The sequence below is a fragment of the Pseudomonas sp. PS02303 genome (assembly GCF_029959925.1).
In the GTDB taxonomy this organism is placed as follows: domain Bacteria; phylum Pseudomonadota; class Gammaproteobacteria; order Pseudomonadales; family Pseudomonadaceae; genus Aquipseudomonas; species Aquipseudomonas mandelii.
Map to the genome: position 1 here is coordinate 1 of NZ_JASCOM010000006.1, position 89,121 is coordinate 89,121.

The window sequence follows — 89,121 nt, forward strand, 5'->3', positions numbered from 1 at the left end:
ATCCGGGGACACTGCCCTCCGGTCTGCTTCGCGACGACCTACATGCAGCGTGTTCGACTGCGTCGAACGGCGCTGCGCGCCACTCCCCGGATGAACACCTCCACTCAGCCTCCCGAAAGGGGCGGGTGGATCAAGATCAAAAGCAGGCGAGCTAACGCTCGGCCTAATGAGTGGTGAAGAGCGAAGCGTGTACAGCGAACCCCTTGTAGGAGCGAGGCTTGCCCGCGAAGGCGGCCTGACAGCCGACCAATGACTTGCAGGTGAACACCTAACCTGTGGGAGCTGGCTTGCCTGCGATGACGGCCAAGCTGCAGGCGAGCTAACGCTCGGCCTGATGAGTGGTGAAGAGCGAAGCGTGTACAGCGAACCCCTTGTAGGAGCGAGGCTTGCCCGCGAAGGCGGCCTGACAGCCGACCACTGACTTGCAGGTAAACACCTAACCCTGTGGGAGCTGGCTTGCCAGCGATGACGACCTCGCCGCCAACCCATCTTGACCGGCAGTACTCACTCGCCAAACCCAGTCCAAAAAAAAGCCACCTCGCGGTGGCTTCCTTGATTCTTCCGATCAGTCGTAGATCACTTTCTTCTTCCAGTCCGCATCCGCTTCAACTTCTTTGAGGCCGGCGTTCAACTGGTTGGTCTCGCTTTCAACGGCCGCGATGTTGTCCATCACCATGGCGTTGGCTCGCGCCAGGAGTTTTTCCAGGTATTCGAGCTGTTCGGCGTAGATCTGTGGTTCCTGCTGTTTACGCAGGTATTGCACACCGCGCTCGAAGGCGAGGCGGGCCTGGCCTGGCTGGTTTTGTTGCAGGCATTGCTGGCCCAGGTTATTGAAGAACTCGATGTGCAGCAGGACCAGAATGTGGCGCACTTCGCGGATCCAGCGCTTGGCTTCGTTGGTCGGCAGGAAGCCATCCTGTGCGGCGCGGGTGATTTGGCCGTGCAGGGCTTCGAGCAGGAAACGCACGTCCTTGGCCTTGGCCTCGGTCTGGATCGGTGCCGGCGGGTTGTTGACCGGGATCGATTCGCCTTGCGCGACCAGGGCTTCGAGTTCGGTAATCCGGGCCCTGAGGTTGGAACTGGTTTTTTCCAGGTTGAGCAAACGCTTGCAGACATTGAGTTCCAGGCGGGTCAGCAGCAGCTTGAGGCCAGGTGTCATCAGCTGGCCGGGGAAGGTCTCGGTGATTTCGCCGCAGCGACGCAGGCGGTCGTTGAGTTCAACCTTGGTACGGGCCTTTTCCAGCTTGTTGTTTTCCACCACATGGTTCATGTAGCCAATGGCGATCAATAGTGCGATCCCGGCTACGACTAGCAGGGTGATCATGAGTGGTGTCACCGGTAAGACCTCTTTATAGGGTTCGCGATCGAGTGTAGTGGCTTGGCATTTGGGCGCATAGGACCGCTCGACGAGTTGAATCGGTTGTGGCTATCTTTATATCGGCCGGGGTTCGACTTATATAAATACTGGCAATCGTGGTTCAGATTGCCATCATCTTCAGCGACGGACTATAACGTCTTGGTGGTTATCAGAATATAGTCGCCAAAGGTCAGCAGGCGCAAAAGCCGGAATCCCGGCTGAAAGCGGGGCGAAGTCATTGATTTAAATAAATTTATATCTGGGGGTTGACGACCCCTCAATCCATCCATAGAATGCGCGCCACTTACAGCGTAAAGCACACAGCGAAACGCGGTAGGGAGTGAATGTTGTACGTGTGTCCCCTTCGTCTAGTGGCCTAGGACACCGCCCTTTCACGGCGGTAACAGGGGTTCGAGTCCCCTAGGGGACGCCATATGCGGGAATAGCTCAGTTGGTAGAGCACGACCTTGCCAAGGTCGGGGTCGCGAGTTCGAGTCTCGTTTCCCGCTCCAATTTTAAGCAGCGTTGCTTTCGGGCAGGGCTGAGTGAAGCCAGAGCCGACATCTTCGGATGCGGATTTGGGCACTGAAATACACACCATGTGTTTCAGTTAGCGTGTCCCCTTCGTCTAGTGGCCTAGGACACCGCCCTTTCACGGCGGTAACAGGGGTTCGAGTCCCCTAGGGGACGCCATTTGCGGGAATAGCTCAGTTGGTAGAGCACGACCTTGCCAAGGTCGGGGTCGCGAGTTCGAGTCTCGTTTCCCGCTCCATATTCAACAAAAACGCCGCTCAGCAATGAGCGGCGTTTTTGTTTGTGTGTCATTTATAAAAAGGACCGACGGTCCTTTTTTGTCAGTGCCGGCATCAAGATGATCAACGCGTCGGACCAGCCACAACAGCGGGTCCGAAAAGGCGATCAGAGTTTCGGCAACTGCCCGATCCGCCCCATCATTTCCGTCACGATCTGCAGGTCCAGCAGGAACTGGTCGACCGTCTTGAACTCGTTGTCGGTGTGGCCGGTGTACTTGACCTCGGGCCTGGCCAGGCCGAATTGCACGCCATTGGGCAGTTCATGGACCGAAGTGGCGCCCGCAGAGGTGCCGTACTTGTGTTCCATGCCCAGGTTTTCGCTGGCCACGGCGAGCAAGGCCTTGACCCATTTACCTTCAGGGTTGCGGTACATCGGCTCGGCGATCGAGTAGTCGAAGGCCACCGCGACGTGGGTCTTTTTGCTCCAGGCATCAAGCTTATCGGCGATTTCAGACTTGAGCGTTTCCGGCGACTTGCCCTTCGGCACGCGCAGGTTGACCGCGAGCTTGAAGGCTTTATCGTCCATCCCGACATAGGTCAGGGAAGCGGTCAGCGGTCCCATGAAAGCATCGGAAAAACCGACCCCCAATTTGCCTCCCAGGTAATCCAGGCCCCAGTTGTCGGCGGCGTAGCGGGCGGCGTCGGTGATGTGGTTGTGCTTGAGCGCAACCTTGCCGTCGAGGCTATTGATGAAGCCCAGCATTCTCGACACCGGGTTGATGCCGGATTCGGGCTCGGAGGAGTGGGCGGAAACGCCGGTGACCGTCAATTTGACATCCTTGCCATCAACTTTGGCAGTGACGTCGAAGTTGCCGCCATTGCTTTTGGCATATTCGGCGCCGGCCTTCTGCAGGCTGGCGGCCAACTCGACGGGCTTCTCACTCAAAAGGGTGACGACCGATGTCGACGGGATCTGGTTGGTGGCCATGCCACCGGTCATCGAGATGATCTCGGCGCCCTTGCCCTCAGCCTTGCGTTTGGCAAAGTTCGCCATCACGGTGCCGTAGCCTTTCTCCGCAATCACTACCGGGTAGCCGCCATCCAGCGCCAGGTTGTAGTTGGGTGTCGGGTTGTGTTCGAAGTAATAAGGGATGGCGTCGCCGGTGGTTTCTTCGGTGGTATCGACCAGCAGCTTGAAATTGCGCGCCAGCGGCAGCTTCTCTTCCTTGATGACCTTCATCGCATAAAGCGCTACCACGATACCGTTCTTGTCATCTTCGGTGCCCCGGCCATACATGCGGTCGCCGATCAGGGTGACCTTGAACGGATCAAGTTTGGTGCCGTCTTTCAGAACCCAGTTCTCCGGCGTTACGGGCACCACATCGGCATGCGCATGAATGCCCACGACTTCGTCGCCGCTGCCCTCAAGGGATATTTCATAGACGCGGTTGTCAATGTTGCGGAAGTTCAGGTTGAACGCCTGGGCGAGGCCCTTGATCTTGTCGGCGATCTTGATGAATTCGGGATTGTCGTGTTGATCAACGCCCTCGACGCGGAAGGTCGGGATAGCCACCAGCTCGCGCAGGGTCTCGGTAGCGGCGGCACCGTATTTCACCCGTGCGTAGAGACCAAGCAGGCGATGGATTTCGTTTTGCTGGTCTGGAGTGAGGGTCTTGTTGTCGAGGAAGGCGCTGATGGCGGAGCCGAGATTGTCGGTTTTGCCGAGGTCGCTCTTGGCCAGGCCTCCCAGGAATTGCCTGAAATCCGTTACGGAGGTGTCACTGAACGTCTTGAGGATCGCCGCACTCTGTTGCGGGGTGATGTTGGCCTGCGCTGTCAGGGTGAACGACGAAAGGCTGGCCAGTATCAGGGTTGACGCAGCCAGGTGCTTGAGTGAGAAATTCATTGCTGTTGGCATTCCTTTGCAGGCAGTGGAGTGAGAAGTTTCTGATCGATGAGACAGAAACGGTTCCAAGCTAACACTGTAACGGAGTGTTACGGGAGTCCCTGATGTGGGATCTGTCGCACAGAAATGCAAAAGCGGCGCAGAAACGAAAAAGGCCCGTCAGTCAGACTGAGCGGGCCTTTTGCGTTTGAGGCGCTCTTACATCGAGAGAATCAAACGCCCGGCGAACAGGATCAGAATCACCCCCATGGTGCGTTCGAACCAATGCCCCATGCGCATGAACAGCAATCGCACCCGGGCGCTGGAAAAGAACAGCGCGACGATCACGAACCACAGCGCGTTCACAAAACACATCCAGGCCCCATACAGCGCCTGGATCTTCAAGGGTGTCGTAGCGCTGATGAGCGTGGTGAAAATTGCCAGGAAAAACAGCGTTGCCTTGGGGTTGGTCGCGTTGGTCAAAAAGCCGGTGGTGAACGCCTTCAACAGTGTTTGTTCGACGACGGGCTCGTTGGCGACTTTGTCCCCCTCAAGCGCGGATTTGGGTTTACTGCGTAGCAGGCTGACACCGAGGTACAAAATGTAAACGCCGCCCACCACCTTGGCCACCGTCAGTAACCAGGGCGTCGTATGCATCAACGCGCCGACCCCGAGCAGGGTGTAGAGCACGTGCACGGAAATCCCCGCACCGATGCCCAGGGCCGTGCAGATCCCGACCAACCGGCCGAAACGCACACTTTGACGGATGGTGACAGCGAAGTCCGGTCCAGGTGCGACCACAGCCAGAAAGTGAATAGTCGCCAGCGCAAGGAACTCGCCCAGGTAATTCGAAAGCATTTCAACTCCAGAAAGTAAGGGGTGAAGCATTGCCGCGATAGCCGACAAAGAACGAAAGGCTCAATCGCGGATCCGCCACGCCGGGTGTTACCGAGTGCATGCAGCGCGAATTGAACATGATGAAATCACCCGGCTCAGGACGAATCTCCAGGGCCGGCGTGCCGAGCAAGGCCGGGTCGATGCCGTAGCTGTCGCCACGCATCTCGTCGAATTGATCCGGAGAAATATCGTGGTCCCACATCTGCAAGGCGCCACCCTCGGAGGGCATGTTCAGGTAAACGTTGCAGGCGAACTGCGCTTCCAGGCTTCTGGCCTGGTAACTGTCGGGGGCATCCTTGGCGAAAATGTCGTGATGGGCCAGGAAGCACACCCCTGGTTTCACCACGCGGGACAGGCCGACATACATCTTGCGGCCGTAGAGATTTTCCAGGTGCGCACCCGCCGGCCAGGACTCATCGAGCATGCAGCGCAAGGTGTCGACCGGGGACGAGTAGGGCGCGCAACGTTTGCGTAATTCCGCGATGTTGCGCGAGGCATGCTCGAAATAATCTTCGATCAGCAGCGGCTGATTTTCCGCCTCATAAAACGCCATGCCGATGCGACCGATGCTCGGCGCATTGATATAGCCTTCAAAACCCGGGGCGAGGATCTTGTCGCCAATCTGAATCGCCAGCGGCTGGGGCAGCAGGCCTTTGACGCGGATGGCGAGGACTTCTTCATTGGCCAGTTTTTTTATGCACGTCTCATCGAGACGCTCGACGTCAAGCATCATGTCTTAGGTCCATCTATTAGATAGTCAACAGAACCCGCGAATGCGGGCTCCCCCGGGCGTCGGGCGATGCCGGGGACGACATCGCCGAAAGCTCAATCCACGCTGTAGTGGACTGACAGCATTCCCTTTTTCAGTGAAAGGGAAGCGATCGTGACCGTGCCCAAATCCTTCAGGCTACGTACATGGGTGCCGCCGCAGCCGTAGGCGGGCAGCTCACCGAAACCAATTTCCCGGGCGCCTTCGCGCATCGATGTCAGGCGCGGAAGGTCATGGGCGACCCATTGCTCGATGCCGTGCTGAATCATCTCGGCATCCATCTCTTTTGCCGACTCCAGCGGTTTGAATTGCACGCGTCCTTCGCCCGGCCAGTGATGAGCCTTGACCGGCATCCAGCCCAGTGCCTGGACAAAATGGCCGATCAGGTGGCCGGCCGAATGCATGCGCGAATTGAACCGGCGGCGTTGCTCGTCAATCCTGATCTGGGTCATGCCGGGTTTTATTGGCCGGTCGACAAAATGAATGATTCGGTCCGGGTCCTGGACCACGCGCAGCACCTGGCTTTCGCCGATCCAGCCGGTATCGAAAGGCTGGCCGCCACCCTGGGGGTGAAACAACGTGGCGCGCAGCACCACCGCAAACTCGTTTTCCTGGGGCGTGCAATCCAGGACTTCCACATTGGCCTTGAGGTCATCACTATGGAAAAAGAGGCGAAGCGTCATATTCCATGTCCTCATTAAAGTTTCTTTTTATTATATGAATCGTGGAATTGCGTGATAATCCGTTCAAACATCAAAGGACTGTTGCGCTGTGAGCATAAATCTTCCACTGCCGTTACTGGGTGAAATGGCGATTTTCGTCAAGGTTGTCGAGACCGGCAGCTTTTCCGAAGCGGCTCGTCAGATGGGTTCTTCACCCTCGGCGGTGAGTCGCAGTATTTCGCGTCTGGAAAAAGCGTTGGCCACGCGTCTGCTGCAGCGAACCACGCGCAAGCTGCGCTTGAGCGACGGTGGCGAAGAGGTGTTCAAGCGTTGCCAGGAAATGGTCAGTGCGGCCAAGTCCGTGATGGAAATCAGCGGGCAGTTCACCCATGAAGCGGAAGGGCTGGTTCGGGTCAGCGTGCCCAAGGCGGTCGGTCGATTTGTGATTCACCCGCATATGCCGGAATTTCTGCGCCGTTATCCCAAAGTGGATGTGGAGTTGTTGCTTGAGGATAGGCAGGTGGATCTGATCGACGACAACGTTGATCTGGCGATTCGGATTACCGATCGACCGCCCGCAGGGTTGGTCGGGCGGCAATTGCTCACCATCGACCATTTGCTCTGCGCTACACCGCAATACCTCGCCGAACATGGCACGCCGACGCACCCCCACGACTTGCTCAACCACAGCTGTATCTACCTGGGTGAAACCCCGAGCGATGCGCGCTGGAAATTCAAGAAAGGCAGCAAGGCTGTGACGGTCGGTGTGCGCGGTCGGTATGCGGCGAATCACACAGGCGTGCGGCTGGGGGCGGTGTTGCAGCACATCGGGATTGGCAGTCTGCCGTATTTCACGGCGCGTTATGCGCTGGAGCAAGGGTTGATTGTGCAGGTGCTGCCGGACTGGACCTTCCTCGCGTCCTACCATGGCGGCGCCTGGTTGCTGCATTCGCCGACGCGCTATTTGCCGCCGAAATTGCGGGTGCTTATTGATTATCTGGTGGAGTGCCTGGAGAAGGAGCCGACCCTGAGCAAGCCGGGGAGGGCTGGGAAGGTTGCGGCGGAGTATGAGTTGCCCGAGAGTGATGGATTGCTCTGACTGGCCCCTTCGCGAGCAGGCTCGCTCCCACTCTGGTGAGGTTGCAGACCTCTCGCCGCTGACGCGGCCGGGCGCAACTTCAGCGATTGGTTCGTTGGAAGGGTCAGCAAAACAAATGTGAGAACGAGCCTGCTCGCGAAGAGGGAGTGTCAGCCGACATCTATGTCGCCTGACACAGCGCTTTCGCGAGCAAGTCGGATCGCCGCACCGCCGCTCCCACAGGTGGGAATGTGCAGGGCTTGAGGTTACTTGCAGACTTCGGCGATGGCCTCGGCCAGTAGATCAAGGCGGGTTGCATCGATCCCGGCCACGTTCGCACGGCCGGTGCCGACCATGTACACGCTGTGATGATCACGAAGCTGTTTCACTTGCTCCGGCGACAAGCCGGTGTAGGAAAACATCCCGCGTTGCACACCGATATGCGCAAAACGCTCACGCAAACCATGGGGTTCAAGCGCTTCCATCAGGCCGCTGCGCAATTGGGCGATGCGCAAACGCATGGCTTCCACTTCGTCGGCCCAGAGGCTTTTCAACTCGGGATCGCCAAGAATCGTCGCGACCACGGCAGCGCCATGATCCGGCGGCGTCGACCACAGATTGCGGGCGATGTTTGCCAGTTGGCTGCGGATATCCAGCAGCTTCTCAGCGGTTTTCGCACAGACAATCAGCGCCCCCGTGCGATCGCGGTACAGCCCGAAGTTTTTCGAGCAGGAACTGGTGATCAGCACCTCCGGCAACTCGGCCGCGAACAGCCGGGTCGACCACGCATCCTGTTCCAGGCCATCGCCGAAGCCCTGGTAGGCGAAGTCAATCAACGGCACCAGATCGCGGCTGCGCACCACGTCCAGCACGCGGCGCCAATCGTCATGGGACAGATCGAAACCGGTCGGGTTGTGGCAGCAGGCGTGCAGCAACACCACATCGCCCTTCGGCGCGTCTTTGAGCACTGCCAGCATGGCTTCAACGTCGAGGCGGTTGTCGCTGCCGACGTAGGGGTAATGACTGACCTTGACCCCGGCCGCCGCGAAGATGGTTTCGTGGATCGGCCAGGTCGGGTTGCTCAGCCACACGCCACGGCCCGGCAGGCACTGGGCGATGAAGTCGGCGCTCAAGCGCAGCGCACCAGTGCCGCCCGGTGTCTGGGTGGCGCCGGCCCGTTGTTCGGCGATCAATGGGGAGTCGGCGCCAAGTACCAGCTCGCTGATCGCCTTGCCGAACGCCGGTTCGCCGTGACCACCGATGTAGGTTTTGGTGGTCTGGCGATCCACCAGGCGCTGCTCGGCAAGCTTCACGGACTGGGGAATCGGCGTCAGGCCCTGGGCATCTTTATAGACGCCCACGCCAAGGTCGAATTTGCGCGGGTTCGGGTCCTGCGCATAGGCTTCCATCAAGCCGAGAATCGGGTCGCCGGGTACTCGACCGATGGCGTCGAAATGCATTATTTGCGGCCCTCGGCGTTCTTGGCCACTTCGTCAGTGCGCGCGGCCATGATGAAGTCGTTGCGGTGCAGACCCTTGATGGAGTGGCTCCACCAGGTCACGGTGACTTTGCCCCACTCGGTGAGCAGGCCAGGGTGGTGGCCTTCGGCCTCGGAGATTTCACCGACTGCGTTGGTGAATGCAAGGGCGTGCTTGAAATTCTTGAACAGGAACACTTTTTCCAGTTGCATCACGCTGTCGCGCACTTCGATGTTCCAGTCCGGGATCTGCTTGATCAGGATCGGCAATTCTTCGTCGCTGACCTGAGGGGCATCGGCGCGGCAGGCTTCGCAATGGGCTTGATTCAATGTGGACATGATGGGTTCCTGAAATCGAATGATTGGAAATCGGCCGTCAGTTTCACCACGCTATAGCAAAGCGTCGTGTCCTGACAGGCTCACTTGATTCTAAAAGCTGCGGATCACGCGGCTTTTTTGGGTGGAAATTTAGGCGCGTGCAAACCGAGCTGCATGCCTTGCTTGACCATGGCCATGATGTCTTCATGAGCCACATCAAACAGACGCTTGAGGTTCGGCAGGACAAAGTACAGCGGCTGCAGGATGTCGATGCGGTAAGGCGTGCGCATGCATTCCAGCGGATCGAAGGCCTGATGCTCAGGTTCGTCCGACAGGCAGTAAACGGTTTCTTTCGGCGAGGAGAGAATGCCGCCGCCGTAAATGCGCAGGCCTTCTGGTGTATCGACCAGGCCGAACTCGATGGTCATCCAGTAGAGACGCGCGAGGTACACGCGTTCTTCCTTGGTGGCCTGTAGGCCAAGCTTGCCGTAGGTGTGGGTGAATTCCGCGAACCAAGGGTTGGTCAGCAGCGGACAGTGGCCGAAGATCTCGTGGAAAATATCCGGCTCTTGCAGGTAATCCAGCTCTTCGCGGGTCCGAATAAAGGTCGCCACCGGAAACTGCTTGTTGGCCAGCAATTCGAAAAAGGTCTGGAAGGGGATCAGCGCCGGCACCCGGGCCACTTGCCAACCGGTGGTTTCACCGAGGACTTTGTTGATTTCACCAAGTTGCGGAATGCGGTCGTGGGGCAGACCGAGTTTTTCGATACCGTCCAGATATTCCTGGCACGCACGCCCCTCGATCACTTTCAGTTGGCGAGTAATCAGCGTGTTCCACACCGCATGTTCTTCAGCGGGGTAGTCGATAAAACCTTGCGCATCGGGCTCGCGAGCCACGTACTGCGTCTGCTTCATGCTGCTCTCCTGCTAGGGGATTTCATTCTTGTTATGTGCTGCTATGGACTTAGAAATACTCCAAGGCGTGCCGCGTTGCAGTAGGTGAATCGTGCCGCGCGTAGGAAAGTTCTCCAGTTTTCGTAAAGATTTCGTTACGAATGGATCGCAGTGGCGCAGGTATTGAGTTTTTCGGGTTTGAAAAGCGTTGCGCCTGTCACATAATCTTGACGGCTATCTGAGCGTGCCAGCAACAAAATACCCTGTGGGAGAGAGCCTGCTCGCGAAAGCGTTCTGCCTGACACATCAATGCCGAGTGCACCGACGCATTCGCGAGCAGGCTCGCTCCCACAGGGTTGTACCTCGGGCATCCAACCTATTGACCGTTTTTCTTGGGCCTTTATATGCGTATCAAAGTCCACTGCCAGAACCGCATCGGCATCCTGCGCGACATTCTCAACTTGCTGGTCGAGTACGGAATCAACGTCGCTCGCGGCGAGGTCGGCGGTGAGCATGGCAATGCGATCTACCTGCACTGCCCGAACCTGATCAATATTCAGTTCCAGGCGTTGCGTCCGAAATTCGAGTCGATTGCCGGGGTATTTGGCGTCAAGCGTGTAGGGCTGATGCCCAGCGAGCGTCGGCACATGGAGCTCAATGCCTTGCTCGGCGCCCTGGAGTTTCCGGTGTTGTCGATCGACATGGGCGGCTCCATCGTGGCGGCCAACCGTGCAGCGGCGCAGTTGCTCGGGGTGCGGGTAGATGAGGTGCCGGGGATTCCGCTGTCGCGTTACGCCGAGGATTTTGATTTGCCGGAACTGGTGCGTGCCAACAAGTCGCGCATCAACGGGCTGCGGGTCAAGGTCAAGGGCGATGTGTTCCTCGCTGACATCGCACCGCTGCAATCCGAGCATGACGACAGCGAAGCCATGGCCGGTGCAGTCCTGACGCTGCACCGCGCTGATCGGGTGGGGGAGCGCATCTACAACGTCCGCAAGCAGGAACTGCGCGGGTTCGACAGCATCTTCCAAAGCTCGAAAGTCATGGCCGCGGTGGTCCGCGAAGCGCGGCGCATGGCGCCACTGGATGCACCGCTATTGATAGAAGGCGAAACCGGCACGGGTAAAGAATTGCTGGCCCGCGCCTGCCACCTTGCCAGCCCACGCGGGCAGTCGCCGTTGATGGCGCTCAACTGCGCCGGTTTACCGGAGTCGATGGCCGAGACCGAATTGTTCGGCTACGGCCCCGGCGCCTTCGAAGGCGCGCGTGCCGAAGGCAAGCTTGGGCTGCTGGAGCTGACGGCGGGCGGTACGTTGTTTCTCGATGGCGTCGGGGAAATGAGCCCGCGCTTGCAGGTGAAATTGCTGCGCTTCTTGCAGGACGGTTGCTTCCGTCGTGTGGGCAGTGATGAAGAGGTCTATCTGGATGTGCGGGTGATCTGCGCGACGCAGGTGGACTTGTCCGAGTTATGCGCGCGGGGCGAGTTTCGCCAGGATTTGTATCACCGCTTGAACGTGCTCTCACTGCACATTCCGCCGCTGCGTGAATGCCTCGATGGTTTGACGCCGTTGGTGGAGCACTTCCTCGACCAGGCCAGTCGTCAGATCGGTTGCCCGCTGCCGAAGCTGGCGCCAGCGGCGATGGAGCGGCTCAGTCATTACCATTGGCCGGGCAACGTCCGGCAATTGGAAAACGTGTTGTTCCAGGCGGTTTCGTTGTGCGAAGGCGGGACCGTGAAGGCCGAGCACATTCGCTTGCCGGATTACGGCGTGCGTCAGCCGCTTGGCGATTTCTCCCTCGAAGGCGGGCTGGATGCGATCGTCGGGCGCTTTGAGAAAGCGGTGCTGGAGCGGTTGTATTCCGAGCATCCGAGCAGTCGGCAGCTGGGCAAGCGGTTGGGGGTTTCGCATACGACCATTGCCAACAAGTTGCGTGAGTATGAAGTCGGCAAAGACCCCGACGCTTAAGCTGAAGCAATGACAACTTTGTGGCGAGGGAGCAAGCTCCCTCGCCGCAGGGGATCCTGTTGGCTGCAAAGGCCAGCACTTGCCACCAACCGGCATAACACCGCCGGTTTTTCGTCTCCGATACATTTCCCCAATCCCCGCAAAACCCCTCAAGTCCTTTGTTTGCCGGGCCTCGCACCGCCAGAAAAAAGTTGGTCTGTAAATTGCTTATCGCTCAACAGTACAGCGGTGGGCGGCAAACGTCCGGCATGCAGAGGAAAGAGTGTGGACAAGTACCTTTATGTGGCAATGACCGGCGCCAGCCAGAATGCACTGGCGCAGAAGGCTCATGCCAACAACCTGGCAAACATCTCTACCAACGGTTTTCAGAAGGACCTGGAACAGGCCCGTTCGATGCCGGTGTTTGGTGACAGCTTTCCGGCGCGTGCGTTTGCCATGACCGAGCGTCCGGCCACCGACTTCTCACCAGGTTCGCTGGTTGAAACCGGTCGCGACCTCGACGTTGCGGTGCAAGGCAACGGCTGGATCGCCGTGCAGACCCCCGATGGCGCTGAAAGCTACGTGCGCACCGGCAGCCTGAACGTGGACGCCCTGGGCGTGCTGCGTGCCGGCAACGGTATGCCGGTGATGGGCAATGGCGGACCGATCGCCGTGCCGCCCGAGCAGCAGATCGAAGTCGGCGAAGACGGCACCATCAGCATCCGTGCGATGGGCGAAGGCCCGCGTGTGATGGCTGAAGTCGACCGTATCAAGCTGGTCAACCCTGACCTGAAGAACATGACCAAAGGCCTGGATGGTTCGATCCACACCAAGGACGGCAAGCCGGCGCAAGCCGATGCAGGCGTCAAACTGGTGTCCGGGTTCCTTGAGTCGAGCAACGTCAACGCCGTGGAAGAGATGACCTCGGTGCTGGCTTTGTCGAAGCAGTTCGAGCTGCACATCAAGATGATGAACACCGCCAAAGACGATGACCAGGCCATGGCTCGGGTCTTGCAGATCAGCTAATTATCAGAACGTCGCGCCGTAAAACAGGCGCACGAGGAGAATCGAATGCTTCCGGCTCTATGGGTTGCCAAAACAGGTCTGTCCGCCCAGGACACCAACCTGACGACCATTTCCAACAACCTGGCCAACGTGTCGACCACGGGTTTCAAACGTGACCGTGCCGAGTTCCAGGACTTGCTCTATCAGATCAAGCGCCAGCCAGGCGCCCAGTCGACCCAGGACAGCGAACTGCCGTCGGGTCTGCAAGTGGGTACCGGTGTGCGCATCGTCGGCACCCAGAAAAACTTCACCGCCGGCAGCCTGCAAACCACTGAGCAGCCGCTGGACCTGGCCGTCGATGGTCGTGGTTTCTTCCAGATTCTGCAGCCGGACGGCACCACGTCCTACACCCGTGACGGCACGTTCCACCTCGATTCCAACGGCCAGATCGTCAATGCCAGCGGCTTCGCCCTGGAGCCGGCCATCGTCATTCCGAACGACGCGCAGACCTTCACGGTCGGTCGCGACGGCACCGTGTCGGTCACCGTTCCGGGTAACCCGGCCAGCCAGGTGATCGGCAACCTGCAAACCGCCGATTTCATCAACCCGGCCGGCCTGCAAGCCGTGGGTAACAACCTGTTCCTGGAAACCGCTGCCAGCGGCGCGCCGCAAGTCGGCACCCCGGGCCTGAACGGTTTCGGTACCACGCTGCAGAACACCCTGGAAACGTCCAACGTCAGCACCGTTGAAGAGATGGTCAACATGATCACCACTCAGCGCGCTTACGAGATGAACTCCAAGGTGATCTCCACCGCCGACCAGATGCTCTCGTTCGTAACGCAGAATCTGTAATCAGTCTATGAGGCGGCCATGAGGTCGTCTGCAACACCGTGAGGTAGGGTCATGAATCGCTTTGTATCTGTTCTGGCACTGAGTGGGGTCGTCGTGCTCGCGGGCTGCGTCGCTCCGCCACCCAAGCCCAATGACCCTTACTACGCCCCGGTGTTGCCGCGCACGCCGTTGCCGGCTGCCGCCAATAACGGCTCGATCTATCAGGCCGGCTTTGAACAGAACCTGTACAGCGACCGCAAGGCGTTCCGGGTCGGTGACATCATCACCATCACCCTGAACGAGCGCACCCAGGCCAGCAAGAACGCCAACTCGCAAATCGGCAAGAACAGCAAGACCGACATCGGCCTGAGCTCGTTCTTTGGCGGTGGCCTGAGCACCAGCGACCCTGTGGGCAGCGGTAGCCTGAGCCTGGACGTTGGCTACGAAGGCGACCGTGCGACCAAGGGCGACAGCAAATCCGGGCAGAGCAACAGCCTGACCGGCTCGATCACCGTGACCGTCGCCGACGTGCTGCCCAACGGCATCATCGCCGTGCGCGGCGAGAAATGGCTGACGCTCAACACCGGCGATGAGCTGGTGCGGATTGCCGGCATGGTGCGCGCCGATGACATCTCCACCGACAACACCGTGTCGTCGACCCGCGTCGCCGATGCACGCATCACCTACTCGGGCACCGGTGCGTTTGCCGATGCGAGTCAGCCAGGCTGGTTCGACCGTTTCTTCCTCAGCCCGCTGTTCCCTTTCTAGGTGGCCACGTTGAATCTTAAACACCTGATGGTGGCTGCCCTGATGCTCTCGGCTGCGTTCAACGCGCAAGCCGAGCGGCTGAAGGATATCGCCAGTATTTCCGGCGTTCGTTCCAACCAATTGATCGGCTACGGCCTGGTGGTCGGGCTTAACGGCACCGGCGACCAGACGACGCAAACCCCGTTCACTCTGCAGACCTTCAACAACATGCTCTCGCAGTTCGGCATCAAGGTGCCGCCGGGTTCGGGCAACGTGCAGTTGAAGAACGTCGCCGCCGTGTCGATCAGTGCTGATCTGCCGGCGTTCGCCAAGCCGGGTCAGCAGGTCGACATCACCGTTTCGTCCATCGGCAACTCCAAGAGCCTGCGCGGCGGCACCTTGCTGCTGACACCCCTCAAAGGTATCGACGGCAACGTCTATGCAATCGCCCAAGGCAACCTGGTGGTCGGCGGTTTTGATGCCGAAGGCCGCGACGGTTCGAAGATCACCGTCAACGTTCCGTCGGCCGGTCGTATCCCGGGCGGTGCATCGGTGGAGCGTTCGGTGCCGAGCGGTTTCAACCAGGGCAACAGCCTGACCCTGAACCTCAACCGTTCGGACTTCACCACCGCCAAGCGCATCGTCGACAAGATCAACGACATGCTCGGCCCTGGCGTTGCCCAGGCCATCGACGGCGGTTCGATTCGGGTCAGCGCGCCGCTCGATCCAAGTCAGCGCGTCGACTATCTGTCGATCATCGAAAACCTTGAAGTCGACCCGGGTCAGGCGGTGGCGAAAGTCATCATCAACTCGCGCACCGGCACCATCGTGATCGGCCAGAACGTCAAGGTTTCACCGGCCGCCGTGACTCACGGCAGCCTGACGGTGACCATCACCGAAGACCCGATTGTCAGCCAGCCCGGCCCTCTGTCCAATGGCCAGACCGCCGTCGTGCCGCGCTCGCGGGTCAACGCTCAGCAAGAAGCCAAGCCGATGTTCAAGTTCGGCCCGGGCACCACCCTCGACGAAATTGTGCGTGCGGTGAACCAGGTCGGCGCGGCACCGGGTGACTTGATGGCGATCCTCGAAGCATTGAAACAGGCTGGCGCGTTGCAAGCCGACCTGATTGTGATCTGAGGACAGCGACCATGGATATGCGCAAGGGCGGCCTGGGTGTCAGCAGCAACGATTCGGGCTCCTATTCGGACTTGAATCGTTTGAACCAGCTCAAGGTCGGCGACAAGGACAGTGACGCGAACATGCGCAAAGTGGCGCAGGAATTCGAGTCGCTGTTCCTCGGTGAAATGCTCAAGTCGATGCGCTCGGCCACCGATGCGCTGGGCAAGGACAATCCGCTCAACACGCCGGCGGCCAAGCAATACCAGGAAATGTACGACCAGCAGTTGGCCGTTTCCATGTCCCGCGAGGGCGGCGGTATCGGTCTGGCGGACGTGCTGATGCGCCAGATGTCGAAGAACAAACCGCTGGCGCCGGGCGAGGCCGCAGCCGCGTCCGCCGCCAAGCAGGAAGCGGCGAAAGCGGCCGTGCCAACACCGGTTGCCGCAGGCACTGCGGCCTCAGACGGTCCGCTGTCGCGGCTCAATGGTCAGCGTCCGTTGTGGGCCTCGCGTTCGGTGAAAGCGCCAACAGGCGAGGGCACGCATCACAATGACATGGAGCTGATCAATCAGCGCCGTCTGGCTTTGCCGCCGAAACTGGCCGACCGCTTGCTCGCCGGCCTGGTGCCTTCGGCAACGACTGCCGCTACAACCCCGAACAAAGCCTTGCTGCCTGAGCGCGCCGCGACTCCGGTCGTGACCCGTGCCGGCCCGCTGTTCAATGGCGACTGGCTGCCCTCGCCAACCGATAACAAGTCGAGCGGACGTCTGCAGGTTTACGGCCGTGCGATGGCGCAGATTCCGCTGGCACCACCGAAGAAAGCCTTCAGTTCCGCCGACGAATTCGTCAACACCATGCTGCCGATGGCCAAGGAAGCCGCCGACCGTATCGGCGTCGATCCGCGTTACCTGGTGGCCCAGGCGGCCCTGGAAACCGGTTGGGGCAAATCGGTCATGCGTGCCCAGGATGGCAGCAGCAGTCACAACCTGTTTGGCATCAAGGCCAGCAGCAGTTGGAAGGGTGAATCGGCGCGAGCGATCACCAGCGAATTCAGGAATGGCGAGATGGTCAAGGAGACGGCAGAGTTCCGCTCCTACGATTCTTACAAAGACAGCTTCCATGACCTGGTGACTTTGCTGCAAACCAATAATCGCTATCAAGATGTTCTGAAGTCTGCCGATAACCCAGAACAGTTTGTACGCGAGCTGCAGAAAGCCGGGTATGCGACAGACCCGGCCTACGCAAGCAAGATTTCGCAGATAGCCAAGCAGATGACGAGTTACCAAAACTACGCTGCGGCGGGCGCTTCTACTACGCCTCTATAGGCACAAGGCATAAGGTCTGAACCATGAGTTTGCTCAATATCGGGATGTCGGGTCTGGCTGCTAGCCAATCCTCGTTGATGACTACCGGCAATAACATTGCCAACGCCGACACCGCCGGTTATTCACGCCAGCAAACCGTGCAGGGCACCAAAGCCTCGAATCAGTTCGGCAATGTCTACATCGGCACCGGTACGACCCTGGCCGATGTGCGTCGCGTCTACAACAGCTACCTCGATGCGCAACTGCAGACCACCACCTCGCTCAACAGCGATGCGGCTGCGTATGCCGGGCAGATCAGCCCGCTCGACGCCTTGCTCTCGGACAGCGGCACCGGCCTCAACGGCGCCCTGACCAAGTTCTTCGCCTCGGTGCAGAACGTCAACGCCAAGCCGGGTGATGACGCGTCGCGCCAGCTGCTGCTCAGCGATGCCCAGGCCTTGAGCAATCGTTTCAACTCGATCTCCAGCCAGTTGACGCAGCAGAACGCCAACGTCAACGGCAACCTGGCGGACATGGCCGACCAGGTCAACAAACTGGCCGCCACCGTGGCGCAGTTGAACCAGAAGATTTCCGAGATTTCCAAATCCGGCGGCATGCCGAACGAGCTGCTCGATGCGCGTAACGAAACCGTGCGTCAGCTCTCCACCTTCACCGGTGCGCAGGTCATCGAACGCGACGGTAACCTTGACGTTTATCTGGGCAGCGGCCAGCCGCTGGTCATCGGCGGCACCGCCAGCACCCTGTCCGTGGCGTCAAGCCTGAACGACCCTTCGCGCATGGGCATTCAGCTCAATCGCGCCGGTAGCACCGTTGACATCACGTCGGTGATGACCGGTGGTGAAATGGGTGGTTTGCTGCGCTATCGCAGCACCGTACTGGACCCGGCGATGAACGAACTGGGGCGCGTGGCCCTGGTCGTTGCCGATCAGATGAACACCATTCAGGCCCAGGGCATCGACAAGAACGGTGAGTTCGGCTCGAACCTGTTCAACAGCATCAACAGTGCCGCGCAGATGGCCCAGCGCAGCGTTGCCACGGTCGGCAACAGTGCCGGCTCGGGTAACTTTGATGTGAGTATCGAAGACAGCGGCAAGCTGACCATCAACGATTACAAGGTCACCTTCACCAGCGGCACCAACTACACCGTGTCGCGTCTGCCAGATGGCACGTCCATGGGCGCTTTCAGCACCCTGACCACGCCGCCGCCGGTAATCGACGGTTTCTCGCTGAAGCTTTCCGGCGGCACCGCCGCGGCGGGCGACACGTTCAAGATCACGCCGACCCGCAACGCGGCGGCGAACATCAAGACCGAGATGACCGACAGCAAGCGTCTGGCCATCGCGGCACCGTTGAGCGCGTCCATCGCACCGGGCGGTAGCGGCACCTTGACGATCCCGGCCAGTGGTCAACCGACCCTGACCACGCAGTTTGATATGTATGACTCGGCGACCACTCTGGCCATTCAGAACGGGCTGCAGAATTCGACTCCGGTCAAAGTGGTTTTCGGTGCCGGCGGTGGCACCACCCAGACTTACCAATTGCTCGATGCCAAAGGCAATGCACTCAGCAGCGGCACCATTGTGCCGGGCCAGAACAATACGCTCAGCCTGAGCATTCCACTGGTCGACGCCAGCGGCGCCGCGATCATGGATCCGGGGCCACCCGCCGTGCAGCGTACGGCGACCTTTGATATGACCGTGGCCGGTTCGCCAGGTCAAGGCAGTGCAATTAACGTCACGCTCAGTCAACCGGGTACGCTGGACAACCGTAACGGTACCGCACTGGCCGGCTTGCAGACCAAGCAGACCGTGGATACCGGTTCGGCCAGTAAAGGCATTTCCCTGACCGACGCCTACGGCAAACTGGTCGAAGGCGTCGGCGCCAAGGCCGCGCAAGGCAAGCTCGACAGTGCCGCGACCACCGCTATCCTGGCCAACGCCAAGGGCGCTCGCGATTCGCTGTCGGGTGTCGACCTCGATGAGGAAACCGGCAACCTAGTCAAATATCAGCAGTACTACACCGCGTCTTCGCAGATCATCAAGGCTGCGCAGGAAATCTTCAGCACACTGATCAACAGTCTTTAAGGAGTCGTAGCCCATGCGCATTTCTACCGCCCAGTTTTACGAGTCCTCTGCTGCGAACTACCAGAAAAATTTCGCCAACGTAGTCAAAAGCAGCGAAGAGGCCAGCAGCCTGGTTCGCGTCAACACCGCCGCCGATGATCCGGTTGGCGCCTCGCGTCTGCTGCAGTTGGGTCAACAGGCGTCGATGCTTGATCAGTACAAGGCCAATACCACGACCATCAAGGCGACCCTGGGCACGACCGAAGCGGTGATGACCAGCATAAATAGCGTGCTGCAGCGCGCCAAGGAATTGGCTGTGGGCGCCGGCAACGCCGGTTACACCGATGCCGATCGCCAGGCCAACGCATCGGAGTTGGGGCAGATCGAAGAGCAGTTGCTGAGCCTGATGAATAGCAAGGACGAGAACGGCAAATACATCTTCGCCGGTTCCAAGGGCGATACAATTCCGTTCACGCGTAACAACGATGGTACCTACAGCTACAACGGCGACCAGGTGACGCTTGACCTGGCGATCGGCGACACCATGTCGATGGCCACCAACAGCACCGGTTGGGAAGCGTTCCAGCAGGCGATCAACACCAGCCGTAGCGAGGTTACCCGGACCGCGCCGGTCGTGGATGACGGCCGCGTGACCCTGTCCAACGGCCAGGTGTCGTCGAACGTCACCTACAACGCCAAATTCCGCAGCGGCGAGCCGTATACCGTGGACTTCGTCAGCGGCACCCAGCTGAAAATCACTGACTCGGGCGGCAACGACGTGACTGCCGAAGCCAGTCAGGGCGGTGCGTTCGACCCTGCCAGCAAGACCGGCCAGGCCGTCACTTTCCGTGGCATCGAGCTGACCCTGAACATCAACCTGAGTGCCGGCGATACGGCGGCGACCGTGCTGCCTGGCCACACGTTTACCCTGGCGGCCAAGCCGGACACCTTCAGTGCAACCGGCAGCCCGGGCAACCCTTCGGCGGCGCAGGTCACCACCAGCAGCATCACCAACCCGGCGGATTACCACGCCAGTTTCCCTACCGGTTCGGCGATCCTCAAGTTCACCAGCGCCACCGCCTTCGACCTGTATGCGGCGCCTTTGACGGCCAGCAGTAAGCCTGTGTCTAGCGGAACCATGGCCGGTAGCGTCGCCACTGCATCGGGTGTGAGTTTCACGTTGAGCGGTGCGCCGGCTGCCAACGATCAATTCAGCATCGCGGTCAACACTCACGAAACCCAGAACATCCTGGACACCGTGAGCCAACTGAAAACCGCTCTGAATACACCAACCAATGGTGACCCGATCGCTACTCAAAAGCTGCAAGCGTCACTGGCTTCCGGTATTGCCAACCTGGCCAGCGGCACCGATCAGCTGTCCAGCGCCTTGAGTTCGGTGGGTGGTCGCGGTGCTGCTCTGGAGACCCAGAACGATACCAACCAGAGCCTGACGCTGGCTAATGCCCAGACCCAATCGTCAATCCGCGATTCCGATCCGGCTGAAGTGATGACCCGTCTGACCTTGCAACAAACCATGTTGCAGGCCTCGCAACTGGCCTTCAGCAAGATCGCTCAGTTGGGCCTGTTCAACAAGGTCTGAGCCAGCGCCTGCCGAGCTGCCAACCGTCTTTTTGTAAGCGGTTCCGGGGCCTCTGCCTGAAAGGGTAGAGGCCCGCCGCTCGAGAGTTTTCCGCCGTGAATCAACACCCCCTCGTCAGTATCGTCATTCCCGCCTACAATTCGCGCTTCTTCAGCCAGGCGCTGATGAGTGCACTCGCTCAGACCTACGAGCATGTTGAAATCGTCATCTGCGATGACTCGCTCGACGATGACATCCGCAACATTGTGGAGGGCTTCGCCAAGCCGGCTCATCCGGTTCGCTACCTGCGTAATCCGCAACGTCTCGGGTTTCAGAAGAATATTCTGCGCTGTGTAGAAGAAGCCCGTGGCGAGTTCATCAAAGTGCTGTGCGACGACGACCGTCTGTTTGCGCCCAGCGTTGCCTTGCAGGCCCAGGTGCTGATCGAGCATCCCGATGTCAATTTGGTGTTTGCCCTGCGCATGCTCAGCGATGCCGGCAATTTTCTGCTGCCGTCGCGCGTGGACAACTGCCGCTTTTGCCCGAGCGATGCGCTGCTCAAGGGCGACGATATGCTGGCGATCTTCGAGGGCACACCCAAGAATTTTCTCGGTAACTTCAGCGCGGCCCTGATGCGTCGCGCCGATGTGCTGGAGCTGTTGCCAGCCTTGATCCAGGAAGGCGCCGGGTTCATCGCCATGCTCGATTTCGCCTTGTTCGTGTGCCTGATGCGCCGCGGTAACCTGGTGTCGCTTGGCTCCGTGCTGAGCACCGAGCGTCTGTATGCGCAGCGACTGAGTCGGACCCCTGAGATGCTCAAGGCTGCGGCGCTTGAGTGGAGCTGGCTGGCGCAGATGCTCGCGGTACGCAGTGGTGAATCGGCGCCGGCATCGGGCTGGGTTCGCTATATCGACCTAGGCAAAGTCATTAATCAACCCCACGTCTGGGAAGAGTTGTACGTGACGCGCATCCTCGGCAACCGCAGCACAGTGGTGGATGGTCGAGTGGGTGGGGAGAGCGAGAGTTACGCCGACTTCTATCGCGAATGGCTGGCGATTCGCAGGTTCTCGACAGTCGAGCAGCGACTCATGCCGCAGCGCATCGACAGCTGGGCGTTCCGCCCGCAGATCGTGCCGATCGTCATTGGCCGCGGTGCCGACAGCGCAACGTTGAAAGCGACATTGCAGAGCATCAGTGCTCAACTGTATGCGCCTCAGGCAGTGGTGGTGCTGTCCGATGCGCACTGTGATGCCGATGATCGAATCGTTCAGTTGCCGTTCCAGTCGAACTGGGCGCAACAGCTCAATGCAGTGGTCCCACAACTGGAAGGTGCTCACTGGTTTTACCTGTTGCGGGCCGGCGACACCTTGCGTGAATCCGCTCTGCTGATTCTGGCGGAGCGCATTGCTGGTTCTGGGGGGATCTTCTGTGTCTACAGCGACGAGGGTGCGCTGGTCGACGGCGAGTCGATCGACCCGGTGTTCAAGCCCGATTTCAACCTTGACCTGATGCGCGCCTACCCCTACGTTGGCCGAGCCCTGGCCTTCGAACGTCAGCGTTTCATGGCCCTGGGTGGGTTCGACCCGGCTCACGGCGAGCTGGCACCCCATGACCTGATGTGGCGTCTGGTAGAAGAGGTCGGTCCGCAGTCCATCGAGCACATTGCCGAGATTCAGGTGGAGTCGAGCCTGGCCTTTGCCGACTGGCTATCATTGCCCGAAGTCATCGAAAACAACGCTGGCATGGTCGGAGCGCATCTGGACCGTATCGGCGTGGCGCACACTATCCGCCACGAAAAATTGCCACTGATCAATCGCATCGATTACCGGTCTGAGGCGCGCCCGCTGGTATCGGTCATCATCCAGACCGGTGATTCGCTTTACGCCTTGCAGCGTTGCACCGAAGGTTTGATCGAGCGCACGGCTTACACCCAGTACGAAATTCTGATCGTCGACAGCGGCACTGACGACCCGGCGATGCTCGACTGGTTGGCTGCCATGACGCAGCTGGGTGCCGCGATGCTGCGGGTGCTGCGTTACGCTGGTGATGCCAACGACGCAGCGATCCGCAACTTTGCCGCTAGCCTGGCTCATGGCGAATATTTGCTGCTACTCAGTCCTCAGACGGTAATCTGCGACAGCGACTGGCTAGACGAATTGCTCAACCACGCACTGCGTCCCGAAGTGGGGGTGGTCGGTGCCCGGATTCTCAGTCCGCAGGGTTCGATTGTCAGCGCCGGGTTGATCCTCGGGTTGGCGGGGGCGGTCGGTTCGCCATTCGCCGGAGAGGCTGCCGACTCTCGCGGCTACATGCAGCGGTTGCACGTGACCCAGAACTGGAGTGCGGTCAGTGACCAATGCCTGATGGTTCGCAAGGAAGTGTTCGACAGTCTGGGGCAGCTTGATGAGACGACGTTTACCCAGGGGCTGGGCGATGTCGACTTGTGCCTGCGGGCGAACAAGAACGGCTATCTGGTTGTCTGGACGCCGTATTCCAGTGTGGTGTTGGCCTCGGAAGGCGAGGGGCCGACGCTGGAGCTGTGCGAGCGTGAACAGGAAGACTTCTATCGAAAATGGTTGCCGAAGATCGCCAAGGATCCAGCCTACAGCCCGGCACTGAGCCTTGGGGTTTCCAGCTTCAGTTTGGAACCTTCCCTACGTAACAACTGGAACCCGTTCTGCACCCGTTCCTTGCCACTGGTCCTCGGTCTTCCGGTCAACAGCACTGCCGTCGGTCACTACCGAGTGATCGCTCCGCTGGCAGAACTCGAAGCCGCTGGGCGAGTGATCTCACGGGTGGCCCATGAGTCGCCGTCGATCATGGAGATCGAGCGTCTGGCCCCGGACACCATTGTCCTGCAAGGACGTTACAGCGAAGGCTCTGCCGGCGATATTCTGCGGATGAAAAAGTATTCCAGCGCACTGCGGATTTTCGAGCTAGACGATTACATCGTCAGTTCGCCGAAGAAAAATGCCCTCGCCCGCAATATGCCGGTCAACACCGAGCAAATGTTGCGTGAAGGCATCGGTCTATGCGACCGCGTGGTGGTCACCACCCAGCCATTGGCTGATGCCTTGTCGAGCATGCATAGCGATATTCGCGTGGTGCCGAACATGCTGTCGCCGGAACCATGGGCGACGCTGACCAGCCATCGTCGTACCTCCAGCAAGCCGCGGGTCGGCTGGGGCGGCGGCGCCAGCCACACCGGTGACCTGGAGATCATTGCCGACGTGGTTCGCGAACTGGCGAATGAAGTGGAGTGGGTGTTCTTCGGCATGTGCCCGGACGAATTGCGTCCTTACATCCATGAGTTCCACTCGACCATCAGCCTGCAGAGTTACCCGTTCAAACTGGCGAGCCTGAATCTCGATCTGGCGCTGGCGCCGCTGGAGTTTCACATCTTCAACGACTGCAAGAGTAATCTGCGCTTGCTGGAGTACGGCGCCTGCGGCTACCCGGTGATCTGCACTGACACCGAGGCTTATCGCGGCCATTTGCCGTGCACCAGGGTCTACAGCAACAGCACGGACGAATGGCTGCAGGCGATCCGCATGCACCTGGCCGATCCGGACGCGAGTTACCGCATGGGCGATGAACTGCGTGAAGCGGTTCATCGGGATTTCATGCTGCGGGGCGATAACCTTCAGCACTGGCTGTGGGGCTGGTTGCCGGACTGATTCCGTTATTACCTTCTAAACATCAAAAGATCGCAGCCTGTGGCAGCGCCACAGAGATGTATTGACACCTGGAGCTGCCGAAGGCTGCGATCTTTTTTGTCCCGCGCAATTGGCTCACTTCCTGCAAGTCTCCCGTATATCGCCATAAAACCTTCACCCCCGCAGGTGTGAACGGCCCTGTGGCTGCAGGTAAACGATGTGCATCTGACGGTTCGCCGACCCTTGCTGGGGCGGGACGAGCGAAGAGCAAGAGGATAGCGATGAAGGCAGTAATTCTGGCAGGCGGTCTCGGCACGCGGATCAGCGAAGAGTCGCACCTCAAGCCCAAGCCGATGATCGAAATCGGCGGCAAGCCAATTCTTTGGCACATCATGAAACAGTACTCCGCCCACGGGATTCATGACTTCGTGATCTGCCTTGGCTACAAGGGCTACGCGATCAAGGACTTCTTCGCCAACTACTTTCTGCACACCTCCGACGTCACCTTCGACATGCGCAACAACCGCATGGACGTGCACCAGAACTACAGCGAGCCGTGGAGTGTCACCCTTATCGATACCGGCGAGGAAACCATGACCGGTGGCCGTCTGCTGCGCGCTGCACCCTACCTGAAAGACGAAAATGCCTTTTGCTTTACCTACGGCGATGGTGTCTCCGACGTCGATATCAGTGCGCTGCTGAGCTTTCATAAGGCCCACGGTAAGTTGGCCACCGTCACCGCTGTGCAACCGCCTGGTCGTTATGGCGCCCTGCAACGCATCGGCGACCAGGTGATGGGGTTCACGGAAAAACCACGCGGCGATGGCGGCTGGATCAATGGTGGTTTCTTTGTGTTGTCACCGCAGGTTCTGCCCTACATCGAGGATGATGCGACCAGTTGGGAAGCGGAACCGCTGATGCGTCTGGCCGAGCTTGAACAATTGCGTGCCTTCGAACACTCGGGCTTCTGGCAACCGATGGATACCCTGCGCGACAAGAACCACCTCGAAGCACTGTGGCAGAGCGGGGAGGCCCCATGGAAGCAATGGGACTGAGCCCGCAATTCTGGCGCGGTAAACGGGTGCTGGTCACCGGGCACACCGGTTTCAAGGGCAGCTGGCTGACCCTGTGGCTGCAAAGCCTCGGTGCCGAGGTTAGCGGTTTTGCCCTCGACCCGTCCACCGAGCCAAGCCTGTTCGAACTAGCGCGAGTGCACGAAGGCATCAATGACCAACGCGGCGACCTGCGTGATCTCGGCGCCCTGCTGGAACTGATCGTCGAGACGCAGCCGCAAATCGTCTTGCACCTGGCGGCTCAGCCGCTGGTGCGCGAAGGGTATCGCGACCCTCTGGGCACCTATTCCAGCAACGTCATGGGCACCCTCAATCTGCTCGAAGCAATCCGCCAGGTCGGCGGCGTGCGCGCCTGCGTGCTGGTGACCACTGACAAAGTCTATGCGAACAAAGAATGGCTATGGCCGTACCGCGAGGACGAAGCGCTCGGTGGTCACGATCCGTACAGCAGCAGCAAGGCTTGCTGCGAGTTGCTGGCCCAGTCTTACGCCGCATCGTTTTTCCCCGTCGAAAAGTATGCCGAGCACGGTCTGGCGCTGGCCACGGCGCGTGCCGGCAATGTGCTGGGCGGTGGTGACTTTGCGCCGGAGCGTTTGATTCCCGACGTGCTCAAGGCCTGGTCGGCGGATGAGCCGGTGACCTTGCGCTACCCGCACGCCGTGCGCCCCTGGCAGCACGCCCTGGAGCCGTTGGCCGGTTATCTGCAATTGGCCGCCGGCCTCTACGAGCAAGGCCCGGAGTTTGCCGGTGCGTGGAACTTCGGCCCGAGCGAAGCGGACATGTGCAGCGTCGGCGAAGTGGTCGAGTTGCTCGCCAACCGCTGGCCCCAAGCGCGCGGATTACGTATCGAGCCGAGTGATTTGCATGAGGCGGGTCTGTTGCGCCTGGATAGCAGCCGCGCCCGTCAACTATTGGCCTGGCAACCGCGCTGGTCGTTGCAGCAGTGTCTGACCCAGACCCTCGATTGGCATCTGGCGTCGCAGAACGGTGACGACATGCGCACGATAACCTTGAATCAATTGAATCTCTACAGGGAACGGTCATGACTGATTTCACGCTCCAGGCCCTGGAGTTGGAGGGATTGTATCTGATCCGGCAAAAAGTGTTCTGCGATGACCGGGGCCGGTTTGCCCGACTGTTTTGCCAGACCCGTCTGACGTCGCAGGGCCGCCCGTTTGCCATCCGTCAGATCAACCATTCGCGTACGGTCGAAAAGGGCTGTGTGCGTGGTCTGCACTACCAGAAAGCCGGCTATGCAGAGTCCAAGCTGATTACCTGCGTACGTGGTGCAGTGTGGGATGTGGTGGTCGATCTACGGCCGCAGTCCCCTACCTATTTGCAGTGGCACGCCGAAGAGCTGCGGGCCGACGATGGGAGCAGTTTGCTGATTCCGGCGGGCTTCGCCCATGGCTTTCAATCCCTGACCGACGACTCGGAAGTGCTCTATCTGACAGACGCGGACTACGTGCCGGATCATGAAGCAGGCCTGTCGGTCACAGATCCTGCGTTGTCGATCCCTTGGCCGTTGCCCGTCAAGAACTTGTCAGCCAAAGATGCATGCCATCCTCTGCTGGACGAAGACTTCAGCGGAGTCGAGCTGTGACGGGGCACGCCATGACAGTGCTGGTCACTGGCGCCACCGGTTTTGTCGGCCGGCATCTGATCAGCGCCTTGCTCGCCAAAGACTTCAAGGTTCGTGCGGTTTCTCGAAATATCGAAGCCGCGCGTGCCATGCCGTGGTTCGATGAAGTGGAGTTTGTCACCGCTGATATCCACGCACCGGATCTGGACGTGGAAAGCTTGGCCGATGGCATGGATGCCATTGCGCATCTGGCATGGACCGGCCTGCCAAACTACCAGGCACTGTTCCATTTCGAGCGGAACCTGCCCCTGGATTATGCCTTTCTCAAGCGGGTGATTGAGGCCGGTGTCAGCCAAGTGCTGGTCACGGGAACCTGTTTTGAGTATGGGTTGCAAAGTGGCCCGCTAAGTGAGGCGGTGGCCGCACAGCCCGGCACCCCCTATGGCCTGGCCAAACACACTTTGCGCCTGTTCCTCGAAGCCTTGCAGCGTGAACGTGCGTTCACATTGCAGTGGGCACGCCTGTTCTATCTGTATGGCGAGGGACAGAATCACAACAGCCTGTTAGCCAGTCTCGATCGGGCCATCGATGCCGGTGACACGCAGTTCGATATGTCGATGGGCGATCAGTTGCGTGACTACCTGGAGATCAGACAAGCCGCTTCCCGGCTGGCATCGTTCATTGCTCATCGCAATGTCGATGGCGTGATCAACTGTTGCAGTGGCCAACCAGTTTCCGTGCGGGCGCTGGTTGAGCAGCGTGTGCGCCAGCGTCAATCCTCCATCGTCCTGAATCTGGGGCGCTACGGTTACTCCGCCCATGAGCCCATGGCGTTTTGGGGCGTTGCCCAGCGGATTTCGCAACTGGCGGGAGAAGAGAATGCAGCATGAACTCTATCGAGCGACCGGGCTGCCAGTTCTGCAAAACCGCACGTTTGCCAGTGCCGAACAGGCGCAGGCTTCGGGCAGCGCGGATATTGTGCTAGTGCAGGACAGCCAGAGCGGGCTGATCTTCAACCAGGCATTTGACGCCAGCAAACTCAGCTACGACGTCGACTATCAAAACGAACAAGCTCATTCGGTGCAATTTCAGCAGCACTTGACTGATGTCGAAGCCATCCTAGCGCGTCATTTCAAGGGTCAAAGTCTGATTGAAGTCGGTTGTGGCAAAGGCTACTTCCTGGAGATGCTTCGGGGGCTCGGCTATGCCATCACCGGGATCGACCCTTCCTATGAGGGCGACAATACGGAAGTGATCAAGGCCCCCTTCACCCGGGAACTGGGGCTGGCCGCCGAAGCGATCGTCCTGCGCCACGTGTTGGAACATATCAGCGATCCGGTCAGTTTCCTGGCTGAAATTTCCCGTGCCAACCATGGCGGGCAAACTTACATGGAGGTGCCGTGCTTCGATTGGATTGTCGAACACAACGCCTGGTTCGACGTTTTCTACGAGCATGTGAACTACTTTCGCCTTGAGGATTTACGCGCAATGTTCGGAACGGTGCACGAGGCGGGGCACCTCTTCGGTGGTCAATACCTGTACATCGTTGCGGATCTGTCGACGTTGCGCCGTACGCCGGTCGAGGCACCGTCGTTGCTGACGCTGTCAGATCATTTCACCGCCAGTCTCGACTGCGCGGTGCAGATCATCCGGGCCGCACCCGAGCAGGGTTCGGCGATCTGGGGCGCGTCGTCCAAAGGCGTGATTTATTCGCTGTTCTTGCAACGATTGGGCGTGGCGGTGGATCGCGTGGTGGATATCAACCCGGCCAAACAGGGGCGTTATCTGCCGCTGAGCGGCGTGCGGGTGTCCTCGCCGCAAGAGGCCATGGATGCCTTGCCCAAAGGCGCTAACCTGTTTGTGATGAACTCCAACTACCTCGAAGAAATCAAGCGGATGACCGGTGGGCGCTACGTCTATCACGCCGTCGACAGCGCTTCGTTCCAGTGACCATTGAGATTTTCAGATGACCGACAACAGCATCCATAAAGCCTTTGAAGCCGAGTGCCGGGAAGAGATCGCCCGTCAGGGCGACGACCAGAAAGTCGTCGGCCTAGCCCGTGACTTTTTCAACGAGTCCGCCAAGCACAAGTACAGCTACCACTTCTCATGGATGGGCCGTCCGATCATCCAGCTGCCGCAAGACATGATGGCGATGCAGGAGATCATCTGGCAGGTCAAGCCGGATCTGGTCATCGAGTGCGGTATCGCCCACGGTGGTTCGATCATTTACTACGCCTCCCTGCTGGAGCTGCAAGGTCACGGTGAAGTGCTGGGCATTGATCTCGACATCCGCCCGCACAACCGTGAAGCCATCGAAAGCCACCCGATGAGCAAGCGCGTTTCGATGATCGAAGGTTCGAGCATCGATCCGGCGATTGCCGCGCAAGTACGTGCCGCGGCCGAAGGCAAGAAAGTCATTCTGGTGTTGGACTCCAATCACACCCACGATCATGTGCTCGAAGAGCTGCGTCTCTACGCACCGCTGGTGTCGGTGGACAGCTACTGCGTGGTCATGGACACCGTGGTTGAAGACATGCCGGCCGATTTCTTCCCGGATCGCCCATGGGGCCCGGGCGACAACCCGAAAACCGCCGTGTGGAAGTACCTGGAAGAAAACCAGGACTTCGAGATTGACCAGCAGTTGCAGAACAAGCTGCTGATCACGGTAGCGCCGGACGGTTATCTGCGTCGCGTTCGTTAATTAAAAGTGGTTTCAGGTTCTTGGCGATTGGCCGGTTGTGGGGATAGAAAGATGCAGGTTCAAAACAGTGCTCAAAACAACGTTGCACCGCTGAGCGAGCGGTTCACGGTGGTGGTGATTTCCCACAACCGGAGCGCGTTCCTGCGGCGCACCTTGCAGTACTACAGTAGTTATCCCTGCACGGTTCTGGTTCTGGACTCGTCTGTTGAGGGCGATGAGCACATGGCCCGGGACTTCCCGTCAGTCGACTATCGCCACTTGCCGCAATACACCTACAAGGGCTTGCAGGAAAAACTCACTTACGGCGTCAATCAGGTCACCACGCCGTACATGGTGTTTGCCGCCGATGACGACTTCCTGCTGCATCGCGCACTGACCGAGTCGGTGGAGTTTCTTGAAGCCAATCCAGACTACGGCCTGTGTCATGGCTACGGGATGATGTACTTGGCCCGTGCTACCGAAGTGAATTACTACCGCCGCGACCAAAGGGTGCAAGAGGATTACAACTCACAGCAGCCTGAAGATCGTGTCATGGAGTTCATGGGCCAGTTCCTGCCGCCGTTCTATGGGGTGACCCGTACCGACCTGCTACAACAGTGGTACAGCCTGTTGCCTGCCAGTACCAGTTTCGAGTGGCAGGAAATCGGCCACGCGTTCTACCTGCTGGCGTGTGCCAAGGCGAGGATCCTACCGATTCCTTACGCTGTGCGTGAGGCGAACTATGGTGGTTCGGACCACAACACCAATGTGTTGACCGTGCTGACATACAAGGATGCGAAAACTGTCGCCGAACGCGAGCAGTTTGCGCAATTCCTGGCCTCGATTCCTACGCAGTTCAGCGACAGTGACCCATCCAGGGTCAAACAGATTGCTCTAGACAGCTTTACCGCCATGGCCGACTGCCTGCTCGAAGGTCGCTCGCTCAAAGCTACCCTGATCTTCCGTTCGACCTGGAGCGAGGCGGGGCTAGAACCGGTTCGCTCGTTCGGCCCCGAGCAGTTCGTAGAAATGCCGTTCTATAACAAACCGGTGTTCGATCTGCTGACTGAATTCGAATTTCTGTTGCACGCGATGCCGGCCGGCCGTCTGCAATTGCAGGAACTCGAAGGCATCCTGCTCAAGCAACACGAGCTGATGCGAATTCAGCCTAACGACAACGACCGCACCACCCGCGCCCGTTTGTGGGAGGCATTGAGTCTTAACCGGTTCAACCGGTCGGTGGTCAAGCGCTTGATCGAGTCGCTCGAAGGCACCGAGGAACAGGACGAGAAGCTCAAGCTTCAAGCATGGGCCAAGCGTCTGGATTCGGTACCAGGACGGGATGACCACACTCTGCTCCAGAGCATGCCATCCGGGCGTTTACTTGACTGGCTTGAAGCGCGCAATCCCGATGCCGCTCAGCTTTCAGCTATCTCCAGGCATCTGGCCAAGCACAATCGCGGCCCTCAATTCGGCATTCTGCTGCTGGATCTGGACGCCGACATGGTCAAGTTGCAGGCGACCTTTGACAGCCTGGTCAACGGCCACTGCAAAGCCTTCAACCTGGTGGTGTTCTCCACCGGCGACTTACCGACGACCACATCCGTGCGCGACACCGTGCACTTCGTCAAAGTCAGCCCCACCACCTACGTGGAACGCATTAATCAGATCGTTACCCAGTCCACTGTCGACTGGCTGTTACTGGCCGAGGCCGGTGATCAGTTCACTGCCAGCGGTTTGCTGCGCGCCAGCCTTGAGCTGATCGGCGTCGAAGGCTTGCGTGCGGTGGCGCTGGACGAAATTCAGCGTCAGGCCAACGGTGCTCTGGCGGATGTATTCCGTCCTGGAGTGAACCTCGACCTGCTGCAAACCGTGCCGTCGCTGATGGCGCGGCATTGGTTGATCCAGCGTGACGTGTTGGTTCAGGCCGGGGGCTTTTCGACCGAGTACACCCAGGCTCTGGAGTTCGATCTGTTGCTGCGTCTGATCGAAGACGGCGGTCTTGGTGGCCTGGCGCATCTGGCCGAACCCTTGCTGATCTGCAACGCGCCGATCGCTGAAGAAAATGCCCAGGAACGTCAAGTCTTGACCCGTCACCTGACCAATCGTGGGTATCGCGGTCAGGTTAGCTCGACGCTGCCGCAGACCTGGCAGATCGACTATCAGCACGCTCAGCGACCGATGGTGTCGATCATCCTCCAGAGTCAGGACAACCTGGAGCATGTGCAACGTGCATTGGTCAGCGTGCTGCAACGCACCCGCTACCAGCGCCACGAAGTGCTGATTCTCGACAGCCACAGCCAATCGTCAGAGCTGGCCGAATGGCTGAGCAGCCTGGAAGGCAAGGGCGAACGCATTCGTGTGCTGCGCACCGATCAGCATCTGAGTGATTCGGCGCTGTATAACGTTGCAAGCGCCGAAGCCAAGGGCGAGTACCTGGTGCTGCTATCGGCCGAAGCCGAGGTGTTCAATGCTAACTGGCTCGACGCCATGCTCAACCAGGCTCAGCGTCCGGAAGTCGGCATCGTCGGTGCCAAGTTGATGGACATCCGTGGCGTCACCACCCAAGCCGGGTTGGTTCTCGGTTTGAATGGCGATATCGGCTCGGTCTTTGTCGGCGAGCGCAAGGACGCCAAAGGCTACCTGAATGGCCATCAGGTCGAGCAGAACTACTCGGCGGTGTCCGGTGCGTGCCTGATGATTCGCAAGGAAGTGTTCGAAGCGGTGGGCGGTCTGGACGAAGAGCATTTCGAAGAAGTTTTTGGCGATATCGATCTGTGCCTGAAAGTGGCTGATGCCGGTTACCTCATTGTCTGGACGCCACAAGCGCAACTGCTGCACCCGGGCGTGCTGCCTGAGGCAACCCAGGCCCGTGTCGCCTTGCGTGACAAGTGGCAGGCGCGCTTCGAGCAGGACTCGGCCTATTACCAGAATCTGGCCTTGACCGGCAAGGGCCTTACTCTCAGCGAGCCGACCAGTGTGAACTGGGCGCAGTTGCTCGCATAAGCCACGAAACCGTATGCACCTGGCAGACCATGGGTCAGGTGCATTACGGCGTGACCGAAGCCGGGCGCAAGTCCCTGGTGTACCGCCGATCGCTGTATGTCACCCAGGACATGGCCGCCGGTGAACCCTTCAGCGTCGCCAATCTACGGGCCATCTGTCCTGGCTTGGGGCTCGCCACCAAACACGCTGAGACCCTTCTGGGCCGCCACGCCCACCTAGCCATCAAGCGCGGAACGCCACTGGACTGGTCGTTGGTCGAATAACCGCTTGTGAAGCTGATTCGGCAAAATAGCGTGACCTGCGAGTCATAACGCGCATCTTCACTGTATTGTATTAATCGGGGAGATGGCGCCTGGTCTCAATTTGGCCCAGTGACAGCCTTTTATTCTTCCCGTAGTCGCTCCCTGGGGGCGACGCCATTCTCTGTTTGTCGGCGCCCCTCGATTCCTTGCGAGCGGTGGTATTGGGCTGTTTATTATTGGGAAGCCGTAATGATTGGCATAAAAAGCATTGCGAGCTACGTTCCTGTAGCCGGCGTGGACAATTACGCACAAGGTGCAAAATTCGAAAAGGATGAAGAGTTCATCCTGGGCAAAATCGGTTCGGCCTTCCTGCCGCGCAAAGACGCCGGGCAAGAAACTTCGGACCTGTGTGTCGAAGCAGTCAACGCGCTGTTCGCCAACAATCCCGAATTGAAGCGTGAAGCCATCGACGTGCTGATCGTCGTTACCCAGAACGGCGATGAAGAAGGTCTGCCGCACACCGCCGCCATCGTTCAGGACAAACTGGGCCTGCCGACCACCGTGGCCGCGTTCGATATTTCCCTGGGCTGCTCCGGTTATGTCTACGGCATTTACGCCATCAAGGGTTTCATGGAAGCCGCGGGCCTGAAAAATGGCCTGCTGGTGACCGCCGATCCGTATTCGAAGATCGTCGACCCGGAAGACCGCAACACCACCATGCTCTTTGGCGATGCCGCCACTGCCACCTGGATGGGCGAAGACGCGCCATGGCAGTTGGGCAAGGCCAAGTTCGGCACCGACGGTTCCGGCGCGCCGCACCTGAAGGTTTCCGACGGGGTGTTCTTCATGAACGGCCGTCAGGTCTTCAACTTCGCGCTGCTCAAAGTGCCGGCGCATTTGCATGAACTGCTCGCTGATTCGGGCCTGACGGCCGATGATATTGACGCCTTCTGCATTCACCAGGGCAGCGCGGCCATTGTCGATGCTGTGGCGCGGCGTTTCGAGGGCGAGCCCGAGAAATTCATCAAGGACATGGTTGAAACCGGTAACACCGTGTCGTCGAGCATTCCGTTGCTGCTGGAAAAACATGTGCTGGACTCGAAATGGAAGCGCGTTGCGCTGAGTGGTTTCGGTGTTGGATTGTCATGGGGTTCGGCGATCATCTATCGCCCTTGAACCTTCGGCTCTTTAGTCAAAGAAAGCCAGGCACAAAAATAGCGTTCAAGGTGTAACCTTGAGCGCTATTTTATTTGCCCGAATGAAAAGCTAGGCTCCATAAGCGAGTTCTTTGAGCGCAACGCCGAAGTCATACAGCGCCGCTGGCCGCTGCTGTCGGTGCGCTTGCTGTTTGAAGATGCGAGTCTATTGCAGGCCGATCTGGTCGAGGGCCTGGGTTCGACGTTGAGCATCAATGGCATCCAGCTGGCCAGTCGTCATGACCGCACTATCGAGCCAAGCTTCAGGACGACAGAGCTGGCTGGCGCTGGCGGACTACCTGGAATACGAACTGGTCCAGTCGCTGCGCGGCAGTCTGTCAATTTAAAAGGTTTCTCTTCTGCCGGTGCAGGCGAGCCCTCGCCAATTCGTCACCGGCATTTCCCTGACGTCATTTTTCCGCTGCTCTCACGCTGGCAAACCCTTGAATTACGGGGGGTGGCAGTGTGATGGCAATATATTTTAAAAATCCCCTAAAGCAACCTGCATTCCCGACGATAACTATTACGAAGGTTCTCTAGGCCATACCCGGCGGTTGCCAGGGCCGGAAGCCGCAGTACCCAACCAACGAGGAATTCGTCATGGCTTTAACAGTAAACACTAACGTCACATCGTTGAACGTTCAGAAAAACCTGAACAAGGCTTCCGATGCTCTGTCCACTTCGATGAGTCGCCTGTCTTCCGGCCTGAAAATCAACAGTGCAAAAGACGACGCCGCCGGCCTGCAAATCGCTACCCGTATGACTTCGCAGATCCGTGGTCAGACCATGGCGATCAAAAACGCCAACGACGGTATCTCCATCGCCCAGACCGCTGAAGGCGCGATGCAGGAGCAGACCAACATTCTGCAGCGTATGCGTGAACTGGCTGTCCAGGCCCGTAACAGCAGCAACAGCGTTGACGACCGTGTAGCTCTTAATACTGAGTTTGCTCAGATGTCTGATGAGTTGACACGTATCGCCGACAGTACCCAACTTAATGGCAAGGATCTGTTGAAAACGGCAGCCAACGTCATGACGTTCCAGGTGGGTTCGAACACCGGTACTGAAAACCAGATCACTATTACACTTGGAGATCTTAAGGCTACCACCCTGGCTGTTGATAAAGCCTCCATCGCTATCACCGGCGATGACACTCAAATTCAGGCCAGTTTCTCGGCCGCCGTCGATGCAATTGACGCTGCGCTGAAAACAATCAACACCTCTCGTGCTGACCTCGGTGCTGCACAAAACCGTCTGACCAGCACCATCTCCAACCTGCAGAACATCAACGAAAACGCCAGTGCTGCACTGGGTCGCGTACAAGATACCGACTTCGCTGCTGAAACTGCACAGCTGACCAAGCAACAAACTCTGCAACAAGCTTCCACCGCAGTCCTGGCTCAAGCCAACCAGCTGCCTTCCGCTGTACTGAAACTGCTTCAGTAATAGCTGAGTGAGTTTTGGCGGGGGAGTGCGCACGTCGCGCTCTCTCGCTTTTTAGTTTAAGAGGTGATGGACATGGATATGAGCGTCAAGCTGAACTTGTCTTATCCTGCGCGCGAGCAGGCAGCAAAGACTGTTGCCGATGAGTCGGCGCACAAGCCTCTAGCGGAAACTGCGCCAGCGGTTGCCGTCAAGGATGAAAACAAAAGTGCCCAGACCGAGCAGGAACAACTGAAGATGGCCGTTCAGGAAATTGAAAAGTTCGTTCAGTCGGTCAGGCGTAATCTGGAATTCTCGATTGACGAGCCTTCAGGCAAAGTTGTGGTAAAAGTGATTGCCAGTGACTCCGGTGAGGTGGTCCGTCAGATCCCCAACGAAGAAGTCCTGAAACTGGCCAATAATTTGAATGATGCAAGCAGCTTGTTGTTCAGTGCAAAAGTCTGACAGCTGGCACTAAATTTGTTGCTATGTTCTTTTGGGCGTTGTAGTGGTCAAAAGACCGGCGAGACACTGAAGGGAGATTCACATGGCAAGTATAATTCTACCGGGCTTGGGCTTAGGCTCTGGCCTTGATACCACTGCTATCGTCAAGGCGCTGGTCGATGCTGACAAAGCGGCCAAGCAGGGGCAGATCGATCGGGGTACCAAGACCAATACTTCATCGATATCCGGTATCGGCACCTTGAAATCCTTGATGGCGGCCTTTGCCAAGTCCATGACGGATTTGGGGAGCAAGACCTCTCCGCAATTTGGGGGGTTTGTTGCATCTTCCTCCGAAGTGAAATTCGTCACCGCCATCGCGACTAATACGGCTGTTGGTGGCACCTACGCCATTGACGTCACGAACCTCGCAACCTCTTCCAAAGTGGCCAGTGCAGCTTTTGCCGGCGGCACGACCAGCTCGATCACTGATGGCACGTTGACCATCGAGCAAGGCAGCGGCACGTTCAACCTGGATATCAAGCCGGGGGCAACGCTGCAATCTGTTCGCGATTCGATCAATGCAGACGCGTCGCTCAAAAGTGCAGGTATCAGTGCCAACATCGTGACTGACTCCTTCGGCTCGCGTCTGGTGCTGGGCTCAACCACCACCGGTGCGGGTTCTGATATTTCTGTTAGTGGCATCCCTGAATTGACCATCGACGGCGGTAATGTCATCGGCACCAGTACTTCGCCCATGGATGAGTTTTCCGCCGGTTCCATCGGTGCAGTGGCGGTCGATGCGAAGTTCACCGTTGATGGCATGGCGTTGACCAGCAAATCCAATGCAGTGGATAAAGCGGTCTCCGGGCTGACGTTCAACCTGGTTTCGGTGGGCAAAGCGACCGTTACGGTTGCTACTAACACTGATGGCTTGAAAGCTTCGATCCAGAAGTTTGTGGATGCCTACAATGCAATCGCCAACAGCGTTACGGCGCTCACCAAACCTTCGCTCGATGATGAGGGTAATCCGACCGTTTCTGCGGCATTGACGGGGGATGCGTTGCCGCGTTCGATCTTGTCGGCTATTCGCGGGCCTCTGTCGGAAACCGGTGCGGGTGACAAGCTTACCGTGCTGGCGCAATTGGGGATTACCACCAACCAGAAGACCGGTGCGCTCGATTTTGACAGCACCAAATTCACCGCCGCCTTGAATGACAAAAAACTGGGCGGTGAAGTTCAGGAATTATTTACGGGTAACAACGGTCTGCTTGAGCGCATGAATAAGGCTATTGCGCCTTTTTCAGACGCGGGCGGTGTTCTGGATCAGCGCACGACCAGTTTGAACAAGACCAAGACCAAGTTGACCAATGAGCAGGCTGCCTTGGATCGCCGGATCGAATCCCTGACCGCTGTACTGACCAAAAAGTACAACGACATGGATACCCTGGTCGGCAAGCTGAAAGCGACTGCCAGCAACATCACTTCGATGTTCGAAGCAATGGCCGCGCAGCAGAAGAACAGCTGATAGCCCAGTAACGCCAAAAGCCCGGCAGCGTCGTTCAACGCTCCGGGCTTTTGTGTTTCGCGGCTAAAGTTTTTTGACGCGTCGTCGATATATTGTTTATACGAACCACAGATTTTTGATGAGGTACAGCATGAATCCAATGTTAGCCCTTCGCCAATACCAGAAGATTGGCGCTCAGGCGCAAACCTCCGAGGCCAGTCCGCACCGTCTCGTGCAGATGCTGATGGAAGGTGGTCTCGACCGTATTGCTCAAGCCAAAGGCGCCCTGGAGCGCAAGGATATTCCCAACCGGGGCATCTTCATCGGCAAGGCCATTGGCATCATCGGTGGTTTGCGTGAAGGGCTCGATCTTGAGAATTCCCTTGAGAGTGTAGGTGAGCTGGATAACCTCTACACCTACATGATGAAGCGCCTCACCGAGGCCAATGTAGGCGCCGATCCAAAAATCCTCGACGAAGTCGCCGACCTGCTTCGCACGGTCAAAGACGGTTGGGATGCCATTGCCGCTCCGGGTCCGCAGTTTTAAGGAGATCACCATGAGTCTTGTCTTGCAGCGAATCGAACTAACCCGCGATGCCCTCGTCGGTGCATTGGCCGAGCGCAACTGGGAGGCCATTAGTGAATTGGACCTGGCTTGTCGTTCCTGCATGGAAGACGTCTTGAGTGAAGCTTCGGTGGATGAGGTCGCATTGCGCGACAACCTTGAGGAGTTGCTGGGCGTGTATAAACAGCTTCTGGAGGCGGCGACAGGAGAGCGCCAGGCGATAGTCGACGAGATGTCGCAGATCCATCAAGCACAGAGCGCGGCAAAGGTTTACCATCTGTTTGGTTAATTAACCCTCAGTTAATCCAAACATAGTGCGCCATAAATTTGACTGTGCACGGTTTTTTGACTTAACTAGTGGCTGGTACCAGATTTCAGTCGTCTACAGGCATAACGTGTCTGCAAGCGTCTAGCTTGCCCCCTCATTTTGGGCATTGAGTTGACTAGGGAAGTTGCTATTGCATGTGGCGTGAAACCAAAATTCTGCTGATTGACGACGATAGCGTCCGCCGCCGCGATTTGGCGGTGATTTTAAATTTTCTTGGCGAAGAAAATTTACCCTGCGGTAGCCATGACTGGCAGCAGGCTGTCGGCTCTTTGTCCTCAAGTCGTGAAGTGATCTGTGTCCTCATCGGGACGGTCAATGCTCCTGGCGCACTTCCGGGCCTGTTAAAGACACTCGCAACCTGGGATGAGTTCCTTCCGGTTTTGTTAATGGGCGATAATTCTTCCATTGACTTGCCTGAAGACCAGCGTCGCCGAGTGCTTTCGACTCTCGAAATGCCACCCAGCTACAGCAAATTGCTCGACTCGCTGCACCGTGCGCAGGTCTATCGCGAGATGTACGACCAGGCCCGCGAGCGCGGTCGTCATCGCGAACCCAACCTTTTCCGTAGCCTTGTCGGCACCAGCCGGGCGATTCAGCACGTCCGTCAGATGATGCAGCAAGTGGCCGATACCGACGCCAGTGTGCTGATCCTTGGCGAGTCCGGCACCGGCAAGGAAGTGGTCGCGCGCAACCTGCACTACCACTCCAAGCGTCGTGACGCGCCGTTCGTTCCGGTCAACTGCGGGGCGATCCCGGCCGAGTTGCTGGAAAGCGAATTGTTCGGCCACGAGAAAGGCGCTTTCACCGGGGCGATCACCAGCCGCGCCGGGCGTTTTGAGTTGGCCAATGGCGGCACCCTGTTCCTCGACGAAATTGGCGACATGCCGTTGCCGATGCAGGTCAAGTTACTGCGCGTGTTGCAGGAGCGCACCTTCGAGCGCGTGGGCAGCAACAAGACCCAGAGTGTCGACGTGCGCATCATTGCGGCGACTCACAAGAATCTCGAAAGCATGATCGAGATCGGCACGTTCCGCGAAGACTTGTACTACCGCCTGAACGTGTTCCCGATCGAGATGGCGCCGCTGCGCGAACGTGTCGAAGACATCCCGTTGCTGATGAACGAGTTGATCTCGCGCATGGAGCACGAGAAGCGCGGTTCGATCCGCTTCAACTCGGCGGCGATCATGTCGCTGTGCCGTCACGGTTGGCCGGGCAACGTTCGCGAACTCGCCAACCTGGTGGAACGCATGGCGATCATGCACCCCTACGGGGTGATCGGCGTGGTCGAGCTGCCGAAGAAATTCCGCTACGTCGATGATGAAGACGAGCAACTGGTCGACAGCCTGCGCAGTGATCTTGAAGAGCGGGTGGCCATCAACGGTCATACCCCGGACTTCACCGCCAACGCCATGCTGCCGCCGGAAGGTCTGGACCTCAAAGACTACCTCGGTGGTCTGGAGCAGGGCTTGATTCAGCAGGCGCTGGATGATGCCAATGGGATCGTGGCGCGTGCCGCAGAACGCCTGCGTATTCGTCGTACCACGCTGGTGGAGAAGATGCGCAAGTACGGCATGAGCCGTCGCGACGGTGATGAACAGGCGGATGATTGACGCCTGTTTTTCAAGTCGTTCATTTGTAGGCGGTTTTTTTTAGGCACGGGTATTGCTACATCCCTCGCAACGTTCCGTTTAACTGACGGTCAGCCTAGCGAGAGAGCACGATGCCCCAAGCCGCCCAGATGTCTCCTGTCCCTGATGCTTCGGGGCAACCGTCGTCCGTAGAGCAGGCAAGCCGGCTTGGCCTTGAGCAGGCGTTCTCGCTGTTCAACCAAATGTCGAGCCAGCTGACTGATTCCTACAGCATGCTGGAAGCCCGGGTCACCGAGCTCAAGGGTGAGCTGGCGGTGGTCAGCGCTCAGCGCATGCAAGAGCTGGCGGAAAAGGAACGTCTGGCCAACCGACTGCAAAACCTCCTCGATCTGTTGCCTGGCGGCGTCATCGTCATCGATGCCCAGGGCATTGTGCGTGAAGCCAACCCGGCGGCCTGCGAGTTGCTCGGCCTGCCCCTCGAAGGCGAGCTCTGGCGCCATGTCATTGCCCGTTGCTTTGCTCCTCGCGAAGACGACGGTCACGAAATCTCTCTGAAAGACGGTCGACGTCTGTCGATCGCCACTCGTTCGCTGGATGCCGAGCCCGGGCAGTTGGTGTTGCTCAACGACCTGACCGAAACCCGTCATCTGCAAGATCAGCTGGCTCGCCACGAGCGCCTGTCGTCTCTCGGCCGAATGGTCGCCTCGCTGGCCCATCAGATTCGGACGCCGTTGTCCGCCGCGTTGCTCTACGCCAGTCATTTGGCTGAGCAGGAATTGCCGGTCGCCACGCAGCAACGTTTTGCCGGGCGCCTGAAAGAGCGGTTGCATGAGCTGGAACATCAGGTTCGCGACATGCTGGTGTTCGCGCGCGGCGAGCTGCCGTTGACCGACCGCGTCACGCCCAAGCAATTGATGCAGTCGCTGCAATCGGCGGCACTGACTCATGTTCAGGATTTGCCGATTCGCTGGCAGTGCGACAGTCATGCCGGTGAACTGCTGTGCAACCGCGACACCTTGGTCGGCGCAATCCTTAATCTGATCGAGAACGCCGTTCAGGCCAGTGCCGGTGATGTCCGCTTGAAAGTGCATTTCTATGCAAGGGGAAACAACCTGCGGGTGTGCATCAGTGACAACGGCAGCGGCATCGACGGCAAAGTACTGGCGCGCTTGGGTGAGCCGTTTTTCACCACTAAAACCACCGGGACTGGCCTGGGCCTGACCGTGGTCAAGGCCGTGGCCCGTGCTCATCAGGGAGAATTGCAGTTGCGCTCGCGGCCGGGTCGCGGCACCTGCGCGCAGGTCATCCTGCCGCTTTTTTCCGGTGAACAGCCTAACGCTCAGGGAGCGGAGTGAAGGACATGGCAATCAAGGTTTTACTGGTCGAGGACGACCGCGCGCTACGCGAAGCACTGGCCGATACGCTGCTGCTCGCGGGGCACGATTACACGGCCGTCGGTTCGGCGGAAGAGGCGCTCGCGACGGTCGGCAATGAGGCCTTCAGCCTGGTGATCAGCGACGTCAATATGCCAGGCATGGACGGCCATCAACTGCTCGGTTTGCTGCGAACGCGTCAGCCGCAATTGCCGGTGTTGCTGATGACCGCTCATGGTGCGGTCGAGCGGGCCGTCGATGCGATGCGCCAGGGCGCGGCGGATTATCTGGTCAAGCCGTTCGAGCCCAAAGCCTTGCTCGACCTCGTGGCGCGGCACGCACTGGGCACGCTCGGTGCGACCGAGAGCGAAGGGCCGATCGCCTTCGAGCCGGCCAGTGTGCAATTGCTGGAACTGGCCGCGCGGGTCGCGCGCAGCGATTCGACGGTATTGATCTCCGGCGAGTCCGGGACCGGTAAAGAGGTGTTGGCGCGTTATATCCATCAGCACTCCCATCGCGCCAGTCAGCCGTTCATTGCGATCAACTGCGCGGCGATCCCCGACAACATGCTCGAAGCCACTTTGTTCGGTCACGAAAAAGGTTCATTCACCGGCGCCATCGCGGCGCAGGCCGGCAAGTTCGAGCAGGCCGATGGCGGAACGATCCTGCTCGACGAAATTTCTGAAATGCCCCTCGGGCTCCAGGCCAAATTGCTGCGGGTGTTGCAGGAGCGTGAAGTCGAACGGGTCGGCGCACGCAAGCCGATCTCCCTGGATATACGGGTCGTGGCGACCACCAACCGTGACCTGTCCGGTGAGGTGTCGGCGGGGCGGTTCCGTGAAGATCTCTTCTATCGATTGTCGGTATTTCCGCTGGCCTGGCGTCCGCTGCGCGAGCGTACCGCCGACATCCTGCCGCTGGCCGAGCGTCTGCTGGCCAAACACGTCAATAAAATGAAGCATGCCGCGGCGAAACTGTCGCCCGAGGCGCAGGCGTGCCTGATCGGTTATCCGTGGCCGGGCAACGTGCGTGAACTGGATAACGCGATCCAGCGCGCCTTGATTCTGCAGCAGGGTGGTTTGATCCAGCCCCAGGATTTCTGCCTGTCCGGACCGGTGGCTTGTGCGCCGTTGCCGGCGTTGGCGCCGGTGCGGGTCGTGGAGGTCGAGGCTGAATCGGCCGGGGCGTTGGGTGATGACCTGCGTCGCCGTGAATTCCAGATGATCATCGACACCTTGCGTTCCGAGCGCGGCCGTCGCAAAGAAGCGGCTGAGCGATTGGGCATCAGCCCACGCACCTTGCGCTACAAGCTGGCGCAGATGCGCGATGCCGGGATGGATGTGGAAGCTTATTTGTTCGCGACTTGATTCGTTCGCCAACAACGCCCGGGAAACGCTTTTGTTCAGAGCAGCCACGGAGCTGGCACCCTTGTTGCTAACACCTCACTACCCGCCGAGTGAGTGTCAAAAAATTGCGGGTCGCCAACGAGAGTAGACCATGAGCCAAGGTATTGAATTTAATCGGTTGATGCTGGACATGCGCTCCATGCAAATGGATGCCATGTCTGCGCCTAAATCGACTGCCGCAGTCCCTGAACTGGGTGGCAGCAGCTTTTCCGACATGCTCGGTCAGGCTGTCAATAAAGTGAACGACACCCAGCAAGCGTCCAGTCAGTTGGCCAGTGCCTTCGAGATCGGCAAAAGTGGCGTCGACCTGACGGATGTCATGATTTCCTCGCAGAAGGCCAGCGTGTCTTTTCAAGCGTTGACCCAAGTGCGAAACAAGCTGGTTCAGGCATACCAAGACATCATGCAGATGCCGGTTTAAGGACGAATTGAGTCATGGCAGAAGCAGTCGCCGATAACGTTCCGGCCAAGGCCACCCCAGTAGACGGCAAACCGCCGCTGTTCGGGTTGTCCTTCCTGGAAAACCTCTCCGAGATGACCATGTTGCGTCAGGTGGGCCTGTTGGTCGGCCTGGCTGCGAGCGTGGCGATTGGTTTTGCCGTGGTGCTGTGGTCGCAGCAGCCGGACTACCGGCCTCTGTACGGCAGCCTCGCCGGTATGGACGCCAAGCAGGTCATGGATACCCTGGCCGCCGCCGATATTCCCTACACTGTTGAACCCAACTCCGGTGCCTTGCTGGTCAAGGCCGAAGACCTGTCCCGTGCACGGCTCAAGCTCGCGGGCGCTGGTGTCACTCCCAGCGATGGCAACATCGGTTTTGAAATCCTCGACAAGGACCAGGGCCTGGGGACCAGCCAGTTCATGGAAGCGACCCGTTATCGTCGCGGCCTCGAAGGCGAACTGGCGCGGACCATTTCCAGCCTGAACAACGTCAAGGGCGCTCGCGTGCACCTGGCGATTCCGAAAAGCTCGGTGTTCGTGCGTGACGAACGCAAGCCAAGCGCTTCGGTGCTGGTTGAACTGTATTCCGGCCGCTCGCTGGAGCCGGGTCAGGTGGTGGCGATCATCAATCTGGTCGCGACCAGCGTTCCCGAACTCAGCAAATCCCAGATCACCGTGGTCGACCAGAAGGGCAACCTGCTGTCGGATCAGGCGGAAAATTCCGAACTGACCATGGCCGGTAAGCAATTTGACTACAGCCGTCGCATGGAAAGCATGCTGACCCAGCGCGTGCACAATATCCTGCAACCGGTGCTGGGCAACGACCGCTACAAAGCCGAAGTCTCGGCCGACGTGGACTTCAGCGCTGTCGAGTCGACCTCCGAGCAGTTCAACCCGGATCAACCGGCGTTGCGCAGCGAGCAGTCGGTCAACGAACAACGCACTGCCAGCAATGGCCCGCAAGGTGTGCCGGGTGCCCTGAGCAACCAGCCGCCATCGCCAGCTTCCGCGCCGCAGACCACCGGTGGCAGCACCGCGGCAGCCGGCATGGTTCAGCCAGGCCAGCCGTTGATCGATGCCAACGGTCAGCAAATCATGGACCCGGCCACCGGCCAGCCGATGCTGGCGCCGTATCCGGCGGACAAGCGTCAACAATCCACCAAGAACTTCGAACTCGACCGTTCGATCAGCCACACCAAACAACAGCAGGGCCGTTTGAATCGCCTGTCGGTGTCGGTGGTGGTGGATGATCAGGTCAAGATCAACGCCGCCAATGGCGAGACCACCCGTGCGCCGTGGAGCGCCGATGAATTGGCGCGCTTCACTCGCCTGGTGCAGGACGCCGTCGGTTTCGACGCGAGCCGGGGTGACAGCGTCAGCGTGATCAACATGCCGTTCTCCGCCGAGCGCGGTGAAGTGATTGCCGATATTCCGTTCTACTCCCAGCCTTGGTTCTGGGACATCGTCAAGCAAGTGCTGGGTGTCTTGTTCATCCTGGTGCTGGTGTTCGGTGTGCTGCGTCCGGTGCTCAACAACATCACCGGTGGCGGCAAAGGCAAGCAACTGGCCGGCATTGGCAGCGACGTGGAACTCGGTGGCATGGGCGGCCTGGACGGCGAACTGGGCAACGACCGCGTCAGCCTCGGTGGTCCGCAAAGCATCCTGCTGCCGAGCCCGAGCGAAGGCTATGACGCACAGTTGAATGCAATCAAGAGTCTGGTGGCAGAAGATCCGGGTCGCGTGGCCCAGGTCGTGAAAGAGTGGATTAACGCAGATGAGTGATAACCGAGCCGTTGCCGCCAAACTGACCAAGGTCGACAAAGCCGCGATTCTGCTGCTGTCCCTGGGTTCGACCGATGCTGCCCAGGTGTTGCGCCACATGGGGCCCAAAGAGGTCCAGCGCGTCGGCGTGGCCATGGCGCAGATGGGCAACGTCCATCGCGAGCAGGTCGAACAGGTCATGAGCGAGTTCGTCGACATCGTCGGCGACCAGACCAGCCTGGGCGTCGGCTCCGACGACTACGTGCGCAAAATGCTCACCCAGGCACTGGGCGAAGACAAGGCCAACGGCCTGATCGACCGCATCCTGCTGGGCGGCAACACCAGCGGCCTCGACAGCCTGAAGTGGATGGAACCGCGCGCCGTCGCCGATGTGATCCGTTACGAGCACCCGCAGATCCAGGCGATCGTCGTGGCCTACCTCGACCCGGATCAGGCTGGTGAAGTGCTTGGCAACTTCGACCACAAGGTGCGTCTGGACATCATTCTGCGGGTCTCCTCGCTGAACACCGTGCAGCCAGCGGCCCTGAAAGAACTCAACCAGATTCTCGAGAAGCAGTTCTCCGGCAACTCGAATGCCTCGCGCACCACCCTGGGTGGCATCAAGCGTGCGGCCGACATCATGAACTTCCTCGACAGCTCGATCGAAGGCCAGCTGATGGACTCGATCCGCGAAGTCGACGAAGACCTGTCCGGTCAGATCGAAGACCTCATGTTCGTGTTCAACAACCTGTCCGATGTCGACGACCGCGGGATTCAGGCGTTGCTGCGCGAAGTGTCCTCCGACGTGCTGGTGCTGGCCCTCAAGGGTTCGGACGAAGGCGTCAAGGAAAAGATCTTCAAGAACATGTCCAAACGAGCGGCCGAACTGTTGCGCGACGACCTCGAGGCCAAGGGCCCGGTGCGCGTCAGCGACGTGGAAACCGCGCAGAAAGAAATCCTCACCATTGCCCGCCGTATGGCCGAAGCCGGAGAAATCGTTCTCGGCGGGAAGGGCGGCGAAGAGATGATCTAAGGTCACTATGTCGTCCAAACATGATGAGTCCCAGACCGACCTGATCCGAGGCAAGGCCGTCGCCGGTTTCGATGTCTGGGCGTTGCCCAGTTTCGATCCGTTTGTGCCGGAGCCCGAGCCGGAACCCGAGCCCGAACCGCCGGAAATGGAAGAAGTGCCGCTGGATGAAGTCCAGCCACTGACCCTCGAAGAACTCGAAAGCATCCGTCAGGAGGCTTACAACGAAGGCTTCGCCATCGGCGAGAAAGAAGGCTTCCACAGCACCACACTCAAGGTCCGTCAGGAAGCTGAAGCCGTCCTGGCGCCGAAGGTTGCCGGCCTGGAACAGCTGATGGCCAACCTGTTCGAGCCCATTGCCGAGCAGGACACCCAGATCGAGAAATCCTTGGTCGACCTCGTGCAGCACATCACCAAACAGGTGATTCAGCGCGAACTGGCCATCGACTCGACGCAAATCGAACACGTCATGCGCGAAGCCCTCAAGCTCTTGCCGCTGGGCGTGGGTAACGTGCGGCTGCACATCAATCCGCAGGACTTCGAACAGGTCAAAGCCCTGCGCGAGCGCCATGAAGAAACCTGGCGCATCGTCGAAGACGAATCCCTGCTGCCCGGCGGTTGCCGGGTCGAGACCGAACACAGTCGCATTGACGCCACCGTTGAAACCCGCGTCGCCCAAGTCATGGCCAAGCTGTTCGATCAGTTGCATGACCAGGCCTTGCACCCGGCCGCTCCGGATCTGAGCCTGGAACTGCCGGTCGACGAAAAACCTGCGGTCGAGCCGACGCTGGACGAACCTGATGCGCCTTGATCGCACCAGCTTCGCCAAGCGCCTGGGCAGTTACGCCGAGGTCACTACGCTGGCGGGGGCGCCGATCCTCGAAGGCCGTCTGCTGCGCATGGTGGGCCTGACCCTCGAAGCCGAAGGTTTGCGCGCGGCAATGGGCAGCCGCTGCATGGTCATCAACGACGACAGTTATCAACCGGTGCAGGTCGAAGCCGAAGTCATGGGTTTCTCCGGCAGCAAGGTGTTCCTGATGCCGGTCGGCAGCGTCGCCGGCATTGCGCCCGGTGCCCGCGTGGTGCCTATGGCAGACACTGGCCGCTTGCCGATGGGCATGAGCATGCTCGGGCGGGTGCTGGACGGCGCCGGTCGTGCGCTGGATGGCAAGGGCGGCATGAAAGCCGAAGACTGGGTGCCGATGGACGGTCCGACCATTAACCCGCTCAAGCGTGAACCGATCAGTGAACCGCTCGATGTGGGCATTCGCACCATCAACGGTTTGTTGACGGTCGGTCGCGGTCAGCGTCTCGGTCTGTTCGCCGGTACCGGCGTCGGTAAATCCGTGCTGCTGGGCATGATGACCCGCTTTACCGAGGCCGACATTATCGTGGTCGGGCTGATCGGTGAGCGGGGTCGTGAAGTTAAAGAATTCATCGAGCACATCCTCGGTGAAGAAGGGCTCAAGCGTTCGGTGGTCGTCGCCTCGCCGGCGGACGATGCACCGCTGATGCGTCTGCGCGCCGCGATGTACTGCACGCGAATCGCCGAGTATTTCCGCGACAAGGGCAAGAACGTCCTGTTGCTCATGGACTCGCTGACCCGTTTCGCCCAGGCCCAGCGGGAAATCGCCCTGGCCATTGGCGAGCCGCCCGCGACCAAAGGCTATCCGCCGTCGGTGTTCGCCAAGTTGCCGAAACTGGTGGAGCGGGCCGGTAACGCCGAGAAGGGCGGCGGTTCGATCACCGCGTTCTACACCGTGTTGTCCGAAGGCGATGACCAACAGGACCCGATTGCCGACTCGGCGCGAGGCGTGCTCGACGGGCACATCGTGCTGTCCCGGCGCCTGGCGGAAGAAGGTCATTACCCGGCCATCGATATCGAAGCCTCCATCAGCCGGGTCATGCCGTCGGTGGTCAGCCCCGAGCACATGGCGCGGGCGCAGATGTTCAAACAGTACTGGTCGCGCTATCAGCAGAGCCGCGACTTGATCAGCGTCGGTGCCTACGTGCCGGGCGGTGATCGTGAAACCGACGTCGCGATTTCCCTGCAGCCGGCCATGACCACTTATCTGCGTCAGGGCTTGAACGACAATATCGGCATGGGCGCCAGCGAAAACCACCTCGCCTCGATCTTTGCTCCGGCAGCGGGCGGCTAACCGGCCATGGCCCTGAGCCGCGCGGCACGTCTGGCACCCGTGGTGGAAATGGCCGAAAAGGCCGAAAAAACCGCGGTCATGCGCCTCGGGCACTTCCAGGGCCAGGTTCGTGTGGCGGAAAGCAAGCTCGCCGACCTCGAAAACTTCCGCCTCGAATACCAGGAACAATGGATTGTGCGCGGTAGCACTGGCGTTTCCGGCCAGTGGTTGCTTGGCTATCAGGGGTTTCTTGCGCAACTGGGAACCGCCATCGATCAGCAGCGCCAAAGCCTGAACTGGCACCAGAACAACCTGAACAAGGCGCGCGAGTCCTGGCAGCAGGCGTTTGCCCGGGTCGAAGGTTTGCGCAAACTTGTACAACGCTACATGGACGAGGCGCGCAAGCTCGAAGACAAGCGCGAGCAGAAGCTGCTGGACGAATTGTCCCAGCGGTTGCCGCGGCATGATCCGTATTGAATCAGCGGGATCGCGTGACCGTTCTTCGCGGGCCAACCACGCTCTACAGGTTTTGTGTCGTTTGCGAGTAATGTGGACGCATAACCCGTAGGAGCGAGGCTTGCCCGCGAAGGCGGTCTGACAGGCGTGACAACTTCCCGCCTTGCTCCCATCTCCGCCAAGTGCTAAACCTTGTACACGTACGTTTACCCATGACAAGGAAGCCGATAAATGTCAGTTGTTACAGATGTATCTCCGGATGGGAAAAAGCTGACGATTTCGATCGAGGGACGATTCGATTTTGGTCGGCATCAGGAGTTTCGCGAGTCTTACGAGAAACTCGAAAAAAAACCGGAATCTGTTGTGGTGGACTTAAGGAAGGCCACGTATCTCGATAGCTCGGCGCTGGGGATGCTGCTTCTGCTCCGTGATCACGCCGGTGGCGACAGTTCCGATATTCGCGTCGTTAACAGCAATTCAGATGTGCGCAAGATCCTCGCCATCTCCAATTTCGACAAGCTGTTCGACATCACTTGACCGCCATGCAGCCGTCGCTTGAACCGCTGACCATCCTCATCGCCGAAGACAGCGCGGCCGATCGCATGCTGCTGTCGAGCATTGTCCGTCGTCAGGGCCACCAGGTATTGACGGCCGCCAACGGTGCCGAAGCCGTCGAAGCGTTTCGCCAGCAGCGGCCGCACCTGGTTCTGATGGACGCGATGATGCCGGTCATGGACGGTTTCGAAGCGGCCAGACAGATCAAGGCGTTGGCTGGGGAAACCCTGGTGCCGATCATCTTCCTGACCTCGCTGACCGAAAGCGAGGCCCTGGCCCGGTGTCTGGAGGCCGGTGGTGACGACTTTCTGGCAAAGCCCTACAACCAGGTGATCCTTGCCGCCAAGATCAAGGCCATGGATCGCTTGCGCCGGTTGCAGGCCACGGTGCTACAGCAGCGTGACCTGATCGCCAAACATCATGACTACTTGCTCAACGAGCAGCGGGTGGCCAAGGCCGTATTCGACAAGGTGGCGCATTCGGGCTGCCTGAGTGCGCCAAACATCCGCTACTTGCAATCGCCTTATGCGCTGTTCAACGGCGATCTGCTGCTGGCGGCGTTCACCCCGGCCGGCGACATGCATGTGCTACTGGGTGATTTCACCGGTCACGGGCTGCCGGCCGCGGTGGGCGCCATGCCCTTGGCTGAAGTCTTCTATGGCATGACTGCCAAAGGGTATGGCCTGGCTGAAACCCTGCGTGAGATGAACGCCAAGCTCAAGCGCATTCTGCCGGTGGACATGTTCTGCTGTGCCACCTTGCTGTGCCTGAGCTTTCAGCGGCGCTCGGTGGAAGTCTGGAACGGCGGGATGCCGGACGGTTATCTGCACAACATCGTCAGCGGTGAGCGCACGCCGTTGAGGGCGCGGCATTTGCCGTTGGGCATACTGAGCCCGCAAACCTTCAATGACCGCACCGAAGTGTTTCCGATGGCCGTTGGTGATCGGGTGTTTCTACTCTCCGACGGGGTCATCGATACCTGCGATGCCAACGATCAGTTGTTCGGTGTAGAGCGCTTGCATCAGGTGTTTGCGGCCAATCGTCAGCCAGACGCGCTGTTCGAGGACATCGAGCAGGCACTGCGGGATTTTCGTGGCGAGGCCCGCGATGATGTGAGCATGGTCGAGATCAGTCTGCTGGAGGCCGAGCAATTGAGCCCTCCGGCGCCGGTGTATTCCGACAGCGGCCAGTCGTGTCCGCTGGACTGGTCGGTGAGTTTCGAGTTTCGCGCCGCGACCCTCAAACGTTTCAATCCGCTGCCGTACCTGTTGCAATTGTTGCTTGAGGTCCATGGTCTGCGGGCTCAGAGTGGGGCGCTCCACAGCGTGTTGGCAGAACTGTATTCCAACGCCCTTGAGCACGGCGTGCTGGGGCTGGATTCAAGCCTCAAGCGCGATGCTTCGGGTTTTGCGCGCTATTATCAAACGCGCAATGAGCGGCTGGAGGCGTTGCAGGACGGCTTTGTGCGGGTGCATTTGCAGATCGTGCCGACGGGCAAGGGCGGCAGCCTGATTGTGCGGGTCGAAGACAGTGGCAAAGGTTTCGATGTGGCGCGGGTAATGGAGCGTCCCGTCGACGGTGGCCGTCTGTCGGGGCGCGGCGTCAGTCTGATCCGCCAATTGAGCCGTAGCGCGAGCTGGTCCGACGATGGTCGTAGTGCTCGCGTAGAGTTTTTCTGGGAGGCTCTGGCATAATTCACCCATTCTTGATCAAGGAGTGAGCAAGTGGCTGACACACATCTGGACCGTGCCGTGCTGAGCGCGTTGCAAGAGGTCATGGAGGGTGATTATCCGATGTTGCTGGATACCTTCATTGCCGATTCCGAAAAGCGCTTGTGCGTGTTGCGAGAGGCTGAAGATGCCGCGCAACTCATGAGCACCGCCCATAGTTTCAAGGGCAGCAGCAGCAATATGGGGGCCGTTCGTCTCGCTGAGCTGTGCAATGAGCTTGAGCAACGCGCCAAGCAAAAAAGCCTCGCCGGTATTGAAAAGTTGGTCGGGGAAATCGACGGCGAATTCGCCATTGTCCGACCGCTGTATGAGGCGGAGCGACAGCGCTCTCTAGCGGACTGACGCAACCGTCCGGCGCTTTTAACCTTTGTCGAGCCGAACTGGCTCGACCTTTGCAATCAACTCACTCAACTGTACCTACGATCCCAGTGCAGCGGAGACCGTTTTATGCCCGTTACCCCCCATTCGCTTCTTCAGGCCGCCGCGACGGCCAAGACTCAAGTCGCCTCCGCCAATACCCCGGCGCTGGCCGCAGAGCCAGGGGGCAAGGCGTCCAGCTTCGCTGATGTTTACGCCAATCAAGCCCGGAACAAGCCTTCTGTGGTCGCCGATAAAGCGGCTAAACCGGCTACCGAAAATGCCTCGAAAACCCACGGCAAACCGGATGTCAGCACTGACAAGCCTGCCGCCCCGGAACGGGCGGTTGCCGATAGCGGCAATTCCTTGCCCGCCGATAAACCGGCGCCGACCGATGACACAGCTGCCAGCGACAACCAGCCCGAGACGGCTGAAACGCCGGTGGCCGATACGGCGCCTGTCGATCCGAGCCTCGACCCGGCGCTTTATCCTGCGTTGATGCAGGCAGTACAGCCGTCGGTAACCGTACCGGCCGCGCAAACAGCTGCGCCAGTTGTCACGACTGCACAGCCGCAGGCTGAAGCGCCGGTTGCCGCCGCCGTTGTTGCCGCGTCTGTGCCAGTGGAGACGGCCACTGACGGCGATTTTGATCCCGAAGCTGATCCGCTCGACGCATTGCCCGCCGTGCGCATGGCCATGGAGCAGAGCGGCCACGTATCCGCCAGCAGCCAGGCCCAGTCCAAAGCCACGGCTGCCCAGACCCAGGCTGACGGTGAGCTGACGGCGGCGCAGAACTTTGCCGCCGGCATGGCCAGCATGCTCGACGTGCAAGCCGACAAGGACAGCACCAGTCAGGGTGGCGAGAAAGCCTTCAGCGGTCTGATTGATAGCGGCCTCAAGGATTTGACGTCCGCCAGCAGCGATACCCGTGTCGATGACTTCGCCAACCGTCTGGCGGCACTGACTCAGGCGGCCACCCCGAAAACCGCGAATGCCTTGCCGGTCAACCAACCGATCGCCATGCATCAGAGCGGCTGGACCGAGGAAGTGGTCAACCGCGTCATGTACCTTTCCAGCGCCAACCTCAAGGCGGCCGACATCCAGTTGCAACCGGCTGAACTGGGGCGTCTCGATATCCGGGTGAACATGGTTCCCGACCAGCAGACCCAGGTTACCTTCATGAGCGCCCATCCAAGCGTTCGTGAAGCGCTGGACAGTCAGATGCAACGCCTGCGTGACATGTTCGTGCAACAGGGCATGGGCCAGGTCGACGTCAATGTGTCCGACCAGTCTCGTGGCTGGCAAGGCCAGGGCCAGGATCAGGCTCAGCAGGGGCAGGGCGGTCGGACCAGCGCCAATGGAGGTCGTCTTGACTCCATGGATGACGAGGTCGCAACCGCCGTCGCCGAAGTGGCGGCAACCGCTACCAGCGTGATCGGCTCCAGCGCCGTCGACTACTACGCCTGATCACACCTCTCCTGTAGGAGCGAGGCTTGCCCGCGAAGAATGATGACGCGGTATGGCTGATAAACCGCGGCGCCTGTTTCGCGGGCAGCCTCGCTCCTACAATTGATTGCCTTTCGCTGTCTCCCATACCTCCTCGACACTTCTGGCATAACACTTGCTCTTGCCTTGCCGTGCGACTGTGAAAACCCGAATAGTGACGGATTATTGGCATGGCGAAGAGCGACGCAGTAGTAAAAGAACCCGCAACCAAAGGCAAGGTCAAGCTGATCATTGCGATCGTGGTGGCCCTGTTGCTGGCGGTCGGCATGTCCGTGGGGGCGACCTGGTTCTTCATGCACAGTGCCCAGAGCAAGCCTGTCGCCGCCGAAACCGCTGTGGTCGGCAAGCAGCCGGCGATTTTCGAGCCCATGGCCCCGGCTTTCGTGGCCAACTACAACGTGAACGGTCGTCAGCGCTACATGCAGGTGAGCATCACCCTGCAAGGCCGCAATCAGGTTGATCTGGAAGCGCTCAAAGTGCATATGCCGGTGATCCGCAACAACCTGGTCATGCTGTTCTCCGGCCAGGACTTCGCCACGCTGGCGACCCCGGTTGGCCAGGAGATGTTGCGTCAGAAGGCCACGGCCAGCGTCCAGGAAGTGGCGCAGAAAGAACTCGGCAAAGTGGTTATCGAACAGCTGCTTTTTACTAATTTCGTACTGCAGTAGGAACACGACATGGCCGTGCAGGACCTGCTGTCCCAGGATGAGATCGATGCGCTGTTGCATGGCGTCGACGATGGTCTGGTACAGACCGATAACGCTGCCGAACCCGGCAGCGTCAAAAGCTACGACCTGACCAGTCAGGATCGCATCGTCCGTGGACGCATGCCGACCCTGGAAATGATCAACGAGCGTTTCGCCCGCTACACCCGCATCAGCATGTTCAACATGCTGCGCCGCTCGGCGGACGTTGCCGTCGGTGGTGTGCAGGTGATGAAGTTCGGCGAATACGTGCACTCGCTGTACGTGCCGACCAGCCTCAACCTGGTCAAGATCAAGCCGTTGCGCGGCACCGCGCTGTTCATCCTCGACGCCAAACTGGTGTTCAAGCTGGTGGACAACTTCTTCGGCGGCGATGGCCGTCACGCGAAGATCGAAGGGCGTGAATTCACCCCCACCGAGCTGCGTGTGGTGCGCATGGTGCTGGAGCAGGCCTTCGTCGATTTGAAGGAAGCCTGGCAGGCGATCATGGAAGTGAACTTCGAGTACATCAACTCGGAAGTGAACCCGGCCATGGCCAATATCGTCGGTCCGAGCGAAGCGGTGGTGGTGTCCACTTTCCACATCGAACTCGATGGGGGTGGCGGCGACCTGCACGTGACCATGCCGTACTCGATGATCGAGCCGGTGCGCGAAATGCTCGACGCCGGCTTCCAGTCGGATCTGGACGATCAGGACGAGCGCTGGGTCAACGCCCTGCGCCAGGACGTGCTGGACGTCGACGTGCCGATCGGTGCCACGGTTGCCCGTCGCCAGTTGCGTTTGCGCGACATCCTGCACATGCAGCCGGGTGACGTGATCCCGGTCGAGATGCCGGAAGAGATGATCATGCGCGCCAACGGCGTGCCGGCCTTCAAGGTCAAGATGGGCTCACATAAAGGCAACCTCGCGTTGCAGGTGATCGAGCCGATCGAGCGTCGCTGATTGGCGCTCCAACCCCCTATTAATTGGCTGCTCTTGATTGAGCAGTTGCCCGCCGAGGACAAATGATGAACGACGATATGAACGCCCAGGACGACCAGGCACTGGCTGACGAATGGGCTGCCGCCCTGGAAGAAACCGGTGATGCCGGCCAGGCCGATATCGACGCCTTGCTGGCCGCCGACGTCGGCAGCTCGTCGTCTAACCGTCTGCCGATGGAAGAGTTCGGCAGCGTGCCGAAGAACCACGACCCGGTCACCCTGGACGGTCCGAACCTTGACGTGATCCTCGACATTCCGGTGTCGATTTCCATGGAAGTGGGCAGCACCGACATCAACATCCGTAACCTGCTGCAACTCAACCAGGGGTCGGTGATCGAGCTGGACCGACTGGCCGGTGAGCCGCTGGACGTGCTGGTCAACGGCACCCTGATCGCCCACGGCGAAGTGGTTGTGGTCAACGAGAAGTTCGGCATCCGCCTGACCGACGTGATCAGCCCAAGCGAACGTATCAAGAAGCTGCGCTAAGTGAAGAGGGTACTGGGGTTTTTATTGGCGTTGCCGTTCAGCGTTCTGGCCGCCGAGCCGGTTGCGACGGCGGCGGCCGCGCCGGCAGTCAGTAGCGGTGTGGCCGGGCAACTGACGCAGTTGGTGTTCGGCTTGCTGTTGGTGCTGGGGTTGATCTTCTTCCTCGCCTGGCTGCTGCGCCGGGTCCAGCAGGCCGGGCCGGCCGGTAAGGGGCAGGTGATCGAGATTGTCGGTTCCCGTGCCTTGGGCCCCCGCGACCGTTTGATGCTGGTGCAAGTCGGCAATGAGCAGATCTTGCTTGGCCTGAGCCCCGGCACGATCACTGCACTGCATGTGCTTAAAGAGCCGATTGAAGTGCCGACCACCACCGAGAAAGCGACCCCGGAGTTTGCCCAGCATCTGTTGAAGATACTCGGCAAGGATCAGAAGGATAAGAAGTAATGGGTGCGTTACGCATCGTCTTGACGCTGGCCCTGATGCTGGTCGCGCCGCTGGCGTTCGCCGCCGATCCGTTGTCGATCCCGGCGATCACCCTGGGTACCAACGCCAATGGCGCTCAGGAATACTCGGTCAGCCTGCAAATATTGCTGATCATGACCGCGCTGAGTTTCATCCCGGCGTTCGTCATGCTGATGACCAGTTTCACCCGGATCATCATTGTGTTCTCGATCCTGCGTCAGGCCCTGGGCCTGCAGCAGACGCCGTCGAACCAGATCCTCACCGGCATGGCGCTGTTCCTGACCCTGTTTATCATGGCACCGGTGTTTGACCGGGTGAATCAGGACGCCTTGCAGCCGTACCTGGCGGAGAAACTCACCGCTCAGGATGCCGTGGCCAAGGCCCAGGTGCCGATCAAGGACTTCATGCTGGCGCAGACGCGCAGCAGCGATCTCGAGCTGTTCATGCGCCTGTCCAAGCGCACCGACATCGCTTCGCCGGATCAGGCACCGCTGACCATTCTGGTGCCGGCCTTCGTCACCTCCGAGCTTAAAACCGCGTTCCAGATCGGCTTCATGATCTTCATTCCGTTCCTGATCATCGACCTGGTCGTAGCCAGTGTGCTGATGGCCATGGGTATGATGATGCTCTCGCCGCTGATCATTTCCCTGCCGTTCAAGATCATGCTGTTCGTGCTGGTGGATGGCTGGGCGTTGATCATCGGCACCCTGGCAAGCAGCTTCGGCGGTGTGTCGCCATGACGCCGGAAGTGGCGGTAGACATCTTTCGCGAAGCGCTGTGGCTGACCACCATGATGGTGGCTGTGCTGGTGATTCCGAGTCTGCTGGTGGGCCTGCTGGTGGCAATGTTCCAGGCCGCCACGCAGATCAACGAACAAACCCTGAGCTTCCTGCCGCGCTTGCTGGTCATGCTGGTCACGCTGATCGTCGCCGGCCCGTGGCTGGTGCAGACGTTCATGGAATACATCCTGCAGCTGTACGGCAATATTCCTCAGGTCATCGGCTAAACCATGCCGTCGCTGCTGCAGCTGACCGATACCCAGATCAGTACCTGGGTGGCGACGTTCATGTTGCCGCTGTTTCGCATCGGCGCCTTGCTGATGGTCATGCCGGTGTTCGGCACAACCCTGGTGCCCACTCGCGTGCGCCTGTATTTCGCCCTGGCGATCACAGTGGTGATTGCGCCGGGCCTTCCGCCGATGCCGCCGATCAATGCGCTGGATCTGAGTGCGCTGCTGCTGATCGCCGAGCAGATCCTCATCGGTGCGTTGCTGGGTTTCTCCTTGCAGCTGTTCTTCCAGGCGTTCGTGGTGGCGGGGCAGATCGTCTCCATTCAGATGGGCATGGGCTTCGCGTCGATGATCGACCCCACCAACGGCGTCTCGGTGGCGGTGATCGGGCAGTTCTTCACCATGCTGGTGACGCTGTTGTTCCTGTCCATGAATGGCCATCTGGTGGTCTTCGAAGTCCTGACCGAAAGCTTCACCACGATGCCGGTGGGCAGTGGCTTGATGGTCAATCATTTCTGGGAGCTGGCCGGTAAGCTGGGCTGGGTTCTGGGTGCTGCACTGTTGCTGGTACTGCCGGCGATCACCGCGTTGCTGGTGGTCAACATTGCGTTCGGCGTGATGACCCGGGCCGCGCCGCAACTGAACATTTTTTCCATCGGTTTCCCGCTGACCCTGGTGCTCGGGCTGTTCATCGTCTGGGTCGGGTTGGCGGACATCATCAATCAGTATCAACCGCTGGCCTCCGAGGCCTTGCAGTTGTTACGCGAACTGGCACGGGCGCGCTGAGTCATGGCTGAGAGCGAAAGCGGTCAGGACAAAACAGAAGACCCCACGGAGAAACGTAAAAAGGACTCCCGGGAAAAGGGCGAGATTGCGCGCTCCAAGGAGCTCAACACCCTGGCTGTCATGCTCGCCGGCGCTGGCGGGCTGCTGATTTTCGGTGGAGCCCTGGCGCAGGACATGATGGAGCTGATGCGCATGAACTTCACGCTGTCGCGGGAAGTGATTCTGGATCAGCGCAACATGGGCGCCTTCCTGCTGCACTCGGGGCAGATCGCCCTGCTGGCGATTCAGCCGGTGATGATCACCTTGTTGCTGGCCGCGTTGATCGGCCCGATTTCCCTGGGTGGCTGGCTGTTCGCGGCAGGCTCCCTGGCACCGAAATTCAGTCGCATGAACCCCGGTGCGGGGCTCAAGCGAATGTTCTCGGCCAAGGCGCTGGTCGAACTGCTCAAGGCCCTGGCGAAGTTTTTCATCGTGCTGTTCGTGGCGCTGGCGGTGTTGTCTTCCGACATCGACGATCTGATGCGCATTGCTCATGAGCCGTTGGACATGGCGATCATTCACAGCCTGCAAGTGGTCGGCTGGAGCACTTTGTGGATGGCTTGCGGGCTGATCATCATCGCCGCTGTCGACGTGCCGGTGCAGCTGTGGGAAAGCCACAAGAAACTGCTGATGACCAAGCAGGAAGTGCGTGACGAACACAAGGATCAGGAAGGGCGGCCGGAGGTCAAACAGCGCATTCGCCAGTTGCAGCGCGAGATGTCGCAGCGGCGGATGATGGCGGCCATCCCTGAGGCCGACGTGGTGATTACCAACCCGACTCACTACGCCGTCGCCCTCAAGTACGATCCCGACAAGGGCAGCGCGCCGGTGCTGCTGGCCAAGGGCAGTGACTTTCTGGCCTTGAAAATTCGTGAAATCGCCGTGGCCAATAATGTGCTGCTGCTCGAATCGCCGGCCCTGGCGCGTTCGATCTACTACTCCACGGAACTGGAGCAGGAAATCCCCGGTGGGTTGTACCTGGCGGTCGCTCAGGTGCTGGCCTACGTCTACCAGATCCGCCAGTACCGCGCGGGCAAGGGCAAGCGCCCGGATCCGCTCAAGGACAACTTGCCGATCCCACCGGATCTGCGGCGTGATTCCTGATCCCGTTCATCTGAAAACTCTGAAACCCTGTTAGCTCTGACAGTAGACGGTCAGCACCCTGTTGCGCTGTCATACCCGTGGGAATTCTCCCGATCAACGTCCTTGCAGTGGTGTTCTGATCATTCGGCTGGAGCGCCAAGGATTGGTGTTTGCGTCTGTTCTAGAGGGAATAATCATGACCGAGCGTCTCTATCGAAAACTGCAGGGTATGGAGTTGAAGTTTGTTTCGGGTGTTCTGAAGGATAAGCCGACAGAAAACGCTATCGGTTATTCGGTCACATTCAGAATGTCGCTGGATTTCGCGTGCTTTGTGCAGATGGCCAATGCTCATATACCTGGATATTTAAACTTTCCAAAAAATGCCATCAGGCCCTCGTTGGAAGGGTTCGCCAGCCATGACAGCTTCAACTATTTAGAAGACTCGGCCGGAAAAATCGGTAGCACAGAGGAGTTGTGCCGCCTTTTTACTGATCCAGAAAACTACAACGATCAGTGGTCCGCCGGGGTCTTGCAGCGACGTCCTCACAAACCTGAATTCTCATTTGTCGATGGGCAACTGCAAGTGGTCGCCACAGTAGATTATCGCCATTCGAAAAAACGCCCGATGCTGGTGAGTGATTTGCCGGTCATTAAATTTCAATGGGCATTAGACCTGTTGCTGGGGCACAACATGGCGGGTGATTCCCTTGCGCCGGGGACAGTCGTCATACTTGGCTATGCCTGGGAGGAGTTGGTGGAGGCGGAGGGATTGCAGATGAATAAAGGTACACGGTACATGGTTGGCAGAACGCTTGATTTCGGTGCCATCCGTGAGGCGCAGATTCTGACGGCGGGATGATTGAGCGCTGGTGTGTGACGTTTTTGTGCCTGACTCCGCTGACGTGAGCCCTTCTGTTTCGAACCTCCCTGCGCAAAAGTTGCGAAGGGAGACCTGCAGTTGGAAAACCGCAGGTGAGTAGGCTTTTAGCTTGGGATTCTAATAGAAACAAAGCACAAAGATGCCGTTGTCAGGCCGCGCAAGCACCTCTCTCAGGTTGTTCTTTCCTGTATCGATTTTCTGGATAACCACCAGGCTTACAGCATCCAGAACCCAGATGAACGCGGAGGTAAAGGTAACGACATAGAGGTGCTTACCGTCGGCGCTCAGCGACACATGTCTCGGCGATTTTTCGCTCCGGGCAACATTGATGATTTTGTTGGTAGCCGTATCAATTACCGCAATTTCGCTAGCACTGATATCGGCCACATAAAGGCGAGTACTGTCGTGGTTCATGGCCATCGAGTAGGCAGATCCAGTGATCGGTATTCTTGCGACAGTTTTCAATTTTTCAGTGTCAATGACGTCAATAGCGGTTGGATCGGAGTCCGACTCCGCGTCGCCCCCGTGGGCAAGGTACACACGCGTACCGCTGGAATTGATAGCGAGGCCAAAAGGCCACGGATTGATCGGCATCGACAGGACAACGGACTGAGTGCTTGTATCGACTGCTTTCAAGTACCCGTTGATGCCCTGAGTGCTACAGGCATAGAGACGTTCGCCGCTTGAACTCACCACCATATAAGGTGAGCCGGATTCGAGGTCGGCGCCTTTCTTGATGTCGTGAGTTTTAGTGTCGATCTCCCAAATGTAATTCGAGTAACGACTGTTGACGTAAGCATGGTCACCGTTCGGGCTTAGGCCACCTAACGTTTCGCCTCCCGTTTCAGGTGAGTAGCTGTGAACGATTGTCTGTGTACGGGTATCCATTGCGCGGACATAACTGACGCTGCTATCCGGGGATTGAACGAAATACAGCCGTGAAGCATCCCGGTTGAGGGTGAGGCCGTGGATGCCCTGGACCATCTGTATATTGTCGTTCGCCCGCGTCGCCAGGGGGGCAGCGTGCGGGTAGCTTATCTGGATCTGCGCAAATGGGCCGTGGTGACGGGAGCTCGCCTTTTCCAGGCGCAGGTCTGTCAGAGACCTGAGTGCAACGTGAATCTCTGCGCGTTGCTCGCATGTTTGAAATGGTTGGTTGTTGATTTTTACTCGATAGCTCAGTTCATGTCGGCCATCGGTGAGGTCCTCGGGCTTCACATGGATCGTCAAAGGCGATCCGGCATCCGCAGTTGTGATGATGTGTCGAGCAATGACTTGGTCGTCGAGCAGTAGCTCCAGTTCGTTGTCTGGCGCTAAACACGGGTCGGCAATGGTTACGTTCACCCCATTGTAGGGAAAGAAGTCTTCGCGGGAGGCAAGCCTGATTCCGGTGTCTTTCCAGTCGAGAGTGTCGAGATTAACTTTCACCGACGGCGCAGTCAGTGGCGTGCGTGTGCTGTTCATGGGGCAATTCCTGTCGCTGCGATGGGGCTTTCATTGAAGGTCAATGCGCGGCACACGGCTACTGTCAGAACTAACAGGTACGAATGCTTTTTGGATCAGTGGTCACAAAGGATGCGCCTGCAATCCACTACGTATTCCCCGCTCCGGCAAAAGTTGGAAGGCTTCTTGCAGTAGCCGCTCTGCGCCTGCTTCAGGCGTCAAAAGTTTGCTTTAAAGGAACGGGGAAAACCGGTGGATCGCTCTCAGTTACTCAACACTGCACGCACAAACGTTGCCGACTTAAGTCGGGGCAACCTGGGTGTGCCGTTGTTGCTGCTGGTCATGTTGGCAATGATGATGTTGCCGATCCCGCCGTTCCTGCTGGACGTGTTTTTCACGTTCAACATCGCGTTGTCGATTGTCGTCTTGCTGGTTTGCGTCTACGCCTTGCGGCCGCTGGATTTCGCGGTGTTCCCAACCATTCTGCTGGTGGCAACGTTGTTGCGACTGGCGTTGAACGTGGCCTCCACCCGAGTGGTGATGCTCCACGGACAGGACGGTCACGCTTCCGCCGGTAAGGTGATCCAGGCCTTCGGCGAGGTGGTGATCGGCGGTAACTACGTGGTTGGTATCGTAGTTTTCGCGATCTTGATGATCATCAACTTCGTCGTGGTGACCAAGGGCGCCGGGCGGATTTCCGAGGTGAGCGCACGTTTCACCCTCGATGCGATGCCCGGCAAACAAATGGCAATCGACGCCGACTTGAACGCCGGCCTGATCGACCAGAACCAGGCCAAACTGCGCCGGATGGAAGTCGCCCAGGAAGCCGAGTTCTACGGTTCGATGGACGGTGCCAGCAAATTCGTGCGCGGTGACGCCATCGCCGGCCTGCTGATTCTGTTCATCAACCTGATCGGCGGCATGGCGGTCGGTATCTTCCAGCACGGGATGACCTTTGGTGATGCCGGCCGGGTTTACGCCTTGTTGACCATCGGTGACGGTTTGGTGGCGCAATTGCCATCACTGCTGTTGTCGACAGCGGCGGCAATTATGGTGACCCGTGCTTCCGGTTCGGAAGACATGGGCAAACAGATCAATCGCCAGATGTTCGCCTCGCCGAAAGCGTTGGCCGTGGCGGCGGGTTTGATGGCAGTGATGGGCCTGGTGCCCGGCATGCCGCACTTCTCCTTTCTCAGCATGGCGGCCCTGGCTGCTGGCGGCGCGTACCTGTTCTGGAAGAAGCAGAACGTGGTCAAGGTTCAGGCCCTGCAAGAGGTCAAGCGTCAACAGGAGCTGCTGCCATCGCCGGCTCGCGCGATGGAAACCAAGGAACTGGGTTGGGACGACGTGACACCGATCGACATGATCGGGCTGGAAGTCGGCTATCGCCTGATTCCGCTGGTGGATCGCAATCAGGGTGGTCAGTTGTTGGCGCGGATCAAGGGCGTGCGCAAGAAGCTGTCCCAGGACCTGGGCTTCCTGATGCCGACTGTGCACATTCGTGACAACCTCGACCTGGCCCCGAGTGCTTACCGCCTGACCCTGATGGGCGTGATCCTGGCAGAAGCCGAGATTTACCCGGATCGCGAACTGGCGATCAACCCGGGGCAGGTCTACGGCACGCTCAACGGCATAACCGCCAAAGATCCGGCTTTTGGCCTGGAAGCGGTCTGGATCGAAATCAGCCAGCGTGCCCAGGCGCAATCGCTGGGTTACACCGTGGTGGACGCCAGTACGGTCGTGGCGACGCACTTGAACCAGATTCTGTACAAGCACTCCAGCGAACTGATCGGTCACGAAGAAGTCCAGCAACTCATGCAATTGCTGGCCAAAAGCTCGCCGAAGCTGGCCGAAGAGCTGGTGCCGGGTGTGGTCTCGCTGTCGCAGTTGCTCAAGGTGCTTCAAGCGTTGTTGGCCGAACAGGTGCCGGTGCGGGACATTCGCAGCATCGCCGAGGCCATCGCCAACAATGCTGCCAAGAGTCAAGATACTGCCGCTTTGGTGGCCGCGGTGCGCGTCGGCGTATCCCGCGCAATCGTCCAAAGCATTGTAGGGACTGACTCCGAGCTACCAGTTATCACGCTGGAGCCAAGGTTGGAACAGATATTGCTCAATAGTCTTCAGAAGGCAGGACAAGGCTCGGAAGAGGGTGTTCTGCTGGAGCCAAGCATGGCTGAGAAACTGCAACGTTCGTTGATCGATGCGGCGCAGCGTCAGGAAATGCAAGGTCAACCGGTGATTCTGCTGGTAGCCGGTCCGGTTCGCGCGATGCTGTCGCGATTCGGCCGACTGGCAGTGCCGGGTTTGCATGTGTTGGCTTACCAGGAAATTCCTGACAACAAGCAAGTGACCATCGTTGCGACAGTAGGGCCCAACGGCTGAGGTAGTGGTTTATGCAAGTTAAGCGTTTTTTCGCCGCCGATATGCGTCAGGCCATGAAACTGGTTCGTGATGAGCTGGGCGCTGATGCCGCCATTATTGGCAATCGCCGGATCGCCGGTGGTGTCGAGCTGACGGCTGCCCTGGATTACAAATTGTCGGCGCTGGCCCCGCGTGTTCCGAACATGGAACTCGAGGATGAGCTGCGCAAGACCCAGTCGCGGATCGTCACCGCCCAGGCCGAATTGAGCCTGCGTGGCGAAGGCGAAACCGAAGGCGACAAGACCACCAATCGCCAATTGTTCGCCGGCCTGCCGTTGACCGCCGCCGAGCCGCTGATCGAGCCGACGTATGCCGAACCTCGTCGCTCGGCACCAGCCCCGGCACCTGCCGCTGGCGGCGTCGATCCGCGGGCGTTCGATTCGATGCGTTTCGAACTCAACAGCCTGCGCGAATTGATGGAAGTACAACTCGGCTCCCTGGCCTGGAATCAGCTGCAAGGCAGCCGTCCAGCCCAGGCCAATCTTTGGCGTCGCCTGCAACGCATCGGCTTGTCCGGCCCGTTGTCCCGCGACTTGCTGGCGATGATTACCGACATTGACGAACCCCGTCAGGCCTGGCGCATGTTACTGGCGCACCTGGCACGGATGATTGCCACACCGGAAGTCGAACCACTGGAAGAGGGCGGCGTGATTGCCATGGTCGGCCCTGCCGGCATGGGCAAGACCACCACCCTGGCCAAGCTCGCGGCTCGCTACGTGCTCAAATACGGCGCGCAAAACATCGCGCTGGTGAGCATGGACAGCTACCGTATCGGTGCTCAGGAACAATTGAAGACCCTGGGCCGGATTCTCAACGTGTCGGTAACCCACGTCGATCCGGGCCAATCTCTGGTGCAGGCGCTGGACCCCTTGCTGCGCAAGCGCGTGGTGCTGATCGATACCGCCGGCCTCCAGGCCAGCGATCCAGCCCTGCGCATGCAGCTCGAAAGCCTGGCCGGACGGGGCATCAAGTCAAAAAATTATCTGGTTCTGGCAACCACCAGCCAGAAACAGGTTCTAACGGCCGCTTATCATAGTTACAAGCGCTGCGGGCTCGCTGGCTGCATCCTGACTAAACTGGATGAAACGGCAAGTCTGGGCGAGGTGTTGAGCCTGGCGATCAGTCATGAATTGCCGGTGGCTTACCTGACCGATGGCCCGCGTATTCCGGATGATTTGCATCTGCCGCGTCGTCATCAGTTGGTCAGTCGTGCCGTCAGCGTGCAAATGCAAGAAGAACCCAGCGAAGAAGCCATGGCTGACATGTTCGCTGATATTTACCACAGCCCGACCAAGCAGGTTGGCTGAGGTGCTAATGAACCGTTTTTGTACCTACATCGATGGTCTGCCATGCATTGTTCAGTTATTGAGCGCGCAGCCAGTAATGTGGCCTCCGTCTATGCAAGACAAGGTAAAGAAATAACATGGGCAGCATGCATCCCGTACAGGTGATCGCGGTGACCGGCGGCAAAGGTGGCGTCGGGAAGACTAACGTGTCAGTGAACTTGTCCCTGGCTCTAGCTGAGCTCGGCCGGCGCGTCATGCTGCTGGACGCCGATCTGGGGCTGGCGAACGTCGACGTCCTCTTGGGGCTGACACCCAAACGTACCCTGGCCGACGTGATCGAAGGCCGCTGTGAGCTGCGCGACGTTCTGTTGCAGGGCCCCGGCGGTATTCGCATTGTCCCGGCCGCGTCCGGCACACAGAGCATGGTTCATCTGAGCCCGGCTCAGCACGCCGGCCTGATCCAGGCCTTCAGCGATATCGGCGACAACCTCGATGTCTTGGTGATCGACACCGCTGCAGGTATTGGTGACTCGGTAGTCAGTTTCGTTCGCGCAGCGCAAGAGGTCTTGCTGGTGGTGTGCGACGAGCCGACCTCGATCACCGACGCCTACGCGCTGATCAAACTGCTGAACCGCGATTACGGCATGAACCGCTTCCGCGTCCTGGCCAACATGGCCCAGAGCCCGCAGGAAGGTCGCAACCTGTTCGCCAAGTTGACCAAGGTCACGGACCGCTTCCTTGACGTCGCCTTACAATACGTCGGCGCGGTGCCTTACGACGAAAGCGTGCGCAAGGCCGTGCAGAAACAGCGTGCCGTCTACGAAGCCTTCCCGCGTTCCAAGTGCGCCCTGGCGTTCAAGGCCATCGCGCAGAAGGTCGACACCTGGCCGCTGCCTGCCAACCCGCGTGGGCACCTGGAGTTTTTCGTCGAGCGCCTCGTGCAACAGACCGCAGGACCCGTCCTATGACAGCCAGTGGCTACAACCTCTACAAGAAGTCGGCACGTGACGCGCAGTACGAGCTGATCGAGCGTTACGCGCCACTGGTCAAACGCATTGCTTACCACTTGCTGGCCCGTCTGCCGGCCAGTGTTCAGGTTGAAGACCTGATCCAGGCCGGGATGATCGGCCTGCTGGAAGTATCGACCAAATATGACGCCAGCAAAGGCGCGAGTTTCGAGACGTACGCGGGCATTCGAATCCGCGGCGCGATGCTCGATGAAGTGCGCAAGGGTGACTGGGCGCCACGCTCGGTTCACCGCAATACCCGCATGGTCAGTGACGCAATTCGCTCGATTGAAGCTAAAACCGGTCGTGACGCTAAAGATCATGAAGTTGCGGCCGAACTCCAATTGAGTCTCGACGATTATTACGGGATTTTGAACGACACCCTGGGCAGCCGGTTATTCAGTTTCGACGATCTGTTGCAGGACGGCGAACACGAAGGGCTGCACGAGGATGGCGCGAGTGCACATCTGGAGCCGTCACGCGATCTGGAAGATGAACGCTTCCAGGCCGCGCTGGCGGACGCGATTGCCAATTTGCCGGAGCGTGAGCGACTGGTGTTGGCGCTGTACTACGACGAAGAGCTGAACCTCAAGGAAATCGGTGAGGTCCTGGGGGTCAGCGAATCGCGGGTCAGCCAGTTACATAGCCAGTGCGCGGCCCGTTTGCGGGGGCGTTTGGGGGAGTGGCGAGCGCGCTGAAGGCAGTGTGGGGGCACTGCGAACGAGGCCGGTGGGGTGTTGAACTGCACCGGTCGCGATCTGTTGTGCTCCAGACAGTCATCGAGTGCATTGCCGGATTGATTGAAATGGCGCGTCCAGGTGCTGGGCGCGTTTAAGACTGCTTGGAGGTCGAATTGGACAAGAACATGAAAATCCTCATCGTTGATGACTTCTCAACGATGCGGCGGATCATCAAGAACCTGCTGCGCGATCTGGGGTTCACCAACACCGTCGAGGCTGACGATGGAATTACCGCCATTCCGGTTCTCAACAGCGGCAGCATCGACTTTCTGGTAAAGGACTGGAACATGCCGGGCATGACCGGTATCGACCTGCTGCGTCACGTGCGCGCCGATGAAAAACTCAAGCACCTGCCAGTGCTGATGGTGACCGCTGAAGCCAAGCGCGAGCAGATCATTGAAGCAGCCCAGGCCGGTGTAAACGGCTATGTGGTGAAACCCTTCACGGCCCAGGCGTTGAAAGACAAAATCGAGAAGATTTTCGAACGCATCGGTTGAGAAACTGCGCCACGGGGGAGCTATGGACCACAAAGAATCTTCACAGGGCGATTTTGAATCGACCCTGAAAAAACACGCGGTCGAACTGGTCGAAAGCCTTGAAAAGGGCAGGTTCGGCGACGCTGTGCAACTGATCCATGAGCTCAATCAGACCCGTGACCGCGGCCTGTACCAGGAAGTGGGCAAGCTCACTCGCGAGCTGCATAGCGCGATCGTCAATTTCCAGATTGACCCGAACATGCCGCAAGCCGAGGAAGTGTCGCAGATCACGGACGCCACCGAGCGCCTGGGGTATGTGGTCAAGCTGACCGAGGCTGCGGCCAACCGCACCATGGACCTGGTGGAAAACGCCACGCCGCTGGTCAATGGCCTGAGCAATGAAGCTCAGGCATTGAGCGCCGACTGGGGGCGCTTCATGCGTCGCGAAGTCGGGGCTGAAGAGTTTCGCGAACTGGCCCGGCGAGTCGACGGTTTCCTGACACGCAGCAGCGAAGACAATCGCACGGTGTCGAGCAACCTCAACGACATATTGCTGGCCCAGGATTACCAGGACCTCACCGGTCAGGTGATCAAACGCGTGACCCAATTGGTCACCGAAGTTGAAAGCAACCTGCTCAAGCTTGTGCTCATGGCCAGTCAGGTAGACCGCTTTGCGGGTATCGAACATGACCGTGAAGCGATGCTCGCTGAAAAAGATCCGCAAAAACATCTCTCTCAGGGTGAAGGTCCGCAGATTCATGCCGATAAAAGAGAAGACGTTGTGTCCGGTCAGGACGATGTGGACGATTTGTTATCCAGCCTAGGATTTTAGAGTTTTAGCATTTTAGGTTTTTTAGGTTTTTAGACCTCAGGAGCACCCCCTTAATGAGCTTCGGCGCCGATGAAGAGATCCTTCAGGATTTCCTGGTTGAGGCCGGCGAGATTCTAGAGCAACTGTCCGAACAGCTGGTCGAGCTTGAAAGCCGACCGGATGATGCGGACTTGCTCAATGCAATTTTTCGCGGTTTTCACACTGTAAAAGGGGGCGCCGGCTTCCTCCAGCTCAACGAGCTGGTGGAGTGCTGTCACATCGCCGAGAACGTGTTCGACATCCTGCGCAAGGGTGAACGTCGCGTCGACTCGGAACTGATGGACGTGGTTCTCGAAGCGCTGGATGCGGTGAACAGCATGTTCACCGAGGTCCGCGAACGCAGCCCGATTACGGCTGCCACGCCTGAATTGCTCGCGGCACTGGCCCGTCTGGCCGAGCCGCAAACGGCTGATGAATCTGCACCGGTTGCTGAAGTGGTCGAAGCACCTGCTGCTGAAGAGTCGGGCGACATCACTGATAACGAATTCGAGCAATTGCTGGACTCGCTGAACGCCGTCAAGGCTCAAGCCGAAGCGCCGGCGGTTGCTCCAGTGGCGGCTGCCGATTCGGCGGCCGGCGACGAAATCACCGATGCCGAGTTCGAGTCGTTGCTCGATCAACTGCATGGCAAAGGCCAGTTCGCCGTCGACGCGGTGGCACCGCCCACTGCACCGGCTGCTCCGAAAGCGGCCGGCGACAGCTCTGATATTACTGACGACGAATTCGAAGCACTGCTCGACCAGTTGCACGGCAAGGGCAACTTTGCGGTGGACGCGCTGGAGTCGGCCATTGCCGCCGTACCCGCTTCGGCTGCGCCAACCGCGAAAGCGGCCGGTGGTGATCTGATCTCCGATCACGAGTTCGAATCGCTGCTCGACGAATTGCATGGCAAAGGCAAATTCACTGAAGTCGGCACAGGTGCTGCGGTGGCTGCTCCAGCCGCCAAGGCTGCTGCACCGAAACCGGTTGCCAAGGCGGCCGAGCCGAAAGCTGAAGCGCCGAAACCGGCGGCTGCCGCTGCACCGGCTCCAGCCCGCACACCGTCCGCGCCGCCACCGGAAAAACCGGCCAGTGAAGCCGAGACCACCGTGCGGGTTGATACCGCGCGTCTCGACGAAATCATGAACATGGTCGGCGAACTGGTATTGGTGCGTAACCGCTTGGTCCGTCTGGGCCTCAACAGCGGCGACGAAGCCATGTCCAAGGCTGTGTCGAACCTCGACGTGGTCACGGCCGACCTGCAGACCGCGGTCATGAAGACCCGGATGCAACCGATCAAGAAAGTTTTCGGGCGCTTCCCGCGCCTGGTTCGCGATCTGGCTCGCCAGCTCAAGAAAGAGATCAACCTGGAGTTGGTCGGCGAAGAAACCGACCTCGACAAGAACCTCGTCGAGGCCCTGGCCGACCCGCTGGTCCACTTGGTGCGCAACTCGGTCGACCACGGCATTGAAGAGCCGGCCGAGCGCGAAGCGATGGGCAAACCTCGCAGCGGCAAGGTGATCCTGTCCGCAGAACAGGAAGGCGACCACATCCTGCTGTCCATCTCCGATGACGGCAAGGGCATGGACGCCGATGTTCTGCGCGGTATTGCCGTGAAGAAAGGGCTGATGGACAAGGATGCCGCGGATCGCCTCAGCGAGTCCGACTGCTTCAACCTGATCTTTGCGCCGGGTTTTTCGACCAAGACCGAAATTTCCGATGTCTCCGGACGCGGCGTGGGCATGGACGTGGTGAAAACCAAAATCGCCCAGCTCAACGGCACCATCAATATTTATTCGACCAAGGGCAAAGGCTCGAAGATCGTCATCAAGGTCCCGTTGACCCTGGCGATCATGCCGACGCTGATGGTCATGCTCGGCAACCAGGCGTTCGCGTTCCCGCTGGTGAACGTCAACGAAATCTTCCACCTCGACCTGTCGCGCACCAACGTGGTGGACGGCCAGGAAGTGGTGATCGTGCGGGACAAGGCACTGCCATTGTTCTACCTCAAGCGCTGGCTGGTCAGCTCCGCCGCTCACGAAGAGCAGCGCGAAGGCCACGTGGTGATCCTTTCGGTGGGTACTCAGCGGATCGGCTTCGTCGTCGACCAGCTGGTGGGCCAGGAAGAAGTGGTCATCAAGCCATTGGGCAAAATGCTCCAGGGAACCCCGGGCATGTCGGGCGCCACCATTACCGGTGACGGTCGCATCGCGCTGATTCTCGATGTTCCGAGCATGCTCAAGCGTTACGCCGCACGGCGTATTTGATTCTGGTGGAGCGGGGCGACTAAGCCTCGCTCCGTCCTAACGGAGTGTTTATGGCAGTCAAAGTCCTGGTGGTGGACGATTCGGGGTTTTTCCGCCGCCGCGTCTCGGAAATTCTTTCAGCGGATCTGAATATCCAGGTCGTCGGTACGGCGACCAACGGAAAAGAGGCGATTGATCAGGCGCTGGCCCTCAAGCCAGACGTGATCACCATGGACTACGAGATGCCGATGATGGATGGCATCACGGCAGTGCGGCACATCATGCAGCGTTGCCCGACCCCGGTGTTGATGTTCTCCTCGCTGACCCACGAAGGCGCTCGGGTAACCCTCGACGCGCTGGACGCCGGCGCGGTGGATTTCCTGCCGAAGAATTTCGAAGACATCTCCCGTAACCCGGAGAAGGTCAAGCAACTGCTGTGCGAGAAGATTCTCAGCATCTCGCGCAGTAACCGTCGTGCCAGCACCTACAGCGCACCGGCCCCGGTCGCCGCGCCAGCCCCGACGCCTGCGCCTTCGAGCGTCAGCAGTTACGGCAGCAGCACGCCTGCGCGTCCGGCTCCGGCACCAATTCCGGCGCGTAGCTACGCCCCGGCATCGTCCCCGGCATCGTCCGGGCAGTCGTCGCCTGCACCAAAACGCAAAGCCTACAAACTGGTGGCTATCGGTACGTCCACGGGCGGTCCGGTTGCCCTGCAACGGGTGTTGACCCAGTTGCCGGCCAACTTCCCGGCGCCGATCGTGTTGATCCAGCACATGCCGGCGGCCTTCACCAAGGCCTTCGCCGAACGTCTGGACAAGCTCTGCCGCATCAGCGTCAAGGAAGCGGAGGATGGCGACATTCTGCGTCCGGGCCTGGCGCTGCTGGCGCCGGGTGGCAAGCAAATGATGATCGACGGCCGTGGCGCGGTGAAAATCCTGCCGGGCGACGAGCGTCTGAACTACAAACCGTGCGTGGACATCACCTTCGGTTCGGCAGCCAAGTCCTACGGCGACAAAGTTCTGGCGGTCGTACTGACCGGCATGGGCGCCGACGGTCGTGAAGGCGCGCGCCTGCTCAAGCAGGGCGGTAGCGCGATCTGGGCTCAGGATGAAGCCAGCTGCGTGATCTACGGCATGCCGATGGCCATCGTCAAAGCCGACCTCGCCGACGCGATCTACGGTCTGGACGATATTGGCAGGCACTTGGTCGAGGCGTGTATCTGATGGATGTTTTAAGCCTTATCGGGATCATCTTGGCGTTTGTCGCCATCATTGGCGGCAACTACCTTGAAGGCGGTCATCTCGGCGCATTGGCCAACGGCCCGGCGGCGCTGATCGTACTCGGTGGGACTATCGGCGCGGCATTGCTGCAATCACCGATGAGCGCCTTCAAGCGTGCCATGCAAATCATTGGCTGGATTCTGTTTCCGCCTCGCGTTGACCTGGCCGGTGGCGTCGACCGCGTCGTCAACTGGAGCCTGACCGCGCGCAAGGAAGGCCTGCTCGGTCTGGAAGGGGTGGCCGATGCCGAACCTGACAGCTACTCGCGCAAAGGTCTGCAACTGCTGGTCGACGGCGCCGAGCCGGAAGCGATTCGCAGCATTCTGGAAGTGGATTTCTACACCCAGGAAGCCCGCGACATCGAAGCGGCCAAAGTCTTTGAAAGCATGGGCGGCTACGCGCCGACCATTGGCATCATCGGTGCGGTAATGGGCCTGATCCATGTCATGGGCAATCTGGCCGATCCGACGCAACTGGGCAGCGGCATCGCCGTCGCCTTCGTCGCCACCATCTACGGTGTGGCCAGTGCCAACCTGGTGTTGCTGCCGATTGCCGCCAAGCTCAAGTCCGTTGCCTTGCGCCAGTCGCGTTATCGCGAAATGTTGCTGGAAGGAATCCTGTCGATCGCCGAAGGTGAAAACCCTCGCTCTATTGAGTTGAAGCTTCAGGGCTTCATGGATTGATGGGAGTAACGGACTATGGCTCGTCGTCGGCAACCTGAAGAACACGTCAATCACGAACGCTGGCTCGTTTCCTACGCCGACTTCATCACGTTGCTGTTCGCATTCTTCGTGGTCATGTACTCGATCTCGTCGATCAACGAGGGCAAGTACAAAGTCATTTCCGAGGCGCTGATCGGGGTGTTTACCGACAGCGATCGCGCCCTCAAGCCGATCCCGATCGGTGAAGAGCGGCCGAAGACCGTGACCCCGGCCAAGCCCCTGGTCAAGGACAGCGAGCAGGTCGATGCCGGCGTTGCCGGTGCCAGTGATCCATTGAAAAGCATTGCCGATGACATCAGCGCGGCATTCGGCGACTTGATCAAGTCCAATCAGATGACCGTGCGCGGCAACGAGCTGTGGGTCGAGATCGAGCTCAATTCCAGCCTGTTGTTCGGCAGCGGCGATGCGATGCCCAGTGACATGGCGTTCAACATCATCGACAAGGTGGCCGCAATCCTCAAGCCGTTCGACAACCCGATCCATGTCGAAGGCTTCACCGACGATCAGCCGATCCGCACCGCGCAATACCCGACCAACTGGGAGCTGTCTTCGGCCCGTTCGGCGAGCATCGTGCGCATGCTGGCGATGCAGGGCGTAAACCCTGGCCGCCTGGCGTCGGTGGGTTACGGCGAGTTCCAGCCGGTGGCCAACAACGCCACCGCTGAGGGCAGGGCGCGTAACCGTCGCGTGGTGCTGGTCGTGTCGCGAAATCTTGATGTACGTCGCAGCCTCACCGGCACCGGGACCGCCCATGCGCAACCGGATGCCGCGTTGAAGCGTGCTGGCACACAAACTGCACCGACCCCGGTCAAGTCGCCGGTACGAGAGAGCGCCGTCAATTCTCCGTCACCTGCATTAACACGTTGAGCTATTTCTCGGTCGAGCATATCGACCGGGAGGAACAATCCGAATGAGAGTCTGGGCCGTTGCCAATCAAAAGGGTGGTGTTGGTAAAACCACTTCCTCTATCGCTTTAGCCGGCTTGCTGGCCGAGGCGGGCAAGCGCGTGGTCGTGGTCGATCTCGATCCGCACGGCTCGATGACCAGCTACTTCGGCTACGATCCCGACAGCCTGGAGCACAGCAGCTACGACCTGTTCCTGCACAAGGGCAGCGTGCCGCAAGGCTTGCCCGGGCAGTTGCTGTTGCCGACCAGCGACGAACGCATCTCGTTGTTGCCGTCGAGCACCGCTCTGGCCACGCTTGAACGTCAGTCGCCGGGCCAGAGTGGTTTGGGCCTGGTGATTGCCAAGAGCCTGGCGCAACTGTGGCAGGACTTCGATTACGCCGTGATCGACAGCCCGCCGTTGCTCGGCGTACTGATGGTCAATGCCTTGGCGGCGAGCCAGCAATTAGTGATTCCGGTGCAGACCGAGCACCTGGCCGTCAAAGGTCTGGAGCGCATGGTCAATACACTGGCGATGATCAACCGCTCACGCAAAGTGGCGTTGCCGTTCTCCATCATTCCAACCTTGTTCGACCGCCGCACCCAAGCGTCCCTCGGGACCCTTCGCGTGCTGCGCGACAAATACCCGGAAGAAATCTGGCAAGGCTACATCCCGATCGACACGCGCCTGCGGGATGCGAGCCGGGCCGGGCTGACGCCTTCGCAATTCGACGGCAAGAGCCGTGGGGTTCTCGCTTATCGCGCCTTGCTCAAGCATTTGCTGGCGGCACAACTTGTCCCGCAGGTGGCCTGAGATGAATCGGCCGGTGAAAATCACCTCGCGTCCGCAACTGGCGCTCCAGTCTTATCTGGACAGCCTGCTGATGGAAGCGACTGAAGAGTTGCCGCTGGAAGTGGAAGCGGTGGCTGAAGTCATCGAGGTTGTTGAAGCGGTAGAGGTTGAGGCTGCGCTGGACGAGTTCCAGGCCGCCGTGCTTGAAGAGCAGGCGCGTGATGCGCAGAAGTCCGTTGTGGCAGCTGCACCTGTTGTCGCGCCAGTGGTCGCTGCGGTCGCAAAAGCCCCGGTGGTGATCGAAGATGCGCCGGCACCGATCCTGGCGCCGGTCTCGACCCTCGCACCGTTGCTGCAAACCCTGGTGCCGCCGCTGGTCGAAGTCCATCTGCCGCCGAGCAACACGCCGCCACCGGTGGAAACCGACGGTCGCCCGGCGTGGGCCGCCGAGCCGTTCGAATGCCTGCTGTTCGATGTCGCCGGGTTGACCCTGGCGGTGCCGCTGGTGTGCCTGGGCTCGATTTATTCGCTGGCCGGTCACGAGCTGACGCCGCTGTTTGGCCAGCCCGAATGGTTCCTCGGGATCCTGCCGAGTCAGGCCGGCAACCTGAAAGTCCTGGACACCGCGCGCTGGGTCATGCCCGACCGCTACCGCGACGATTTCCGTCAGGGCCTGCAATACGTCATTTCGGTTCAGGGCTACGAGTGGGGGCTGGCGGTGCATCAGGTCAGCCGCTCGTTGCGCCTGGACCCGAACGAAATCAAATGGAGAAGTCATCGAGGTCAGCGGCCATGGCTCGCCGGCACGGTGATTGAGCACATGTGTGCGCTGCTGGACGTTTCCGCCCTGGCCGAGTTGATCGCCAGCGGCGGGGCAAAGCACATGGGCGGCAGCAAGCCGCTACACAAACCGACATAGCTGCCGACATAACAAGTATGCGACGGCATTGTTGAATGCCGCCACACAGAACACACACCGCTAGAAGCGGTTTTTCGAGGGGTCAGGGTATGAGTAGTCAAGCGACGAATGCAAAAGGTTCCGAAGATCCGATCCTGCAATGGGTAACCTTCAAACTGGACAATGAAACCTACGGCATCAACGTGATGCGCGTTCAGGAAGTCCTGCGTTACACCGAAATCGCCCCGGTCCCGGGTGCCCCGAGCTACGTGCTGGGCATTATCAACCTGCGCGGCAACGTGGTCACCGTGATCGACACCCGTCAGCGCTTCGGCCTGATGAATGCCGAGATCAGCGACAACACCCGTATCGTCATCATCGAAGCCGACAAGCAAGTGGTCGGGATCATGGTCGACAGCGTGGCCGAAGTGGTTTACCTGCGTCAGTCGGAAATCGAAACCGCGCCAAACGTCGGTAACGAAGAGTCCGCCAAGTTCATTCAAGGCGTGTGCAACAAGAACAATGAACTGCTGATCCTGGTCGAACTGGACAAGATGATGAGCGAAGAAGAATGGTCGGACCTGGAGAACATCTGATTGATTCTTGAGGTAGCGGTCATTGTCCTGTTCCTTTTCTGGGCAGGCACGCTGGCAATGTTTCTGGCGTACATTCGCGCTCAACGGCAAATTGCCGCGCAACAGGCCCAGGGTGATGCGCTGCGCGATCAGCGCATCAAGGACCTGGCCAAACGCGTCGACGACTATCAAAGCGGCAACGTGCGCATGGGTGAAGACCTGCACGAACTGCGCGCCGTCGTCAGTCCCTTGCCGGACAAACTGGCGCAGCTGGAACAGCGCGATCCGTCGAGCCTGTCGTTTGCCCAGGCGGCGCGCCTGGTCGGCATGGGGGCTACTGTTGATGAACTGACTCAGTCTTGCGGGTTGACCCAGGCTGAGGCGGAGTTGATGCGCAAGCTTCACAAGAACTGACGCCTGCCAAAGATCGTTCCCCGCGTGGGAACGATCTCTGGGGACGCTCCGCATTCCGCTGTTGAATGTGACGCAGAGCGTCACGGGCTGCATTCCCACTTAGAGCGTGGGAACGATCAGTAGTCGTCACCGCGATCAGTGATGTCCTTCTCAACCATGGTCGCCTCCGGATCATGCCCCGCCGGAAACTTACCCTTCAAATTCCACGCAAACGCAATAATCTCGGCAATCGTGCGGTACAACTCTTCCGGAATACTTTCCCCCAGTTCCATCCGCGCCAGCAGCTTCACCAGTTCGGCGTTTTCATAGATGGGCACTTCATAATCACGGGCAAGCTTCAGAATGGCTTCGGCCAGTGCTTCGTCGCCTTTGGCCGTGAGGGTAGGGGCGTGGGTGCCGTCGTATTTGAGGGCGATGGCCTGGCGTGGGGTGTTGGGGTTTCTCATGCGGTTTCGTCGACCCAGCGTTGTTCGAGGCGGGTTTGTGGGCCTTGTGGCGGTGTACCGAGGTGGCAATCCAGATCGCCGACGTTCAGCCCGGAGTCCAGCAAGCGCTGGCGCAGTGCAGCCAGATTGCTTTCGATCAGGCTGGCGGTGTACGGCCGTTCGGCCCAGAGCTGGCTGGACAGGCTGCCCTTGATCAGCTGCGCCTGAATCTGCAATGGGCCCAACGGTTCCATGTCGAACGCCAGGTCCACGCGCCACAGTTGCTGCTTCGGTTCGCGTTCGTCTCGACGTTCGTGGGGTTGTTCTTTCTCCGGCGCTTCTTCGCGCTGGAACTTGACCTGCAGCGGCACGATGTCCTGCAAATTGCGCATCGGAATTTCCAGCTGCCAGGTGCTGAGCAGGCGGCCATCGTCAGTGACGCCGGTCTGCTCAAGACTCGACAACTGATGGCTTTGCAGGCGCGAAACCGCCGCCGCAGCCAGACGCAGCAAATGCTCCAGATCGTTTTCACCGTCCTGGCTTTGCAGCAGCCGTTCGGGCAGCGGGAAACTGGTCGGCAACGGCTTGGCGCTGACCTGGCCGAGCATGCCCAGGGCGCTGCGCACGAAACTCGGCATGGACTGGACCAGCGTGTTGGCGGCAATGATCGCATTGAGATTAGTGTTGGCCGGCAGCCCTGGCGTCAATTGCGCAATCAGCTTGAGCAGATCGCCTTTCATGTCGGGCGCCAGTGTCGGATTTTGCCCGGTCAGCAATTTCGCTTCGAGGAATAGCCCGCTATTGGCCAGCGCCTGAGCGAGGCCTTTTGACGTACTCAGTTGCTGAACGTCCGGTAAACCGGCCAGCAGTTTTTCCACCGCGGCCCGCAGGTCGCTGGAGGTCTGATCCGACGGAGGCAGGTTTTGCAGCAGCTTGATCAAACCATCCAGCGAGCCTTGGCGGCTCTGCTGACTGACCAATTGCTGGGTGATCGCCAGTTGCTCCTGACGGTTGCTCAACGGCACGAACCTCAGCGTTTGCGTGTCCTGCACCAAGGCACTCAACAGCGTGCCGATGCGCAGCGGCGTCGGACTGTCGATGCTCAGCGTGCTGCCGCTCAACGCGGTGTTGAGCAGGCTCACCATCGAACGAAACACCGTCGGCTGGCCCGGCACCTGCGGCAGCACTTGCGAGGTCAGTACTTTGCCCTGCAACAACGTCCCGACCGGCAATTGCGCGGTGTCGATGCGGGTGAGGGTGGCGACGCTGGAAGCAATGGCCTGTTGCACCGTGATCGCCAGATTGCCCGCTGACGGTTGGGTGATCGCCAGACTGGTGCCTTGGGGCAGCGGCTGGGTGCTGGTGGCCTGGACCGTGGTCTGGCGGCCGCTGTCGAGGGTGACTTTAAGCAACAGTTGAAAGGTCTGATCCGCCTGCTTGAGCGACAGCACTTCAGCCTTGGCGGTCTGGCCGGGGGTGATCAGGCCCTCCAACGGCGACAGCAGCTTGAGCAGATCGCCGCTCACTACCAGCGGCCGCGAAGTCGCGGGCGTGGTCTGCGGTACCGGGAGGATGTTCATTTCGCCTGTCATACGCGGTCACAACCTGAGGAAAATGCACTCTTTAGAGTAGGGTATGGCATGTATAATGCCGCCCGTCCTTCGGGGAGTGGCGAAAACATTGCATTTGTTTGACGCAGCTCTCTAGAACAGGCCGCCAATGCATCTATGCTGCATCTCTTTAGCGGCCGCTCCGCCGCCGACTTGAACCGCAAAAGGCCCGTGATCTCTTGACCAGTCCTGTCCTGCAAACCGTTGCCCTTGCTTGTGAGCGAGACCTTCGGCTGCTCTTCGAAAATCTCGAATTGAGACTGGCCAGTGGCGAAATGGTGCAAATCAGCGGCCCCAACGGCAGCGGCAAGACCAGCCTCTTGCGTCTGTTATCCGGCCTGATGCAGCCGACCGCCGGTCAAGTGCTGCTCAACGGTAAGCCGCTGAACGATCAGCGCCTTGAACTGGCGCGCAACCTGCTGTGGATCGGTCATGCCGCCGGGATCAAGGACTTGTTGACGCCGGAGGAGAACCTGATCTGGCTCTGCGCCCTGCATCAACCGGCTCCCCACGAGGCGATCTGGCAAGCGCTGGCCGATGTCGGATTGCGCGGTTTCGAGGATGTTCCCTGCCATACGTTGTCCGCCGGGCAGAAACGCCGTGTGGCATTGGCGCGCCTGTACCTCGACAGTCCGCCGCTGTGGATCCTCGACGAGCCGTTCACCGCGCTCGATAAACAAGGCGTGGCGCAACTCGAAGAACACCTGGCCGCCCACTGCGAGCGCGGCGGCATGGTGGTGCTGACCACTCACCACACGCTGAGCCGGATGCCGGCCAGCTATCGCGATATCGATCTGGGGAAGTGGGCCGTATGAGTGTTTTCGGCCTGCTGGTCGCCCGTGAGTCCCGTCTACTGTTCCGCCGTCCGGCTGAGCTGGCCAATCCGCTGGTTTTTTTCGCGATCGTCGTTTCGCTGTTCCCGTTGGCGGTCGGTCCCGAGTCTCAATTGTTGCAAACCTTGTCTCCGGGACTGGTGTGGGTCGCGGCACTTTTATCGGTCCTGCTCTCGCTGGACGGGCTCTTCCGCAGTGATTTCGAGGACGGATCGCTGGAACAGTGGGTCCTTTCGTCGCACCCCCTGCCTCTTCTGGTTTTGGCCAAGGTACTGGCACACTGGGCCTTCTCTGGCCTGGCACTGGTTTTGCTCGCTCCACTGCTGGCATTGATGCTCGGTTTGCCAACCGCCTGTCTGCCGGTGTTGCTGCTTTCTTTATTGCTGGGTACACCGGTGCTGAGCCTGCTCGGTGCGGTGGGCGCAGCCCTGACGGTGGGATTGAAGCGAGGCGGCCTGTTGCTGGCGCTGCTGATTCTGCCGCTGTACATCCCGGTGTTGATTCTCGGCAGTGGCGCCTTGCAGGCGGCCCTGCAGGGCATGCCGGCGACCGGTTATCTCTTGTGGCTTGGTAGCCTGACCGCCTTGGCGATAACCCTGACACCGTTTGCAATAGCTGCTGGCCTGAAGATCAGCGTCGGCGAATAATGAGGTCTGGTCATTTTTTGATCAGTAAAGACCCTTTGGCTCTTCATAGCGAAGAGCAACCGTGATGGAAACAGTAATGAACTGGACCTGGTTTCATAAGCTCGGCTCGCCCAAATGGTTTTACGGCATCAGTGGCAAATTGCTGCCGTGGCTGAGCATTGCCGCAGTGCTGCTGATCGGCGTCGGTGTCGTTTGGGGCCTGGCCTTCGCGCCGCCTGACTACCAGCAAGGCAACAGCTTTCGCATCATTTATATCCACGTTCCGGCCGCCATGCTGGCGCAGTCCGTCTACGTCATGCTGGCAGTGTGCGGCATCGTCGGGCTGGTCTGGAAAATGAAACTGGCCGATGTCGCCCTGCAATGCGCGGCGCCCATCGGTGCCTGGATGACCGCCGTGGCGCTGGTCACCGGCGCGATCTGGGGCAAGCCGACGTGGGGCTCGTGGTGGGTCTGGGATGCGCGACTTACGTCCATGCTTATTCTGCTGTTCCTGTACTTCGGTCTCATTGCGCTGGGCAACGCGATCAGCAATCGTGACAGCGCGGCCAAGGCCTGCGCGGTATTGGCGATCGTCGGCGTAATCAACATCCCGATCATCAAATACTCGGTGGAGTGGTGGAACACCCTGCACCAGGGTGCGACCTTCACCCTCACCGAAAAACCGGCGATGCCCGCCGAGATGTGGCTGCCATTGTTGCTGACGGTGCTGGGTTTCTACTGTTTCTTCGGCGCGGTGCTGTTGCTGCGCATGCGCCTTGAAGTGCTCAAGCGCGAAGCCCGGGCCAGTTGGGTGAAAGCTGAAGTGCAGAACAGTCTGGAGGCCGTTCGATGAGTTTTGCTTCATTCGGCGACTTCCTCGCCATGGGCCATCACGCCCTGTATGTCTGGTCAGCCTATGGCATCTGCCTGGCGGTGCTGATCCTCAACGTGGCGGCGCCGATCCTGGCCCGCAAGCGGTATCTGCAACAAGAGGCGCGTCGTTTGCGCCGGGAGAACGGCAAGTGAATCCGCTGCGCAAAAAGCGTCTTATCATCATTCTCGCGATCCTGGTGGGTGTCGGCGCTGCCGTCGGCCTGGCCCTGAGCGCCCTGCAGCAGAACATCAATCTGTTTTACACCCCGACCCAGATCGCCAACGGCGAAGCCCCGCAAGACACGCGCATCCGCGCCGGTGGTATGGTCGAGAAGGGCTCGCTGCAACGTTCCGGCGATTCGCTGGACGTGAAATTCATCGTCACCGACTTCAACAAGTCCGTGACCATCAGCTACCGCGGCATCCTCCCGGACCTGTTCCGTGAAGGGCAAGGCATCGTGGCGCTGGGCAAACTGAACGCCGACGGCGTGGTGGTGGCCGACGAAGTGCTGGCCAAGCACGATGAAAAGTACATGCCGCCGGAAGTGACCAAGGCTTTGAAAGACAGCGGTCAATCTGCTCCAACGCCCGTGAAGGAGGGTTGATCGATGACATCCGCACTGTTTATCCCTGAACTCGGCCACCTGGCCATGATCCTGGCGCTGTGTTTCGCGCTGGTCCAGGCCATCGTGCCGTTGCTCGGCGCCTGGCGCGGTGATCGTTTGTGGATGAGCCTCGCGCAACCAGCGGCCTGGGGCCAGTTCGCCTTTTTGCTATTCGCCTTCGGTTGCCTGACCTACGCGTTCATGGCTGATGACTTTTCCGTCGCCTACGTGGCCAGCAACTCCAACAGCGCCTTGCCGTGGTACTACAAGTTCAGCGCGGTGTGGGGCGCTCACGAAGGTTCGCTGCTGCTCTGGGCCTTGATCCTCGGCGGCTGGACCTTTGCGGTGTCGGTATTCTCCCGGCAGTTGCCGCAAGTGATGCTGGCCCGGGTGCTGGCGGTGATGGGCATGATCAGCACCGGTTTCCTGCTGTTCCTGATCCTCACGTCCAACCCGTTCAAGCGCATCCTGCCGCAAGTGCCCAGCGATGGCGCCGACCTCAATCCGTTGCTGCAAGACATTGGCCTGATCGTTCACCCACCGATGCTGTACATGGGTTACGTCGGTTTCTCCGTGGCCTTCGCCTTCGCCATCGCGGCGCTGATGGGCGGTCGTCTTGATGCGGCGTGGGCGCGCTGGTCGCGTCCATGGACCATCGTTGCCTGGGCTTTCCTCGGGATCGGCATCACCCTGGGTTCGTGGTGGGCCTACTACGAACTCGGCTGGGGCGGCTGGTGGTTCTGGGACCCGGTGGAAAACGCCTCGTTCATGCCTTGGCTGGTCGGTACGGCGCTGATTCACTCGTTGGCGGTCACGGAAAAACGTGGCGTGTTCAAAAGCTGGACCGTGTTGCTGGCCATTGCCGCGTTCTCGTTGAGCTTGCTCGGTACGTTCCTGGTACGTTCCGGCGTGCTGACCTCGGTTCACGCCTTTGCCTCCGACCCGGAGCGCGGTGTGTTCATCCTGATTTTCCTGCTGTTCGTGGTCGGCGGTTCGCTGACGCTGTTCGCCCTGCGCGCCCCGGTGGTGAAAAGCCACGTCGGCTTCAACCTGTGGTCCCGGGAAACCCTGCTGCTGGGCAACAACTTGGTGCTGGTGGTGGCGGCGTCGATGATTCTGCTGGGCACCTTGTATCCGCTGATTCTCGATGCGATGACCGGCGCCAAGCTGTCCGTCGGCCCGCCATACTTCAACGCGCTGTTCATTCCGTTGATGGCGTTGCTGATGATGGTGATGGCCGTCGGCATGCTGGTGCGCTGGAAAGACACCCCGGTCAAATGGCTGATGAGCATGCTGACCCCGGTGTTGCTTGGCAGTGCCGCGTTAGCTGTGGTGGCCGGCGTCGCTTATGGCGATTTCAACTGGGCGGTGCTCGCCACGTTCATGCTCGCGGCCTGGGTGCTGTTGGCCGGTGTGCGCGACATCCTCGACAAGACCCGCCACAAAGGCCTGATCAAAGGCCTGCCGACCCTGACCCGCAGCTACTGGGGCATGCAGATCGCGCACTTGGGCATCGCCGTGTGCGCCCTTGGCGTCGTGCTGTCGAGCCAGAACAGTGCCGAACGCGATTTGCGCCTGGCGCCGGGCGAGTCCATGGACCTGGCCGGTTATCACTTCGTGTTCGAAGGCGCCAAGCACTACGAAGGCCCGAACTTCACCTCCGACAAGGGCACCGTCCGGGTGATCAAGGGCGGCAAGGAAGTCAGCGTGTTGCACCCGGAAAAACGCCTGTACACCGTGCAGAACTCGGTAATGACCGAAGCCGGGATCGACGCCGGTTTCACCCGTGACATTTACGTCGCCCTTGGCGAACCGCTGGGCGATGGCGCCTGGGCCGTGCGCGTGCACGTCAAGCCGTTCGTGCGCTGGATCTGGTTCGGCGGGCTGCTGACAGGTTTCGGCGGGTTGCTGGCGGCGCTGGATCGCCGTTATCGGGTCAAGGTAAAAAGCCGCGTGCGGGAAGCACTCGGTATGTCGGGAGCCACTGCATGAGACGTTGGTTAATGCTGTTGCCACTGGCGATTTTTCTGGTGGTGGCTGTTTTCCTGTACCGCGGGTTGTACCTGGACCCGGCCGAGTTGCCTTCGGCGATGATCGGCAAGCCGTTCCCGGCGTTTTCCCTGCCGACCGTGGAAGGCGACAAGACCCTGACCAAGGCCGACATTCTCGGTAAACCGGCGCTGGTCAACGTCTGGGCCACCTGGTGCATCGCCTGCAAGGTCGAGCATCCGGTATTGAACAAGCTGGCCCAGCAGGGCGTAACGATTTATGGCATCAACTACAAGGACGTCAACGCCGACGCTAAGAAGTGGCTGGTGGAATTCCACAATCCGTACCAGTTGGGGATCAGTGACGCGGACGGCTCGCTGGGCCTGAACCTCGGTGTCTACGGCGCCCCGGAAACCTTTTTCATCGACGCCAAAGGCATCATCCGCGACAAGTTCGTCGGGGTGATCGACGAACAGGTCTGGCGCGAAAAACTGGCGGCCAGGTATCAGGCGCTGGTCGATGAGGCCAAGCCATGAAGCGCTGGATAGCCGCCCTTGTATTGGGTTTGAGCATGGCCGGTGTTGCCCACGCCGCCATCGACACCTACGAGTTCGCCAAAGAAGGCGATCGCGAGCGTTTTCGCGAGCTGACCAAAGAGCTGCGTTGCCCCAAGTGCCAGAACCAGGACATCGCCGATTCCAACGCACCGATCGCCGCCGACCTGCGCAAAGAGATTTTCCGCATGTTGGGCGAGGGCAAGGACAATCAGCAGATCATCGACTTCATGGTTGATCGCTACGGTGATTTCGTCCGCTACAAACCCGCTCTGAACGCCAAGACCGCTCTGCTCTGGTTCGGCCCCGCCGGCCTGTTGCTGGGCGGTTTTGTGATCATCGCCGTGATCGTCCGCCGTCGTCGCGTGCAGCGCGCTGACACCAAGGATGAGCTCTCTGCCGAGGAGCGTGAGCGCCTCGACCACCTGTTGGATAAAACCAAGAATGATTGATTTCTGGCTCGCTGCAGGTCTGCTGCTTCTGGTTGCCCTGAGTTTTCTGCTGATCCCCGTTTTGCGTGGCCGTCGTGCACAGCTTGAAGAGGATCGTACTGCCCTGAACGTTGCGCTGTATCAGGAGCGCGTGGCTGAGCTGCAAACCGAGCAGGAGGAGGGCGTGCTCAACGCGGCGCAACTGGAAACCGGTCGCGCCGAAGCTGCCCGTGAGTTGCTCGCCGACACCGAAGGCGTCGAGGCACCGCGCGTGGCGCGCCTGGGCAAACCGTTGCCCTTGCTGGCGGCGATTCTGGTGCCGGTCCTTGGGCTTGGCTTGTACCTGCATTACGGTGCCAGCGACAAGGTTGAACTGACTCGCGAATTCGCCCAGGCGCCGCAGTCGATGGAAGAGATGACCCAGCGTCTGGAGCGCGCGGTCGCGGCACAGCCGGATTCGGCTGAAGGCTTGTACTTCCTCGGTCGCACCTACATGGCTCAGGACCGTCCGGGAGACGCGGCGAAGATCTTCGAGCGCACGGTGAACCTGGCCGGTCGTCAGCCGGAACTGCTCGGCCAATGGGCCCAGGCCCAGTACTTCGCCGATGGCAAAAAGTGGTCGGACAAAATTCAGGCGTTGACTGACGAAGCGCTGAAAGCCGATCCGAAAGAAGTCACCAGCCTTGGCCTGCTGGGCATCGCGGCGTTTGAAAGCCAGCGGTATCAGGACGCCATCGACTACTGGAATCGCCTGTTGGCGCAACTGCCGCCGGAGGACAGTTCCCGTGCCGCGCTGCAAGGCGGGATCACGCGAGCCACCGAGAAACTCGAAGCCAGCGGCGGCAAAGTCGCCCAGGCACCAGTGGCCAAAGCGGCAGCGAAGCTTAAGGTCACCGTCGATCTGGCACCTGAGCTCAAAGCCAAGGTCCAGCCCGGCGACAGCGTGTTCATCTTCGCCCGCGCCACCTCAGGTCCACCGGCCCCGTTGGCCGCCAAACGCCTGACCGTGGCCGATCTGCCGGCCACCGTCGAACTGGGCGATGCCGACGCAATGATGCCGCAGTTGAAACTGTCGAACTTCCCTGAAGTCCAACTGGTTGCGCGCGTCTCCCGCGCCGGCCAACCGACTGCCGGCGAATGGATCGGTCGCAGCCAGCCCCTGGCCAGCAGCACCACCGCAGCGCAAAAACTGACCATCGACAGCCCGGATAAATGACAGGAAACGCCACTATGACCACCATCGCTCGTATCACCCTGCTCAGTATGGTTTTGGGGTTAAGCGCTTGTGTGGTCCAACCGCAGCCGCCTGAGCGGCTGCCACCGATCCCGCCGTCGCAGCCGCGTCCGACGCCGTCCCCCACACCGACACCGAGCAAGCCGAGCATTCCGGCCAAGCCCGCCAAACCTTTGCCACGCACCTCCGCCAGCTTCGCGCCCCCACCGGGTGGCAACAGCCATTGGGATGCCAAGCTTGGCGTGTACGTGCTTGATGACCAGCCCAACACCTTCTACCGCCAGCGCACCTACTACCGCTGGAACAACGGCTGGAGCCGGTCGATCAGCCCGGACGGGCCATGGGAAGAGACCAATATCCATGGTGTGCCAGGTGGGTTGGGGCGGCAATTCGGGGAATAAACAGAAACGGCGATCTTCGGATCGCCGTTTTGCTGTCTGGGGTTTGCAAGGATCCCCAGTGATTCAGGTCTCCTTGGCCATCAACCCCTGCACAAACTCCACAAACGCCCGAGCCTTCGCGCTGGCCATTCTGCCGGTGGGAAATACCGCCCACAGGTCCTGATTCGGCAGGGCCCACTCCTTCATCACTTCCCTGACCGCACCGTTGGCCAGTTCCGGCGCAAACATCCATTCCGACGCCAGGGTCAGCCCTTGATGGGCGAGCACGGCTGCACGCAGGCCTTCGGCGGCGTTGACGCGGATTCGCCCGCTGATGATGACTGACTGCTCATCTGTTCCGTTGCAGAACTGCCAGTTGCCACCGCCACCCAAGGTGTAGGCGATTGCCTGGTGGTTGCTCAGGTCGGTCGGGCAAGTGGGCTCGCCGTGTTTTTCGAAATAGGCGGGGGTGCCCAGCACGACGCGCCGGCATTCGGCAATTTTACGAGCGGTGAGGCCGGAGTCGCTCAGGGTGCCCATGCGCAGGGCGATGTCGATGCCTTCCTCGACCAGATTGACGTTGCGGTCATCGAGCATCAGGTCGATGTTCAGGTCCGGGTTCTGATCGAGAAACGGCCCGAGGTGCGGAACGATGTGCAGTCGGCCGAAGGTCACGGCAGCACAGATCCGCAGGTTGCCGGTCAGACCGCTGGCGGCGCCGCGTGCTGCGTTGTCGGCCTCATTGGCTTCTTCGATGGCGCGCTTGGCGCGTTCGAAAAAGGCCAGCCCGGCTTCGGTGGGCGTCAGGCCGCGAGTCGAGCGCAACAGCAGTCGAACCGCGAGACGCGACTCCAGTTGCGCAATGGTTTTCGACACGGCGGGCTGGCCGATATTCAGGCGCCGGGCGGCGGCGGAAAACGAGCCGGTTTCCACCACGTAGACGAAGGTTTCCATTGCGCCGAGGCGGTCCATCTCAAGTCCTTTTTGCGATTCTAAACACTGTCGAGACCCCAGTGGGGCGAGTCAGAACGCGGCTTTGCCTATGGAGGAGCCGCCGTCGACAAACAAGGTCTGCCCGGTGATAAACCCGCTTTGCTCGGACAACAAAAACGCAATGGCCGCCGCGATCTCGTGTGGCTGCCCCAGTCGTCCCATCGGCACACCCGCCAGATACCGAGCTTCACCTTCGCTGCCCGGCGGGTTGTTGGCGCGAAACAGCTCGGTCTCGGTCGGCCCCGGCGCCACGGCATTTACGGTCACGCCGGTTTGCGCCAGTTCCAGCGCCCAGGAGCGGGTGAAGCTGATCAACGCCGCCTTGGCCGCCGCGTAGGCCGTGCGCTGGGTGATGCCGAGTACAGTCAGACTGGAAATATTGACCACTCGACCCCAGCCCTTGGCGCGCATATTTGGCAGCAACGCCTGAGTGGCCTGCAACGCCGAATGCAGGTTGACCCGCATCACGTCATCAAAGGTGTCGAGGTCGATTTCGCCCAACACTTGGGGGCGGACCAGACCGACATTGTTGACCAGCCCATCAAATTCATACGTCCTGGACAGATCCGCCAGCACTTCCTGGGTCAGCGCCCTGTCGCTCAAATCCAGCGGAAACAGAATGCCGGGGAACGACAGGTCCGGGGTCCGGGCAATCCCGACCACCCGATGCCCCGCACGGTCCAGATGTTCGGCCACTGCCCGACCGATGCCTTTGCTGGCACCGGTAATGAGAAAGGTACGTCGAGTCATTGCACACTCCTTGAAAGCACAGGCCGCCGGGGCGGGCGGCCGTTGAACGGGTCAGCCGCGAATCGCATCCAGCATCGCTTCAGGCTTTGGACGCTGAGTGTAATCCGGGTTGGCCTTGGCGGTAACGAATCAGGTGAGATCCATCCTGACCGCAGGGGCGAAATGCGCTCAGGTGAAGTTATAGGATTCGTGCTTGGGGGAATGAGGATCGAGTGGGTATTCAAACACCGGATATCCCGGGTGCTGTGACTGCCGCGGATACGTTCGAGGAGGCATACGACGCAGCTGTCGAAATCGTGCAGATACTTCTGCAACAAATGGAAGCACAGGGGCTGGATCTTCCGGTGCCGACATCGGTGAACAAGATTTGAAGCGCGGAACATCAGTCGCACATCAGTCACGAGCAAGCCAGATTCCTGTGGGCGCGTGGCTTGCCCGCGATGCTTTTTGACCTTATGCAGCCGCCAACGCAGCCTTCGGCGAAACACTCAAAAACCGCAACAACGCCAACAGCGGGAACGCGCTGCCCACGATCACGATCCACAGCCAGCCGCCGTGTTCATACACTGCGCTGGCCACCGAGGAACCGAACGCGCCGCCGATGAAGATGCTGGTCATGTACAACGCATTCAAGCGGCTGCGGCTTTTGGCGTCGAGGGCGTAGACCGCGCGTTGGCCGAGGACCATGTTCATCTGCACGCAGAAGTCGAGGACCACGCCAGTGACCGCGAGACCGATGACGCTGTAGACCGGATGGATGAACGCTGGCAGGAAGCTCAGGCTGGCGAACAGCAGGGCCAGCAAGGAGGCGATGCGGGTGTGGCCGGCATCTGCCAGTCGACCGGCAATCGGCGCGGCGATCGCACCGATGGCGCCGACCAGGGCGAAGATCGCGATCTGGGTTTGCGACAGGCCGTGATTGCGCGCCAGCTCCAGCGGCACGGCGGTCCAGAACAGGCTGAACGTGGCGAACATGCAACCCTGGTAGAACGCGCGCTGACGCAACACCGGTTGCTGGCGCAGCAGCGTCCATAGCGAACCGAGCAACTGGCCATAAGAGGCGCTGTGATCCGGCTGACGCTTGGGAATCGTCAACGCCAGCACGATGCTGATCGCCGCCATCAACGCCGCCGCGATCACAAACATCGCGCGCCAGCCGAAGTGGTCCGCCACGACGCTGGACACCGGCCGCGCCAACAGAATCCCCAGCAGCAAACCGCCCATGATCCCGCCGACGACCCGACCGCGTGACTCTTCCGGCGCGAGGTGCGCCGCCAGCGGAATCAGGATCTGCACCGACACCGAACTGAAACCCACCAGCAACGAGATCAGCAAAAAAACGTTCGGCTGATCGGTAAACGCCGCGCCCAACAGGCTGGCAATCGCCACTACGGTGGTGATGATCATCAGTCGACGGTTTTCCAGCAGATCACCCAGCGGCACCAGGAAGAACAAGCCAAGTGCGTAACCAATCTGGGTCAGCGAAACAATCAGGCTGGCCATGGTGCTGGTCAGGCCGATGTCCGGCGCGATCAGGCCGATGATCGGCTGGGCGTAGTAGATGTTGGCCACAATCGCGCCGCAGCAGAAGGCGAACAGCAGCACCATGCCTTTGGTCATTGTCGCGGTGCCGTGGGGCACCTGGGTCGCTGGGTTCATAACGTGTCTCGCTGAACAGAAGGGAATGCGCGCAGGCTAAAGAGGTATCGGATTCGGCAGAAGAGGGATTGGAGTGATAGCAATCATTCCTTTGCGGAATGAGTGACGGACAGGAGTGCTGTCCATCGATAAACCTTGCGTCAAAATATCGAGCTCCGATGATACATTCACTTACAACCTGTTCGATAGCGTGCTTATGTTCTCCTTCACGATTCATAACCGGAAGGCACTTCCATGAATGCGATGTTTCGTCACCTTATACGCGGTGCTTCAGTGGTTACCTTGGTCGGCCTGGTCACGGCAGGTCTGGCCCAGGCCGCCGACGCGCCGGGCCTGCGCATTGGCGTGCGCGGCGAGATCACCGGGGTCAGCCCCGACGTCTTGAAAGTCCACGTCAACACTGGCGAAAACGTGGTAATCAACCTGACCAACGACACCAAAGTCCGCGCCGTTACCCTGGCCAATATCGAAGACATCAAACCCGGCAGCTACGTTGGATCGGCGGCCATTCCGCAAGACGATGGCACCTTGAAGGCGCTGGAAGTCCACGTCTTTCCACCGGAACTGGCGGGCAGCGGCGACGGGCATCGGCCGTTCGATCTGGTCAAGGGCAGTAGCATGACCAATGGCAGCGTGGGCGATCTGGTGGTCAGCAATGGCCGGATGTTGACCGTAAACTACAAGGGCGGGCAGCAGAAGATCCTGGTGCCGGAGGATGTGCCGATCGTGAATTTGATGCCGGGGGACAGGAGTTTGCTGAAGGTGGGGGTGAAGATCGTGACATTCGTCACCCAAAGTGCAGACGGGACACTGACTGCGCAATCGATCTCGGCGGGCAAGGATGGCGTTACCCCACCGATGTGAAGGCAGGGCAAAAACCCTGTAGGAGTGAGCCTGCTCGCGATAGCGGAATGTCAGTTGATATCAATGTTGAATAACACTTCGCTATCG

The 89,121-nt window shown here is 59.6% G+C and carries 84 protein-coding genes, 4 tRNA genes and 3 pseudogenes; 77 read left to right on the forward strand and 14 right to left on the reverse strand.

The annotated features are described in order from the left end of the window. Positions 1-565: 565 nt before the first annotated feature. Positions 566-1,336 carry a hypothetical protein gene (locus tag QMX98_RS02880; RefSeq protein WP_010457037.1) on the reverse strand — a complete coding sequence of 257 codons (771 nt, stop codon included), beginning with the start codon at positions 1,334-1,336 and terminating at the stop codon, positions 566-568. A 378-nt stretch (positions 1,337-1,714) separates the two neighbouring features. Between QMX98_RS02880 and QMX98_RS02885 the strand changes: the two genes are divergently transcribed. From QMX98_RS02885 to QMX98_RS02900, 4 genes are all read left to right on the forward strand, one after another. Then, a tRNA-Glu gene (locus QMX98_RS02885) sits at positions 1,715-1,790 on the forward strand. A gap of 3 nt (positions 1,791-1,793) precedes the next feature. After that, a tRNA-Gly gene (locus QMX98_RS02890) sits at positions 1,794-1,869 on the forward strand. A 105-nt stretch (positions 1,870-1,974) separates the two neighbouring features. After that, positions 1,975-2,050, forward strand: a tRNA-Glu gene (locus QMX98_RS02895). A 3-nt stretch (positions 2,051-2,053) separates the two neighbouring features. Beyond that, positions 2,054-2,129 (forward strand) — tRNA-Gly (locus tag QMX98_RS02900). Between the two features lie 146 nt (positions 2,130-2,275). Here QMX98_RS02900 and QMX98_RS02905 read toward each other — a convergent pair. The 4 genes from QMX98_RS02905 to QMX98_RS02920 all read right to left on the reverse strand — a co-directional run bounded on the left by QMX98_RS02905 (position 2,276) and on the right by QMX98_RS02920 (position 6,343). Further along, positions 2,276-4,015 carry a dipeptidase gene (locus tag QMX98_RS02905; protein ID WP_282410228.1) on the reverse strand — a complete coding sequence of 580 codons (1,740 nt, stop codon included), beginning with the start codon at positions 4,013-4,015 and terminating at the stop codon, positions 2,276-2,278. Between the two features lie 198 nt (positions 4,016-4,213). Continuing rightward, the gene (locus QMX98_RS02910; RefSeq protein WP_077748608.1) at positions 4,214-4,852 is read right to left on the reverse strand and encodes a LysE family transporter; all 639 of its coding nucleotides are present in this window, start codon (positions 4,850-4,852) and stop codon (positions 4,214-4,216) included. Position 4,853: 1 nt separating this feature from the next. After that, a complete protein-coding gene (locus tag QMX98_RS02915) occupies positions 4,854-5,624 on the reverse strand; it encodes a 2OG-Fe(II) oxygenase (RefSeq protein ID WP_010457032.1) in 771 nt (256 codons plus the stop codon). A 92-nt stretch (positions 5,625-5,716) separates the two neighbouring features. Further along, positions 5,717-6,343: a hypothetical protein gene (locus tag QMX98_RS02920; protein WP_010457029.1), complete on the reverse strand. Its 627-nt coding sequence runs from the start codon at positions 6,341-6,343 to the stop codon at positions 5,717-5,719. An 88-nt stretch (positions 6,344-6,431) separates the two neighbouring features. Here QMX98_RS02920 and QMX98_RS02925 point away from each other — a divergent pair, with 88 nt between their 5' ends. Then, positions 6,432-7,421 carry a LysR family transcriptional regulator gene (locus tag QMX98_RS02925; protein WP_010457027.1) on the forward strand — a complete coding sequence of 330 codons (990 nt, stop codon included), beginning with the start codon at positions 6,432-6,434 and terminating at the stop codon, positions 7,419-7,421. Between the two features lie 245 nt (positions 7,422-7,666). Here QMX98_RS02925 and QMX98_RS02930 read toward each other — a convergent pair whose 3' ends face one another. The 3 genes from QMX98_RS02930 to phhA form a co-directional block, all read right to left on the reverse strand. After that, positions 7,667-8,863 (reverse strand): amino acid aminotransferase, encoded by a 1,197-nt coding sequence (locus QMX98_RS02930; RefSeq protein WP_282410254.1) that lies wholly within the window; start codon positions 8,861-8,863, stop codon positions 7,667-7,669. Continuing rightward, complete coding sequence (locus tag QMX98_RS02935) at positions 8,860-9,216, reverse strand: 4a-hydroxytetrahydrobiopterin dehydratase (protein ID WP_010457024.1); 357 nt, start codon at positions 9,214-9,216, stop codon at positions 8,860-8,862. The genes QMX98_RS02930 and QMX98_RS02935 overlap by 4 nt, the downstream gene beginning before the upstream one ends. A 104-nt stretch (positions 9,217-9,320) precedes the next feature. After that, entirely contained in the window at positions 9,321-10,109 is a 789-nt protein-coding gene (gene phhA, locus QMX98_RS02940; RefSeq protein ID WP_010457022.1) for a phenylalanine 4-monooxygenase, read from the reverse strand. 383 nt (positions 10,110-10,492) lie between these two features. Here phhA and QMX98_RS02945 point away from each other — a divergent pair, with 383 nt between their 5' ends. From QMX98_RS02945 to QMX98_RS03170, 46 genes and pseudogenes are all read left to right on the forward strand, one after another. Next, positions 10,493-12,055: a sigma-54-dependent phenylalanine hydroxylase transcriptional regulator PhhR gene (locus tag QMX98_RS02945; protein ID WP_010457020.1), complete on the forward strand. Its 1,563-nt coding sequence runs from the start codon at positions 10,493-10,495 to the stop codon at positions 12,053-12,055. Positions 12,056-12,319: 264 nt separating this feature from the next. Next, on the forward strand, positions 12,320-13,060 hold the full coding sequence (locus QMX98_RS02950; RefSeq protein WP_010457018.1) for a flagellar basal body rod protein FlgF: 741 nt from the start codon (positions 12,320-12,322) through the stop codon (positions 13,058-13,060). 45 nt (positions 13,061-13,105) lie between these two features. After that, entirely contained in the window at positions 13,106-13,891 is a 786-nt protein-coding gene (gene flgG / locus QMX98_RS02955; RefSeq protein ID WP_010457017.1) for a flagellar basal-body rod protein FlgG, read from the forward strand. Positions 13,892-13,942: 51 nt separating this feature from the next. Continuing rightward, positions 13,943-14,638, forward strand: a complete 696-nt coding sequence (flgH, locus tag QMX98_RS02960; RefSeq protein ID WP_010457015.1) for a flagellar basal body L-ring protein FlgH — start codon at positions 13,943-13,945, stop codon at positions 14,636-14,638. 27 nt (positions 14,639-14,665) lie between these two features. Beyond that, a complete protein-coding gene (locus QMX98_RS02965) occupies positions 14,666-15,754 on the forward strand; it encodes a flagellar basal body P-ring protein FlgI (RefSeq protein WP_010457013.1) in 1,089 nt (362 codons plus the stop codon). Positions 15,755-15,765: 11 nt separating this feature from the next. Next, the gene (gene flgJ, locus QMX98_RS02970; protein WP_282410229.1) at positions 15,766-17,061 is read left to right on the forward strand and encodes a flagellar assembly peptidoglycan hydrolase FlgJ; all 1,296 of its coding nucleotides are present in this window, start codon (positions 15,766-15,768) and stop codon (positions 17,059-17,061) included. A gap of 23 nt (positions 17,062-17,084) precedes the next feature. Beyond that, the gene (gene flgK, locus QMX98_RS02975) at positions 17,085-19,145 is read left to right on the forward strand and encodes a flagellar hook-associated protein FlgK (protein WP_282410230.1); all 2,061 of its coding nucleotides are present in this window, start codon (positions 17,085-17,087) and stop codon (positions 19,143-19,145) included. A 13-nt stretch (positions 19,146-19,158) separates the two neighbouring features. After that, positions 19,159-20,724, forward strand: coding sequence for a flagellar hook-associated protein 3 (locus QMX98_RS02980; protein WP_282410231.1), 1,566 nt, complete (start codon positions 19,159-19,161; stop codon positions 20,722-20,724). 95 nt (positions 20,725-20,819) lie between these two features. Continuing rightward, complete coding sequence (locus tag QMX98_RS02985) at positions 20,820-24,380, forward strand: glycosyltransferase (protein WP_282410232.1); 3,561 nt, start codon at positions 20,820-20,822, stop codon at positions 24,378-24,380. 260 nt (positions 24,381-24,640) lie between these two features. Further along, entirely contained in the window at positions 24,641-25,414 is a 774-nt protein-coding gene (rfbF, locus tag QMX98_RS02990) for a glucose-1-phosphate cytidylyltransferase (RefSeq protein ID WP_282410233.1), read from the forward strand. Further along, a complete protein-coding gene (gene rfbG / locus QMX98_RS02995; RefSeq protein ID WP_282410234.1) occupies positions 25,396-26,478 on the forward strand; it encodes a CDP-glucose 4,6-dehydratase in 1,083 nt (360 codons plus the stop codon). The genes rfbF and rfbG overlap by 19 nt, the downstream gene beginning before the upstream one ends. Next, positions 26,475-27,035, forward strand: coding sequence for a dTDP-4-dehydrorhamnose 3,5-epimerase (gene rfbC, locus QMX98_RS03000; RefSeq protein ID WP_282410235.1), 561 nt, complete (start codon positions 26,475-26,477; stop codon positions 27,033-27,035). Before rfbG ends, rfbC begins: the two co-directional genes overlap by 4 nt. A gap of 11 nt (positions 27,036-27,046) precedes the next feature. Continuing rightward, positions 27,047-27,904: an NAD(P)-dependent oxidoreductase gene (locus tag QMX98_RS03005; RefSeq protein ID WP_282410236.1), complete on the forward strand. Its 858-nt coding sequence runs from the start codon at positions 27,047-27,049 to the stop codon at positions 27,902-27,904. After that, positions 27,894-28,964 carry a class I SAM-dependent methyltransferase gene (locus tag QMX98_RS03010; protein WP_282410237.1) on the forward strand — a complete coding sequence of 357 codons (1,071 nt, stop codon included), beginning with the start codon at positions 27,894-27,896 and terminating at the stop codon, positions 28,962-28,964. Before QMX98_RS03005 ends, QMX98_RS03010 begins: the two co-directional genes overlap by 11 nt. Positions 28,965-28,980: 16 nt before the next feature. Beyond that, entirely contained in the window at positions 28,981-29,718 is a 738-nt protein-coding gene (locus tag QMX98_RS03015; protein ID WP_282410238.1) for a cephalosporin hydroxylase family protein, read from the forward strand. A 51-nt stretch (positions 29,719-29,769) separates the two neighbouring features. Then, the gene (locus QMX98_RS03020) at positions 29,770-32,703 is read left to right on the forward strand and encodes a TIGR00180 family glycosyltransferase (RefSeq protein WP_282410239.1); all 2,934 of its coding nucleotides are present in this window, start codon (positions 29,770-29,772) and stop codon (positions 32,701-32,703) included. Between the two features lie 20 nt (positions 32,704-32,723). Next, positions 32,724-32,966 (forward strand): annotated as a pseudogene (locus tag QMX98_RS03025) (SAF domain-containing protein); the annotation flags it as partial. Between the two features lie 228 nt (positions 32,967-33,194). After that, positions 33,195-34,121, forward strand: coding sequence for a ketoacyl-ACP synthase III (locus QMX98_RS03030; protein ID WP_007894181.1), 927 nt, complete (start codon positions 33,195-33,197; stop codon positions 34,119-34,121). A gap of 99 nt (positions 34,122-34,220) precedes the next feature. Further along, positions 34,221-34,391 (forward strand): annotated as a pseudogene (locus tag QMX98_RS03035) (motility accessory factor Maf-2); the annotation flags it as partial. A 350-nt stretch (positions 34,392-34,741) separates the two neighbouring features. Continuing rightward, positions 34,742-35,587 (forward strand): flagellin domain-containing protein, encoded by an 846-nt coding sequence (locus QMX98_RS03040; RefSeq protein ID WP_282410240.1) that lies wholly within the window; start codon positions 34,742-34,744, stop codon positions 35,585-35,587. Between the two features lie 72 nt (positions 35,588-35,659). Further along, positions 35,660-36,028, forward strand: coding sequence for a flagellar protein FlaG (locus QMX98_RS03045; protein ID WP_282410241.1), 369 nt, complete (start codon positions 35,660-35,662; stop codon positions 36,026-36,028). Positions 36,029-36,110: 82 nt separating this feature from the next. Continuing rightward, positions 36,111-37,532 (forward strand): flagellar filament capping protein FliD, encoded by a 1,422-nt coding sequence (gene fliD, locus QMX98_RS03050; protein WP_282410242.1) that lies wholly within the window; start codon positions 36,111-36,113, stop codon positions 37,530-37,532. A 130-nt stretch (positions 37,533-37,662) separates the two neighbouring features. Next, on the forward strand, positions 37,663-38,058 hold the full coding sequence (gene fliS / locus QMX98_RS03055; protein ID WP_282410243.1) for a flagellar export chaperone FliS: 396 nt from the start codon (positions 37,663-37,665) through the stop codon (positions 38,056-38,058). A gap of 10 nt (positions 38,059-38,068) precedes the next feature. Beyond that, positions 38,069-38,365, forward strand: coding sequence for a hypothetical protein (locus tag QMX98_RS03060; RefSeq protein ID WP_010456970.1), 297 nt, complete (start codon positions 38,069-38,071; stop codon positions 38,363-38,365). 173 nt (positions 38,366-38,538) lie between these two features. Then, positions 38,539-40,014, forward strand: coding sequence for a sigma-54 dependent transcriptional regulator (locus QMX98_RS03065; protein WP_010456968.1), 1,476 nt, complete (start codon positions 38,539-38,541; stop codon positions 40,012-40,014). Between the two features lie 128 nt (positions 40,015-40,142). Continuing rightward, on the forward strand, positions 40,143-41,348 hold the full coding sequence (locus QMX98_RS03070) for an ATP-binding protein (RefSeq protein ID WP_282410255.1): 1,206 nt from the start codon (positions 40,143-40,145) through the stop codon (positions 41,346-41,348). 5 nt (positions 41,349-41,353) lie between these two features. Further along, entirely contained in the window at positions 41,354-42,733 is a 1,380-nt protein-coding gene (locus QMX98_RS03075) for a sigma-54 dependent transcriptional regulator (protein WP_010456964.1), read from the forward strand. A gap of 130 nt (positions 42,734-42,863) precedes the next feature. Beyond that, positions 42,864-43,193 (forward strand): flagellar hook-basal body complex protein FliE, encoded by a 330-nt coding sequence (fliE, locus tag QMX98_RS03080; protein WP_010456962.1) that lies wholly within the window; start codon positions 42,864-42,866, stop codon positions 43,191-43,193. 14 nt (positions 43,194-43,207) lie between these two features. Next, positions 43,208-44,995 (forward strand): flagellar basal-body MS-ring/collar protein FliF, encoded by a 1,788-nt coding sequence (fliF, locus tag QMX98_RS03085; protein WP_169856637.1) that lies wholly within the window; start codon positions 43,208-43,210, stop codon positions 44,993-44,995. Then, positions 44,988-46,007: a flagellar motor switch protein FliG gene (fliG, locus tag QMX98_RS03090; protein WP_007894195.1), complete on the forward strand. Its 1,020-nt coding sequence runs from the start codon at positions 44,988-44,990 to the stop codon at positions 46,005-46,007. Before fliF ends, fliG begins: the two co-directional genes overlap by 8 nt. Positions 46,008-46,014: 7 nt before the next feature. Then, positions 46,015-46,815 carry a flagellar assembly protein FliH gene (gene fliH, locus QMX98_RS03095; RefSeq protein ID WP_010456958.1) on the forward strand — a complete coding sequence of 267 codons (801 nt, stop codon included), beginning with the start codon at positions 46,015-46,017 and terminating at the stop codon, positions 46,813-46,815. Next, entirely contained in the window at positions 46,805-48,163 is a 1,359-nt protein-coding gene (gene fliI, locus QMX98_RS03100) for a flagellar protein export ATPase FliI (RefSeq protein WP_077748627.1), read from the forward strand. The genes fliH and fliI overlap by 11 nt, the downstream gene beginning before the upstream one ends. Positions 48,164-48,169: 6 nt before the next feature. Beyond that, positions 48,170-48,619 (forward strand): flagellar export protein FliJ, encoded by a 450-nt coding sequence (gene fliJ, locus QMX98_RS03105; RefSeq protein ID WP_010456956.1) that lies wholly within the window; start codon positions 48,170-48,172, stop codon positions 48,617-48,619. 210 nt (positions 48,620-48,829) lie between these two features. Beyond that, positions 48,830-49,135: an STAS domain-containing protein gene (locus tag QMX98_RS03110; protein ID WP_010456955.1), complete on the forward strand. Its 306-nt coding sequence runs from the start codon at positions 48,830-48,832 to the stop codon at positions 49,133-49,135. A gap of 5 nt (positions 49,136-49,140) precedes the next feature. Further along, positions 49,141-50,847, forward strand: a complete 1,707-nt coding sequence (locus tag QMX98_RS03115; protein ID WP_282410244.1) for a fused response regulator/phosphatase — start codon at positions 49,141-49,143, stop codon at positions 50,845-50,847. 30 nt (positions 50,848-50,877) lie between these two features. Then, positions 50,878-51,225: an Hpt domain-containing protein gene (locus QMX98_RS03120; RefSeq protein ID WP_010456953.1), complete on the forward strand. Its 348-nt coding sequence runs from the start codon at positions 50,878-50,880 to the stop codon at positions 51,223-51,225. A gap of 105 nt (positions 51,226-51,330) precedes the next feature. Further along, positions 51,331-52,707, forward strand: a complete 1,377-nt coding sequence (locus QMX98_RS03125) for a flagellar hook-length control protein FliK (protein WP_282410245.1) — start codon at positions 51,331-51,333, stop codon at positions 52,705-52,707. A gap of 209 nt (positions 52,708-52,916) precedes the next feature. Then, positions 52,917-53,414: a flagellar basal body-associated protein FliL gene (fliL, locus tag QMX98_RS03130; RefSeq protein ID WP_077748629.1), complete on the forward strand. Its 498-nt coding sequence runs from the start codon at positions 52,917-52,919 to the stop codon at positions 53,412-53,414. Between the two features lie 9 nt (positions 53,415-53,423). Then, positions 53,424-54,392: a flagellar motor switch protein FliM gene (gene fliM / locus QMX98_RS03135; RefSeq protein WP_010456950.1), complete on the forward strand. Its 969-nt coding sequence runs from the start codon at positions 53,424-53,426 to the stop codon at positions 54,390-54,392. Positions 54,393-54,454: 62 nt separating this feature from the next. Continuing rightward, positions 54,455-54,916, forward strand: coding sequence for a flagellar motor switch protein FliN (fliN, locus tag QMX98_RS03140; protein WP_010456949.1), 462 nt, complete (start codon positions 54,455-54,457; stop codon positions 54,914-54,916). Further along, positions 54,917-55,357: a flagellar biosynthetic protein FliO gene (gene fliO / locus QMX98_RS03145; protein ID WP_010456948.1), complete on the forward strand. Its 441-nt coding sequence runs from the start codon at positions 54,917-54,919 to the stop codon at positions 55,355-55,357. Further along, positions 55,357-56,115 carry a flagellar type III secretion system pore protein FliP gene (gene fliP / locus QMX98_RS03150; protein WP_010456947.1) on the forward strand — a complete coding sequence of 253 codons (759 nt, stop codon included), beginning with the start codon at positions 55,357-55,359 and terminating at the stop codon, positions 56,113-56,115. The genes fliO and fliP overlap by 1 nt, the downstream gene beginning before the upstream one ends. Next, complete coding sequence (fliQ, locus tag QMX98_RS03155; RefSeq protein WP_010456946.1) at positions 56,112-56,381, forward strand: flagellar biosynthesis protein FliQ; 270 nt, start codon at positions 56,112-56,114, stop codon at positions 56,379-56,381. The genes fliP and fliQ overlap by 4 nt, the downstream gene beginning before the upstream one ends. Before the next feature lie 3 nt (positions 56,382-56,384). Beyond that, positions 56,385-57,170, forward strand: coding sequence for a flagellar biosynthetic protein FliR (gene fliR / locus QMX98_RS03160; RefSeq protein WP_077748632.1), 786 nt, complete (start codon positions 56,385-56,387; stop codon positions 57,168-57,170). A 3-nt stretch (positions 57,171-57,173) separates the two neighbouring features. Then, a complete protein-coding gene (gene flhB, locus QMX98_RS03165) occupies positions 57,174-58,313 on the forward strand; it encodes a flagellar biosynthesis protein FlhB (RefSeq protein WP_010456944.1) in 1,140 nt (379 codons plus the stop codon). Between the two features lie 175 nt (positions 58,314-58,488). Next, positions 58,489-59,151 carry a hypothetical protein gene (locus QMX98_RS03170; RefSeq protein ID WP_282410246.1) on the forward strand — a complete coding sequence of 221 codons (663 nt, stop codon included), beginning with the start codon at positions 58,489-58,491 and terminating at the stop codon, positions 59,149-59,151. A gap of 138 nt (positions 59,152-59,289) precedes the next feature. Here the strand turns inward: QMX98_RS03170 and QMX98_RS03175 are convergent, their stop codons facing one another. Next, positions 59,290-60,636 carry a YncE family protein gene (locus QMX98_RS03175; RefSeq protein WP_282410247.1) on the reverse strand — a complete coding sequence of 449 codons (1,347 nt, stop codon included), beginning with the start codon at positions 60,634-60,636 and terminating at the stop codon, positions 59,290-59,292. Positions 60,637-60,867: 231 nt separating this feature from the next. Between QMX98_RS03175 and flhA the strand changes: the two genes are divergently transcribed. The 14 genes from flhA (at position 60,868) to QMX98_RS03245 (ending at position 75,208) form a co-directional block, all read left to right on the forward strand. Continuing rightward, positions 60,868-62,997 carry a flagellar biosynthesis protein FlhA gene (gene flhA / locus QMX98_RS03180; protein WP_083375990.1) on the forward strand — a complete coding sequence of 710 codons (2,130 nt, stop codon included), beginning with the start codon at positions 60,868-60,870 and terminating at the stop codon, positions 62,995-62,997. A gap of 11 nt (positions 62,998-63,008) precedes the next feature. Further along, the gene (gene flhF / locus QMX98_RS03185) at positions 63,009-64,343 is read left to right on the forward strand and encodes a flagellar biosynthesis protein FlhF (RefSeq protein WP_010456940.1); all 1,335 of its coding nucleotides are present in this window, start codon (positions 63,009-63,011) and stop codon (positions 64,341-64,343) included. A gap of 116 nt (positions 64,344-64,459) precedes the next feature. Next, a complete protein-coding gene (gene fleN / locus QMX98_RS03190; RefSeq protein ID WP_003222917.1) occupies positions 64,460-65,290 on the forward strand; it encodes a flagellar synthesis regulator FleN in 831 nt (276 codons plus the stop codon). Next, positions 65,287-66,027, forward strand: a complete 741-nt coding sequence (fliA, locus tag QMX98_RS03195; protein WP_007894214.1) for an RNA polymerase sigma factor FliA — start codon at positions 65,287-65,289, stop codon at positions 66,025-66,027. The genes fleN and fliA overlap by 4 nt, the downstream gene beginning before the upstream one ends. 167 nt (positions 66,028-66,194) lie before the next feature. Beyond that, a complete protein-coding gene (locus QMX98_RS03200; RefSeq protein WP_282410248.1) occupies positions 66,195-66,566 on the forward strand; it encodes a chemotaxis response regulator CheY in 372 nt (123 codons plus the stop codon). A gap of 22 nt (positions 66,567-66,588) precedes the next feature. Beyond that, on the forward strand, positions 66,589-67,377 hold the full coding sequence (locus QMX98_RS03205; RefSeq protein ID WP_282410249.1) for a protein phosphatase CheZ: 789 nt from the start codon (positions 66,589-66,591) through the stop codon (positions 67,375-67,377). 53 nt (positions 67,378-67,430) lie between these two features. Beyond that, positions 67,431-69,662: a chemotaxis protein CheA gene (locus tag QMX98_RS03210; RefSeq protein ID WP_282410250.1), complete on the forward strand. Its 2,232-nt coding sequence runs from the start codon at positions 67,431-67,433 to the stop codon at positions 69,660-69,662. Positions 69,663-69,712: 50 nt separating this feature from the next. Next, on the forward strand, positions 69,713-70,864 hold the full coding sequence (locus QMX98_RS03215) for a chemotaxis response regulator protein-glutamate methylesterase (RefSeq protein WP_282410251.1): 1,152 nt from the start codon (positions 69,713-69,715) through the stop codon (positions 70,862-70,864). After that, positions 70,864-71,604 (forward strand): flagellar motor protein, encoded by a 741-nt coding sequence (locus QMX98_RS03220; RefSeq protein ID WP_010456935.1) that lies wholly within the window; start codon positions 70,864-70,866, stop codon positions 71,602-71,604. Before QMX98_RS03215 ends, QMX98_RS03220 begins: the two co-directional genes overlap by 1 nt. A gap of 15 nt (positions 71,605-71,619) precedes the next feature. Then, positions 71,620-72,510: a flagellar motor protein MotD gene (motD, locus tag QMX98_RS03225; RefSeq protein WP_010456934.1), complete on the forward strand. Its 891-nt coding sequence runs from the start codon at positions 71,620-71,622 to the stop codon at positions 72,508-72,510. A 43-nt stretch (positions 72,511-72,553) separates the two neighbouring features. Further along, positions 72,554-73,342 carry a ParA family protein gene (locus QMX98_RS03230; RefSeq protein ID WP_010456932.1) on the forward strand — a complete coding sequence of 263 codons (789 nt, stop codon included), beginning with the start codon at positions 72,554-72,556 and terminating at the stop codon, positions 73,340-73,342. A gap of 1 nt (position 73,343) precedes the next feature. Further along, on the forward strand, positions 73,344-74,240 hold the full coding sequence (locus QMX98_RS03235; RefSeq protein WP_010456930.1) for a CheW domain-containing protein: 897 nt from the start codon (positions 73,344-73,346) through the stop codon (positions 74,238-74,240). Between the two features lie 89 nt (positions 74,241-74,329). After that, positions 74,330-74,815 carry a chemotaxis protein CheW gene (locus QMX98_RS03240; protein WP_010456928.1) on the forward strand — a complete coding sequence of 162 codons (486 nt, stop codon included), beginning with the start codon at positions 74,330-74,332 and terminating at the stop codon, positions 74,813-74,815. Then, complete coding sequence (locus QMX98_RS03245; RefSeq protein ID WP_010456926.1) at positions 74,816-75,208, forward strand: DUF2802 domain-containing protein; 393 nt, start codon at positions 74,816-74,818, stop codon at positions 75,206-75,208. It abuts the gene before it with no gap. A 116-nt stretch (positions 75,209-75,324) separates the two neighbouring features. On the opposite strand, the gene QMX98_RS03250 is transcribed toward QMX98_RS03245, so the two are convergent. After that, positions 75,325-75,654 carry an EscU/YscU/HrcU family type III secretion system export apparatus switch protein gene (locus tag QMX98_RS03250; protein WP_010456924.1) on the reverse strand — a complete coding sequence of 110 codons (330 nt, stop codon included), beginning with the start codon at positions 75,652-75,654 and terminating at the stop codon, positions 75,325-75,327. Next, positions 75,651-77,225 (reverse strand): flagellar hook-length control protein FliK, encoded by a 1,575-nt coding sequence (locus QMX98_RS03255; protein WP_282410252.1) that lies wholly within the window; start codon positions 77,223-77,225, stop codon positions 75,651-75,653. The genes QMX98_RS03250 and QMX98_RS03255 overlap by 4 nt, the downstream gene beginning before the upstream one ends. A 197-nt stretch (positions 77,226-77,422) precedes the next feature. Here QMX98_RS03255 and ccmA point away from each other — a divergent pair, with 197 nt between their 5' ends. From ccmA to QMX98_RS03305, 10 genes are all read left to right on the forward strand, one after another. Beyond that, on the forward strand, positions 77,423-78,058 hold the full coding sequence (ccmA, locus tag QMX98_RS03260) for a cytochrome c biogenesis heme-transporting ATPase CcmA (RefSeq protein ID WP_010456921.1): 636 nt from the start codon (positions 77,423-77,425) through the stop codon (positions 78,056-78,058). Further along, positions 78,055-78,723 carry a heme exporter protein CcmB gene (gene ccmB / locus QMX98_RS03265; protein WP_010456919.1) on the forward strand — a complete coding sequence of 223 codons (669 nt, stop codon included), beginning with the start codon at positions 78,055-78,057 and terminating at the stop codon, positions 78,721-78,723. The genes ccmA and ccmB overlap by 4 nt, the downstream gene beginning before the upstream one ends. Before the next feature lie 76 nt (positions 78,724-78,799). After that, positions 78,800-79,555: a heme ABC transporter permease gene (locus tag QMX98_RS03270; RefSeq protein ID WP_010456917.1), complete on the forward strand. Its 756-nt coding sequence runs from the start codon at positions 78,800-78,802 to the stop codon at positions 79,553-79,555. Continuing rightward, complete coding sequence (gene ccmD / locus QMX98_RS03275; RefSeq protein WP_010456915.1) at positions 79,552-79,728, forward strand: heme exporter protein CcmD; 177 nt, start codon at positions 79,552-79,554, stop codon at positions 79,726-79,728. Before QMX98_RS03270 ends, ccmD begins: the two co-directional genes overlap by 4 nt. Then, a complete protein-coding gene (gene ccmE / locus QMX98_RS03280) occupies positions 79,725-80,180 on the forward strand; it encodes a cytochrome c maturation protein CcmE (RefSeq protein ID WP_010456913.1) in 456 nt (151 codons plus the stop codon). Before ccmD ends, ccmE begins: the two co-directional genes overlap by 4 nt. A gap of 3 nt (positions 80,181-80,183) precedes the next feature. Next, positions 80,184-82,172, forward strand: coding sequence for a heme lyase CcmF/NrfE family subunit (locus QMX98_RS03285; RefSeq protein WP_145305782.1), 1,989 nt, complete (start codon positions 80,184-80,186; stop codon positions 82,170-82,172). After that, a complete protein-coding gene (locus QMX98_RS03290; RefSeq protein WP_083375996.1) occupies positions 82,169-82,705 on the forward strand; it encodes a DsbE family thiol:disulfide interchange protein in 537 nt (178 codons plus the stop codon). Before QMX98_RS03285 ends, QMX98_RS03290 begins: the two co-directional genes overlap by 4 nt. Beyond that, a complete protein-coding gene (locus tag QMX98_RS03295; protein WP_010456908.1) occupies positions 82,702-83,175 on the forward strand; it encodes a cytochrome c-type biogenesis protein in 474 nt (157 codons plus the stop codon). Before QMX98_RS03290 ends, QMX98_RS03295 begins: the two co-directional genes overlap by 4 nt. Then, entirely contained in the window at positions 83,168-84,370 is a 1,203-nt protein-coding gene (gene ccmI, locus QMX98_RS03300) for a c-type cytochrome biogenesis protein CcmI (protein ID WP_010456906.1), read from the forward strand. The genes QMX98_RS03295 and ccmI overlap by 8 nt, the downstream gene beginning before the upstream one ends. 14 nt (positions 84,371-84,384) lie before the next feature. Further along, positions 84,385-84,789 (forward strand): hypothetical protein, encoded by a 405-nt coding sequence (locus QMX98_RS03305; protein ID WP_010456904.1) that lies wholly within the window; start codon positions 84,385-84,387, stop codon positions 84,787-84,789. A gap of 63 nt (positions 84,790-84,852) precedes the next feature. Here QMX98_RS03305 and QMX98_RS03310 read toward each other — a convergent pair whose 3' ends face one another. Together QMX98_RS03310 and QMX98_RS03315 are read right to left on the reverse strand one after the other, a co-directional pair. After that, complete coding sequence (locus QMX98_RS03310; RefSeq protein ID WP_083375999.1) at positions 84,853-85,740, reverse strand: LysR family transcriptional regulator; 888 nt, start codon at positions 85,738-85,740, stop codon at positions 84,853-84,855. Between the two features lie 51 nt (positions 85,741-85,791). Further along, positions 85,792-86,511 carry an SDR family oxidoreductase gene (locus tag QMX98_RS03315; RefSeq protein WP_282410253.1) on the reverse strand — a complete coding sequence of 240 codons (720 nt, stop codon included), beginning with the start codon at positions 86,509-86,511 and terminating at the stop codon, positions 85,792-85,794. A 185-nt stretch (positions 86,512-86,696) separates the two neighbouring features. Between QMX98_RS03315 and QMX98_RS03320 the strand changes: the two are divergent. After that, a pseudogene (locus tag QMX98_RS03320) lies at positions 86,697-86,867 on the forward strand (type II toxin-antitoxin system HicB family antitoxin); the annotation flags it as partial. A 97-nt stretch (positions 86,868-86,964) separates the two neighbouring features. On the opposite strand, the gene QMX98_RS03325 reads toward QMX98_RS03320, so the two are convergent. Next, positions 86,965-88,170, reverse strand: coding sequence for an MFS transporter (locus tag QMX98_RS03325; protein ID WP_010456896.1), 1,206 nt, complete (start codon positions 88,168-88,170; stop codon positions 86,965-86,967). Between the two features lie 234 nt (positions 88,171-88,404). On the opposite strand from QMX98_RS03325, the gene QMX98_RS03330 reads away from it, so the two are divergent. Further along, positions 88,405-89,034: a DUF5666 domain-containing protein gene (locus QMX98_RS03330; protein ID WP_010456894.1), complete on the forward strand. Its 630-nt coding sequence runs from the start codon at positions 88,405-88,407 to the stop codon at positions 89,032-89,034. Positions 89,035-89,121 lie beyond the last annotated feature (87 nt).

Bases quoted from the DNA above. Each gene is read 5' to 3' on its own strand.
- QMX98_RS02905 (WP_282410228.1), bottom strand. From the start codon at position 4,015: ATGAATTTCTCACTCAAGCACCTGGCTGCGTCAACCCTGATACTGGCC.
- QMX98_RS02910 (WP_077748608.1), bottom strand. From the start codon at position 4,852: ATGCTTTCGAATTACCTGGGCGAGTTCCTTGCGCTGGCGACTATTCAC.
- QMX98_RS02915 (WP_010457032.1), bottom strand. From the start codon at position 5,624: ATGATGCTTGACGTCGAGCGTCTCGATGAGACGTGCATAAAAAAACTG.
- QMX98_RS02920 (WP_010457029.1), bottom strand. From the start codon at position 6,343: ATGACGCTTCGCCTCTTTTTCCATAGTGATGACCTCAAGGCCAATGTG.
- QMX98_RS02935 (WP_010457024.1), bottom strand. From the start codon at position 9,216: ATGTCCACATTGAATCAAGCCCATTGCGAAGCCTGCCGCGCCGATGCC.
- phhA (WP_010457022.1), bottom strand. From the start codon at position 10,109: ATGAAGCAGACGCAGTACGTGGCTCGCGAGCCCGATGCGCAAGGTTTT.
- QMX98_RS02945 (WP_010457020.1), top strand. From the start codon at position 10,493: ATGCGTATCAAAGTCCACTGCCAGAACCGCATCGGCATCCTGCGCGAC.
- flgG (WP_010457017.1), top strand. From the start codon at position 13,106: ATGCTTCCGGCTCTATGGGTTGCCAAAACAGGTCTGTCCGCCCAGGAC.
- flgH (WP_010457015.1), top strand. From the start codon at position 13,943: ATGAATCGCTTTGTATCTGTTCTGGCACTGAGTGGGGTCGTCGTGCTC.
- QMX98_RS02965 (WP_010457013.1), top strand. From the start codon at position 14,666: ATGGTGGCTGCCCTGATGCTCTCGGCTGCGTTCAACGCGCAAGCCGAG.
- flgJ (WP_282410229.1), top strand. From the start codon at position 15,766: ATGGATATGCGCAAGGGCGGCCTGGGTGTCAGCAGCAACGATTCGGGC.
- flgK (WP_282410230.1), top strand. From the start codon at position 17,085: ATGAGTTTGCTCAATATCGGGATGTCGGGTCTGGCTGCTAGCCAATCC.
- QMX98_RS02980 (WP_282410231.1), top strand. From the start codon at position 19,159: ATGCGCATTTCTACCGCCCAGTTTTACGAGTCCTCTGCTGCGAACTAC.
- rfbF (WP_282410233.1), top strand. From the start codon at position 24,641: ATGAAGGCAGTAATTCTGGCAGGCGGTCTCGGCACGCGGATCAGCGAA.
- rfbG (WP_282410234.1), top strand. From the start codon at position 25,396: ATGGAAGCAATGGGACTGAGCCCGCAATTCTGGCGCGGTAAACGGGTG.
- rfbC (WP_282410235.1), top strand. From the start codon at position 26,475: ATGACTGATTTCACGCTCCAGGCCCTGGAGTTGGAGGGATTGTATCTG.
- QMX98_RS03005 (WP_282410236.1), top strand. From the start codon at position 27,047: ATGACAGTGCTGGTCACTGGCGCCACCGGTTTTGTCGGCCGGCATCTG.
- QMX98_RS03010 (WP_282410237.1), top strand. From the start codon at position 27,894: ATGCAGCATGAACTCTATCGAGCGACCGGGCTGCCAGTTCTGCAAAAC.
- QMX98_RS03015 (WP_282410238.1), top strand. From the start codon at position 28,981: ATGACCGACAACAGCATCCATAAAGCCTTTGAAGCCGAGTGCCGGGAA.
- QMX98_RS03020 (WP_282410239.1), top strand. From the start codon at position 29,770: ATGCAGGTTCAAAACAGTGCTCAAAACAACGTTGCACCGCTGAGCGAG.
- QMX98_RS03030 (WP_007894181.1), top strand. From the start codon at position 33,195: ATGATTGGCATAAAAAGCATTGCGAGCTACGTTCCTGTAGCCGGCGTG.
- QMX98_RS03040 (WP_282410240.1), top strand. From the start codon at position 34,742: ATGGCTTTAACAGTAAACACTAACGTCACATCGTTGAACGTTCAGAAA.
- QMX98_RS03045 (WP_282410241.1), top strand. From the start codon at position 35,660: ATGGATATGAGCGTCAAGCTGAACTTGTCTTATCCTGCGCGCGAGCAG.
- fliD (WP_282410242.1), top strand. From the start codon at position 36,111: ATGGCAAGTATAATTCTACCGGGCTTGGGCTTAGGCTCTGGCCTTGAT.
- fliS (WP_282410243.1), top strand. From the start codon at position 37,663: ATGAATCCAATGTTAGCCCTTCGCCAATACCAGAAGATTGGCGCTCAG.
- QMX98_RS03060 (WP_010456970.1), top strand. From the start codon at position 38,069: ATGAGTCTTGTCTTGCAGCGAATCGAACTAACCCGCGATGCCCTCGTC.
- QMX98_RS03065 (WP_010456968.1), top strand. From the start codon at position 38,539: ATGTGGCGTGAAACCAAAATTCTGCTGATTGACGACGATAGCGTCCGC.
- QMX98_RS03070 (WP_282410255.1), top strand. From the start codon at position 40,143: ATGTCTCCTGTCCCTGATGCTTCGGGGCAACCGTCGTCCGTAGAGCAG.
- QMX98_RS03075 (WP_010456964.1), top strand. From the start codon at position 41,354: ATGGCAATCAAGGTTTTACTGGTCGAGGACGACCGCGCGCTACGCGAA.
- fliE (WP_010456962.1), top strand. From the start codon at position 42,864: ATGAGCCAAGGTATTGAATTTAATCGGTTGATGCTGGACATGCGCTCC.
- fliF (WP_169856637.1), top strand. From the start codon at position 43,208: ATGGCAGAAGCAGTCGCCGATAACGTTCCGGCCAAGGCCACCCCAGTA.
- fliG (WP_007894195.1), top strand. From the start codon at position 44,988: ATGAGTGATAACCGAGCCGTTGCCGCCAAACTGACCAAGGTCGACAAA.
- fliH (WP_010456958.1), top strand. From the start codon at position 46,015: ATGTCGTCCAAACATGATGAGTCCCAGACCGACCTGATCCGAGGCAAG.
- fliI (WP_077748627.1), top strand. From the start codon at position 46,805: ATGCGCCTTGATCGCACCAGCTTCGCCAAGCGCCTGGGCAGTTACGCC.
- fliJ (WP_010456956.1), top strand. From the start codon at position 48,170: ATGGCCCTGAGCCGCGCGGCACGTCTGGCACCCGTGGTGGAAATGGCC.
- QMX98_RS03110 (WP_010456955.1), top strand. From the start codon at position 48,830: ATGTCAGTTGTTACAGATGTATCTCCGGATGGGAAAAAGCTGACGATT.
- QMX98_RS03115 (WP_282410244.1), top strand. From the start codon at position 49,141: ATGCAGCCGTCGCTTGAACCGCTGACCATCCTCATCGCCGAAGACAGC.
- QMX98_RS03125 (WP_282410245.1), top strand. From the start codon at position 51,331: ATGCCCGTTACCCCCCATTCGCTTCTTCAGGCCGCCGCGACGGCCAAG.
- fliL (WP_077748629.1), top strand. From the start codon at position 52,917: ATGGCGAAGAGCGACGCAGTAGTAAAAGAACCCGCAACCAAAGGCAAG.
- fliM (WP_010456950.1), top strand. From the start codon at position 53,424: ATGGCCGTGCAGGACCTGCTGTCCCAGGATGAGATCGATGCGCTGTTG.
- fliN (WP_010456949.1), top strand. From the start codon at position 54,455: ATGATGAACGACGATATGAACGCCCAGGACGACCAGGCACTGGCTGAC.
- fliP (WP_010456947.1), top strand. From the start codon at position 55,357: ATGGGTGCGTTACGCATCGTCTTGACGCTGGCCCTGATGCTGGTCGCG.
- fliQ (WP_010456946.1), top strand. From the start codon at position 56,112: ATGACGCCGGAAGTGGCGGTAGACATCTTTCGCGAAGCGCTGTGGCTG.
- fliR (WP_077748632.1), top strand. From the start codon at position 56,385: ATGCCGTCGCTGCTGCAGCTGACCGATACCCAGATCAGTACCTGGGTG.
- flhB (WP_010456944.1), top strand. From the start codon at position 57,174: ATGGCTGAGAGCGAAAGCGGTCAGGACAAAACAGAAGACCCCACGGAG.
- QMX98_RS03170 (WP_282410246.1), top strand. From the start codon at position 58,489: ATGACCGAGCGTCTCTATCGAAAACTGCAGGGTATGGAGTTGAAGTTT.
- QMX98_RS03175 (WP_282410247.1), bottom strand. From the start codon at position 60,636: ATGAACAGCACACGCACGCCACTGACTGCGCCGTCGGTGAAAGTTAAT.
- flhF (WP_010456940.1), top strand. From the start codon at position 63,009: ATGCAAGTTAAGCGTTTTTTCGCCGCCGATATGCGTCAGGCCATGAAA.
- fleN (WP_003222917.1), top strand. From the start codon at position 64,460: ATGGGCAGCATGCATCCCGTACAGGTGATCGCGGTGACCGGCGGCAAA.
- fliA (WP_007894214.1), top strand. From the start codon at position 65,287: ATGACAGCCAGTGGCTACAACCTCTACAAGAAGTCGGCACGTGACGCG.
- QMX98_RS03200 (WP_282410248.1), top strand. From the start codon at position 66,195: ATGAAAATCCTCATCGTTGATGACTTCTCAACGATGCGGCGGATCATC.
- QMX98_RS03205 (WP_282410249.1), top strand. From the start codon at position 66,589: ATGGACCACAAAGAATCTTCACAGGGCGATTTTGAATCGACCCTGAAA.
- QMX98_RS03210 (WP_282410250.1), top strand. From the start codon at position 67,431: ATGAGCTTCGGCGCCGATGAAGAGATCCTTCAGGATTTCCTGGTTGAG.
- QMX98_RS03215 (WP_282410251.1), top strand. From the start codon at position 69,713: ATGGCAGTCAAAGTCCTGGTGGTGGACGATTCGGGGTTTTTCCGCCGC.
- QMX98_RS03220 (WP_010456935.1), top strand. From the start codon at position 70,864: ATGGATGTTTTAAGCCTTATCGGGATCATCTTGGCGTTTGTCGCCATC.
- motD (WP_010456934.1), top strand. From the start codon at position 71,620: ATGGCTCGTCGTCGGCAACCTGAAGAACACGTCAATCACGAACGCTGG.
- QMX98_RS03230 (WP_010456932.1), top strand. From the start codon at position 72,554: ATGAGAGTCTGGGCCGTTGCCAATCAAAAGGGTGGTGTTGGTAAAACC.
- QMX98_RS03235 (WP_010456930.1), top strand. From the start codon at position 73,344: ATGAATCGGCCGGTGAAAATCACCTCGCGTCCGCAACTGGCGCTCCAG.
- QMX98_RS03240 (WP_010456928.1), top strand. From the start codon at position 74,330: ATGAGTAGTCAAGCGACGAATGCAAAAGGTTCCGAAGATCCGATCCTG.
- QMX98_RS03250 (WP_010456924.1), bottom strand. From the start codon at position 75,654: ATGAGAAACCCCAACACCCCACGCCAGGCCATCGCCCTCAAATACGAC.
- QMX98_RS03255 (WP_282410252.1), bottom strand. From the start codon at position 77,225: ATGACAGGCGAAATGAACATCCTCCCGGTACCGCAGACCACGCCCGCG.
- ccmB (WP_010456919.1), top strand. From the start codon at position 78,055: ATGAGTGTTTTCGGCCTGCTGGTCGCCCGTGAGTCCCGTCTACTGTTC.
- QMX98_RS03270 (WP_010456917.1), top strand. From the start codon at position 78,800: ATGAACTGGACCTGGTTTCATAAGCTCGGCTCGCCCAAATGGTTTTAC.
- ccmD (WP_010456915.1), top strand. From the start codon at position 79,552: ATGAGTTTTGCTTCATTCGGCGACTTCCTCGCCATGGGCCATCACGCC.
- QMX98_RS03285 (WP_145305782.1), top strand. From the start codon at position 80,184: ATGACATCCGCACTGTTTATCCCTGAACTCGGCCACCTGGCCATGATC.
- QMX98_RS03290 (WP_083375996.1), top strand. From the start codon at position 82,169: ATGAGACGTTGGTTAATGCTGTTGCCACTGGCGATTTTTCTGGTGGTG.
- QMX98_RS03295 (WP_010456908.1), top strand. From the start codon at position 82,702: ATGAAGCGCTGGATAGCCGCCCTTGTATTGGGTTTGAGCATGGCCGGT.
- ccmI (WP_010456906.1), top strand. From the start codon at position 83,168: ATGATTGATTTCTGGCTCGCTGCAGGTCTGCTGCTTCTGGTTGCCCTG.
- QMX98_RS03305 (WP_010456904.1), top strand. From the start codon at position 84,385: ATGACCACCATCGCTCGTATCACCCTGCTCAGTATGGTTTTGGGGTTA.
- QMX98_RS03310 (WP_083375999.1), bottom strand. From the start codon at position 85,740: ATGGACCGCCTCGGCGCAATGGAAACCTTCGTCTACGTGGTGGAAACC.
- QMX98_RS03315 (WP_282410253.1), bottom strand. From the start codon at position 86,511: ATGACTCGACGTACCTTTCTCATTACCGGTGCCAGCAAAGGCATCGGT.
- QMX98_RS03325 (WP_010456896.1), bottom strand. From the start codon at position 88,170: ATGAACCCAGCGACCCAGGTGCCCCACGGCACCGCGACAATGACCAAA.
- QMX98_RS03330 (WP_010456894.1), top strand. From the start codon at position 88,405: ATGAATGCGATGTTTCGTCACCTTATACGCGGTGCTTCAGTGGTTACC.